Origin of the sequence: Methylibium sp. (genome assembly GCF_035762065.1) — a bacterium.
Lineage (GTDB): Bacteria > Pseudomonadota > Gammaproteobacteria > Burkholderiales > Burkholderiaceae_C > Methylibium.
In genome coordinates this window covers 1-97,396 of sequence record NZ_DASTPW010000045.1, presented here as the reverse complement: position 1 = coordinate 97,396, position 97,396 = coordinate 1, and the positions used below count along the sequence as shown (strand labels likewise).

Genomic DNA, 97,396 nt, shown 5'->3' with positions numbered 1-97,396 from the left:
CATTTACGGGCCTGCGGGGGCTTTGTCGTTCAAGCGGGATGGCCAACGCGTATTCACTCCAACAGGCCTTTCGCTCGTCGGAGTTTTGTTTTATGCGTTACTCGTACTCGCCTTGCTTTGGTGGGCATCGCTGCCCTAACCAGCCGCTGAAGCGGACGCCTTACGTCGCCGCTTACCTTTAACGTTAGACCGCCCGATGCGCCGTCGAGCACAATAGCAACCCATGCTCGCATTAAAGTCTGTGGAAGTACAAAACTTCCGGTCCATCGTGGGAATGCCCCTGCGAATGGAGTTTGGCAATCTGACCGCGATCGTCGGACCAAACAACTCCGGAAAATCGAACATCCTTCGAGCATTGAACTTATTTTTCACGGGCCAGGTTGAGGGCGCTCCCTACACGACAGACCTTGACTACCCAAAGGGTGGGAATCTGTCGAAAGGAGATCAGACGAAGATCACCGTGACGGTCTCCTATGAGCTAAAGAAGGAAGTCCTGATTGCCCGCGCCCTAGATGAACTTGAAGCTGAATCCACCCAAGGCCGTCTGGATGGCGAGCTCCTTTCGCTTCGGCTTTCTTATTCCAAGCACGGCGTCGAATCTTGGCAGTTCATCGGAAAGCTCGGCGTTAAGAACATCAACCGGACTCTGATCGAAAAAGTTCGCGATGCGGTCCGTCAATCCGTGGCGTTCAAGTACATCCCCGTCGGCCGCGATTCACTGGAAAGCATCAACCGGGAGATTGGGTCTGAGTTGATCCGCACCATCTTCAGTGGCTGGAGCGGAGCTACGAAGAGCAGACGAGAGATCAACGCCGCGATTGAAGTCCTTATGCAGAAGCTGCAGCCAGAGTTGGAGTCAACCTCCAACTCTGTAACGCATTCTGTACGTGAGGTGTTCAAGGAGATTCGTCATTTGAAGCTTCGGCTCCCATTCTCAAACTTGGAGGAGATGCTTCCGAGTTTGACTGCGGTGATAAGCGACACCGCCGAGACCGGCGTTCGGTCGAAGGGGGCGGGGATACAGACCAGCAGCTTGATCTTTCTCCTGAAGTTTCTTGCCGACAACCATCCCCAGCGACATAACGCGAGGGTGACATTTATATGGGCCATCGAGGAGCCTGAATCCTTCCTCCATCCCAGCAAGCAGCGCGAGATGGCAGGGGTCATGGCACGCTTCGCGCAAGAAGTTCAAACTGTTATCACAACTCACTGTCCGCACTTCGTTGTTCGTGACAAGGTCGCTTCCGCTACTTGGGTCGTAGACAAACACTCCGCCAGTCCTCACTCGACCTATGTGGTGGGCAAAGACTATGACCTGGCGCGACAGACCCTCGGTGTCACATTGCTGGACTCGATGGCTCTCTTTCCATTGAATGTCGTTGTAGAAGGTCCTAGCGACGAAATTCTCCTGGCAGGCGCGTTGAAGAAGTTGGCAAGTGAGTTTCCAGTCCCTTCATACGACGTGAAGTTCTTTCCAGCAGGCAACGCGACTTCAGCGACCTACCTCTTCGAATCGCTCCGCACCTACAGTGATGGTGCCACTACGATTCGTTTGATCATCGACGGGGACACGGCGGGCGCGAAGGCGCTGGCCGGGTTGCTCGGGCGAGCGAAGCGCGATGGAGCGACTTGGAAGGCAAATACCGACTACTTTCAGCTTCCAGTCGACACTGAGAATCTGTGCTCCGATCGAGTGAAGCGGGCCTTGGCCAAAGAGCGTCCTGCACAGGTCGAGCTTGTAGAAGACACGAACGACAACATCACCGCCTTTTCCTTTCGCGAAACCTTTAAGAAAGGATTGGCTGAACGTGCAGTAGAACTGTCGGGAGCGCCAGATCTTGCCGGCTTCAGAAAGGTTCTTGCCCGTGTTTTCGCCAGCATCTCGACGACAGAAGATTCAGCGGTCTAACAGGTCGTTCGACGCGGACGCCCGGCGGCGGTCCTTCGCTTCGCTCCGATCCTTTCCGCCGGTCGCCGGTCAACTCCGACGTTAGGTGCCACAAGTAAGGTTATGCCCATGGAACGGATGGCAATTTATGGATTTAGCTGTATCGGCATAAATGGAGTCTTTTTAATCCTTTTGGCAGAGCGTCTCGGGTGGCCGACATTCAAAGACTTTATGTTGCATACCGCCACTGCAGCATGGGTCCAAGCTGTCGGATCGATCGGCGCGATATTCGCTGCTGCCTGGGTGGTTTATCGGCAGCATTCACTCGCTGAGCAATCACGCCAAGTAGAACAAGTCTCGGTTAAGGTAGATTCGGTCAACGGAATGATGCTCGTGCTGATGCGTCAGTTGAATGCTCTGTTGGCATATCGCAAACAGATCCTCGAACCCGAACGGGCGAATACTGCGCGGCACTTCGCGTTGCCGCCAGTTCTTCCCTTAAAGCTTAGCAACTTGCAAGTTGACTGGGCGCAGTACGCATACTTCGCTCGAACGGCGGCGGCCGAAGCGCTCATGCAGCTTATCTTGGCCCACGACGCCTTCCACTCGGCTGTAGATGCAATCAACCAGCGAAATCAAGTGCACCGTGACGAGCTTCAGCCCAAGATTGAGGTCAGCGGTATAGATATGGAGCAGGGTGTGTCCGGAGATGTCCTTGCAAAGGCTGTTGGCTTGCGCCTTACACATACCATGAAAGCTGGAACAGATTCCATCTACGAGCTGGTAGACCTCGCGATTCAGCTCTTGCAGGTCGCCGGCAAGGAGGCACCAAAATCAATTCAGTCTGTGTATCCCGGCCGCCCGATAAACGGCTTTGGAATAATATAAGTCGGCTAATGCGTGGTCGCCGTTGCGCCTAACCCTTTACTCGAGCGGACGGTTTTCAGCAGGCTGCGCCTGCTTCCAACCGCCGCTCATGTTGAACGTTAGGCCGCGTGGACCACCATTCGTTGTACCTCGTTCCTTCTACCACCCTCCGACACATGAAGCGCACCTTGGTTTTGGCGATCCCTGCACTCTTCCTAGCGGCCTGCGCGAGCCCGCCTCCCGTTGTACGTCCCGAGCTCCAGTATGTCGAAGTCCCACCTCTCAATTCCGTAGCAACGGCCGAGATTGGCGAGACACTTGTTGCGAAAGGGAAGCTCTACGTTTTTGACGGCTTAGAGCTTCAAGAACGAATCACCGACAACGGATTCGCTAGGGAGTACTACATTGAACCCAGTGCCATGCGTCTGGAACGCATTGACGAGGCTGGTAATCAATATTTCCTTCCACCTATGGACTCGTACTTCGTGAACGATAAGACGTTCGGCCGCCGCGTGCGCCCGAGCAACGCCTATTTGGTTCGCAAGAAAGATGGCGCGCTTGAATTGATTGGCTACTACGACCTCACTAGCGCAGGCAAAATATCGCCCGCTCAACCGCGACACAAGGTGGGCAAGGTTATAGACCGCAAGCAACCGAACTTTCGCCAAGAGCTGCTCTACGGCGGCCGCGTGGGCAACCAGATCAAGCTCACGTACCGCGAGTTCTCCGACGACTTTGTGCGTCCCGGTTTTGCGCAAGAAGCTCAATATGATCTTGGCGCTGACCAAACCATTGGTTTCAAGGGCGCACGTATCCAGGTGCTTGAAGCGACCAATACCACGCTGAAGTACAAGGTTCTCAAGTCGTTCCCTGATGTGCCGTGAGCACGGCTACCGTCGTCAATCCACGCAAGACGCAGCCTAACCCGTCGTTGCACCCGACCTGCTACGGCTGGCTTCGCCAGCCTCCGCCCACGGGTGAACTCCAACGTTAGGCGGAACGGCTCCTATATGCGCTTTGCTGCCTTGACGTTGAAAACGCTGCCGGTTTTTCTTTCACCGCGGCGGTCGGTGCCGTCCTGATGGCTACCCCTTGAACACCTTCCTGAAAGCCGCCGCAGCCTTCAGCACAGTCAGCTCGCTGACGCTGTGGTTCCTGTACTTCACCCTGTACTGGTTTCGGCGCGAGAAATTCGCGGGAGCCGGCCGGTACTTCGACGAAGCGACGCTCGTGGTCCATCACGAGCAGACCGGCGTGCTGCTGCTGCCGGCGGTCGTGCTTTCGGTCATTGCTGTCGTGCTCGGGCGCGGGTTGTTGAAGACTCGCCCGGGGCGGATTGCCGGGTCGCGGCTCGAGGCAGATGCCGCTCAAGCGGCCGACGACTCGGCCCGCGGGTAAGCGCGAAACGCCTCAGGGATTTCGCCGCCCCGCGCCGGCCGTGACCCACGGCCCCGTCTGCCCGTTCACGCCGCACTGCCACAGGGCTTCGGCATCCGCCTCTTCGGCCACGCCTTCGGCATGCACCGTCGTGCCCAGGCCGTGAAGCATCCACACGAGCCCCCGCACGAATTCCGCGCGGCGCGGCTCGGCGGCGAGGCCGGTGACCAGCCGACGATCCAGCTTGACGTAATCGAGGTGGGCTTCGTACAGCCGGTCGATGCGCCCCAGCCGCTCGCCCGCGTGTTCGAGGCCGACGCGCACGCCGAGTGGATGGGCCAGCCGCGACAGCTCGCGCACCAGCGGCAGCCGGTCGACCGCGACGCGCTCGCCGACTTCGAGCGAGAGCGCCCTCGCCGCCTTCGGCTGGCCGCCCAGCAGCTCGTGCAGCGCGGCCATGAAGTCGCCGTCGGCGAGCGATTCGGGTGCGAGGTTGATCGCGCGCGGCTGGCCGTCCTGCCCGATCGCGCGCAGGCCGAGCCGCACGGCCGTCAGGTCAGCTTCGGCGACGAGGCCGGTGCGGATGGCCCAGGCGAGCCAGCGCGCGGCGGGCAGCTCTTCGCCTTGCAGGCGCAGCCGCAGCGGCGCTTCGAGGTGCAGCAGGCTGCCGTCGCGCGCGACGACCGGGAAGGTGCCGAGCCGCGCATCGCCTTGCGCCAGCGCGGTGGCGATGCGCTCGCGCCAGACGGATTCACCGGCCGCGGCTTCGTGCAGCGCGTCGCTGCGCGGCACGTCGACGAACAGCGCACGGTCGCCATCGGGCCGCACTTCGGCCTGGGCGAGCGCGGCGTCGGCTTCGCGCATCAGGTCGGCGGCCGTAGCGCCGGCCGACCAGGCGATGGCGCCGAGGGCCAGCGGGGCCGGCGGCAGATCGCCGACCGGCACGCTCATGGCCGCGTGCAGCTCGGCGGCCAGCGCGGCGAGCGGCTGCGTGGCCGAGGCGCCGGTCACCACCGCGAAATCCGAGCCGTTGAGGCGGCCGATGCGCACGCCCACCGGCATGCCGGGCCGGCCGCCGAGCTGCGCGCGCAGGCGCTCGGCCCAGGCGGCGAGCCAGCGATCGACGGCGTGATGGCCGTGGCGCCGGTTCATTGCGGCGAGCTCGGGCAGGCGCAGCAGCATCAGCGAGCCGCCGGCCGCCGGCGCGGGCGACGCGAGCAGCGCATCGAGCTCGGCGAAGAAGTGATCGCGTTGCGCGAGGCCGGTGATTGCATCGACCTGCGCCGCATGGCGCAGCGCGTCGAGCTGGCGGTCCTGCTCGCCGAAGATGCTTTGCAGGCGCCGCACCAGCGCGTTCATCGCGGCCGACAGGCGCTTGAGTTCGGGCACGGCAGGCTCGGGCATCGTGACGAAGCGGCGTTCGATCAGCGCTTCGGCCTGCGCCACCGTCGTCTGCAGCGGCTTGCGGATGCGCCCCAGCACCAGCGCGCCGGCCACGCCGAGCAGCACGCCGACGCCGGCCAGCCACAGCGCCGAGCGCAGGCTTCCCTGCCACAGGTCGGCATGCGCGAAGCGCGCGGTGCTGACCACTTCCAGCTGGCCGAGCGGCTGCCAGCCCTGCGACACCTGCGCGATGCCGGGCGGCGATTCGATGGGCGCGAGCCGCACGAACCAGCCCGGCGCCTCGCTGGGCACCTGCGCGGCGCGGCGCTCGACGAGCACCCTGCCCTCGGGCGCGACGAGCCGGATGCTTTCGTAGAAGCCGGTGTCGAACTGCGCGGCGATCAGCAGCTCGGCCGCGGTCGCGCTTTCGCTTGAATCGCCGCGTTGTTGCGAAAGCGCGAGCGCCAGGGCCTGCGCGTTGTCGCTGTTCTTCAGCGCCAGTGCCGTCTGCAGGTGATGGCGCGCGGCGCTCACGCTCACGGCCGTGCTGCCCACCGCGCCGAGCACGACGGTGGCCACGAGCAGCAGCCAGAGTTGGCGGATCAAAGACATGGTCGTTCAGTGTGTCGGCGGCGAACGCGGCGCGATCGTCAGAAGAGGCCTTCGGCGCGGGCCTTGGCGAGCAGATCGCGCCAGCGCGAGAGCCGGCTCACCGCGTCGCCGGCGGCCGGGCCGCTGGTGCCCTGCCACAGGCCTTCGGCATTGAAGCTGAAGACGGGGGTGAGGTCGGGCCGCTCGGTGGCGGGGCGGATCTCGCCGTCGAGGTTGTCGAGGATCAAGGGTTGCGCGCCCGGCTTCTCGGTGTAGGCCAGCACCATGTGCGCGCGCGCGCCGCCGCCCATCGCCGCGCGCACGTACACGAGCCGCAGCTTCGCCGGCGCGACGCCGGCGGCGATCGCGCCGAAGTACTTGGCGCTCGCGTAGTCCTCGCAGTCGCCGAGGCCGCGCGCGAGCGATTCGACCGGGCTCGCCCAGTGATCGACTTCGCCGCGGGCGTCGAGGTCTTCGGCATAGGCGATCTGGCTGTTGAAGAAGCGGTTGAGGCGGGCCAGCCGCTGCAGATCGTCCGCGCCCTGCACCGCCGCGAGCTCGCGCTGCAAGGCCCGCACGCTCTCGACCGCTCGCGGGCCGTGGCGCGCGGCAGCCGCGAGCATGCGGTCGCGGTCCCAGGCCCACAGCAGCAGCGCCGGCAGCAGCAGAAGCAGCAGCGCGATCACCGGGCCGAGCGGGCCGCGCCGTGGCCGCGTCGCGCGCGCGGAGACGGCGACGGGCACGGCGAGCGCGAAGCCGAACGACATCGCAGGGATGTCGGCCTCGAACCGCGCGGCTTGAGCGGCGAAGCGCGGTTGCGGGCCGTGTGCTGCGGCCGTGCAAACCGATCGCGTTGCTTCCTGTTGCAGATATCACTGAGAGGCCGGGCGTTGATGCGTGTGTCCCTTCATTGCACTGCGCAACTGCCGATGGCCGACAGGACGCCGTGACAATTCGCGCCGCCCGGCGCCATCGCGCGCATGAGAGGAAAAACAGTGACCTTGCCGCATCGAAGCCGCCCCTTGATTCCGACCACCTGCATCGCGCTGGCCGTTGCCGCCTGCACATCGCTTGCGCACGCACAACCGGCCTCGGCGCCGGCGACCGACGAGCTCCGCGCCGCGGCGCAGAGGGCGATCCAGACCAACCCGGAAGTCACGGCCCGCTACAACGCCTTTCGCGCGGCGACGAACGAGGTGGACGTTGCGCGCGGCGCCTACTACCCGAGGGTGGACGTGAACGCCGATGTCGGCAGCACCCGCGACCGGGTCGACAACCGGGTGCCGGAGGACCAGACGCTCTCGCGCCGCGGCGTCGGCCTGAGCGTGACGCAGCTGCTGTGGGACGGCCTCGCGACGCAGAACTCGGTGAGCCGCTTCGGACACGCGCGCGTCGGCCGCTACTTCGAGTTCCTCGACTCGACCGAGCAGACGGCGCTCGAAGCCGCCCGCGCGCACTACGACGTGCTGCGCTTCCGGCGCCTGGTGCAGTTTGCCGAGGACAGCTATGTGCAGCACAAGCTCACCTTCGATCAGATCCAGAGCCGCGTGCGCGCCGGCGTCGGCCGCGGCGTCGATCTCGAGCAGGGCACCGCGCGGCTCGCGCTCGCGCAGTCGAACCTGACCACCGAGATCGCGAACCTGCACGACGTGACCTCGCGTTACCAGCGCGTCGTTGGCGTGGCGCCGCCGGCGCAACTGGCGCTCGACGCGGGCCTGAGCCAGGGCCTGCCCGCGAGCGCGGCCGAGGTGCAGACACAGGCGATCACGCGCAACGCCGCGGTGAGTGCGGCGGTCGAGAACCTGCGCGCGCTGCGCGCGCAGTCGCGCGGCACGCGCAGCGCCTTCCAGCCGATCGTCGAGGCACGGGCGCGCGCCAACGAGGGGCGCAACCTCTTCGGCATTTCCGAGCAGCGGCGCGACGTGACGGGCGAGATCGTGCTGAGCTGGAACCTCTTCAACGGCGGCAGCGACCAGGCGCGCGTGCGCCAGTTCGCCGACCTCGTCACGCAAGCCACCGACTTGCGCGACCGCGCCTGCCGCGACGCGCGCCAGACCGCGTCGATCGCCTTCAACGACACGCAGAAGCTGGCCGATCAGATCAAGCTCCTGCAGATCAACGTCGCCTCGATCGAGAAGGCGCGCGACGCCTACCGACAGCAGTTCGACATCGGCCAGCGCAGCCTGCTCGACCTGCTGAACGCCGAGAACGAGGTCTACACCGCGCGGCGCGCGCTGGCGAACGCCGAGCACGACCTGCGCATCGCCTACGCGCGCACTTTCGCCGCGACCAACGGCCTTGCCGGCGCGCTGGGGCTGTCGAAGCTGGACACCGGCGCGGCGCTCGAATCCGACTGGGCCAGCGGCGAGGACGCGGCGATGCGCTGTCCGGTCGCGCCGGCGGACATCGTGCCGACGCGGCTCGATGAACTGGACGCGCGCGCGAAGGCACTTGCGGCCAGCCGGCCGACGCCCGCTGCGCCTGCGCCGGCGGCTTCCGCGCCGGCGGCTTCCGCGCCGGCTGCAACGCCACCGAAACGCTGAGCCGCCAGCCGGTCGCGCGAAAGGCCTCGGCTACACTGCGCGCCTTCGGGGCGTAGCGCAGCCTGGTAGCGCACTTGCATGGGGTGCAAGGGGTCGCGAGTTCGAATCCCGCCGTCCCGACCAGCGATGAAAAGGCCCGGTTGCTCGATGCAACCGGGCCTTTGTTTTCCGGTTCAGCGCGCGATCAAGGCACGAGCAGCTGGCGGATCGACATCAGCTCTTCGCGGATCGTGCGGTCACCGGCGGCGGGGCCGAGGTCGACGCGGTTCTTCGCGCTCGTACCGGCGACGACCGCGGCGGCCTGAAGCGCTTCGGCTTCGTCCTCTTCGACGCCATCGGGCAGCGACTCGGGTCCCGGCAGCTTCGACTCGGCGAGCCGGTTGCGCGCGCCGCTGATCGTGAAGCCTTCTTCATAGAGCAGCTCGCGGATGCGGCGCACGAGCAGCACTTCATGGTGCTGGTAGTAGCGGCGGTTGCCGCGGCGCTTCATCGGGCGCAGCTGGGTGAACTCCTGCTCCCAGTAGCGCAACACGTAGGGCTTCACGCCGCAGAGCTCGCTCACCTCGCCGATCGTGAAGTAGCGCTTGGCGGGGATCGGCGGAAGCGCCTTTTCCATTGCAAATCAACGGTGAGCAGCGAATGACTTGAGACTCTACTCGAAGTCGTCTCCGGCCGGTGTCTCGCCCTGGACGATGCTCTTGAGCTTGTGGCTGGCGTGAAAAGTGACCACGTTACGCGCCTTGATCGGGATGGCTTCACCGGTCCGCGGGTTGCGCCCGGGCCGCGGCGCCTTGCGGCGGATCTGGAAGTTGCCGAAGCCCGAAAGCTTCACGTCTGTGCCCTCGACCAGCCGGCCGTGGATCAGCTCGAAGAAGGCCTCGACCATGTCCTTCGACTCGCGCTTGTTGAGGCCCAGGCGCTCGAACAGCAGGTCGGCGAGCTCGGCCTTGGTGAGCGTCGGCGTCTCGATCGTCGGCAGCAGCGTCTTGTCCATCGGCTCCCTTTCTTGTTCTTCGGCGCCTCAGCCGCGCAGGCGCGCACCCACGCGCTCACCGAGCGACTGGACCACGGCCGCGACGGCCACGTCGATCCGCTCGTCGGTCAGTGTCTCGCTCTCGTCCTGCAGTTCGAGGCGCAAGGCTAGGCTGCGCTCGCCGTCGGCGAATTCGGCGTTCGCCTGCTTGGGGCGGTAGACGTCGAACAGCCGCGCACTGCGCACGAGGCCGCCGGTTGCGGCCGCCGCGACGGCCGCCGTCAAGGCCTCGTGGGTGACGGCAGGGCCGACCACCACCGCGATGTCACGCTCGACCGTCTGCTGCCGCGGCACACCGGCGAAGCTTGGCAAGGAGCCGGACTGCAGCGCGACGAGATCCAGCTCGAACAGCACCGGCGCCTGCGGCAGCTCGTAGGCCTGGCGCCAGCGTGGATGAAGCTCGCCGACCCAGCCGATCGCCGCACCGTCGAGCTCGACGCGCGCGCTGCGCCCCGGGTGCAGCGCCGGATGCTCGGCCGCGACGAAGCGCGCAGCGCGCGGCTCGAGCAGGCGTTCGACGTCGCCCTTCGCGTCGAAGAAGTCGACTGAACGCGCCGGCTCCGCCCACTGCAGCGGCGCCGCCTGGCCCCAGGCCAGCCCCGCCAGCCGCAGCGGCTGCGCGATGCCGGCGATCGAAACGTCGCCGGCCGGCGCCGCGCCGTCACGCAGGAACACGCGGCCGATCTCGAACAGCCGCACCCGCGACGCACGCCGCGCGAGGTTGAAACGCAGCCCCTCGACAAGGCTGCCGACGAGGCTCGTGCGCATCACCGCGAGCTGCGCGGCGATCGGGTTCAGCAGGCGGATCGGCTGCGCGCAGCCGTGCAGCTCGCGCTCCCAGCGTTCCTCGACGAAGCTGAAGTTGACCGTCTCCTGGTAGTCGAGCGCGGCCATCGCGTGGCGCAGCGTGTGCACGCCGCGTCGGGACTCGGAGCGCACCCGCGGCGTGATCGGCGCGAGCGGCGGCGTGTCGGGCAGCCTCGCGTAGCCGAGCACGCGGATCACCTCCTCGATCAGGTCTTCCTCGATCTGCAGATCGAAGCGCCAGCTCGGCGGCGTGACGGTCAGCGTGCCGGGCGCTTCGGTGAAGCCGAAGCCGAGCCGGCGGAACACGCTCGCGCACTGGGTCTGCGTGACCGGCATGCCGATGACGCGAGCCGCGCGGTCGACGCGCAGCGTGACCGGTTGGCGATCGGGCATGCGCGGGCGCTGGTCGTCCATCGGCCCCGCTTCGCCGCCGCAGATCTGCATGATCAGCGCGGTGATGTGCTCGATGTGATCGACGGTACCCGCCGGGTCGACGCCGCGCTCGAAGCGGTGCCCGGCGTCGGTGCTGAACCCGTAGCGGCGCGCGCGGCCCATCACCGATTCGGGCCACCAGAACGCGGCCTCGACGTAGACGTTCCGCGTGGTGTCGGAGACGGCGGTCGCCTCGCCGCCCATGATCCCGGCGAGCGACTCGACCTGGCGGGCGTCGGCGATGACCCCGACCTGTTCATCGACCGTGATCGTGCTGCCGTTGAGCAGCTCGAGGTGTTCGCCCGGGCGGCCCCAGCGCACGACGAGGCCACCCTCGATCTTGTCGAGATCGAAGATGTGCGACGGCCGGCCGAGTTCGAACATCACGTAGTTCGAGATGTCCACCAGCGCGCTGACCGGCCGCTGCCCGCAGCGCGCGAGGCGCTCGACCATCCAAGCCGGCGTCTGCGCCTGCGGGTTGACGTTGCGCACGACGCGCCCCGAGAAGCGGCCGCAGAGATCGGGTGCTTCGATGCTCACCGGCAGCTTCGTGTCGTGCGTCGGCGCCACCGCGTCGAAGCGCGGCGCAAGGAGGGGCGCGCCGGTCAGCGCGCTCAACTCGCGCGCGACGCCGTACACGCTGAGCGCGTGACCCAGGTTCGGCGTGAGCTTGAGCGTGAGGAGGTGGTCGTCAAGCTTCAGCCAGTCGCGCAGCGAGGCGCCGACCGGCGCGTCGTCGGCCAGTGCAAGCAGGCCACCGTGGTCGTCGGACAGCCGCAGCTCCTTGGCCGAGCAGAGCATCCCCTGGCTCTCGACGCCGCGCAGCTTGCCGAGCTTGATGCGAAACGGCTCGCCGCCCTCTTCCACCGGCGGCAATGCGGCACCCACCAGCGCGCACGGCACCTTCATGCCGGCGCGCACGTTCGGCGCGCCGCAGACGATCGAAAGCGGCTGAGCCGCGCCGACGTCGACCTCGCAGACCTGCAGCCGATCGGCCTGCGGATGCTTGGCGACCGCCCGCACGAGCGCGACGACGACCTTGTCGAACGGCGGCGCGAACGGGCGTCGCTCTTCGACCTCGAAGCCGCCCATCGTCAGGACCTCGGCCAGCTCGGCGCTGCCGATCGGCGGGTTGCAGAACTCGCGCAGCCAGGACTCGGGAAATTGCATGGTCGCGTCGGGTGCTCAGCGGAATTGGGAAAGGAAGCGCAAGTCGCCTTCGAAGAACAGGCGCAGGTCGCCGACGCCGTAGCGAAGCATCGCGAGCCGGTCGATGCCCGAGCCGAAGGCGAAGCCGATGTAGCGCTCGGCATCGAGACCCATGTTGCGGATCACCTGCGGATGCACCTGCCCCGAGCCGGACACCTCCAGCCAGCGGCCTTGCAGCGGGCCGCTGCCGAACATCATGTCGATCTCGGCGCTGGGTTCGGTGAACGGGAAGTAGCTGGGGCGAAACCGCAGCTTGAGATCGTCGGTCTCGAAGAAGGCCTGCACGAAGCGCAAGTAGACGGCCTTCAGGTCCTTGAAGCTGATGTTCTCGCCGACCCACAGGCCCTCGACCTGATGAAACATCGGCGAGTGCGTCGCGTCGCTGTCCACGCGGTAGGTGCGGCCCGGCGCGATCACGCGGATCTCCGGCATCGACGCCTGCCCGGCGTACTTGCGCGCATGCGCCTGCGCGTAGCGGATCTGCATCGGCGAGGTGTGCGGCCGCAGGTTCAGGGGCCGGCCTTCGGCGTCGTTCACGTCGACGTAGAAGGTGTCCTGCATCGAGCGCGCGGGATGGTTCTCGGGGTTGTTCAGCGCGGTGAAGCTGTACCAGTCGGTCTCGATCTCGGGGCCGTCGGCGACGTCGAAGCCCATCGAGCCGAAGATCGCCTCGATGCGCTCCATCGCACGGCCGATCGGATGCAGGCTGCCGTTGGCGGCAGGGCGACGGCCGGGCAGCGTGACGTCGAGCGCCTCGGCCTTCAGTTGCGCTTTCAGTTCGGCTTCGGCCAGCGCCGCGCGGCGCGCTTGAAGCTCGGCTTCGATCGCCTGCTTCAGCCGGTTGATCTCCGCGCCGCGCGTCTTCTTCTGCTCGACCGGCAGGCCGGCGAGCTCCTTCATCAGCTCGGTGACGGCACCGGCCTTGCCGAGAAAGCGCGCTTTGGCATTCTCCAGTTCGGCGGCGGTCGACGCGGCGGCAAAGGCTGCGCGTGCGGAAACGACGAGGTCCATGGACTGGTGCACGGGTCGGAGTAAAGAAAAAAAGGCCGCCCCCGAGGGTGACGGCCTTCGATCGCTGGATCGATGCAGCAGGCGCCGCGGCGCCTGCCCGACGGTCGATCAAGCCAGGCTGGCCTTCGCCTTCTCGACGATGCTGCCGAACGCGGCCGGATCGTTCACCGCCATGTCGGCGAGCATCTTGCGGTCGATAGCGATCGCCGCCTTCTTGACGCCCGCCATGAAGCGGCTGTACGTGACGCCGTGGCTGCGCGCCGCCGCGTTGATGCGGGCGATCCACAGGCGACGGAACACGCGCTTGCGGTTGCGGCGATCACGGTAGGCGTACTGGCCCGCCTTCATGACCGCTTGCTTGGCAATGCGGTAGACGTTCTTGCGACGGCCCCGATAACCCTTCGCGAGTTCAAGGACCTTCTTGTGACGAGCGCGGGCGGTAACGCCGCGTTTGACGCGTGGCATGGCTTATTCCTTCAACAAGATGAGTGGAGACGCGCGCGCCGGCTCACAGGCCCGCGAACGGCAGCATCTGGGCCATGTGGCCCATGTTGGTCTCGTGCACCGTCGCCGTGCCACGCAGGTGGCGCTTGTTCTTGGTGCTCTTCTTGGTAAGGATGTGGCGCTTGAACGCTTGGCCCCGCTTGACCGTGCCACCGGGGCGAACACGGAAGCGCTTCGCAGCGCTCTTCTTGGTCTTCATCTTGGGCATGACTGCTCCTTCTGCGTTGTTCCCGGAAGGCGTCGCGAACCGCTCGCGAGCTTGGGGCCTGACGGGGACTTGTTCGCCGTGCCGGCGACCCACCGGCACAACGTCGAACTCGAATCGTCTACTGCTCAGGCTTCACTGTTTCTTCCGCTTCGGCCCGAGCACCATGATCATCTGGCGCCCTTCGAGCTTCGGCATGTTCTCCACCACGGACACGTCGGCCAATTCGTCGCGGATGCGCTCCAGCAAGCGCATGCCGATGTCCTGGTGGGTGATCTCCCGGCCGCGGTAGCGCAAGGTGACCTTGCCCTTGTCGCCCTCCTCGAGGAAACGACGCAGGTTGCGCATCTTGATCGTGTAGTCGCCTTCGTCGGTGCCCGGGCGGAACTTGACTTCCTTGATGTCGATGACGTGCTGCTTGGCCTTCTGTTCGGCGGCCTTCTTCTGTTCGCCGTACTTGAACCTGCCGTAGTCCACGAGGCGGCACACCGGCGGATCCGCCGTGGCAGCGATCTCGACCAGATCGACGTCGTACTCACCGGCGAGGCGCAGTGCCTCTTGAATGCTGACCACTCCGAGGGGCTCGTTCTCGGGGCCGTTCAGGCGCACCTCCGGAGCCATGATTTCCCGGTTCAGCCGGTGCTTGCGTTCGTCGTTCCGAGTTCGACGGTCAAAGAAATTAGCGATGGTTTGCGTCCTTCCGGGCCTTGCGGCCTCGCTCGTTCAACACACGCGCGCCCTGGAGCCAGCACCCGCCGACGGCAAAAAACTCGCCAGCCTCGTCAGGCCTTGAGGCCGACGTCGCTGGCGAGCTGGCGGGAGAAGTCTTCGAGGGGCATCACACCGAGGTCACGATTCCCCCTGGCGCGCACCGCAACCGCGTTGGCTGCCTTTTCCTTGTCGCCCACGATCAGGATGTACGGCAGCTTCTGCACAGATTGCTCTCGGATTTTATAGGTGATCTTTTCGTTGCGTCCGTCGAGAGCGACCCTAACGCCTTGCTGGCGCAGCGTTTTCGCCACCTTCGCGGCGTATTCCGCCTGGGCGTCGGTGATGTTGAGCACCGCCACCTGCACCGGCGCCAGCCAGGCCGGCAAGGCGCCGGCGTGTTGCTCGATCAGGATGCCGATGAAGCGCTCGAAGCTGCCGACGATCGCCCGATGCAGCATCACCGGGGTCCTGCGCTCGCTCGTTTCGGCGACGTACTCGGCGCCCAGCCGCTCCGGCATAGAGAAATCGACCTGCATCGTGCCGCACTGCCATTCGCGGCCGATCGCGTCCTTCAGCGTGTATTCGATCTTCGGGCCGTAGAAGGCGCCGTCGCCGGGGGCGACAACGAACTCGCAGTCCGAGCGGCGCAGGCTTTCCATCAGGGCGTGTTCGGCCTTGTCCCAGCTCGCGTCGGAGCCGATGCGGGCCTCGGGTCTCGTTGCGACCTTGTAGACGATGTCCTTGAAGCCGAAGTCCGCGTAGACCTTCTGCAGCAGCGCCGTGTAGGCCACGCACTCGTCGAGGATCTGGTCTTCCGTGCAGAAGATGTGCCCGTCGTCCTGCGTGAAGGCGCGCACCCGCATGATGCCGTGCAGCCCGCCGGTCGGCTCGTTGCGGTGGCACTGGCCGAACTCGCCGTAGCGCAGCGGCAGGTCGCGATAACTCTTGATGCCCTGCTTGAAGATGAGGATGTGGCCGGGGCAGTTCATCGGCTTGAGCGCGTAGTCGCGCTTCTCCGATTCCGTCGTGAACATGTTCTCGCGGTACTTGTCCCAGTGGCCCGTCTTCTCCCAGAGGCTCTTGTCGAGGATCTGCGGCCCCTTCACTTCCAGGTAGCCGTTGTCGCGGTAGACCGCGCGCATGTACTGCTCGACCTGCTGCCACAGCGCCCAGCCGCGCGGATGCCAGAACACCGTGCCGGGCGAGTGCTCGTCGAGGTGGAACAGGTCCAGTTCGCGGCCGAGCTTGCGGTGGTCGCGCTTCTCGGCTTCCTCGAGGCGATGCAGGTAAGCCTGCAAATCCTCCTTCGTGCCCCAGGCCGTGCCGTAGATGCGCTGGAGCATCTCGTTGCGATGGTCGCCGCGCCAGTAGGCGCCGGCCACCTTCATCAGCTTGAAGTGCTTGAGCTTGCCGGTGCTCGGCACATGCGGGCCGCGGCAGAGGTCTTCGAAGCCGCCTTCGCGGTAGAGCGAGACGTCCTCGCCGGCCGGAATGCTCGCGATGATCTCGGCCTTGTACAGCTCGCCCTGCGCCTTGAAGTGCGCCACGGCCTCGTCGCGCGGCAGCACGCGGCGCTCGACTTTCTCGTCCTTCTTCGCGAGCTCCGTCATCCGCTGCTCGATCGCCGCGAGGTCCTCCGGCGTGAAAGGGCGCTTGTAGGAAAAGTCGTAGAAGAAGCCGTTCTCGATGGTCGGCCCGATCGTCACCTGAGCGTCGGGGAACAACTGCTTGACCGCATAGGCCAGCAGATGCGCGGTCGAGTGGCGGATGAGTTCGAGGCCGTCCGGGTCCTTCTCGGTGACGATCGAGAGCGGCACGTCCTGCTCGATGCGGTAGCTCGTGTCGACGAGCTTCGCCTCGCTGCCCACCCCGATGCGACCGCCGAGCGCGGCCTTCGCCAGGCCGCTGCCGATCGACGCGGCCACCTCGGCCACCGTCACGGGGCCGGGGTACTCGCGTTTGGAGCCGTCGGGAAGCTGGATCGAAATCATGGGCACCTCGAGAAAACAAAAAGCGCGGTGACGACCGCGCTTGAAGATGAGCAGAACGGGCTCAGGCCGCGGTCGAGCGATGCAGGTCGGCGATCGTCGTAGTTCGCGGTGTCATAACCCGTGCTGCCTTTCTGTCTTCTCGTGGATGGAAAAGAGGCCGCGATTCTAGGCGCGGCCCCGCTCCCGTCGCCGTCTCAGTGGAACTGCTCTTCCTCGGTGGAGCCGGTCAGGGCCTTGACGCTCGACGAGCCGCCCTGGATCACGGTGGTCACGTCGTCGAAATAGCCGGCGCCGACTTCCTGCTGGTGCGACACGAAGGTGTAGCCCTGCTCGCGTGCCTTGAACTCGGGCTCCTGGACCATGTTCACGTAGTGCTTCATGCCTTCGCCGCGCGCGTAGGCGTGGGCGAACTGGAAGGTATTGAACCAGTTGATGTGGATGCCCGCGAGCGTGATGAACTGGTACTTGTAGCCCAGCGCCGACAGCTCGTCCTGGAAGGACGCGATCTGCTTGTCGTCAAGGTTCTTCTTCCAGTTGAACGACGGCGAGCAGTTGTACGAGAGCAGCTTGCCCGGATGCTTGGCGCGCACCGCCTGCGCGAATTCGCGGGCGAAGCCGAGGTCGGGTGTGCCGGTTTCGCACCACACGAGATCGGCGTAGGCGGCGTAGGCGACGCCGCGGCTGATGGCCTGCTCGAGCCCGTTCTTCACGCGGTAGAAGCCCTCCTGCGTGCGCTCCCCGGTGAGGAACGGCTTGTCGTTCGCGTCGTGGTCGCTGGTCAGCAGGTTCGCGGCTTCAGCGTCGGTGCGCGCCAGCACGATGGTCGGCACGCCCATCACATCGGCCGCGAAGCGCGCGGCGATCAGCTTCTCGCAGGCCTCCTGCGTCGGCACCAGCACCTTGCCGCCCATGTGGCCGCACTTCTTGACGGCCGCGAGCTGGTCCTCGAAGTGCACGCCCGCGGCGCCCGCGGCGATCATGTTCTTCATCAGCTCGAAGGCGTTCAGCACGCCGCCGAAGCCGGCTTCGGCATCGGCCACGATTGGCAGGAAGTAGTCGATGAACTCCTTGTCGCCAGCCCCGACGCCGCGCGACCACTGGATTTCGTCGGCCCGCTTGAAGCTGTTGTTGATGCGGCGGACCATCGTCGGCACCGAGTCGTAGGCGTAGAGCGACTGGTCCGGGTACATCGTCTCGCTCGTGTTGCCGTCGGCCGCGACCTGCCAGCCCGAGAGGTACACCGCCTCGACGCCGGCCTTCGCCTGCTGCATCGCCTGGCCCGCGGTGATCGCACCGAAGGCGTTGACGTAGCCCTTCTTCGAGGCGCCATTGCACTGCGCCCACAGCTTCTCGGCGCCGCGCTTGGCGAGCGTGTGCTCGATCTGCACGCTGCCGCGCAGGCGCACCACGTCGGCGGCGCTGTAGCCGCGCTTCACGCCCTTCCAGCGCGGGTTCTCGGCCCAGTCCTTCTCGAGGGCGGCGATCTGCTGTTCACGGGTGGCTTGGCTCATGCGGGGCTCCGAAGTGATGAAGAGGACTGCGGCGCCGGAAGCGCCAAGACTTATGTCTTATAGAAGACTACAGGTTACCCCGCACGCTGACAAGGCTTCCGGCAGCCGATTGCCGCAAGTCGCCACGAATGTCGCGCGCCGGCAGCGTCATGCCGGCAATGCTTTCGCATCGCCGCAGCCCCGTTTCACGTCGTGAGGCGCGAACGGGCGCGCGGCCTTCGCCAGGTTGCCGGCCGATAGACCGCGACCAAGGCCGCCAGCGCAACCAGCGCGAGCACCCAGCGCAGATCCGCGCGCGCTTCGACGCGACGCGCCAATGCGGGATCCGAAAGCGCGTCGAGCAGCCGATCCGCATCGACGAGCCGGTGGTAGCCGAGCCCCGTCTCGCCGGCCAGCAGCTTCAGGTAGGGCTCGCGCAACGACGAGAGGTGCTCGCTGCCGGGCGTCGCGCCCAGCATCGGCGCTTCCTCGCCCGCGCCGTCGTCGACCATCTGCTCGCCCTTCACGCTGCCGCCGCGGCCGAGGCTGCGCGGATCGACCTGCAGCACCTCGTCGGCGCCCCACCAGCCGTAAGCACGGCCCTCCGGGTCGAGCTTCGGGATCCGCGCCGGCGTCATGCCGCCCACGCCGACGATCAGCCCCGGCACCGCGCGCGCCGCGCCGTCCTCGTCGGGCCGGAAGCGCGGGTTGACCGGCGGCGCCTCGTGCCCGTCGGTCACGAACACGAGCGCCGGCTTGTCGGGCAGCGCCCTCGCGGTCTTGAGCCCGCTGTACAGCCCCTTGGCGATTTCGCTGTTGCCGTTCCAGGCCATCTGCGTGTCGATGCGGCCGAGCATCGCGATCAGCTCGCGCTGGTTCTCGCACAGCTCCACCGGCCGCAGCAGCAGGAACGAGCGGTACTCGGTGAACAGGCCGAAGCCGATGCGGCTGCCGCACGGCAGCCGACGCAGCGCCGCAGCGATCGCCTCGTGCGCGGCGCGGCTGCGGGTGATCGGTGGCGCGTCGCCCTGGCGCACGTCGGCGACTTCCATGCTCTGCGTCACGTCGATCATGAACAGCAGGTCCTGCTCGGTGGCGGTGGCCGGCACGCTCGGCCGCAGGAAGCACAGCGCGATCGCCACCGCCGCCAGCAGCAGCCCGCCGCGCGGGCCGGCGAGGCCGGCGCGGCGCAGGCGATCGGTCAGCGCGTTCACCGGCAGGCCCCCGGCGCGGCGTGGCGCCGCTGCGCTTGCTTGCGGGCCGCGACGTTCATGGCAGCCCGCGCGAGACGCCGCGCATCGTCGTCGCGGCGCGCTCCGCCTGCTCGGGCGGGCCGGCCGGCGAGGGATCGGCGTCGTCCGGATCGGGCTGGAGCCGCTGCGCGCGCTCGAGGTTGTAGCGGGCGTCCCAGTGCGTCGGGTCGTGACGCAGCACCTCGCGGTAGCCGGCCTTCGCCAGTTCGAGCAGCGGCAGCGCCTGGCCAGGCAGCGGCGAATCGCGCAGCACCAGCGCCTGGCGCAGCAGCTGGTTCGCGGCGTTGTAGCGGGCCGCCTGGCCGAGCGGCGTGTCGTCCTGCAGCAGCCGCCAGGTGTCGACCGCGGCTTCGCGGTCGCCGCGGAAAGCCAGCCGGCTCGCATGCGCGAAGCGCAACTCGGCGCGGCTGCCCAGCGGCGGCCGCTCGTCGATGCCGGCGGCGATCCGCGCGTTGTCGCTGCGCTTGCCGTGCAGCCGCCAGCCGTCGAACGCCGCAGCCAGCACCAGCGCGACGAGCAACGCGGCCACCAGCCGCAGCCGCAATCTCGGGCGCAGCACCGTCATCGTGCCTCCCCCCGCCAGCGGCTTCCCAGCAACAGCAGCACCGCCGCGAGCGCAACGGCGTAGGCGCCGGCGGTCAGGTCGCGCCGCGGCACCCGCTCGGCGTACGCGATCGGCAGGTTCTCGAGCCGGCCGACGTCGTCGATGGCGCGCTTCAGTGCATCGGGGCTCTCCGCCTCGTAGACCCGGTAGGGCGCGCCGGTCGAACGGAAGAAGCGGTCGAGCGACACCTCGGGCACCGCGTCGGCCGCGCCGCCCGGCGAATCGGCGCCCTGCAGCCCCGGGCTGCGCGCCGAGCGGATGTAGATCCAGTAGAGCGCGACCCGCTGCTCGCGCAGCCGCTCGGCGATCTGCAGCTTCGCGGCCGGATCGATGTGATCGCCGCCGTCGGACACCAGCAGCACGATGCGCGAGCCGGTGTAGGGCCGCCGGTCGAAGTAGGCCATGCCGTGCAGCAGCGCGGCGGCGATGTCGGTCTCGTTGAGACCACGGCCGACCTCGCCGGCCGCGATCGCGGCCTGCACGATGTCGGGCTTCCGGGTGAAGTCGAACAGGCCGATCGGCAGCGTGCTGAACAGCGCCATCGCGAAGCGGTCGTCCTCGCGCTTGGCCGCGAACTCGGCGAGGATGCGCCGCGCCGCCTGGCCCTTGCTGACGCGCTCGGCGTCGTCGGCCTGGTTGTAGGCGTACCAGGCGGCGGTGCCCGGCGTCGGGCCACCGGCGACGCGGTAGACGAAGCGCTCGTCCATGCTGCGGCTGCGGTCGAGCAGCAACACGATCTCCGCGCCGCGGCCCACGCGCTCGATCTCGTACTCGGCGCGATACAGCCCGGCCAATGCACCGACCAGCGCAGCGATCGCCGCCGCGCCTAGCACGCGCAGCAACCAGCGCAGCAGCTCCGAGGCGCGGTCGCGCGGCAGCAGCGCGAGCCAGGCGTGGCGCCGCTGCGCGCGGCCGTCGCCGAGCAGCGGCAAGGCCGCCAACGGCAGCAGCGCAAGCCACAGCGGCTGCGCGAAGCCGAGGCCGAGCGCGCTGGCAAGCGAGTCGAGATTCATGCCAGGCCCCGCTCGATCGCACGGCCGTGGCGGCACAGCGCGAGCAGCCGCGCCGCGTCGTCGCTCCCGCCGGGACCACCGGCAAAGAAGACCTGCTGCGAACGGCCGAAGAACCAGCGCAGCTCGTCGGCCAACGGCGCGTGGCGCGGCGACATCGCGACGAACTGTTCGACCGCGCGCGCATCGAGCACGCGGCCGGCGGTCGCGTCGATCGCCGCGTGCAGCGTGCGCCAGGCCTCGCGCAGCGCCTCGTCGTCGGCGCCTTGCCGCTGCAGCCCCCGCAGCCGGCGCAGCGCCGCCGAGAACGGCCGGTGCCGCCGCTGCCACCAGGCCCAGCCCCAGATGGTGTAGCCGAGGTAGACCAGCAGCCCGGCCGCGACGAGCGCGTAGGCCGCCAGCCGCAGTTGTTCGCCGCCTGTTTCGATCGCCGGCGGCGGCACGTCGGGCCGCAGGCTGCCCAGGCCCTCGCGCAGCGCGGCCGGCGATGGCGCCAGCGGCGTCACCCCGACCGGCGCGTAGTCGATGCGCAGCTCCTCGGTGCGCGGCTCGCCGGGAAAGCGCAGCACGAAGGCCGGCAGGTCCAGCACCCGCGGCGACTCGACAGCGCGAAAGACCTGGTAGCGCAACAGCAGCACGTGGCGGACGCTGCGCAGCCCCGGCCGGCGGCTGTGCCCGACCTCGCGCAGCTCGAACGACTGCCCGACGCGCCCCGGCTGCGGCAGCGACCGCTCGTCGAGCTTCAGCCGGCGCGGCACGTCGAGTTCGATGCGCCGCGTCACCACGTCGCCCACCGTGTGGCCGAAGGCGCGCGGCTCGTCGATGCGCACGCCGATGGACTCCGGCTCGGCCGCAGGCGCCGGCGCAGCGGAGGCCGCCACGAGCGCCGCGACCGAGGCCGCCACCCGCACCAGCGTTGCGAGCCGTCGCACTGCTGCCGCCTCAGACGAAATGCGCGGTGACCGCATCGGCGCGGTAGCCGTCGAACAGCTCGAGCGGATCGAGCCGGTGGCGGTCGAACAGCGCATGCAGCGCCGCACGCCGCTCGACGCGCGCCGCGTGCCAGCGCTCGCGCAGCGCCGGTCGCATCCAGACCATGCGCCGTGCGCCGCTCTCCGCGTCGACGAGGTAGGCGATGCCGTCGGCCGGCGGCGCGAACTCCTCGGCGTCCCACAGCACGACCGGCACCAGCTCGTGCGCGGCCAACGCGCCGAGCGATGCATCGATCGAATCGAGCGGCGCATGGAAGTCCGACACCAGGAACACCAGGCTGCGCCGCACCGGCAACGACGCCGCGGCCTGCCGCAAGCCGCCCGCGCCGCCCGCGGGCTCCAAGGCGCGCAGCCGCGCGGCCAGGGCCTCGCCGGCGCCGCGCTGCCGCGTCGGGGGCAGCGTCCACGCGGCGCGCACTTCGTCGTCGCAACCGACGAAGCCGAAGGCGTCGCCGTGTCGCCACGCGGACCGCGCGGTGGCCGCGGTGAAGTCGGCCAGCACGTCGAGCCGCCGCCGGCGGCCCTCGAAGCCCATCGATGCCGACAGGTCGGCCACGACCACGACCGACACCGCCTTGCGCTCGCTGAAGACCTTGACCTGCCAGTTGCCCGAGTGAAGCCCCAGCGGATCGCGCACGCTCGCGTGCAGATCGATGCGTCGCAGATCGCCTGCATCGGCCAGCGCGACGTGGCCGCGAAATTCGAGCCCGCTGTCCCCTCGCCGACTCCGATGCGCACCCGGCACATGCCCCGCGGCGAGCTGGCGCACGCGGTAGTGAAACTCCGCCGCCTCGCTCGAGCCGGGACGCGCGGTACGGGGTGAGCCCGACGCAGCGAATTCGGTACCCCGAGGCTGAGCGGGGTCGGGCTTACCCCGTGACACGCCAGCCGAGCGCCTCCGACTTTCGCCACCGAACAAGCCTTCGAACATCAAGGCGCCGCCACCTTTCCGACGATCCCGCCCATCAGCTCGCCGACGATCTCCCCGCGTCGCAACTCGTACACCGGCTGCAGGCAGAGCCGGTGCGCGATCGTCTCGAAGAACACCGCGCGCAGGTCCTCGGGCGTCGCGTAGCTGCGGCCGTCGAGCCAGGCCGCCACGCGCGCCGCGCGCAGCATCAGGCTCATGCCGCGGGGGCTGGCGCCGGCCAGCATCACCGAGCGCACGTCGGCCGACTGCAGCACGACGCCGAAGTGGCCGGGCTCCGAGGTCGCGCGCCACAAGTGCAGCGCGTAGTCGCGCAGCGCGTCGGAAGACTGCACGCCGTGCTGGATCGCCGCGGCCACCGTCGCCAGCTCACGGTAGGGAAGCATCGCCGCGGGCAGGCTCGCAACCAGCGCGTCGGTGTCGTGGAAGCGGGTGTCGAACATCAGCGCGCGCCGGTCGTCGTCGCTCGCCGGCGCGTCGACGGTGATCTCCATCATGAAGCGGTCGCGCGCGGCCGACGAGATCTCGAAGGTCTCCTCCCGCTCGACGCGGTTGCGGTCGGCGAACACCTGCAGGTGCGGGAAGTGGTACTCCCGGTTGAAGGCGTGCAGGCTGCGCTCGGCCATCACCCGCAGCAGCAAGGCGTGCACCTGCGGGCGGGCGCGGTTGATCTCGTTGAAGAAGAAGATGGCGAGGTCGTCGCCGTGCTGCGTGAGCGGGCCGGGGTCGATCTGCGGGCGGCCCTCGGCGCTCAGGTGCGTGTGGTAGACGAGGTCGTTCGGCATCAGGTCGATCGTGCCTTCGACGCGCCCGAAGGCGCCGCCGATCAGGTGCGCCACGCTGCGCAGCAGCGTCGTCTTGCCGACGCCGACGTCGCCTTGCAGCAGCACGTGCCCGCGCGCGAAGGTCGCGATCGTGATGAGCCGCAGCGCCCTCGCCTGCCCGATCACCGCGCGGGCGGCCAGCGACTCCAGCTCCAGCGCGCGGCTGCGCCAGTCAGCCAGCAGGCCGTCGTTCGAATCCATGCGTCTCCGTCGTCGTGCGTACCCGCGCCGAGGATGGCCGGCGCTGCGCCCGAGCACAAGCCGAGGGCTTTCCCCGGCCCTGCTCCGTCGTGCAACGCATGCGTGCGGCATGGCCGCTGCGCCGACCCGCTTCGCCGCCCCTCGTTCTGCGATTTCGTTATCTCGCACGCTCCTGCGGCTTTGCTTCGTCGCCGGCGCGCTCGACGACATACGTTCTCGACTACGGCAGGCGTCCCCATGTCGAGGGCTTGCTCGGTGTCAATCGACGACCGACCTGCCACGTCCTTCTCAACCTCTACGGCACACCATGGACAGAATCAGGTCGCGACCCTCTTCTCCGCAACCGTCAACCAGTCGCGGCACCGGCGCGGCCGATGCGGGAGGGCCCGCTTCGCAGCAGCTGCCCGGTACGACGATGCCAGGCTCGCCGCGGTCGCCCCGCGCCATGGCGCAAGGTGCGCAGGCCGACATGCCCGTTCGCCCGCGACGCCAGCGCGGCCCGCAGCTGCCCGAAACACCGATGCAGCAACGGGAGATGCGGCAGACGATCCGGGAGAACTCGCCTTTCCTGCTGAACGACATCGACGGCCCGGCCGCGCCGTCGATACGCTCGTTGACGCCGACCGAGGCCGGGGCGGGAGCGACCGCGACGGTCGACCTGGGCGCGGTCCATCGCAACTACCTGAAGGGCAAGGCACACCTCGCGCCCGATGTCATCGCCGCAGCGGTCGTCAAGGCCGACGGCTACGGCCTCGGGGCCACCGAGATGGCCAAGACGCTGATGGCGGCCGGCTGCCGGGACTTCTTCGTCGCCCGCATCACCGAGGCCGTGGAACTGCGCAAGGCGCTCGACGCCGAGATGCCGAATTCGTCGGGTCAGGTCGCCATCATGGTGCTCGACGGCACGCTGCACGGCGCCGACCCGTTGCTTCTCGTCCAACACGGCATCACTCCGGTGCTCAACAGCGTCGAACAGGTCAAGACCTGGAATGACGCGGCACGCCAGGTCGGCCGGCCGCTGCCTGCCTTCCTGCAGTTCGACACCGGCATGCATCGTGCGGGCATGCATGAGAAGGACGCCGAAGCGGTGGCGAGTGCGAACGACGAAATGCTGCAAGGGCTGCTGAAGAAGCGCGACGAGCTGCTTTCGCATATCGACGTGCAGTGCGTCATGACGCACCTCGCCTGCGCAGACGACGCCGAGACCGTGCCGGGCGCCGCGCCCGACGCCCCGCGCCGTGCCGGCGAGGCGAGCCGCAAACAGCTCGAGCGGTTCAACGAGATCGCGAAGGAGTTCCCAGGCGCGGTGCGGTCGCCGGGGGCTTCGACGACCGTGCTGCTGGAGCCGGAGTTCCACGGCGGGATGGTCCGCATGGGTGGCACTTTCCACGGGCAGGCGCCGTTCGCGGACATGAATCCCTACGAGAACGTGCTGACCCTCACTTCGACCGTGGCACAGACCCGCGTCGTGCCACCCGGCGGCGGCGTCGGCTACGGCCACACCTTCGTCGCTGAGCAGTCGACCACGATCGCCACCCTCCCGGAGGGCTACGCCGACGGCCTGCCGCGGGTGCCGGCGGGCAATCCCGGCCCTGGGCCCGACACCCGGCCGCAGGTTCTCCTCGCCGGCCAGGCGGCGCCACTGGCCGGGAAGGTGTCGATGGACATGACGACCGTCGACGTCTCCCGTCTCGATCCGGCACTGCATGCGCCGGGAACGCCCGTCACCTTGATGGGCAAGGACATGACGCCCGACCAGTTCGGCGCGATGTACGGCACCAATCCGTCGGAGACGCTGACCAAGCTCACGTCCCGCGTGCCGCGCCAATACGTGCCGTCCAAGGAGCCGCCCGTCGAAGCCGGACCGTCCCGCTTCGCATGGGGCGGAGCCTTGCGTCCGGCCGCCACCGATGACGTTTCGCTGCGCCGTCAGGCGATCCTGCATGCGCGCGACACCCGCCTCACGAAGGAGGCATCGGGCGCGGTGGCGACGGTCGATCTCGGTGCCATGCGGCGCAACATCAACGTGGGCATCGAGCGCCTGAAGGCGACGGGAACGGAGCCGGGCGTCGTGCTCAAGGCCGACGGCTACGGCTTGGGCGCCGTGAAGCTCGCCAAGGTGCTCATCGAGGAAGGCGTCAAGGACCTGTTCGTCGCGCGGCTGTCGGAGGCGATCGACTTGCGTCAGGGGCTGCGCAAGGAGATCCCCGCCATGGCCGACAAGGTGGCCGTGCTCATCCTCGACGGCATCCTTCCCGGTGCGGACACCGACACGATGGTCAAGCTGCGCCTCACGCCGGTGCTGAACAGCCTGGACCAGGTGAAAGACTGGAACGCGGCGGGCCGGCGCCACGGCGTCGCGCTGCCCGCGTTCCTGCAGGTCGACAGCGGCATGAATCGCGCCGGCATGCATGCGGACGACGTGCAGGCCCTGGTGGCAAACCAGGCGGAGCACCTGAGCCACATCAAGCTGCAAACCGTGATGACCCATCTGGCGAAGGCGGACGACGCCGTCGACGAGCAGCGGCCCGACCGCTCGCGTGACGCCGGTGCGCTCAGCCGCCAGCAGCTCGCGGCCTTCGAGGCGATCTGCGCCAACTTCCCCGGCGTGAAGAAGTCGCCGGGAGCGTCCACCACGCTTTTCCTCGAGCCCGAGTTCAGGGGCGACATGGTGCGCATGGGCGCGACCTTCCACGGCCAAGCCCCTTTCGACGCCGACTCCAACCCGCTGGAGCCTACCGTCAAGCTGGAGACGAAGGTGGCGCAGGACCGCGTGGTCCCGCAAGGCGGCTCCATCGGCTACGGCCACACCTACACGGCTCCGGAAGACATGCCGGTCCTGACGATCCCCATCGGCTACGCGGACGGCATGCCGCGCATCCCTGCCGGCAACCGGCCAGGCGACGCGCCGACTGCCGCCAAGGTCATCATCGACGGCGTGGCCGCGCCGCTGGTGGGCAAGGTGTCGATGGACATGACGACGGTGGACGCGCGGAACGTCCCTGAAGCGTCGAGGCGTGCCGGGACGCCGGTCACGGTCATCGGCGAGGGCGTCACGCCGGATCACTTCGGTGCGATGTACGGGACCAATGCGTCGGAGGTGCAGACCAAGCTCACCCGTCGCGTGTTCCGTGACTATGTCGACACCGGGCCGACCAAGCCTGTGGACACGAAGCCGTCGTCGAACGCGTGGGGCTCGCTCGAAAAACGCCCGGCTTGATGCGGTCGGCGTTCTGTTAAGGGGGCGGCCGCAACGCCGAACAAGAAACCGCAGGGTTACGATTCAGGCACGGTCGTTGCTCGCAACTGCGGTGCGGCCGTGCAGACGCACCCCAACAGGCTGACGAGACGAGTCGTAAAGGATGAGCGAGGAATCGATGGCAGATGCCTTGGGACCGGCAACGGCATCAAGGCCGAGACGAGCTTATGAGGAGCAGATCGCCGATCCGCGAACGCTTGTCGACCGGCTCGACGCCGCCTCCTCGGATCGAGCAGCAACCCGGGCCGACCGCGTGTCGCCCGTGGAGTTGCGCGTGGGCATCGTGCTGTGGCCGGGTTTTCCTCTGCTGTCACTGGCGGGTCTATGCGACGGCCTGCGCCATGCCGCCGACGTGGGCGACCAAAGCCGGCAGATGCGCTGCACCTGGGACATCCTCGGCCACACGGGCGACTGGGTAAAGGCCAGCTGCGGCATCCGGGTGCCGGTCGACCGCTCGCTATCGCAGCCCGGTACTTACGATTACGTCGCGGTCATCGGCGGGCTGCTCTCGCAAATTCAGGAGGCGCCGACGCACTACTCTCGTTTTCTGTCAGACACGGCCCAAAACGGCGTACCGCTGATCGGCGTCTGCACCGGCAGTTTCGTCCTCGCGCGTTTGGGCTTGCTGAAGGGCCATGCGCCCTGCCTCCATCCCTTTCATGTCGCCGATTGGGAAGCGCTGTACCCCGACGTGCCATTCACGACCAACGCGCATTTCGAGGTCAGTCATGACCGCATCACATGCCCCGGCGGAATCTCGATCGTCGAGCTCGCCGCCGAGTTGGTACGTCGCCATTGCGGCGCCGACCGCGCGGCGAAGGTCGTGCACCAGATGACGGTAAACGTGCAGGGCACGCCCACTCACGTCGCGCGCCGCCATGCGCTTGGCTACCAATCGAACGACCACGAGAAGCTGCGTCGGGCGATGGTGTTGATGGAAAAGAACCTGGTGACGCCGCTCGAGATCGCGGTGATCGCGAAACTTGTGGACTCGAGCAGCCGGCAACTGGAAAGAGTGTTTCTGGCGGAACTCGGCACCACACCGTCGGAGTACTACCGCAGCACACGCCTCAAATACGCCCGTTGGCTTTTGATGACGACCGACCTGCCGATTGTCAAGATTGCAGACGAAGCCGGTTTTTCCGATGCTTCGCATTTCATCCGACACTTCCAACAGTTCTACGGCACGACTCCGGGCCGGCTTAGGAAGGGTTTGCAAATGCCGCCGGCTCCGAGTTAAGGCCATTATCCGGTAAAGTAGCCGCACACCGCCTGGTTACGCCATTGACTTATCTTCCGCTGCAATGTTTGCGCGCCAGCCCTTGGTGCCAGGGATTGCATTATGGAATGCCGTAGCGACTCGGGAAGCGGATATTTTCTTTCATGTAGACGCTCATCGGTATGCGAAGGCGGTCATTGTCGAACCACTTTTTATAAATCAGCGCAAGTTCACCCGACTGCATAAGCCCGACCAACGTCTTGTCGACGATCTCGCGGAACGGCAAGTCGTTCTTCGGCAGCATGAACGCGTAAGGCTCAACAGTCAAAAAATTTCCGGCAACGGCAAGTTCTTCCTTCTTCTTTGCAGCGGAAATCAGACCGTACAGCAGCACGTCGTCCTGAGCAAACGCGGCAACCTCACCAGATTCCACCTTCTGAACACCGTCGACATCGTTTGCCACTAGAATCGCTGTCGCGTTTTGTTCCTTGGCGATTCGCAACACAATGTCCTGCGCGGTCGTGCCCTTCGTGACTGCGATCTTCTTTTTCCAGAAGTTTGCAGTGCGATCCGCCGTCACTGGTTTGAGTACCAGATAACGAACGCCAGTGTTGAAGAACGTGTAGGAAAAGTCGACGTCTTGCTGGCGCGCTACCGTATTCGTATTCCCGCCGCACTCAATATCGATTTCACCGGATTTGAGCAGCGGAATTCGCTGCGCCGCCTCGAGGGGTCGAAACTCCGTTCGTAGGTCGGGTCGGCTGATCGAACGCTTGATGTTCTCGATGACGCGCAGGCAAAGATCAATAGAGTAACCGACGGTCTCGCCTTTCTCGTTCAGGAAGGCGAAGGTACCAGGCGTTGGTATATACCCCACTTTCACCTTGCCGGTCCGCGCGATCCGCGTCAACGTCTCGCCGAGTGGTTGCGATTGAATTTGCGCGCCGACGGCCTGAGCACTGAGAAATAGCCCCGCGATTGCGATAACTACTGGCAGCCTGATCTTTCGCAGCATGAGCCCGACCTCACTTTTTTGCGTTGTGGTCAGCGTTGACGACGCGCTGTGGCGGACGGTTCGCGCGTCTGCCAACACCGATCACACACTCCGGCCGGACGTACCGCGTCACTGCCGGATCAATAAAAATTTCCCTGAGCATTAAAGTCGTTATTTTCAATCACCAACCCAAGACGAAACGCTCAAACTTTAGAAGTTGTGACGAACACCCAACCCAACAGTCTGAAAGGTCTCGTTGATCAGGCCTGGCACATTGCCAGTGCCAGCATACACCAGATTATTATTATCACCAGAGAAGTAGAAGGCATAAACAGCTGTGCGCTTCGACAGCTTGTACTTATAACCCAGAGTATATTGAAGATACTTGGTATCGACTACGGCACCCTTCCATCTGTCGGCGTATCCCACAGAAAGATGGAACTCACTCGGGCCCACGTTGTATTGACCGGTGAATGTCACCGCGTCGCGCTTTCCAAGGGTGCCGGCGCCAAGTCCAAACGCGCTGTTCGGAATGTTCTTCGCGTTGTCATGCTCATATGCGATTCCCAGCGCAACCGGCCCGAACGAATAGGACGCGGCCGCCGACACCACACTGCCTAGCGTGACATCGGAGGTGTTCCTGTACTGCGCATAGCCCGCTGCGACGTGCAGAGGACCTTGGTCGTAATTGACAACGCCTTCATAGGTTTTATTGACCACACCTTCGCTAGCCGCAGCGGTCAACGCGAAAGTGACCGGTCCAAACGCCGGGCTGGTGTACTCGACGGCATTGCTAGCGATAACACTACCGTTGATCAAATAGCTGCCGTATAGATTGTCTTCCGACGTCGTCCCCGTGTCATGGTTGAAGTTGCCAATATAATCAAGCGTGCTGTTGTACAGCGCGCTGAACATCCTGCCGAGCTTTACTTGCCCCAATGACGCGCTCTTCAGGCCGACGTACGACTCGCGACTGAACCCGCCTGCTCCCGAGCCGTCGTCAGAACCGAATCCAGCTTCTAGCTGGAAAAAAGCGTTCAAACCACCGCCGAGATCCTCAGTGCCGCGCAAGCCCCAGCGCGATGAGTTGTTGCGCATCACGGTCTTGTCGATGACGCCGTTGTCCTGGAATTCGACCGACGTGTTGACGCGGCCGTAGAGCGTCACATTACTTTGGGCCATCACGCTACCGGAGAAACCGGCAGCCATCACAACCGCAATCGCCATTTTGTTCATCTGTATTCCCTGTCGAGTTGAGCCTGCCGTACTTGGTCGGCAAAACATTTGTTTGGCTGAAGCGGAGCCAGCGCTAGTAACACGCAAAGGTATTATTGGATCAACCTGAAGCAGCAACACCGAACCATAAAATCGGCTTCAATGCCGCTCAAGATCCTGATCGAGGCCGCATAGATGCTTGAGCGACACGTACTGCGCGCAGCTTGATCATGGATAATCGCTGCGTTTTGGTGACTTTACCGATGCAAAGCGGCCAAGGGGGCCGCTAGCCCCCTTGAAAAATTCACTTGCAGCTCGGAAGCTTCCAATCCGCCGGGCGATCAACGCCTGCGCGGGAGTTCTGACCGACCGGCACGTACCAGACGTCTTGAACCAGCCCGTAGGTCTTGCCGATCTTACGGAGTTCGCAAGACTGCCAGAGCTTGGCAATTTCGGCGTTGACCTGCTTAGCCAGTTCGGCGTTGTCCTTGTGAATGCCAAAGACGACTTGGCCGAGCCCCGTGAGCAACGGAAATTCAGGCGAGTTGTCGGTGAAGGCGTTGAACTTGATATTCCATTGCGGATTGCGCGAGATGGCGTACTGCATCACCGGAGGATCGCCGATGACGGCATCGATCCGCCCGGCCAGAAGGTCACGCACAGCTGCGTCGGAAGTGTCGTACAAGGACAACTGCAGACCGTTGATCTTCCGCAGCTCGGGAATGAAGGAAAAGCCGGTGATCGTGCCGACCTTCTTGCCTTCGAGATCCTTGAGCTTGCTCCAGTTGTTTTTGTCGGCCTGCGTAATGCCGTTCTTGAAGTAGTGGATGGGATCGCTCAGCGCCATGATCTTCGAGCGCTGTTCGGTCCAACCCATCGTGCCGGCCATGATGTCGACGCGCTTGGATTGCACGGAGGCGATCGTGCCCGACCACTCCATCAAGGCCGGCTTGACCTTCAGCTTCAGTGATTCGGCGATCTTCTGGAGAATTTCGCCGTCGTAGCCCACCATCTTGCTGTCCTGATAGCCGGTGCCGGGCATGTCACCTGAAAAAGCAATTGTGAAGTTCCCTTTGTCGACAGTCTCCAGCGATTGCGCGGAAGCGCCGCTGGACACCGCGCACAGGGCCGTGAGCATCGCAAACGAGGCGGCGACGCATGACTCTCTAATCGACATTCGTATCTCCTGATCGTGTTGGTTCCGGTCGGAACGGAAGCGAATGTAGGTATGCGGCGGGCCCGGAAATTGGAGGCGCTGCCACTGCGGTTGAACGTTTGCGACTACTGGGGAAAGCACTTGGTGCTTCGGATGGGCGGCAAGCGCCGCGCAGCAAGCCTCACGGACTCAAGCGACCGGTGCCGCCCGACCACCGAAGTCGTGGTGCGAAAAAGCGCAGTCGGGCGGTTTGAACTCGCAAGCTCAGCGAACCAAGAATGGTCTCGGAAGCGGCTCCGTCGCCAGCAGTCTGGGCGACTCGGTCAACAGCGCCGACCCGCCGACCAGTAGACGCTGTCCGCGGCGATCCAAGCTGCCCCACACCGGCATGGCGGCATCGCAACTCTGGCCGGCTCCCGCCGTCAGCGCATACGGTCTCGACCGCTCACACCTCGGACGAAATGTGTCCCGCCACCAGTTGTTCGACGAGCTTGGCACTGCCCGCGGCAAGCGTCAGCCCAAGCCCGCCGTGTCCGGCGTTGATGATCAGGTTCGTGCCGGGAACGGCCCGGATGATCGGTAGCGACGTCGGCGTCGCCGGCCGCAGGCCACTCCACGGGCTGTTCGGTTCGAGGTTGCACACGCCTGGATAAAGCTCCTCGAGGCTGCGTGCCAGCGTCGTGGCCCTCGCTTGCAGCACCGTGTTCTCGTAGCCGTCGATCTCGGCCATGCCCGCAACGCGCAGCATGCCGCCCACCGGCGCGTAGACCGTCTTCTGGCCCAGGTGAGTGACGCTGACCTTGGGGCGGCGCTCGCCACGGAAACCCAGGGTCAGGCTGTAGCCGCGGATGGGATAGATGGGCAGATGCAAGCCGAATGTCGAGGCCAGCCTTGCGGCTTGCGGGCCGGCGGCGAGCACGAAGGCATCGGCGGACACCTCAGACGCAGACGTCCGCACCGCAGCGATCGCGCTGCCTTTGCGCCGCAATGCTTCGACGCGCTCTCCGAACAGCGTCGTGCCGCCCAGGGAACGCAGACTTCTTACGAGCTCGCCGCAGAGGAGCCGCGGGTCGGCGACACATTCGCCGGGCGTCCAGACGCCACCGACGAAGGGCGCCGCGCTGCCGGACAGCGCGGGCTCGATGGCAAGGCATTCCGACCGGCCGACGACACTCTGCTCGGACCCGAAGGACGCCTGGAGGCGCACCTGGGCCTCCTGGCGCCGCAGCGTCGCCGTATCCGGGCAGAGCACCAGCTTGCCGTTGCGGGCGAACGAGAACTGCCATGCTTCGGTGCGCATCCAATCGTCGAGCGTTTCGCGGCTCGAGCGAGCGAGTTCCAGCAACTGCCGGGTAGCCCGCTGCACCTGCGTCTTGCGGCAAGCCATCAGGAAGCGGGCGCCCCAGGCCCATTGCCGCCAGTCGGCGCGCAACCGAAAACGCACCGGCGAGGCTCTGCTTAGGAGCAGCTTGGGCAGCGCGCGCAGCGTCGCCGGCGATGCGAACGGCTCGACGTAGGCGTAGCTGAGCTGGGCACCGTTCGCAGCGCTCGTCAGCATGCCGGGTGCGGAACGCTCGTCCACGAGGGTGACGCGATGGCCGGCTCGGGCCAGCTGGTAGGCGGTGGCGCAGCCGACGATGCCGGCGCCGATGACGCAGATGCGACTCATGCGGCGCCCGCGCCTCCCCGGCGCGCCCGATCGACCGCGAGCATCGCGGTCGCGACGTCGGCAAGGCCGACGCCAACGGACTTGAAGACGGTGATGTCGTCCGGCGATGCCGGAGCCCAGCCCTGCTCTTCACGGTAGAGCGCCGGCAGATCGACGAGCTTCGCAAGGTCACGCCCCTCGACCCAGAGCGCGACCTCGCCGGCTTCGGTGAGGCATTGCGGCTTCCACTCGACGACGATGCGTGCGGCCCGCGTCATCGTCGCGTCATCCAGTTCGCGGTTCTTGGGCGTGCTGGTCCCGATCGCGGAGACGAAGGCGCCCGGCGCCAGCCAGCGGCCGTCGAACACCGGGCTCGCCGAGCGCGTCGCCGTCACGACGATGTCGGCGTCGCGCACCGCCGACTCGGCCGACGCCATGCGAACGCGAGCCCCGCTGGCCGCCTGCAATTCCTCGCACCAGGACGCCGGCGCGGCCGGATCGACGACATGGATCTCCTCGAATCGAAAGCGCTCGACGAGGGCCATGGCCTGCGACCGACCTTGCAGACCGGCACCGAACAACGCCAGCTTGGCCGCCGCGGGCTTGGCCATCCGGCTCGCGGCCAGCGCCGTGATCGCAGCGGTTCGAAAGCGCGTCAGCTCGTTGCCGTCGAGCAGCGCGAGCGGTGTGTTGCTCGCGAGGTCGAACAGCAGCACGGAGAAGCTGAACTGCCCCGCGACGGTTGGATAGACCTTGACCCCGGCAACCTCGCGCGCCGCCCAGATCGCGCCCATCGTGCTCAGACGCAGGCTGGCGATGTCGGTGCGCTGGCGCGTATGGATCGCGGCACGATCCCGGGCGAGGTCGGCGAAAGCCTCGTCGAGCACCTTCACCACGGCGCTGAAATCGAGGATGGAGGCGATCTGGTGGTCAGTGAGGGTCAGCATGATCGAGAAGCGTGGAGTAGAGAGATGCGATGCCGGCGGCGCCGCTGCTGGCATGGCGGCGGCGCGGGAATCCGTGAGCCGGGTGCGTTTGCTTTCGAGCGGCCACGCACCGAACCGTCGTCAGGCGCTAGGCCAACCCCCGAGGCACCGCTTCGTGCCATGTCGTGGCCGCCTCGAACGCACGCGCGGCTCGCAAGACGAGCGGCTCGGCAAGCGGACGCCCGATGAACTGCACGGAAACCGGCAGTCCCTCCGGGGCGGAAAGCCCCGCAGGCACCGCCAGCGAGCACATGTCGAGCAGGTTGACGAAGCGTCCGAAGCGCGAAAGCGGCGTGGACAGTTCGTCGACCTCCGCCACCGGGATGGCGGTGATCGCGTTGGTCGGGAAACAGCAGACGTCGATGCCGTCCATCGCATCGAGCATGTCGCGGCCGGCCTTGTCGCGCAGCTTCTGCAGCTCGATGTATTGCGCGGCGCCGATGTCGCGACCCAACAGGATGCGGCGGCGCACGTGCGGGTCGAACTCGAGCTCTTTCTCGAACAGCTCGCCCAGGTTTGCGTAGCCCTCGGCGCTCATCAGGCTGCCGGCGATGCGCATGGATTCGGTGCAGCTTTGCGGCAACTCGCGCTCCACGAGCCGAGCGCCCATGGCGCGCAAGGTCTCCAGCGCCCCGTCGTACAAGCGCAGCACCTCCGGCTCGGCGAAGCTGCGCTCGCCCTGCGGAAGTACCCATACCCGCAGACCTTCAATACCCTGCTCGATGTGGTGCAGCACGCTACGCGTCGGCGCCTTCAGCGTGACGGGATCGTTCGCATCCGGACCAGCGATGACATCGAGCATCAAGCCTGCGTCGTGCACGGTGCGCGTCAGCACGCCGACGGTGTCGTGCGTGGGGCACAGCTCGAGCACGCCGTGGCGACTCACCAGGCCGCCGGTGGTTTTCAGACCGACGATGCCGCACAGGCCGGCCGGGATGCGGACCGAGCCGCCGGTGTCGGTACCCAGCGCCGCGGTGCAGAAGCCCGCGGCGACCGCGACGGCCGAGCCGCTGCTGGAGCCGCCCGGCACGCGGTGGGTCTCGAGGTCCCAAGGGTTCCAGGGCGTGCCCATGACCGCGTTGGTGCCCCAGCCGCCGAACGCGTACTCGACGGTCTGCGTCTTGCCGATGATCACCGCGCCGGCCGCGCGCAGCCGGGCCACGGCCGTGGCCGTGGTGGCCGAGATGCGCGGCGGTATCGCGAGCGAGCCCGCGCCGAGCTTGCGACCTTCGATTTCGAACAGGTCCTTCACGGCCACGGTCACGCCATGCAGCGGCCCAAGGCGCACGCCGGATGCCGTCATCTGGTCGAGCGCACGTGCGGCGCCGAGCGCCTCGTCGGCATAGACCTCGACGAAGGCGCGCAGCTGGCGATCGAAGCGCGCAATGCGCTCGAGCTGGTGTTCGACCAGCGCCAGGCTGGTGAACTCGCCTTCGCGGATGGCCGCGGCGATGTCGGCGATCGAGGAGTAGGTATGGATTTCGTCGACCTTCATGGTCAGCTCACCCCCACGGCCTGACGGCCGCGCGCGAGGCGCCTGGAAAGAGCGCGCGAAAGCATCGACAACGGGAACGCTGCCGCGAAATAGAACAGGCCCACCAGCAGAAAGATGTGCAGCGGCAAGAAGTACTCGCTGGCCATCGCGCGCGCCGTCAGCATCAGCTCGTCGGTGGCGATCAGCGCGCAAAGCGAGCTGTCCTTGAGCAGCGCGACGTAGCAATTCAGCAGCGGCGGCAGCATCACGCGCATCGCCTGCGGCAGGACGATCCACCCGAACACCTGCAACGGGTGCATGCCGGTCGCCAGCCCCGCCTCGCGCTGCCCCTTGTGCACGGCCGTCAGGCCACCGCTCAGGACTTCGGCGACGTAGGCCGCGCCCTGCAGGCCGAGCCCGAGGATGCCGGCCCAGTAGCCCGACAAGGTCAGGCCGAACGAAGGCAGCCCGAAGTAGAGGGCCAGAAGCAGCGCCAACAACGGCACGGCGCGGAGGAATTCGGAGAACCCGTTCGCCACGGCCCAGACGAGCCGGTTCTTCGAGCGCAGCATCAGCCCGAGCAGACAACCAAGCACCAGCGCGAGCCCGAACCCGAGAAGCGACAGCTCGATCGTCACGCCGACGGCGCCGACCAGGCGCGGCCACCACTCGTGGAGGTAGCTGCCATAGACCTCGAAGAAGTCGCTCATCGGCCGACCTCCAGCCGGCGGCTCATCATCGCGAACATCCAGCTCACCGGGAACACGATGCAGGCGTACAGCAGGATGGCGGCGCCGTAGATCAGTGGCGTCTGGAACGTGGAGGTGACGAGGTTGCGTGCGTAGAACATGATTTCCGGGGCCGCGATCGCCGAGGCGATCGACGTGTCCTTGATCAACTGGCTCGTGTAGTTGCCGATCGACGGCAGCGTCAGTCGCAGCATCTGCGGCAGCAACACGTAGCGCAGCGTCTGCATCGGCGTCAGGCCAGCGGCAAGGGCCGCTTCGCGCTGCCCGGCGTGCACCGCGCGCAGGCCACCGGCGAACACGTCCGACAGGACCGCGGCGCCCACCAGGCCGAGGCCGAGGATCGCGGCCGCGAGCGGCGAGAACCGGATGCCGACCGCCGCGAGGCCGAAATAGAGCAGGAACAGGTGTGCCAGCGCGGGCACGTTGCGCATCCACTCGACGTAGGCACCGATGGCGACACGCAGCACGCGCGAGCGGATGAAGACGATCATGAGCGCTAGCAGGAGACCACCGACGAGCGCGATCGCGGCCGCACCGCCGGCCACCTGCGCAGCCGTGACCGCGCCTGCGAGCAGCGTGCGCAGGATCGAGACGAAATCGAGCGTCATGGCGCCGACTCCGCAGCGCCCTCGCCGATCTGCCCGAGGAAGGCCCGCGTGCGCTCGTGCTGCGGCCTGCAGATGACGTCGCGGGCCCGGCCCTGCTCCACCACGTATCCGCCGTCCATGAAGATCACGCGGTCGGCCACGTCGCGTGCGAACCGGACCTCGTGGGTGACGAGGATCATCGAGCGCCCCTCGTCGGCAAGCTCGCGGATGACGCCCAGCACCTCGCCGACAAGTTCCGGGTCGAGCGCCGAGGTCGGCTCGTCGAACAGGATGAGCTTGGGCTTTTGCGCGAGGGCGCGGGCGATCGCCACGCGCTGCTGCTGACCGCCGGAAAGTCGCTCGGGATACTCCTTCGCCTTGTGCGCGAGATGCACCTTCTCGAGCATCTGGCCGGCCAGCTCGTAGGCCTCGGCGCGGCTCATGCCGGCCGCCTTCATGGGCGCGAGTGCCACGTTGTCGAGCACCGTGAGATGCGGCCACAGGTAAAACAGCTGGAAGACCATCGCGATCTCGCGCCGCTGCGGGGCGAGTTCGCGGTCATTCATGAAGCGGTCTCCGATGCGGCCGATGCGCTTGCCCTCGACCACGATGTCGCCGGCGTCGGGGCGTTCGAGGAAGTTCAGACAGCGCAAACAGGTCGATTTGCCCGAGCCGCTCGGGCCGATCAGCGAGAGCGTCTCGCCGCGCTTCAGATCGAAAGAGATGCCTTTGAGTACCTCGGCGGCACCGTAGCTCTTCTTGAGCCCATCGACGGTCAACAGCGCCTCTTGCATGACGACTCCATCAGGGTTGGATGCGAAAGGCATCCCATGACCCTGATGCTAGGTAGGTCGTCTTTCGGGTCATGGCAGAACGGCCCCGACGGATTGAACGGCAGCGACAGCTAGGGAAACCCCTGGGCACCCTCGCGCGATCGACGTTTCGGCGTCTTCGCAGGCCCTGACCCCTTTCTCTACCTAGACTGCGTTGTCAGCCGCCTTCTTGCAGGAGCGCTTCCATGAACGAGATCGACCTCGACGCCTACTGGATGCCATTTACCGCGAACCGGCAGTTCAAGAAGTCGCCGCGCCTGCTGGCGCGCGCCGAGGGCATGCACTTCTGGACGCCCGAGGGCCGCGAGGTGCTCGACGGCATCGCCGGCCTGTGGTGCGTGAACGCCGGCCATGGCCGGCCGAAGATCGTCGAGGCGATCCGCCGGCAGGCGGGCGAACTCGACTTCGCGCCGCCCTTCAACATGGGCCATCCGAAGCAGTTCGAGCTCGCCGAGCGGCTGGTGCAGATCGCGCCGGCCGGCATGAGCAAGGTGTTCTTCACCAACTCGGGCTCGGAGTCGGTCGACACCGCGCTGAAGATGGCGCTGGCCTACCACCGCGCGCGCGGCGAGGGCCAGCGCACCCGGCTGATCGGCCGCGAGCGCGGCTACCACGGCGTCAACTTCGGCGGCATCTCGGTCGGCGGCATGGTCGCCAACCGCAAGATGTTCGGCGCGATGCTGGCGGGCGTCGATCACATCCGCCACACGCACGACGCGCGCAACGCCTTCAGCCTCGGCCAGCCCGCGCACGGCGCGGAGATCGCCGACGACCTGGAGCGCCTCGTCGCGCTGCACGACGCGAGCACCATCGCCGCGGTGATCGTCGAGCCGGTCGCCGGCTCGACCGGCGTGCTGGTGCCGCCGCAGGGCTACCTCGAACGCCTGCGCGCGATCTGCGACAGGCACGGCATCCTGCTGATCTTCGACGAGGTCATCACCGGCTTCGGCCGCACCGGCGCGCCGTTCGCGGCGCAGCGCTTCGGCGTCACGCCCGACCTGATGACGCTCGCCAAGGGCCTGACGAACGGCTGCGTGCCGATGGGCGCGGTGTTCGCGAAGCAGTCGGTCCACGACGCCTTCATGAGCGGCCCGGAGCACCTGATCGAGTTCTTCCACGGCTACACATACTCGGGCCACCCGCTGGCCTGCGCCGCGGCGCTCGGCACGCTGGACACCTACGCCGAAGAGGGATTGCTGACGCGCGCCGCCGAACTGGAGCCCTACTTCGCCGAAGCCGTTCACGGCTTCAAGGGCAGGCCGCACGTGATCGACGTGCGCAACATCGGCCTGATGGCCGGCATCGAGCTGCAGCCGCGCGAGGGCGAGCCGGGCAAGCGCGCCTTCGAGGTTTTCCTCGACTGCTGGGATCAAGGCGTGCTCGTGCGCACCACCGGCGACACGATCGCGCTGACGCCGCCGCTCATCGCCGGCCGGCAGCACGTCGACCGGATCGTCGCGACGCTGCACGAGGCGATAGGGCGGGTCGCTTGAGTCGAGCCGCGATGCCGCAACGGCCGGTGGTGCTGGTGCCTGCGTGCAACCGCAGGCTCGGGCAGCACGCCTTCCACGTCGCCGGGCAGAAGTACGTCGATGCGGTGCGGCTCGCGGGCGCGCTGCCGCTGGTCGTGCCCTCGGCCGACGCGGCCGAGCTCGACGCGCTGATCGGGCTGGCCGACGGCGTGCTGCTGACCGGCTCGCCCAGCAACGTCCACCCCAGTCATTTCGGCGAAGCGGTGCTCGACGCCAGCCTGCCGCTCGACGCGGTGCGCGATGCCTGGACGCTGCCGCTGGTGCGCGCGGCGATCGAGCGTGGCCTGCCGCTGTTCGCGATCTGCCGCGGCTTCCAGGAGATGAACGTCGCGCTCGGCGGCAGCCTTCACCAGGCGGTCCAGGAGCAGCCGGGGCTGATGGACCACCGCGACCGCGACGACGATCCGGTCGAACGGCAGTACGGCCCGGCGCATGCGGTCGAGGTGCTGCCGGGCGGCATGCTCGAGCCGCTGTTCGGCGCCACGAGCTTCGAGGTCAACAGCCTGCATGGCCAGGGGGTGAAGCGCCTGGCCGAAGGCCTGCGCGTCGAGGCGCGCGCGCCGGACGGCGTGGTCGAGGCCTTCAGCCTGCCGGGCGCGCCGGGTTTCGTGCTCGGCGTGCAGTGGCATCCCGAATGGCGCGCGGCCGAGAACCCGGTGTCGATGAAGCTGCTCGGCGCCTTCGGCGACGCCTGCCGCCGCTACCGCGCGACCAGGACAACAACAGTGAGGTGATCCCATGGTGGCCCGCGACAGCTACACCTTCAGCGAGCTCGAACGCTGGCTCGACCAGCGCCGCGTCACCGAGATCGAATGCCTGGTGCCCGACCTCACCGGCGTCGCTCGCGGCAAGATCCTGCCGCGCGAGAAGTTCACCGAGGACCGCGGCATGCGCCTGCCCGAGGCGGTGGTCGCGATGGGCGTGACCGGCGAGTTCCCCGAGGAAGGGCCGTACTACGACGTCATCAGCCCGACCGACCAGGACATGCACCTGCTGCCCGACCCGAGCACGGTACGCATCGTCCCCTGGGCCAGCGACCCGACCGCCCAGGTCATCCACGACTGCTACGACCGCGACGGCAAGCTCGTGCCCTTCGCGCCGCGCTCGGTGCTGCGGCGCGTGTGCGAACTGTTCGAAGCCGAGGGCTGGAACCCGGTCGTCGCGCCCGAGCTGGAGTTCTACCTGGTCGCGCGCAACACCGACCCCGACGTGCCGCTGAAGCCGCCGATCGGCCGCAGCGGGCGCAGCGAGACCTCGCGCCAGGCCTATTCGATCGACGCGGTCAACGAGTTCGATCCGCTGTTCGAGGACGTCTACGCCTATTGCCAGCAGATGGAGCTGGGCGTGGACACGCTGATCCACGAGATCGGCGCCGGCCAGATGGAGATCAACTTCTTCCACGACCGGCCGCTGCAACTCGCCGACGAGGTGTTCTTCTTCAAGCGCACCGTGCGCGAGGCCGCGCTGCGCCACAACATGTTCGCCACCTTCATGGCCAAGCCGATCGCGGGCGAGCCGGGCAGCGCGATGCACATCCACCAGAGCGTCGTGAAGAAGAGCGATGGCCTGAACCTGTTCAGCAATGCCGACGGCACGCCGAGCCGGGAGTTCTACTGGTACATCGGCGGGCTTCAGAAGTACATCCCGGCGGCGATGGCGCTGTTCGCCCCCTACGTCAACAGCTACCGGCGGCTCGCGCGCTTCACCTCGGCGCCGATCAACATCCAATGGGGCGTCGACAACCGCACGGTGGGCATCCGCAGCCCGGTCGCGACGCCGGCGTCGCGCCGCATCGAAAACCGCGTGATCGGCGCCGACGCCAACCCCTACGCAGCGCTCGCCGCGACGCTCGCCTGCGGCTGGCTCGGCCTCAAGCACCGCATCGAGCCCAGCGCCGAGTGCAAGGGCGACGCCTACCTCGGCGACTACGCGCTGCCGCGCAGCCTAGGCGAGGCGCTCGCGCTGCTGCGCCAGGAAAAGGACCTGGCCGAGGTGCTGGGCGAAGGCTTCATCACCGTCTACACCGAGGTGAAGGAGATCGAATACGCCGAATTCATGAAGGTGATCTCGCCGTGGGAGCGCGAGCACCTGCTGCTCCACGTCTGATGGCCGCGCGCAGCACCCGGGAGTGGCAGGCCGCCGACGCGCGGCACTTCCTCCATCCCTTCACCGACTTCCAGGCGCTCGCCGCGAAGGGCGCGCGGATCATCGAGCGGGCCGACAACATCTGGCTGTGGGACAGCGAGGGCCGCAAGATCCTCGACGCGATGAGCGGCCTGTGGTGCGTGAACGTCGGCTACGGCCAGCGCGAGCTGATCGACGCGGCCACCGCGCAGCTCGAGCGCCTGCCCTTCTACAACGCCTTCTTCCAGACCGCGACGCCGCCGGCGATCGAACTCGCCGAACTGCTGGCGGAGCTGACGCCGCCGTCGTTCCGGCACGTGTTCTTCGGCGGCTCCGGCTCCGAAGGCAACGACACCGTCGTGCGCATGGTCCGCCGCTACTGGGATCTGCAGGGCCAGCCGCGACGCAAGCTGATCATCGGCCGCTGGAACGGCTACCACGGCTCGACGATGGCCGGCGCCTCGCTGGGCGGCATGGCCGGCATGCATGCGCAAGGCGGCTTGCCGATCCCGGACATCGCGCACATCGAGCAGCCGCACTGGTTCGCGCACGGCCGGCCCGCGGGGCTGAGCCGCGAAGCCTTCGGCATCGAAGCGGCCGGCTGGCTCCAACGGAAGATCCTCGAAGCCGGCCCCGACCGCGTGGCCGCCTTCATCGGCGAGCCGGTGCAAGGCGCGGGCGGCGTGATCGTGCCGCCCGCGAGCTACTGGCCCGAGGTGCAGCGCATCTGCGACCGGCACGGCGTGCTGCTGGTCAGCGACGAGGTGATCTGCGGCTTCGGGCGCACCGGCGCGTGGTGGGGCAGCGAAACGATGGGCTTCCGGCCCGACCTGATGACGTTCGCGAAAGGCGTCACCTCGGGCTACGTCCCGCTGGGCGGCGTGATGGTCGGCGAGCGCGTCGCGAAGGCGCTGATCGAGCAAGGCGGGGAGTTCGAGCACGGCTACACCTACAGCGGCCATCCGGTCGCCTGCGCGGTGGCGCTGGCCAACATCCGGCTGATCCGGCGCGAGGGCCTGGTCGAGCGCGTGGCGGAAGACGTCGGGCCCTACCTGGCCGAGCGCTTCGCCGAGCTGGCCGCGCACCCGATGGTCGGCGAGGTGCAGACCTGCGGCTTGATGGGCGCGATCCAGCTCGTCAAGGACAAGGCCTCGGGCGCTGCCTTCGCGCCGGAGCTCGGCGTCGGCATGGTCTGCCGCGGCCACTGCTTCGAGCAGGGCTTGATCATGCGGGCGGTCGGCGACCGGATGATCGTCGCGCCGCCGCTGGTGATCACCCGTGCGCAGATCGACGAGATGGTCGGGCTGATCCGCCGGTGCATCGAGCTGACGCTGGCCGATGCCCGCGCGCGCGGCTGGGTCTGAGGCCGCCGCCCACACTGGCTCCCTCTTCCTGCCTCACGCGGCGCCCACCGGGCGCCTTCCTCGCCATGGCCACCTCCTCCACCAGCATCGACTGGCGCGCCCGCGCCGCCTCGGCCCGCTTCGACGGCCGCGCCTTCATCGGCGGTGAACGCCGCGCCGCGCGCGACGGCCAGACCTTCGACAAGCGCTCGCCGATCGACGGCCGCGCGCTCGGCCCCGTCGCGCGCGGCCAGGCCGCCGACATCGACGCCGCGGTCGCCGCCGCGCGCGCTGCGTTCGACGACGGCCGCTGGGCGAAGCGCGCGCCCGCGCAGCGCAAGCGCACGCTGCTCGCCTTCGCCGACCGGATCCTCGCGGCCAAGGACGAGCTCGCGCTGCTCGAGACGCTCGACATGGGCAAGCCGATCCAGCACGCCCTCGCGGTGGACGGGCCCTCCGCCGCGCGCTGCATCGCCTGGTACGCCGAAGCCGTCGACAAGATCTACGACGAGATCGCGCCGACGGCGCCGAGCGCGCTCGCCCTGATCCAGCGCGAGCCGATGGGCGTGATCGGCGCGATCGTCCCCTGGAACTACCCGATGATCATGGCCGCGTGGAAGCTCGGGCCCGCGCTCGCGGCCGGTAACTCGGTGGTGCTCAAGCCCAGCGAGAAAAGCCCGTACACGGCCTTGCGGCTCGCCGAGCTCGCGCTCGAAGCCGGCCTGCCGCCCGGCGTGTTCAACGTGGTGCCCGGCTATGGGCACGAGGCCGGCGAGGCGCTCGCGCTGCACAGCGATGTCGATGCGATCGGCTTCACCGGCTCGACGCGCGTGGGCCGCAAGATGCTCGAGTACGCGAGCCGCAGCAACCTCAAGCGCGTCTACAACGAGCTCGGCGGCAAGAGCGCCTTCGTCGTCTTCCCCGACTTCAAGGACCTCGAGCGCTGCGCCAAGACGCTCGCCGGCAGCATGTTCTTCAACCAGGGCGAGAGCTGCAACGCGCCTTCGCGGCTGCTGGTGCACGCGAGCATCGCCGACGACTTCGCCCGGCGCGTCGCGGCGGAGGCGTCGAAGTACCGGCCGGCCGATCCGCTCGATGCGAAGACGACGATGGGCGCGCTCGTCGACGAAGGCCAGTTGGGCACGGTACTGGGCTACATCGACGCGGGCCGCGAAGAAGGCGCGACGGTGCTCGCCGGCGGCACGCAGGCGCGTGCCGACAGCGGCGGCTACTACGTCGAGCCGACCGTCTTCGACGGCGTGCGCAACGACATGAAGATCGCCCGCGAAGAGATCTTCGGCCCGGTCGTCTCGGTGATCCGCTTCGACAACGAAGCCGAGGCGATCCGCCTGGCGAACGACTCCACCTACGGCCTGCAGGCCAGCGTGTGGTCGAGCCAGATCGACCGCGCGCACCGCGTCGCGCGCGCGCTGCGCGCCGGCACCGTGCACGTCAACCAGTACGACGAGGACGACCTCACCGTGCCCTTCGGCGGCTACAAGCAAAGCGGCAACGGCCGCGACAAGAGCCTGCACGCCTTCGACAAGTACACCGAGCTGAAGACGACCTGGCTGCGCGTCGACGCGCAGTGAGGCCGATCACGGACCGATGCGCCGCGCAAGCGATCGGTCGGTGCCCGCGTTCGACGGGCGGCGCGGCCCCTACACTCGCCGCTCGCTCCGGGGTGCCACGCGCTGAGACGGCCTGACCAGGCCGAACCCGAGAACTTGATCCGGTTCGTACCGGCGAAAGAAGAGCCTCGCTACGCAGTGCTGCGGCCTCATGGGCCGCAGGCATCCCGGCGCAGCGGTCCTCCGGAGCTTTTGGTCCAGCCTCCAGGAGCGCACCGCGATGAACGCACCCGACACCTTCGAGCCGCTGCTCGCCTTGACGCGCGAGCCCTTCCCCGCATCGAGCAAGGTCCACGTGGCCGGCGCGCAGGCCGGCGTCGCGGTGCCGATGCGTGAGATCGCGTTGACGAACGGTGAGCGCATCACCGTCTACGACACCTCCGGCCCCTATACCGATCCGCGCATCGCGATCGACGTGCGCTCGGGCCTGCCTGCACTGCGCGCCGCGTGGATCGAAGCCCGCGGCGACACCGAGGCCTACGCCGGCCGCGAACGCCAGGCGATCGACGACGGTCAGCGCCGCATCGACGGCGGCGACCGCATCGACGCGCTGCGCTCCGAAGCCGGTGGGCTGCAGCGCACGCCGCGCCGCGCCACGGCCGGCGGCAACCGCAGTGGCAACGTCACGCAGATGCACTACGCCCGCCGCGGCATCGTCACGCCCGAGATGGAGTTCGTCGCGATCCGCGAAAACGGCCGGCGCGAATGGATGCGCGAGTACCTCGGCGACGCCGAACGCGAAGCCCGCCTGCGCGGCGACCCGCGCGGCGCGCGCATCCCTGAGACGATCACGCCCGAGTTCGTGCGCGACGAGATCGCACGCGGCCGCGCGATCCTGCCCGCGAACATCAACCATCCCGAGGTCGAGCCGATGGCGATCGGCCGCAACTTTCGCGTGAAGATCAACGCGAACATCGGCAACTCGGCGCTCACGTCGAGCATCGAGGAAGAGGTCGAGAAGCTCGTCTGGGCTATCCGCTGGGGCGCGGACACGGTGATGGACTTGTCCACCGGCAGGAACATCCACACCACGCGCGACTGGATCGTGCGCAACTCGCCGGTGCCCATCGGCACGGTGCCGATCTACCAGGCGCTGGAGAAGGTGGGCGGCGTCGCCGAAGACCTGACGTGGGCGATCTTTCGCGACACGCTCGTCGAGCAGGCCGAGCAAGGCGTCGACTACTTCACCATCCACGCGGGCCTGCGCCTGGCGTTCATCCACCTCACGACGAAGCGGCGCACCGGCATCGTTTCGCGCGGGGGCTCGATCCTCGCGAAGTGGTGCATCACGCATCACAAGGAAAACTTCCTCTACACGCACTTCGAGGAGATCTGCGAAATCATGCGGGCCTACGACGTGAGCTTCTCACTCGGCGACGGCCTGCGCCCCGGCAGCGGCGCCGACGCGAACGACGAGGCCCAGTTCGCCGAGCTGCGCACGCTCGGCGAACTCACGCAGGTGGCGTGGAAGCACGACGTGCAGACCATGATCGAAGGCCCGGGCCACGTGCCCATGCACCTGATCCAGGCCAACATGGATGAGCAGTTGAAGCACTGCCACGAAGCGCCGTTCTACACGCTGGGGCCGCTGACGATCGACATCGCCCCGGGCTACGACCACATCGCCAGCGCGATCGGCGCCGCGATGATCGGCTGGATGGGCACCGCGATGCTCTGCTACGTGACGCCGAAGGAGCACCTCGGCCTGCCCGATCGCGACGACGTGAAGCAAGGCATCGTCGCCTACAAGATCGCCGCGCACGCGGCCGACGTGGCCAAGGGCCACCCCGGCGCCCGCGCGCACGACGACGCGATGAGCCGCGCGCGCTTCGAATTCCGCTGGCGCGACCAGTTCGCGCTCGCGCTCGACCCCGACACCGCACGCGACTTCCACGACGAGACGCTGCCCAAGGACGCGTCGAAGGAAGCGCACTTCTGCAGCATGTGCGGCCCGAAGTTCTGCTCGATGAAGATCACGCAGGACGTGCGCGCCGCCATCCCGATCGCCGAAGACCGGGCTCCGCGGTGAGGGTCGGCATCGCCGGCGCCGGCCTGCTGGGCCGGCTTCTCGCGTGGCGGCTCGCGAACGCGGGGCATGCGGTGCAGGCCTTCGATCCGGCCGCGGATGCGCGGGCGCCGGCAGTCGGCCGCATCGGGCCAGGCGCGCCGCCGCATGCCGCCGCTTTCACCGCGGCCGGCATGCTGAGCCCGCTGGGCGAGCTGGAGCACGCGGCGCCCGGGATCGCCGGACTCGGCTGGCGCTCGCTCGCACGCTGGCGCGAGATCGCTTCGGCCCTGCAGGCGCCCGCGCTGCTGCGCATGAACGGCAGCCTCTTCGTCGCGCACCCCGGCGATGCGGGCACCGAGCAGCGCGTGCTCGGGCGCGTGCAGGCGGGCGCGGCTGCGCTGGCACCGGCGCTTCGGCCGCAGCGCCTTTCGGCCGACGAACTCGCCGCCCTCGAACCCGCGCTCTCGCCGCGCCTGCACGCATGGCACCTCCCGGGCGAGGGGCAGCTGCTGCCGCGCGAGCTGCTCGAAGCGCTGTGCGCCGCGGCCCCTTCCGTGCGCTGGCACTGGAACCGGCGGGCCGAGGCGGTCGAGCCCGGCGCGCTGATCGTGAACGGCGAACGGCTGCGCTTCGATCTCGCGATCGACACGCGCGGCCTCGGCGCGCGCGACGCGCTGCCCTTGCGCGCGGTGCGCGGCGAACTGCTCTGGCTGCACGCCCCTGGCGTGCCGCTGGGCCGGCCGCTGCGGCTCGTGCATCCGCGCCTGCGCGTCTACCTCGTGCCGCGGCCGGGCGACATCGTCGTCGTCGGCGCGAGCGAGATCGAAAGCGAGGACCGCTCGCCGGTGAGCCTGCGCACCGCGCTGGAGCTGATGGCGGCGGCGCACAGCGTGCTGCCCGAGCTGGCCGAGGCGCGCGTCGTCCACATGGAAACCAACCTGCGCCCCGCCCTGCCCGACAACGCACCGCGCGTGCATGCCGAGTGCGGCCTGCTGCGCATCAACGGCCTGTTCCGCCACGGCTGGCTGGTCGCGCCGGCACTGGTGGACGACGCGCTGGAGGCGATCGGCGATGGATGAGGTGCGCATCAACGACCGCGCCGTGCCCTGGCGCGAAGGCCTGGACCTCGCGCAGGCGCTCGATGCGCTCGGCATCGAGGCGGGCCGCGTCGCGACGGCCCTCAACGGCGACTTCGTCGCGCGCGAGCGCCGCGCCGCGACGCTGCTCGCGCCGGGCGACGCGGTCGCCGTCTTCGCCACCATCGTCGGAGGTTGACCCGCATGCGCGACGCATGGACCGTCTACGACACGCCGCTCGCCAGCCGCTTCCTGCTCGGCAGCGCCGGCTACCCGTCGCCGCAGGTGCTGCGCGATGCGATCGCCGCTTCCGGCGCGCAGGTCGTCACGCTGGGCCTCAGGCGCCTGCACCTCGGCCACGGCGGCGACGCCGACGCGTTCGTGCGCATCGTGCAGGCCAGCGGCGCGCGGCTGCTGCCCAACACCGCCGGCTGCCGCACCGCGCGCGAGGCGATCGCGCTCGCGCACATGGCGCGCGAGCTGCACGGCACGCGCTGGATCAAGCTCGAGGTCGTCGGCGACGAGCACACGCTGCAGCCCGACCCCTGGGAGCTGCTCGCCGCCGCGACGAAGCTCGCCCACGACGGCTTCGACGTCTTTCCCTACTGCACCGACGATCTGGTCAGCTGCCAGCGCCTGATCGACGTCGGCTGCCGCGTGCTGATGCCCTGGGGCGCACCCATCGGCTCCGGCCAGGGCCTGCTGAACCCCTGGGCGCTGCGCACGCTGCGTGCGCGCCTGCCCGGCGTGCCACTGATCGTCGATGCCGGACTCGGCGCGCCTTCGCATGCGGCCCAGGCGCTGGAGCTGGGATGCGACGGCGTGCTCGTCAATTCCGCGGTCGCACAGGCGGGCGATCCGGTGCGCATGGCGGCTGCGTTCGCGCGCGCGGTCGAAGGCGGCCGCGCGGGCTACGAGGCCGGGTTGATCGCGCCGCAGGCTTTCGCGGTGGCGAGCACGCCGGTCGGCGGGCGCCCGTTCGTCGTCGGATGAAGCCGCCGATCGTCTGGAGCGTCGCCGGCCTCGACAGCGGCGGGGGCGCCGGCCTCGGCGCCGACCAGCGCATGGCCGAGGCCTGCGGCGTGCACCTGTGCCCGGTGGCCGCGGCGCTGACGGCGCAGAACAGCGTCGCGGTCGAGCGCGTGCAGGCGGTCGAGCCGGCGATGCTCGAAGCGCAGCTCACCGCGCTCGCAAGCGATCTGCCGCCGGCCGCCGTCAAGACCGGCCTGCTCGGCAGCGTGGAGAACGTGGCCGTGCTCGCGCGCTGCATCGACCGACTGCGCGAGCGCGACCCGGCCTTGCCCGTGATCGTCGACCCGGTGCTGCGCGCATCCACCGGCGCGGCCTTCGCCGACGAAGCGCTGATCGCCGCCTACCGCGCGCACCTGGTGCCGCGCGCCAGCGCGATCACGCCGAATCGCGCCGAAGCGACCCGGCTCGCCGGCCCGGTCGCGGGCCCCGCGGACCTGCCCGCGCTTGCGCGTGCGCTGCAAGCGATGGGGGCTGCAAGCGTGTGCATCACCGGCGGCGACATCGAGGAGCCCGAAGCGGCCGAAGCCCTCGACTGGCTTGTGACGGCGCAGGCCCGCGGCTGGCTCGCCGCCGAGCGCGTCGCCACGGCGCACACCCACGGCAGCGGTTGCAGCTTCGCCAGCGCATGGGCTGCCGCCGCGGCACGCGGCTTCGTCGATGCCGATGCCGCCGTGATCGCGAAGATGGCCGCGCAGCATGCCGTGCGGCGCGGCGAACCGTTGGGCGCGGGCGCCGGCGCAGTGCGCGCGGAGGCCGGCTTCATCTTGGGCCGCCTGCCGCGGCTGTCGCTTGATGCGGCGCCGATCGAAGCGACCGTCGAGGCAGGGGCAAGGCTTGCAAGCCGCTTCGAGCCGGGCCTGTACGCGATCGTCGACAGCGCCGAAGCAGCCGAACGCGTCGTGCGGGCGGGCGTGCGCACGGTTCAGTTGCGGATCAAGGCACCGAACGACGCGCAGGCCTTGCGCACGGCGATCGTCCGCGCGCGCGTCGCGACCCGCGCCGCGGGCGCACGGCTCGTCGTCAACGATCACTGGGCGCTGGCCATCGAGCTCGGCGCCGACGCGGTGCATCTGGGCCAGGAAGACCTGCTGGCGCTCGACGCTGCACAGCGCCGCGCGCTCGCTGCTGCGCGGCATGCGGGACTGCGGCTGGGCATCAGCTCGCACAGCCTGTGGGAGCTGTGCCGCGCCCTCGCCTTGCAGCCTGATTACGTCGCCTGCGGCCCGGTGTGGCCGACGACGACGAAGGCCATGCCCTGGCACAGGCAAGGCCTGGGCAACCTGGGCTGGTGGGTGCGTGCGGCCGGGGTGCCGGTGGTCGCCATCGGCGGCGTGCTGGCGCCGGCTCAAGCGGCACTGGCGGCGCGCTGCGGCGCGGCAGGCGTGTGCCTGGTGCGCGCGATCAACGTGGATCCGTCGAGCAGCGTGCCTTGCTTCGCCGCGGCATGGCACGAGGGCCGCGCGGCCGAGCCGATCCCTGCTCCGTCGTGGCCGGTGCCCAGCCTTCCGCGTGCTCAGGCCAGCAGCTGAGAGGCCGGCCTGGGGCTCTTCAATGGCAAGCCGCCGAAAGGCGTGTGCACCGGATGCAGTCCGGCCGCGACGTCGCCGGCCCACAGTTCGTCGAGGCGGCGAAACCGCCAGGTGGCGTTCGATTCCGCGCTCACGATCGCCTCGGCGGACGCGCCCGGGCGGATCTCGACGATCTCGGGAGGCATGGGTTGCCCCGTACGCAGGCAGTAGAACGCCGTGACCGACAGGGGCGATGGCTGGCCGCGCCGGCTTGCGCCGCCCGCCGACGCATTCACGACGCCCAGTCGCTCGGAACGCAGGCGCACGAGCGAGCCGATGGGGTGGTCGCCCATCAGGCGCTTGAACGCCTGCATCACGCACGCGTCGAACTGGCCGTCTTGCGTCCACGTCGCCATGGCCCGCATCGCGGCCACCGGATCCCAGCCGTCCTTGTAGGGGCGGTTCGAAGTGACGGCGTCGTAGACGTCGCAGACGGCGCCCATCCTCGCCAGCAAGGAGATCCGAGGGCCGTCGAGGCGATCCGGATAGCCGCGGCCGTCGGGTCGCTCGTGGTGGTGGCGCGCGACGCTCCTGACGCCCGTGCTCAGGCCGGCGGTGGCCTCGAGCGCGTCGAAGCCCAGCTCGGGATGGCGGCGGACGACGGCGAATTCATCTTCCGTCAGCCGGCCCGGCTTGGCGAAGACGTGTGCCGGCAAGAAGGCCTTGCCGATGTCGTGAAGCAACCCCGCGAGCGCGGCTTCGCGTCGCTGTTTTTCGTCGAGCCGCATCTCGCGAGCGAGGCAGGCCATCAGCACACAGACGGCCACCGAGTGCATGCACGCGTAGTCGCGGTGCGCTTTCAGCCTGACGATGCTCGGCAGACAGGCCTCGTCGCCCTCTAGCGACGCGAGCAAGCCGCTCACGGTTGCCTCGGCCAGCGCCAGCGGGAGAGGCTCGCCGTGCGCCGCCTTTTCGAACAAGACCTCCACCTGCGTCAGTGCGGTCCGCGCCTCGGCATGGGCGCGGGCAAGCGACCCGGCCATCGGCACTTCCGCCGAAGGCAGCAGGATCTCGCGGCTGGGCGAGGCGCGCGGGCCCGCGGGGCCCGAAGCCATCGCGGTGCGCTGCGGCAGCGGCCCCTCGGCGCGCGTGGCGGGCCGCGCTTGGTCGCCGGGCGCTGCCCGGCGCAGCGGGTCGACCCGCTGCGCCGCGCCACCACTGCCAAGAGGAATGAGGTTCATGAGAAGTCGAGGCGGCACTGCAGGTGCGCCTCGACAGCGTGCACCAAGGTAGCGCGCGGCGCTCCCTGCGCGGCGAAGCACAGCGCGGCCGATCGAAGTCGGCACGCTCCGAACAGGCAACGCGGGCCGGCCGCAGGTCGGTCGGACGGGCGCGCACCGCAATCCGGACGCGCGGCCGCCCGCTCTGCGGTGCATGCCCGTGGCGATCCCCGAAAGCGCCGCGGCAGCCTTGGCCGAGTGGCCGCTGCCGCGTCATCGCCTCGGCGCGCAGCCTGCGACGGGGCAGTGCGACGTCAGGCTCGCTCTCGAAGCTCCGGCCGACCCCGGCCTGCTCCGGACGGCGCATGCCCGGCGCGGCATTCGCCACCGCGGGGCTTCGCCGCATCGCCGGCCGTCGCGACACCTTCCGTGCTCGAAACCTCGGCCCCCGGCGGGCCGGCCATGCGTCAAAGCTCGGTATGGCGCGTCGGCGCGTCGCGATCCGACTTCATTGCTGCGATCACCTCGTCGAGTTCGACCGCAATGCCTTTTTGGAGGTAATCCGCAGGGGCGTCGGGGTCGAGGAGGGCGTGCGGATTGAGCATGAAGGTCAACATCTTGTCGTCACCATGCTTTTCGAGATGCTTCGCGAAGATGCGTCCGTACTCGTCATAGTCATCGGTGTACACCGCCTTCGTCTTGGCGATGCGATCACCCATCACGACGGTGAAGCCCTCGCTGAAAAGTGTCGGCACATCGAAATCGCGCAGATGCGGCAAATGCCGCGCGGCTTCCGAAAGTTCGTCGTGAATCAACATCATCGAGGTTCTCGATTCATACGAATGGAGAAGTTCGTGCAGAAGCGATTCATCGGCTCTAGGTTGCTCGGTGTTCACCCAGAGCTGCCGGCGCAGCAGGTCATACTTGCCGTCCACGTCATGTCCCGTTGGTTTGAATTCCGCTCGTGACGAATAGACGAATTCTTTGATGCTCTTGAAGCCGGCGGGCCCGTCGGGCAGGTATTTGCCCAGGGTCTTCTCGATCTTTTCGGCGTATTTCACCGCGGAGAATGCCAGCGCAGTCTTGCGGATGCTCTTGTCGGAGCCGGCAAGGAAGGCGTGCGCAATGACGTCGGCACCGACCTGCCGGATCATCTCGCTGGATGTCTTGCTGAGCTTCGCAGCTTCAGGATCGAGCAGATGACGCACCACGCCGGCCGCAGCGTTCTGAAACTCACGGGCGATTTGCGGCGGGTGCTTGCCTTCGACGCGAAGCAAGGTGTTGGTCGCTTCAGCGATGCTGGTCAACCGGGGCTGCGCCAGAAGGCTGGTCAGGCCACGCCAGCCCTTTTCGCTGATCCGCTCGCCGCTGGGATCGAAGAAACGGCTGGCGTCGATCACCACCCGATGGTTCGAGCGGTCGAAAAAAATCGCCGACTTGCCAGGATCGCCTTCGACCTGCTTGGCCTGCCGGGCCAGGCTTGCATAGCTCGTCGAGTCCGCATAAATCGTCGACGCGTCGCCACGGGTCAATGCGGCGACCATTGGTTGACGCTTTCGCGGGGGCAAATGGGTCATCAACCGGTCCAGCTTGGATCGGACCGCTCCGAAGACGATGTGGCTCGCTTCCAGTTGCCGCTCGTCGAGGGTCGATGAGGCCTCGACAGCGACCAGCACCTTCGGGCTTCCGACCTTGCCCGATGCCCAGGACGGGGTTGCGAGCAAGGAATCCGAGGGCCCTCCTTGCACCGATCCGCTCGCGCCGTGGTCCGGCACGAAGGCGCCGTTGAGGTCCGGCAAAGCCGCGGCGTCGGCGCCGAAGGGAACCGCCGAACTGCCCATCGCGCGGCTGGCGGAAAGCGAAGCCGTGACGAGGCCGGCCGCGATCGTCAGGCCCTTGAGAGCACGCGGCAATGCGAGACGTCGAGCGTCGCCGTCCGGCGCTTCGTCATGACCGGCCGGCTTCGGCAGGCGGCGCTTCAACGCGGGATGCTCCGACCGTTGGGACCGGGCCGATGGCTTGGGCGCCGGCGGCGGCGAATCGGCCGAGGCGTCCGAAGAGGCCGCCAGACGAGATTGGGAAAGGGGCGAGATCGAACTGGGCATGGCCGAGCCACCGAGAAACGAGCATTGATGGTGACCCGGGGCTCGCTCTTGCCAGCGCCTTGGTGCGAACCCAAGGCCGGCCGGGCGAAGACGGTCGGCGGCTCGCGGACCGTCGAATGCCATGGCCGGGCGGTTGGCACAATTTGCCGGCCATGCGCGCGCCTTGGGCGTCCTGCGCCGCCCTTCTTCACCTCTTCGCTTCAGAGCAAAGCAACCACCTCATGATCCTCATCACCGGCGGCACCGGCTTCATCGGCTCGCACACTGCGGCGGCGCTCGCGGCGGCGGGCCGCGATTTCCTGATCGTCGACAACCTCGGCAACAGCCAGCGCTCGGTGCTCGACCGGCTGGCGCGGATCGTCGGCAAGCCGCCCGCGTTTGTCGAAGGCGACATCCGCGACGCGGCGCTGATGGACCGCGTGTTCGCCGCGCACCGCATCGAGGCCGCCGTCCACTTCGCGGCGCTGAAGGCCGTCGGCGAAAGTGTCGCGAAGCCGCTCGCCTACTACGAGAACAACGTCGCCGGCACGGTCAAGCTGATCGAGGCGATGGAGCGCGCCGGCGTGCGCAAGCTGGTGTTCTCGTCGTCGGCCACCGTCTACGGCGACCCGGAAACCTCGCCGATCCCCGAAGACGCGCCCTGGCATCCCGAGAGCCCCTACGGCTGGAGCAAGGCGATGGTCGAGCAGATGCTGGCCGACCTCTGCACCGCCGACCCCCGCTGGCGCTGCGCGCGGCTGCGCTACTTCAACCCGGTCGGCGCGCACGAGAGCGGCCTGATCGGCGAGGACCCTTCGGGCATCCCGAACAACCTGATGCCCTACGTCGCGCAGGTCGCCGTCGGCATCCGGCCCGAGCTGCAGGTCTTCGGAGGCGACTACCCGACGGTCGACGGCACCGGCATGCGCGACTACATCCACGTGATGGACCTCGCCGAAGGCCACGTCGCCGCGCTCGCGTACCTCGACCGGCTCGAAGACGGCGCGCCCGGCCTGCTGACGGTGAACCTCGGCAGCGGGCGGCCGGTGTCGGTGCTCCAGCTGGTCAAGGCCTTCTCGGACGCGAGCGGCAAGCCGGTGCCCCACCGCATCGTCGGCCGGCGCGCCGGCGACGTGGCGGCCTACTGGGCCGACCCTTCGCTGGCGAGGCAGCTGCTCGGCTGGCAGACGAAGCGCAGCGTCGAGCAGATGTGCGCCGACGCCTGGCGCTGGCAGTCCTACCGCGCGACGCTCGCCGATTGATGGAGCAGCGCGCGCCGTGGTGGGCCTATGCCTGCCTCGCGGCGAGCATGGCGCTGGTCGGCAGCTATGTCGGGCTGTCGAAGCTGCTGGTCGCGGTGCTGCCGGTCTTCCTGCTCGCGTGGCTGCGCTTCGGCATCGCCGCGGTGGCGATGGCGCACTGGCTGAAGCAGGGCGCGCACGAGGCGCCGCTCACGCCGCGCGACCGGCGGCTGCTGTTCCTCGAGTCCTTCTTCGGCAACTTCCTGTTCTCGATCTGCATGCTGTACGGCGTGCGTCACAGCTCGGCGCTGGCGGCCGGCGTGGTGCTCGCGGCGCTGCCGGCGGTGGTGGCGCTGCTGTCGTGGTGGCTGCTGCGCGAGCGGCCCGCACCGCGGGTGCTGGCCGGCGTGGCGTGCGCGGTCGGCGGCATCGCGCTCGCGTCGGCCTCGGTGGCGCGCGAGGCGCAGGGGGCGTCGAGCTCCTGGCTCGGACCGGTGCTGCTGCTCGGTGCGCTGGTGTGCGAGGCGGTCTACGTCGTCATCGGCAAGAAGCTGACCGCGAGCGTGAGCCCGAAGCGCATCAGCGCGATCGTCAACCTCTGGGGCCTCGCGCTGGTGACGCCGCTCGGCGCATGGCAGGCCGCGAGCTTCGAGTTCCAGACGGTCGCGCCTTCGATGTGGCTGCTGCTCGTGTTCTATGCGCTCGCCGCGAGCATCTGGACGGTGTGGCTGTGGATGACGGGGCTGCGGCAGGTGCCGGCCTCGTCGGCCGGCGTCTACACCGTGTGGCTGCCGATCAGCGCGGCGGCGGTCGGCGTCGGCCTGCTCGGCGAGCGGCTCGGCGCGGTGCAGGCGGCCGCCTTCGCTCTGGCGCTGCTGGGCGTGGTGCTCGCGACCGGCGTGCGGCGCCGCTAGCCGCGGGCCGCGCCGGCGCAGTCAGGGCCGCGGACGCCGCAGCACCCAGGCCACGACCAGCGGCACCACCACCGCTGCCGCGACGAAAGCCGCCGGCAACACCGGCAGCATCCGCCCCGCGATCGGCAGCTCGCGCGCGAGCAGCAGGCGCGGGCCCCAGACGATCAACGGCGACGACAGCGCCAGGCAGGCCAGCACCGTCAGCGGATAGCTGAACAGCGCCGCACCCCAACGCCCGCGCAGCCGCCGCCAGCCGAGCGCGAAGCACAGCGTCTGCACCGCCAGCGCGATCGCCAGCGGCGGCACGAACAGCAGCAGCAGCACCGGCACGAGCGCCGCGAAAGGCAAGGCCGGCACGAAGGGCGACGGGATCAGCGAGCCCATCGCGCAGCGCCTTCAGGCTTCGACGCAGGCGCCGAGCCGCGCCTCGGTCGCGAGCTGCGCGACGCGCGCCGGCCGCTCGCCCTTCAGGCGATGGTCCGACCACAGCTGCCGCCAGCGCCGCGCGCCCGGCGTGCCGTTCCACAGCCCCAGCATGTGGCGCGCGATGTGCGACCACGGCACGCCGCGCACGCCCTCGCGTTCCATGTAGCGAAGCATCGCGGCCTCGACGGCCTCGCGCTCCACGGCACCGGCCGCGTCGCCGAAGAAGCGCGCGTCCCAGCCCGCCATCGACCACGGCGCGTGGTAGGCCTCGCGGCCGACCATCACGCCGTCGACCTGCGCGAGCTGAAGCGCGATCTCGGCCTCCGCGCGCAAGCCGCCGTTGACGACGATGGTCAGCGCCGGGAAGTCGGCCTTCAACCGGTGCGCGTGGCCGTAGCGCAGCGGCGGGATCTCGCGGTTCTCCTTCGGGCTCAGGCCCTGCAGCCAGGCGCTGCGCGCATGCACGACGAACACCTCGCAGCCCGCCTCGGCCACGGTGCCGACGAAGTCGCGCACGAAGCCGTAGTCGTCGTTCGTGTCGATGCCGATGCGGTGCTTCACCGTCACCGGGATGCCGACCGCGTCGCGCATCGCCTTCACGCCGCGGGCCACCAGCTGCGGCTCGGCCATCAGGCAGGCACCGAAGGCGCCGCGTTGCACCCGCTCGCTCGGGCAGCCGCAGTTCAGGTTGACCTCGTCGTAGCCCCAGTCCGCGGCCAGCTTCGCGCACGCGGCCAGGTCCTCCGGCTCGCTGCCGCCGAGCTGCAGCGCGAGCGGGTGCTCGGCGGCGTCGAAGTCGAGATGGCGCGATCGATCGCCGTGGATCAACGCGCCGGTCGTGACCATCTCGGTGTAGAGCCGCGTGCGGCGCGTGATGAGGCGGTGGAAGAACCGACAGTGCCGGTCAGTCCAATCCATCATCGGGGCGACGCTCAGGCGCCAGGGGGTTCGGTGGGGATCGGCTTGCACGGGGTGTCCTGCTGGTGCAGCGCACCGGATGGCTCGGCTCGATAAGGCCGTGGCGATGGTAAACACGCGCTCTTTTTCCGGCGTCTCTTCCCCGCGCCCTGCCCTCCCCCGCGCCCTGCCCTCGACGATGAACACGACCGACGCCCGGACAGCTGGCGTTCCGCCGCGCGCTGCCGGCTACCCCTCGCTGGGCACCGCCGGCGTCGTGATCGGCGTGCTGTTCGCCGTCACGCTGATGGCGCAGCTCGACCGGCAACTGCCCGCCTTGCTCGTGCGGCCGCTGCGCGCCGAGTTCGGGCTGTCCGACACGGCCTTCAGCCTGCTGCAGGGCTACGCCTTCGCGTTGTCGTTCACCCTTGCAGGCCTGCCGCTCGGCCGCTGGGTGGATCGCAGCAGCCGCAAGCTGCTGATCCTCGCCGGCCTGCTGTTCTGGAGCGCCGCGACCGCGCTGTTCGCCTTCGGCCGCAGCTACGAGGAGCTGCTGCTCGCGCGCGTGGGAGTGGGCATCGGCGAGGCGGTGCTGGCGCCGGCCGCCTATTCGCTGATCGCCGACCTCGTGCCTTCGTACCAGCGCGGCCGGGCGCTGGCGATCTACGGCGTGTCGCTGGCGATCGGCTCCGGGGCCTCGCTGCTGCTGGGTGGCTGGCTGCTCGCGGCGATTCCGGCCGAGGGCCTGCACGTCGCCGGCTTCGGCGACCTCGCCGCGTGGCGCGTCGCCTTCCTCGCCGCCGCGGCGCCGGGGTTGCCGCTGGCCCTGCTGCTGATGCTGGCGGTGCGCGAACCCGCGCGGCAGCACGACACCGCGGTGGTCGCGCCGGCCGACGCCTCGTCGCTCGCGGACTTCTTCGCGCACCTGCGCCGGCACCCCGGCTGCTTCGCAAGGCTGCTCGCGTTTCCCTCGGTGCTGTCCTACCTCGGCTATGCGGCGCTCGGCTGGGCGCCGGCGCTGTTCGAGCGCAGCCACGGCATCGCGCCGTCGCGCTCGGGCGTCGTGCTGGGCGTGCTGGTCGCGTTGGCCGGCGCGGCCGGCATGCTGTGCGGCGGCGCGTGGAGCGACCGCTGGCTGGCCGGCGCGCGGCCGGCCGCGCGGCTGCGCGTCGCGCTGCTGGGCATGGCCGTCGCGTCGGCGCCTGCGCTGCTGTGGCCGGTGTTGCCGTCGGCGGCGCTCGGCTTCGGCTTGATCGCGGTGATGGTGTTCGGCATCTCGCTGGCGCAGTCCGCGGTGCCGACGTCGATCCAGGCCGTGTTCCCGAACCGTCTGCGCGGCCAGGCTTTCGCCTGCTACCTGCTGATGTCGGGGCTGCTCGGCATCGGGCTCGGGCCGACGGCCGTCGCGCTGCTGGCCGACCGCGTCCTGCCGCGCGAAGCCGGGCTCGGCATGGCGATTGCAATGGCCGCGGCCCCGGCCGTGCTGCTGGGCCTGTGGATGCTCGCCAGCGGCCTGCGGCCCTACGCGCGCTGCGATGCCGAGCTGAATCCGACGGCTCCCGCTCGCCCCGGCAGCGCGGGCTGAAGCCGCACCGAACGCGCCTTCACCAACCGCCGGTTGTAGTCCCCGAGCGCCCGACATGCCGCTGCCGCCACCCGCCAAGCCCGCGATCCCCTGGCTGCCGCTGCTGGCCGCGGCCACGGCCGTGCTGGCTTTGCAATGGCTGCTGTTGCGCAACGCCGCGGTGCCGGCCGCGGTGCTGGCGATCGTCGCCGGCGACCTCGCCATCGGCGCGCTGCTGGTGGTGCTGGCGCGGCGGCTGTCCTCGCGCCAGGGCCGCGCCGAGCGAGCCGAGCAGAGGCTCAAACTCGCGCAGGACGAAACCGGCGTCGGCCTCTTCGAGCTGAACTACCAGGCCGAGACCGCGTATGCGTCGCCGGCGCTGTGCCAGATCCTCGGCCAGCCGCCCATGGACGACGGCTCGATGCCGCTGGCGGATTGGCTGGCCCTGCTGGACGCCGGCCACGTCGAAGACAGCCGGCGCACCCTGGAGCAGAAGGTCGCCGCCGGCGAGCTGCGCTACGAGCGCGAGCTGCGCGTCGAGCTGCCCGACGGCTCGCTGCGCTGGCTGCTGTCGCGCATCAGGCTCGACCTGGACGAGCACGGCCGGCTCGAAGCCGCGCGCGGCGCGACGCTCGACATCACCGCGCGCAAGCAACTCGTCACCGAGCTGCAGGCGGCGCAGGCGCAGCTGCGGCAGCAGCTCGACGACCTCAACCGCCTGCACTCGCTGAGCAGCCGCGTGCTCGCGATGCCCGAGCTCGACGGCGCGCTGGCGGTCATCGTCGATGCGGCCTGCTCGTTCCACGGCGCGAGCCGCGGCGCGCTGTGGCTGGACGAGGCCGACGGCCGCTCGCGCATCGCCGCGCACCGCGGGCTCGACGCGCAGGAGCTGCAGCGACTGCGCGCGCTCGGCGACGCCGGCGAGGCCGCGCTGGAGCCGCTGGCGCGCTCGCTCGGCTGGCCGGCGCCGCAGCCGGTGCCGCTCGTCGCGCGCGAACGCACGCAGCGGCTCGGCGTGCTGGTGGTGCTCGACGCGCCGGCCGGGCCCGACGAGCGCGCGCGCCGCCTCGCCGACCTGTGCGCGGTGCAGGCCGCCGCGCTGATCGAGCGCGACCGCGCGCTCTCGCTCGCGCGCGACACCCAGCGGCGCTTCGAGGTCGCGCTGCAATCGTCGGCGGTGGCCTTCACCATCCTCGCGCCGGTGCGCGACGCCGACGGCCGCTTGATCGACTTCGCCTGGACCTACGCCAATCCGCAGGCGGCTGCGTTGATCGCGCGGCCGGTCGAAGAGCTGGTCGGCCGGCGCGTGCGCGAGGTGCTGCCGCATGCCTGGGACGAACCCGGCTTCTTCGAGCGCTACGTGCGGGTGAGCGAGCAAGGCGTGCCCACCGAGTTCGAGACGCGCTCGAGCAAGCCGGGCTCGCCGCGCTGGCTGCATGTGATCGTCTCGCCGCTCGGTGATTCGCTGGTCGTCTGGTTCGCCGACGTCACCCAGCGCCGCCAGGAGCGCGAGGCGCTGCAGGACGCCGACCGCCGCAAGGACCACTTCCTCGCGACGCTCGCGCACGAGCTGCGCAACCCGCTCGCGCCGATCCGCCATGCGGTCGCCCTGCTGCGCCATCCGGCCGCGAGCGAGGCGCAGCGCGACAGCTCGCTCGCGGTGATCGAACGGCAGCAGCGGCACATGGCACTGCTGCTCGACGACCTGCTCGACGTGTCGCGCGTGAGCCGCGGCACGCTGCCGCTGCGGCGCGTGCGCACCGGCTTGCAGGGCATCGTCGACACCGCGGTCGAGACCGCGCGCCCGCTCTTGGATGCGCGCGGGCATGCGCTGGCGCTGGAGCTGCCAGGCGCGCCGGTGCTGATCGATGCCGACCCGCTGCGGCTTGCGCAGGTGCTGGGCAACCTGCTCGTCAACGCGGCCAAGTACACCCCGCCGGGCGGGCATGTGAAGCTGGCCGCGCGCGTGGAAGCCGGCGAGCTGCGGATCGACGTGAGCGACGACGGCCAGGGCCTGAGCCCCGACGACTGCGAGCGCGTCTTCGGCATGTTCACGCAGCTGCCGGCGAACGAAGGCGGCCCGCAGGGCGGGCTCGGCATCGGCCTCGCGCTGGCGCGCAACCTGATGCAGCTGCACGGCGGCCGGCTCGAAGCGCACAGCGAAGGGCTCGGGCGCGGCAGCACCTTCACCGCCTGTCTGCCGCTGCCGGCGCGGCAGGCCGCCACCGTCGCCGAGGCGCCGCCCGTACTGGCGGCCATCCCCGCGGCCTGCTCGGCGTGCCGCGTGCTCGTCGCCGACGACAACCGCGACGCCGCCGACAGCCTGGCGCTGCTGCTGAGCATTGACGGCCACGAGGTGCAGGTCGCCTACGAAGGCCAGGAGGCGCTGCGCCGCTATGCGGACTTCCGGCCTCAGATCGCGCTGCTCGACCTCGACATGCCGGGCCGCAGCGGCGCCGAAGTCGCCCGCGAGATCCGCCGGCAGCAGGCTGCCGAGCCGGTGATGCTGGTGGCGATCACGGGGTACGGACAGGCGGGCGATCGCAGCTCGGCGATCGATGCGGGCTTCGACCACCACCTGACGAAGCCGGTGGAGCTGGCGCGGTTGCAGGCCTTGATGCGGCAGGCCGCGCCGGTGACCGCAAAGACGGACGCCGCCAAGCTTTCTTGATGGGGCGCCGCGCGGCGAAGCGCAACCCGTCGCCTGGAATGCACGCTGAAGGGGCCGCCGGTCAGCGTTGCCTTCATCAGCCCGCTTCAGACCCCGTGAGCGGCGACCTCGGACGTTCGCCCCAAGCACCTCCAGCCGGACCCCGGGACCGTAGGTCACTTCATGCTCTACGCAGGGAGATTTAAAGATGATTCGTTGAAGAACAGGCGGACAATGCAAGCGCGGACGGGCACCTTGGAGGTGCCGTCTGTGGACCGCCGCAGGATTGCGAGTTACGCGACGCGGCGACAGACCTGAGACGAGCCTGGGCAACCTTCGGGAGAAGGGCGCCCCATGGTTCACCGATGAATGGTGCAGGTACTGGCTTCGATGGACGATGAACGCACACAGCGGCTCGCCGCCGCGCTGCTCCGCGACAGCTCCGCAGGCGTCGATGTAGTGGCCGATGCCGTCGTGCAGACCTGGACTCGAATCGACCATGCGCTTGCGCCGATCATCGGCGCGGCAGGCGTGGCCGCGATGTACCGCCGCAGCCTTCACGTGTGTGCGCTCAGCCATCCCGCGCTGCGCCACGCTCTCGGCCCGGTGCAGCGCCGTCTCGAGATCGAGCCGCTGCGCGCGGTGCTGCAGGCCGAAGACGCCACCACGGCCGCCGCGCAGCTCGGCGCCGAGCTTTTGCTGACCTTCGACGAGCTCCTGTCCCGCATGGTGGGGCCCTCGCTGACCGAACGCCTGTTGCGCCAGGCCTGGAACGATCTTTTGGACGATGCGCCCGACGAGGACCCCATTCCATGACGAACCTGACCATCAACCGCCTGCGCACCGGCGTGAAGGGCCTCGACGAAGTTCTCGGCGGCGGACTGCCGGAGATGTCGTTCAACCTCATCGCAGGCGAGCCGGGCTGCGGGAAGACGACGCTCGCGCATCAGATGATGTTCGCGATGGTCGGCCCCGGGCGCTCGGCGATCTACTTCACCGTGCTCGGCGAGCCGCCGCTGAAGATGCTGCGCTACCAGCAGCAGTTCAGCTTCTTCGACGAGGAGGCGGTGAACCGGTCGGTCCGCTTCGTCAGTCTTGCAAGAGAGGCGCTGGCCGGCGATCTGCAGAAGGTACTGGCGCGCATCGTTGAAGAGGTGACGACGCATTCGCCGGCGTTCGTGTTCGTTGACTCCTTCCGCTCGGTGATCCTCTCGAGTGACCGCGCGGGCGACGCGACTGGCAACCATCTGCAGCAGTTCGTCCAGGAACTGGGCGTGCAGATGGCGAGCTGGCAAGCCACCACCTTTCTGATCGGCGAGTACCACCTCGATGACGAGGCCAACCCGGTGTCTACCGTGGCCGACGGCATCGTCTGGCTGCGTCAGAGCGTCAAGCGCAACTCGATGGTGCGCAAGATCGAGGTGATGAAGATGCGAGGGCAGCACACGCTCCCGGGGCTGCACACCTTCCGCATGAGCGGCGACGGCGTGGAGGTCTTCCCGCCGGCCCGTCCGCCAATGGCGGCTGCTGCCGGGTTCGCAGCGCCAGCCGAGTTGCACCGCCTATCGGTCGGCGTGCCGGTCCTCGACGAGATGCTCGGTGGCGGCCTTCCGGACGGCTATTCGCTGCTCGTGGCCGGGCCGTCGGGGTCGGGCAAAAGCATCCTCGCCGCAGCCTTTCTTGCTGAAGGCGCCCGTCACGGCGAAACCGGCGTGCTCGCAAGCTTCGAGCGCGGCCCCGCGCGGCCACGCGTGCCGGTGCTGGCCGAGCTCATCCGCAAGGGCTCGGTCGGCGTGGTGCAGCACCAGGCGCTCGACCTTTCGATCGACGAGGTGCTGCTGCTGCTGTTGCGCGAGTCGCGCCGCATCGGCGCGAAGCGGGTGGTGATCGACTCGCTGTCAGGCTTCGAGCTGTCGGTCGCACCGACGTTCAGGGAGGACTTTCGCGAGTCCCTGTCGCGCATGGTGGCCGCACTCACCACCGAGGGCCTGACCGTGCTGATGACCTCGGAGCTGGAGGACCGCTACAACGACCTGCGCTTCAGCCCCTACGGCACCGCGTTTCTGACGGACGCCATCATCGTTCAGCGCTACATCGAGATCGCCGGCCGGTTGCGGCGCCTGCTCGCGGTGGTGAAGGTGCGTGGCAGCGCGCATTCCGACCAGTTGCGGCTGTACGCCATCGACGCGGCGGGACTGCACGTCGGCGACCCTCTCGACGATTTTGTCGGCCTGCTCGGCGGGCGACCGAGTCCGGCGGCGCTACGGCAGCTGCCTCTTGCGCAGTCGTCGCCCTGATCGGCGTCAGCAGTTCTGGGAACCGGCGATGAACGAGTCCCCTGACGCCGACGACGCGCACAACCGGGCGCTACAGCGCGAGATCGCCGAAGCGCGGTCCACCCTCAAGGCGCTGAACGCCGACATCGTCGACGCCGAGGTGCGGCTTCACGGCGCTCAGTCCGACCCACTGTTGCAGGCGAATGAGCAGCTCGTGCTGGCGATGCTGAAAGCGCAGGGCGAGGCGGACACGGTCGCGGTCGCTTTCGAGGCGGCCAGCCACAGCGCCTGCCACGATGCGCTCACCGGTCTGCCCAACCGCTCGCTGTTCGACGACCGCTTCGCCCAGGCGACGGCCCACGCACGGCGTCACCAGCTGCGCATGGCGCTGCTGTTCATCGATCTGAACGACTTCAAGTCGATCAACGACCGGCTCGGTCACTCGGCGGGCGACGCGCTGCTGGTCGAGATCGCCGCCCGGCTGCTGCAGTGCGTGCGGGGTGCGGACACCGTCTGTCGCTTCGGCGGCGACGAGTTCGTCGTGCTCGTGCCCGAGGTTTCCAGCGTCGTCGACGCCGGTTTCATCTCCGAGAAGCTGCTCGCGGCTGTGGCCCAGCCGCTGGCCATGCGCGGCGAGGCGCTGGCCGTCACCGCGAGTGTCGGGATCGCGCTCTACCCGGAAGACGCCCGGGATGAAGAAGCCCTTCTGGACTGCGCCGACGCGGCGATGTACGGCGCCAAGGCGCGGGGCGGCGGCTACTGTTTCTACGCTGCGTCCAAGGCAGAAGCAGCGATGGCGCCCCAACGCCGGCGCAGCACGGCGGAACACGCGCTCGATGAACAGCGTCGGATGAACGAGCTGCTGCGCGGGGCCAACGAGCAGCTGGTGATGGCCGCGCTCGGTGCTGCAGAGTTGCAGGAGACCGCCGAACGCGCCTTGGCCCGCCACCAGACCTATCTGGCGCTGCTGGGGCACGAGATCCGCAACCCGCTGTCGCCGCTGCGCTACGTTGCTGCCCTGCTCGAGGGTGGTCCGCATCCGCAGACGCTGCTGATGCGCCTGAGGCAGACCATCGAGCGGCAAGTCCACCAGATCGCGCGCCTGGTTGACGACATGCTCGCGCTGTCATCCACGCAGCGGGCGCAGCTCGACGTCGCCCGTCACCCGGCCGACTTCGTCGACCTCTTGCAGCAGGCCATTGACACCTGCCGGGCTGCGACCGAAGCGCGCAGGCAAACCCTCGAGTTCAGCACCGATGCCCCGTCGCAACTCGCCCGGGTCGATCCGCTGCGCATGGTGCAGGTGATCACCAACCTGATCGACAACGCCTCGAAGTACACGCCGCCAGAGGGACGGATCACAGTCACCTTGACCGGCAGCGAGGCGGAGGTATGCATTCGGGTTGCGGACAACGGCATCGGCATCTCCTTCTCCGACACGCAAACCTTGTTCGAACCTTTCCTGCGAGCGCCGGAGGCTCTGGCGAGCGGCTCGGCCGGGCTGGGCATCGGGCTGACGGTTGTGCGCGAGCTGGTCGTCGCCCATCAAGGCTCGATCGAGGTCCGCAGTGCGGGGATCGGCCAGGGGTCCGAGTTCATCGTGCGACTGCCGCGCTGACGCTCGCGTGCGGGTCGACCGAGTCGCTTTTCCTGCTTGGCTTAAGCCCCCTCCATCCTCTCCACCCCCCTCCTCATCACCCCCCTCAACCAAACCAACCCCGGATCCTGCGTCCTGTACTTGTGCCACTGCACCGCCTGCTCCATCGCGGGCACCTGCATCGGCGTGGGGATCAGCTTGATCGGCAGCGAGGCCTGCGCCACCTGCGCGAGCCGCTTGTGCATCGTCGCGATGCGGTCGGTGCCGACGACGAGCGCGGGCACCGAGCTGAAGGTGTGGGTCGCGACTTCGATGCGGCGCGCGACGCCGAAGCGCTGCAGGAACCAGGTCTCGAAGCTGAGCTGCGACATGTTTCCCGGCTGCATCACCACGTGGCCGGCTTCGCAGTAGCGCTCGAAGCTCAGCGTGCGCTGCGCGTGCGTGCTGCCGTTCCACACCACGCAGACGAAATCCTCGCGCCAGAGTGATTCGGTCGGGTGGTCGGGCGAGCAGTAGGCCTGCGGGATCACCAGGAGATCCGCCTCGCCGCGCTCGAGCACGCGCTGCGGGTTCTCCACCTGCGGCGAAAGCCGCAGCCGCACGCCCTTGGCTTCGGCGGCCGCCAGCGCGACGAGGTGCGGGCACAGCATCGTCAGCGTGTAGTCGGAGACGAGGATGCGGAACTCGCGGTCGGCCTCGGCGGGCACGAACTCGGGCTGCGCGGCGATGGTGGTGTCCACGCGCACGAGCACGTCGCGCACCGCCTCGCGCAGCACTTCGGCGCGGGGCGTGAGCTCCATGCGCCGGCCCACCTGCACGAGCAGCTCGTCGCCGAAGTAGTCGCGCAGGCGCGCCAGCGCATTGCTGGTGGCCGACTGGCTGATGTGCAGCCGCTCGGCGGCGCGGCTGATGCTGGCCTCGTTGAGCATCGCGTCGAGCGCGACGAGCAGGTTGAGATCGAGCTTGTTGAAACGCATCGGCGGGGGCCCTGGCGCGGGTTAACCCGCGATGTATTTCGGCGGTCCATACATCGCATGGAGCGAAACCATTTTCCTTGGGGGTGTCGCGTTCCTAACCTCTTGCAAACCCGAGCAAGAGCAAGAACGAGGAGACAAGCGATGCAGAACAAGCCCAGCCGGCCGCGCCGGCACCCGTCCCTTTGCCGCGGCGCGCTGGCGACCGCGGCGATGGCCGTGGTGGCCTGCCCGGCGCAGGCCTTCGAGATCGACACCGGCGTGGAAGACCTGCGCCTGCGGCTCGACAACACAGTGCGCTACACCGCCGCCGCGCGGGTGAAGTCGCGCTCGGCGGCGCTGGCGAGCACGGTGCCGGGCGCGGCGCCGGGCAGCTTCGTCGGCACCAACAACATCAACCAGGACGACGGCGACAACAACTTCGACCGCGGCATCGTCTCCAACCGCTTCGACCTGCTGAGCGAGCTCGACGTCTCCTGGCGCGGCTTCGGCGCGCGCCTGAGCGGCGCGGCCTGGTACGACACCGTCTACAACCGGCGCAACGACAACACCACCGCGACCGTCAACCACTTCCCGGCCGGCGAATTTCCCGCCGAGACCGAAGAGGTGATGGGCCGCAAGGCCGAGCTGCTCGACGCCTTCGTGTTCGGCAAGGTCGACGTCGGCGTGCCCGTCACGCTGCGCCTGGGCAAGCACACGCTGCTGTGGGGCGAAAGCCTGTTCTTCGGCGCCAACGGCATCGCCGGCGGCATGGCGCCGATCGACATCGTTAAGGCCACCTCGGTGCCGAACTCGCAGTTCAAGGAGATCGGCCGCCCGACCGGCAAGCTGTCGGGCCAGGTGCAGATCACGCCCGACATCGCCGTCGGCGCCTACGTCGGCTACGAATGGGAGAAGAGCCGCCTGCCGCCCAGCGGCGCCTACCTGAACGCCATCGACCCGGGCGGCCCGGGCGGCGAGACGCTGCGCGCCGGGCCGAACACGGTCAACCGCGTCGGCGACCTCGACGCGCGCGACAGCGGCCAGCGCGGCGTGCAGCTGCGCCTTCGCTCCGAAGCGATCGACACCGACTTCGGCCTGTACGCGATCAACTTCCACGCCTTCACGCCGAGCAACCTCAACTTCAGCGGCCCGCCGCCGGTGGCCGGCAGCACCTACCGCTTCCTCTACGGCGAGGACATCCACGCCTACGGCGTGAGCGCCGCGAAGACGGTGGGCGAATGGAGCCTCGCGGCCGAGGCCTCGGTGCGGCAGAACATGCCGCTCGCCAGCTCGTCGCAGGTGACGCCGGGCTTCGCGCTCGACAACCGCGACAACCCCGGCTACGCCGTCGGCGAGACCGCGCACTACCAGTTCTCCTGGCTCGCGAGCCTGGGGCCGAGCTTCATCGCGAAGGAGGCCAGCTTCGTCGGCGAAGTGGCGGGCAACCGCCGCATCAAGTTCACGAAGAACCAGCGCATGGCGAACCCGAACGCCTCGCGCTCGGCGACCTCGGCGCGCATGGTCTACACGCCGACCTACCGGCAGGTGCTCGACGGGCTCGATCTCTCGCCGAGCGTCGGCGGCGGCTTCACCTGGGGCAAGTCCTCGGCGCTCGGCAGCGGCTTCGGGGTCGACCAGGGCGGCGACGTGAGCATCGGCCTCGGCGCCGTCTACCTCGGCAGCTGGTTCGCCAACCTCAACTACGTGCACTACATCGGCCCCGAGGGCGGCACCAACGACAACGCCGGCAACGCTCAATACAAGCAGGCGCTGAAGGACCGCAACTTCATCTCGCTGTCGCTGCGCACCACGTTCTGAAGCACAAGGAGACCGACATGAACCCGATCCGCATGCGCCTGATCGCGCTCGCCTGCGCCGCGGCGCTCGGTGCTGCCGCCCAAGCGGCAGTGACGCCCGAAGAGGCCGCGAAGCTGAAGACCGAACTCACGCCCTTCGGCGCCGAGCGTGCCGGCAACAAGGACGGCAGCATCCCCGCGTGGACCGGCGGCTACACCACCCCGATCCCGGGCTTCGTCAACGGCGGCCGGCGCGGCGACCCGTTCGCGGCCGAGAAGCCGATCCTGAAGATCGACGCGAGCAACCTCGCGCAGCACGCCGACAAGCTCTCCGACGGCACGCAGGCGCTCATCAAGAAGTACCCGCAGAGCTTCCGCGTCGATGTCTACAAGACGCACCGCACCGCGGCCGCGCCGCAATGGGTCTACGACAACATCGCGAAGAACGCGACGAGCGCAAGGCTCGAGAACGACATCGTCAAGGGCGCGCACGGCGGCATCCCCTTCCCGATCACCACGTCGGCCAAGGAGATGATGAGCAACCACCTGCTGCGCTGGCGCGGCGAGGCCTGGCAGTCGCAGTTCCGCGGCTACATCGGCACGGCCAACGGCCAGCGGGTGCTCTCGGTGCAGGCCAACGGCGAGTTCCAGATGCCGTTCTACGCGAAGGGCGAGCCCGAGAAGTCCACCGGCGACTTCTGGGCCCTGCGCATGACGACGCAGGGCCCGCCCGTGCGCGCCGGCGAAATGATCACCGGCCGCGAGAACCTCGACCACGACAAGACCGGCGCCTGGGTCTATCTGACCGGCCAGCGCCGCGTGCGCAAGCTGCCCAACGCCTGCTGCGACACGCCGTCGCCGGCGACCAGCGGCCTCGCGAGCTTCGACGAGACCGACGTCTTCACCGGCCGCCTCGACCGCTTCGACTGGAAGGTCGTCGGCAGGAAGGAGATGTTCATCCCCTACAACGCCAACCGCCTGCACACGCCCGCGAAGGACAGCGACGTGCTGCTGGCCAACCACCTCAACCCCGACCACGTGCGCTGGGAGCTGCACCGGGTCTGGGTGATCGAGGCGACGCTCAAGCAGGGCCAGCGGCACCAGGCGTCGAAGAGCCGCTACTACCTCGACGAGGACACCTGGATCGCGGTGCTGGGCGACCGCTGGGACGGCAACGGCCAGCTGTGGAAGACGCAGTGGGCGCACCCGGTGGTCATGCCCGACCTGCCCGCCACCACGCCGCAGCAGCAGTGGGGCTTCAACGACCTGCTGTCCGGCGGCTGGTACGCGAGCGGCGTCGTCAACGAGCAGCCGATGCAATACAAGATCGTGCCGCGGCGGCCCGACTCGTTCTTCACGCCCGAGGCGATGGCGGGCGAAGGCGTCCGGTGATGGCAGTCCGCCTCCTCGCGGCGGCCCTGGCGCTCGCCGCGGCGCCGCTGATCGCCGCGCCGGTGACCGACGCGCTCCAGCGCCCGGCGCTGCAGCTGCGCCAGCCCGAGCGCGCGGTGCTGCTCGCGGCGGCACGGGCCGGCGAGCGGCTGGTGGCCGTGGGCGAGCGTGGCGTGGTGCTGCTATCCGACGACCAGGGCAAGGCCTGGCGCCAGGCGCCCTGCCCCGTCAGCGTGACGCTGACGGCGCTGCGCTTCGCCGACGCACGGCGCGGCGTCGCGGTCGGCCACGGCGGCACGGTGCTCACCACCGAGGACGCCGGCGAGACCTGGACGCGCCGGCTCGACGGGCGGCGCCTCGCGCAGATGGCGCTCGATGCGGCGCGCGCCGGCGGCGACGCGGCGCGCATCAAGGAGGCCGAGCTGCTGCTGCAGGACGGCCCGGACAAGCCGCTGCTCGACGTGCTGCTGCTCGACGCGAAGCGCATCGTCGTCGTCGGCGCCTACGGCATCGCGGCGGCCAGCGACGACGGCGGCGAACGCTGGACGCCCTGGATGGCGCGGCTCGACAACCCGCGCGGCCTGCATCTTTACGCGCTGCGCCGCCACGGCGAGACGCTGCTCGTCGCCGGCGAGCAAGGCCTGCTGCTGCATTCGGCCGACGGCGGCGCGAGCTTCAAGCGCATCGCGCTTCCGTACAAGGGCAGCTTCTTCACCGCCGAGCTGCTGTCGGCCGCCGACTGGCTGGTTGCCGGCCTGCGCGGCAACGCCTGGCGCTCGACCGATGCCGGCGCGAGCTGGCAACAGCTCGCGGTGCCGATGCCGGCGTCGATCACCGCCTCGATGCTCGACCGCGACGCCGGCCTGTGGCTCGGCAACCAGGCCGGCTTCGTGATGCGGCTGGGCGCCGCCGGCTTCGCGCCGGTCAACCCCACGCCGCTGGCGCCGATCGCCGGGCTCGCCGCCGGCGCGCAGGGACTGCTCGCGCTGGGGCTCGCCGGCGTGCAGCCGGTGCCGGTGGCGCAGGCGAAGGACGCACCGAGATGACGCCGAGCGGCCGGAACCCGATCGACGCGGGCGCGCCCTTCGACGCGCGCTCGGGCTCGCTCGTCGAGCGCGCGCTGTTCAACCACCGCGGGTGGGTCGTGCTGCTGTGCACGCTCGTCACGCTGCTGCTCGGCTGGCAGGCGACGCGGCTGCAGCTCAACGCGAGCTTCGAGAAGACGATCCCGTCGAGCCACCCGTGGATCGCGAACTACCTGAAGTACCAGCAGGAGCTGAGCGGCCTGGGCAACGCGGTGCGGGTCGCAGTGGCGGTCGATCCGTCGAAGGCCGACGCGACGATCTACGACGCCGGCTACCTCGACGCGCTGCGCCGCCTGAGCGACGAGATCTTCCTCGCGCCCGGCGTGGACCGCGTGCGGATGAAGTCGCTGTGGACGCCGACGACGCGCTGGGTCGGCGTGACCGAGGAAGGCCTCGAAGGCGGCCCGGTGATCCCCGACGGCTACGACGGCTCGCCCGAGAGCCTGCAGAAGCTGCGCGCCAACATCGCGCGCTCCGGCGAGATCGGCCAGCTCGTCGCGCGCGACGCGAAGTCCACCGTCATCGTCGTGCCGCTGCTCGCGAAGGACGCCGAGGGCCGGCCGCTCGACTACGCGGCCTTCGCCGGGCGGCTGGAGGCGCTGCGCGCGAAGTACGAGAACCCGGCGGCCGCGACACCGGGCGGCGCGCGCGTGCAGATGCACATCACCGGCTTCGCGAAGATCGTCGGCGAGCTCATCGACGGCGTGCGCGCGGTGCTGAGCTTCTTCGCGCTGGCGGTGGCGATCGCGACCGCGACGCTGTACTGGTTCACCCGTTGCGTGCGCTCGACCGCGCTGGTGGTGGCCGCCTCGCTGGTCGCGGTGGTGTGGCAGCTCGGGCTGCTGCCGCTGCTGGGCTACGCGCTCGATCCGTACTCGATCCTCGTGCCCTTCCTCGTGTTCGCGATCGGCATGAGCCACGGCGCGCAGAAGATGAACGGGATCATGCAGGACATCGGCCGCGGGGTGAACAAGCTCGTCGCCGCGCGCCTGACCTTCCGGCGCCTGTTCCTCGCGGGGCTCACCGCGCTGCTCGCCGACGCGGTGGGCTTCGCGGTGCTGCTGGTGATCGACATCCAGGTGATCCGCGAGCTGGCGATCGCCGCCTCCATCGGCGTCGCCTCGCTGGTCTTCACCAACCTGATCCTGCTGCCGGTGCTGCTGAGCTACGTCGGCGTGAGCCCGCGCGCGGCCGAGCGCAGCCTGCGCTCGGAGGCCACCGCCGCGGCACCGCAGGCCGGCCGCGTCTGGACGCAGCTCGTGCGCTTCACGCAGCGCAAGCCCGCCGCCTGGGTGGTGACCGCGGCGGTGCTTATGGGCGTGGGCGGCTTCGCCGCGAGCACGCGGCTGGCGATCGGCGACCTCGACCCCGGCGCGCCCGAGCTGCGCGCCGACAGCCGCTACAACCGCGACGTGGCCTTCATGAGCCGCGCCTACGGCGCCTCGAGCGACGTGCTCGCGGTGATGGTCAAGACGCCCGACGGCCAGTGCTCGCGCTACGACGCGCTGAACAAGATCGACGCGCTCGAATGGCAGCTGCGCCAGATCGACGGCGTCGAGACGACCAACACGCTCGCGCTGCTGACGCGCCGCGTGACCGCGGGCCTGAACGAAGGCATGCCCAAGTGGTACGACTTCCTGCCCAACCAGGACATGCTCAACACCGTGACGGCCGGCGCGCCGCGCGGCCTGTACAACGACAGCTGCAACCTGCTGACCGTCTACGCCTACCTGCGCGACCACAAGGCGCAGACGCTGACGCGCGTGGTCGATCACGTCGAGGCCTTCGCGAAGGCCAACGACACCGACGAGGTGAAGTTCCTGCTGGCCGCCGGCAGCGCCGGCATCGAGGCCGCGACCAACATCGTCGTCAAGCAGGCGTGGTGGCAGATGCTGGCGCTGGTCTACGGCGCGGTGGTGCTGCTGTGCTTCGTCACCTTCCGCTCCTGGCGCGCGGTGCTGGTCGCGGTGCTGCCCTTGATGCTGACCTCGGTGCTGGCCGAGGCGCTGATGGTCGCGCTCGGCATGGGCGTGAAGGTCGCGACGCTGCCGGTGATCGCCCTCGGCGTGGGCATCGGCGTGGACTACGCGCTGTACATCCTCTCGGTGACGCTCGCGCGCATGCGTGAAGGCCGCACGCTTGCCGAGGCCTACCGGAGCGCGCTGCTGTTCACCGGCAAGGTGGTGCTGCTGACGGGCCTGACGCTGGCGGTCGGCGTCGTCACCTGGGTCGCGAGCCCCATCAAGTTCCAGGCCGACATGGGGCTGCTGCTCGCCTTCATGTTCCTGTGGAACATGCTCGGCGCGCTGGTGCTGCTGCCCGCGCTCGCCCACTTCCTGCTGAAGCCGGCGGCCGCGTCGCCGGCCATCGCGGCCGCGACGCCCTCGCCGCCCGCGCCGCTCGCGGCGAACACCGACCCCTCGATCGCGCGGCGCATCGCTGCCTGAAAGCACCATGTTCAAGTACTTCCCCACCAACTACGTCTGGAACCTCTCGGTCGACCTCGCCATCGAGATGGGCGCGCGCATCGGCGAGATCGAGGCGATGTGCGCGCCGCTGCAGGAGGCCGCGAAGCAGCCCGATGCCGCCGGCACCCGCGCCTTCCGCGAGACCTGGGCCGCGATGGCCGACAAGCTCTGCGGCCTGGCCGAGGAGGACGAATCGCGCGGCCGGCTCCTTTCCGCCGGCGAGAAATACAAGCGCGCCGCGATCTACCTCTCCACCTGCGAGCGGCTGCAGGCGCACGGCGCGCCGGGGCGCATGGCGCTCTACGAACGGTTCCAGGCGGTCTTCGCCAAGGGCATCGCGCTGGCCGGCGACGCCTGCGAGCCGGTGCGCATCCCCTACGAGGACAGCTTCCTTTCGGGCCTGTTCGTGCCGGCGAAGGGCGTGCGGCCGGGCGAGCGCATGCCAGTCCTCCTGCAGGTCAACGGGCTCGATTCGACGAAGGAGATGAAGTGGTTCGTCGGCCTGCCCAAGTGGCTGGCCGAGCGCGGCGTCGCGTCGCTCGTCGTCGACCAGCCCGGCACCGGCGACGCGCTGCGCCTGCGCGGCCTGACCGCGCGCTTCGACAGCGAGCACTGGGCCAGCCGCATCGTCGACTGGCTCGAGCGGCGCGAGGACATCGACGCCCGGCGCATCGGCATGGAAGGCGTCTCGCTCGGCGGCTACTACTGCCCGCGCGCGGTGGCCTTCGAGCCGCGCTTCGCGGCGGGCGTCGTCTGGGGCGCCAACCACGACTGGCGCGACGTGCAGAAGAAGCGCCTCGACAAGGAAGGCGACTTCCCGGTGCCGCACTACTGGGCCCACGTGCAGTGGGTCTGGGGCGCGAAGGACCAGGCGGACTTCATGCGCATCGCCGAGAACGTGCACCTCGACGGCGTGCTCGATCGCATCCGCGTGCCCTTCCTCGTGACGCACGGCGAGCGCGATTCGCAGATCCCGCTGAAGTGGGCCGAGCGCACCTACGAGCAGCTGGTGAACAGCCCGAAGCGCGAGCTGAAGGTCTTCACCGAGCGCGAAGGCGGCGTGCAGCACTCGAGCTTCGACAACAGCATCAACGCGGGCCAGTACATCGCCGACTGGGTCGCCGAGACCCTGGGCGGCCGCACGCGATAAGGCCGCCGATGCACGCACCCGTCAACCATCAACGTCGCCGGCTCGCGCTGGCCTTGCTCGCCATGCCTGCCTTGCCGCTCGAGAACGCTCATGCCGCCACCCCCGGCGATCCGCTCGCGTTGAAGCTGCTGATCGTCGGCCGCCGCAAGCCCGGCACCACGCTGGCCGAACACCGCCATCACATCCGCCGCGTGCACGGCGAGCTGGTGCTTGGCTACATCGCCGCCGACGCCGCCCACGCGCCGCGCCGCTACGTGCAGAACACCGTGTTCGACGGCCAGTTCCGCGCGACCGCGCCAGGCAGCGACCCGCTCGCGCTGAACCGAGATTTCGTCACCCAGGTCTGGTTCCCCGACTTCGCCGCGCTCGCCCGCTCGCGCGAGACCCGCTACTACCTGGACAAGCTCAAGGGCGACGAGGACAACTTCGTCGATCAGGCGAGCGTCGTCTTTCTGCCGTCGCGCGAGCGCGTGCTGCATGCGCGCGCCGGCGGCGCGCCGGCGGGCACGGTCAAGCTGATGGGCTTCCTGCAGCGCGCGGGCGGCGTGGCCGAGGCCGCGTTCGAGCGCGGCTGGGCCGAGGCGGTGGCGAAGCTGCCGCGCGCCGCGGTGCAGCGCCATGTGCAGAACCGGGTGGCGAGCCCGCCGGCCGCCGCCGGCAAGCCGCCCGCGGTGGACGGCATCGACGAGCTCTGGCTCGAGGACGAGGCCGCCGCCCGCGCGCTGCTCGGCGCCTGGCAGGCGGCGGTACGCGAGTCGCTCGTGCGCCCCGGGCTCGTCGCCGAAGGCAGCCCCTTCGCGCTGCTGATGCACGAAGACGTGATCCACGCCGGCGCGCGCACCTGAGCGCGCCGCTTCCCTTCGAACCCTCACTTCCGAACGAGGCCCCATCGTGAACATCCTCGGACCCGACGCGCTCGTCTTCGGCGTGGACGACCTCGCCGCCTGCTCGCAGTACCTGCGCGACTACGGCCTCACGGCCACCGGCGACGGCCGCTTCGAAGCGCTCGACGGCACCGCCATCGTCCTCAAGGCGAAGGACGACCCGGCGCTGCCCGCGCCGCTGCCCACCGCGACGATGCTGCGCAAGACGATCTACGGCGTCGCCGACGACGCGACGCTGGACGCCATCGCCGACGAACTCGGTCGCGACCGGCCGGTGCGGCGCCTGGCCGACGGCTCGCTCGAGGCGACCGACGACGCCGGCTTCGTGCTCGGCTTCCAGCGCAGCGTGCGCCGCCCGATCCGCCTGGCCGCCGAAACGGTCAACGCGCCCGGGGCACCGGCGCAGCGGCCGGCCAACGTGCTCGCGCTCGACCCCGAAGCGCCGACGCCCGTGCCGCGCACGCTGTCGCACGTCGTCTACTTCGTGCCCGACGAGGCGAAGGCCGCGGCCTTCTACGAGCGCCTCGGCTTCGTCTGCACCGACCGCTTCACCGGCGTCGGCCCGTTCATGCGGCCGGCCGCGTGCGAAGACCATCACACGCTGTTCCTGATCCAGACGCCACCCTTCATGACCGGCTGCGAGCACTTCACCTTCCACATGGGCGGGCCCACCGAGGTGATGCTGGCCGGCACGCGCTTCGTCGAGAAGGGCTACCAGTCGTTCTGGGGGCCGGGCCGGCACATCTTCGGCTCGAACTGGTTCTGGTACTTCAACAGCCCGCTGGGCTGCCACGTGGAATACGACGCCGACATGGACCTGCACGACGCGAGCTGGGTCGCGCGCGAGGCGCCGATGGGCGCGGACAGCTCGCAGCTGTTCCTGTTCCAGCAGCGCGACAAGTGGGCGCCGGGCGGCGGGCCGCCGGGCGGCGCGGTGCCCGGCGAAGCCGAGGGCGCGACCTCCGGCGCGCCGGGCGGCCTGCTCGCGCCGCGGCCGCGCGCGGCGGGCGCCTCGGTCGTCGCGGAAGGCTGATCGGCCGATGGATGCCGGGCAGCGCTTGTCCGCCTCGCGCCTCGGTCCCGCGGCCGAGGTGCCCGAGGGCGGCGCGCGCGGCTATGCCGAAGCCGGCGTCTTCGTCGTGCGCCATCGCGGCCGGCTGCACGCCTACCTCGACGCCTGCCCGCACTACGGCGACACGCCGCTGGCCTGGCGCCGCGACGCCTATCTTGATGCCGCGGGCCGGCGCATCGTCTGCGCCGCGCACGGCGCGCAGTTCGAGATCGCGAGCGGCCGATGCATCCTCGGGCCCTGCCTCGGCCAGTCGCTCACCGCGGTGCCGATCCGCGTCAACGCCGCCGGCGACATCGAACACATGACGGAGAAGGAGACCCCAGCATGAGCATTCCGCTGCGCAAGGCCGCCGTGATCGGCGGCGGCTTCTCAGGCATGTCGGCGGCGATCGAACTCGCGCGCCGCGACGTGCAGGTCGATCTGATCGAAAGCGATGCCGGCTGGCGCTCCTACGGCGCCGGCATCAGCCTCGGCGGCGCGACGCTGCGTGCGCTGCGCACGCTGGGCATCCTCGACGACTTCCTGCGCGAAGGCGCGGCCAGCGACGGCGTCGACCTGCGCGCACCGCACGGCGCGCCGATCGGCGAGCTCCCGACGCCGCGCGTCGCCGGCCCCGACGTGCCCGGCGGCGGCGCAATCCTGCGGCCGACGCTCGCGAAGATCATGTCGCAGGCCACGCGCCGCGCCGGCGTCGAGGTGCGGCTGGGCTGCAGCTTCGCGACGCTGGCGCAGGACGCCGAAGGCTGCGAGGTTGTCTGCGCCGACGGGCAGCGCGAGCGCTACGACCTCGTCGTCGGCGCCGACGGTCTGCATTCCGCGGTGCGCGCCCAGCTGTTTCCCGAAGCGCCGCAGCCCGCCTACGCCGGCCAGGGCGTGTGGCGCGCGGTGCTGCCGCGGCCGGCGGAGATCACCCGCTGCCGCATGTGGATGGGTGGCGCGACCAAGCCGGGCGTGAACCCGGTGTCGGCGACGCAGATGTACCTGTTCGTCACCGAGCATCGGCCACGCAACGAGCGCATCCCGCCCGAGCAGCAGCCGGCCATGCTGCGCGAGCTGCTCGCGCCCTTCCCCGACCCGCTGCTGCAGGCGCTGCGCGCACAGATCGACGAGCACGCGCAGGTCATCTACCGCCCGCTGGAGAGCCTGCTCCTGCCGCGGCCCTGGCATCGCGGCCGCGCCGTGCTGATCGGCGACGCGGTGCATGCGACGACGCCGCACCTCGCCTCGGGCGCCTGCATCGGCATCGAGGACGGCATCGTGCTGGCCGAGGAGCTGGGCCGCGCGGAAAGCGTCGAGGCGGGGCTCGCGGCCTTCCAGGCGCGGCGCTGGGAACGCTGCCGGATGGTGGTCGAGAACTCGGGCCGGCTCGGCGCCATCGAGATCGCGCACGGCGACAAGGCCGAGCACGCGCAGCTGATGCGCGAGTCGCTGGTGGCGCTGGCCGAACCCATCTGATGACGACCACCCCGTTGCGGCTTCGCCGCTCCCCTCGAGGGGCGCCGCTGGCGGACCGGCGAAGCCGGATCCGCGGCGGCCGCTCGCTCGAGGTCGTGCCATCGCCAGCGCATGACTCGGCTGGCCAAGAGAGGATGTTTTCATGAGCAAGACCGAACGCTGGCCCGGCCGCATCGCGCTGATGGTGGCGCACTGCGCAGGCATGGTCGACCTGGTGGCCCTGCCGGTGTGGGTCGGCACGCTCATCTCGCGGTACCGGCTCGATCCGCAGCAGGCGGGGCTGCTGGCGACGCTGTTCCTCGTCGGCGCGGTGGCGGCCAGCGTGGCGCTGGCGCCGTTGTTCAACCGGCTGAACGGCCGTGCCGTCGCGACGCTGGGCTTCGGCATCGCCGCGGCGCTGTTCGCGGCGGTGGCGCAGACGCAGGACTTCGCGACGATGGCCGCGCTGCACGCGCTGGCCGGCCTGGCGACCGGCGCGGCGCTGAGCGTGACGCACGGCCGCATCGCGCGCAGCGGCAACCCGCACCGGCTGTTCGCGATCGTCGGCATCGCGCTCGGGGTGTTCGCGATCGTCTTCCTCGGCGCGACGCCGCAGCTCGTGGCCGCCGCGGGCGGGCCGGCGCTGTTCCTCGTGTTCGGCGGCGTGATGGCGGTGGCGGCGGTGGTTTCGTTGCTGGCCTTCCCGGCGGCCGACGCCGTGGCGGCGCCCGCGGACGCCGCACGCACGCCGGCCGGCCGCATGCCGGCGGTGGTCTGGTACGGCATCGTCGGCATCGCCTGCATGGGCCTCGTGCAGGCCATGACCTTCAGCTTCCTCGAGCGCGTCGGCAGCGATCGCGGCTTCGGCCTGCAGGCGGTGACGGGCGTGCTGATCGCGCTCGGCGTCGTCAACCTCTTTCCGGCCGTGCTGGCCGCGCTGCTGGAGCGCCGCTGGGCCGCACGCAGCGTGATGCTGGCCGGGCCGGTGGTGCAGGCGCTGCTGGTGGCGGTGATCATGAACTCGCCGGCCTTCGCGCCGTATGCCGCGGCGGCTTCGGTGTTCGCGGCGGTGATGATCTTCACCCACACCTTCGCCTTCGGCCTGCTCGCCGGCATGGACCGCAGCGGCCGCGCGATGGCGGCGACCCCGGCGATGCTGATGATCGGCGCGGCGATCGGGCCCATCCTCGGCGGCACGCTGGTCAAGGCCTTCGGCTACGGCAGCCTCGGCGCAGCCGCGGCGGTGATCGCGGTGGTCGCGGTGGCCTGCTTCGCGAAGCTGCCGCGCCCGGGCGCCGCAGCGGCGCCGCAGGAGGCGCTGGCATGACGCTCGAACGCCCCGTGCCCACCCCACCGGCCGGCCGCAGCGGTGCCGCGCGGCCCCGGCGCCGCTTCGTCGATCTCTCGATCTACCTCGAGAACGACGTGCTCTCCGACCCGCCGCCGCTCGCACCGAAGATCACCTACCAGAAGCACGCGGACACGCTGCCCGAGTTCCTCGCGATGCTGCCGGGCACCAAGCCCGAGGACTACCCCGACGGCGAAGCCGCCGCGGCCGAGTGGGTCACGCTCACCACCCACAACGGCACGCACCTCGACGCGCCCTGGCACTTCCATTCGACGATGGACGCGAAGCTCGGCGGCGCGCGGCCGTCGATCACCATCGACGAGGTGCCGCTCGAATGGTGCTTCCAGCCGGGCGTGAAGCTCGACTTCCGGCATCTGCCGGACGGCCACGTCGTCACCGCCGCCGAAGTCGAGGCCGAGCTCGCGCGCATCGGCTGCGAGCTGCAGCCGCTCGACATCGTCGTCGTCAACACCCGCGCCGGTTCGCGCTACGGCCAGCGCGACTACCTCGGCGCCGGCTGCGGCATGGGCTACGAGGCGACGATGCACCTGCTCGAGCGCGGCGTGCGCCTCACCGGCACCGACGCCTGGAGCTGGGACGCGCCGTTCGCGCACACCGCGAAGAAGATCGCCGAGACCGGCGACACGAGCCTGATCTGGGAAGGCCACAAGGCCGGCCGCGACATCGGCTACTGCCACCTGGAGAAGCTGCACAACCTCGAAGCCCTCCCGCCGCACGGCTTCACGATCAGCTGCTTCCCCCACAAGATCCGCGGCGCCTCGGCCGGCTGGACGCGGGCGGTCGCGATCTTCGACGACGAGGGCGCCGCGCGATGAGCCTGCCCGCGATCCACCGCGTCGTCACCGGCCACGACGCGCAAGGCAAGGCGATCGTCGCGAGCGACGGGCCGCTTCCCACCGTCGTCGAGCTCGCCGCGATCCCCGGCACGGTGTTCCACGAGGTCTGGTCCACGGGCGCGACGCCCGCGCCGGTGGACAACGGCCCCGACCCGAGCGCCGGCCCGCTGAGCCTGCCGCCGCCCAGGCACGGCACGCGCATCCGGTTCGTCGACATCCCGCCCGACACCGCCGACTTCCTCGCGCACGGTGCCGAGCGGATGGACGCGGCCTTCGCGCAGATCGGCGACGCGGCCGCCTCGACCGTGAAGGCCGATTCGCCGCACCCGCTGATGCACCGCACCGAGTCGGTGGACTACGGCGTCGTGATCGAGGGCGAGCTGACGCTGGTGCTCGACGACAGCGAGGTCGCGCTGCGGCCCGGCAGCGTGGTCGTCCAGCGCGGCACGAACCACGCCTGGGCGAACCGCTCGGGCCGGCCGTGCCGGATGCTGTTCGTGCTGGTCGACGGCGCCTACGAGCCGGCGATCGCCCGCGCGCTGGCCGCCCGATGAGCGGGCTGTTCGATTTGCGGGGCCAGGTCGCGCTGGTCACCGGCGCGACCGGCGGGCTGGGCCGCGCGATCGCGCTGGCCTTCTGCGAGCACGGTGCGGCGGTCGTCGCGAGCGACCGCGACGGCGCCGCTTGCGAGGACTTCGCCGCGACGCTGCGCGGCGCCGGCCATCGCGCTGCGGCCATCGGCTGCGACCTCGCCGACACGGGCGAGGCCGCCGCGCTGGCGGCCCGCGCGCTCGCCGCGTTCGGCCGCATCGACACGCTCGTGTGCAATGCCGGCATCCAGGGCCCGGCCGGCGCGCTGCTCGACGCGGGCGACGCCGACTGGGAGCAAGTCTTCGCGGTCAACCTGCGCAGCGCCGCGCGACTGGCCGCCGGGCTGCTGCCCGCGATGGCGGCGCAGGGAAGCGGCAGCGTCGTGCTGATGTCGAGCATCGCCGGCCTGCGCGGCAACGGCGCGATCGGCCTCTACGGCCTGACGAAGGCCGCGCTCGCGCAGCTGGCGCGCAACCTCGCGGTCGAGTGGGGCCCACGCGGCGTGCGGGTCAACGCGATCGCGCCCGGGCTGATCCGCACGCCGCTGGCCGAGCGGCTGCTGGCAGACGAAACCTTCATGCGGCGCCGGCTCGCGATGACGCCGCTGCGTCGCGCCGGCGAGCCGCGCGAAGTGGCCGGCGTCGCCGTGCTGCTCGCAAGCCAGGCCGGCGGCTTCATCACCGGCCAGACGCTGGTCGTCGACGGCGGCACGCTGGTCTCCGACGGCTCCTGACCCACGCAAGAACCCACCATGCGCTTCGCCACCTTCGACGACGGCACGCTCGACGGCCGCCTGCATCTCGTCTCCCGCGACCACCGCCATGCGCTCGACGCGAGCGCGATCGCGCCCAGCCTGCTGGCGGCCCTGCAGGCCTGGGAGGCCGCCGAGCCCGCGCTGCGCGAGCTCGCCGCGGCGCTGGACGCCGGCCGCGCCGCCGGCGCGCAGGCCTTCGATCCCGCGCGCTGCCTCGCGCCGCTGCCGCGCGCGCCCCAGTGGCTCGACGCCTCGGCCTTCCTCAACCACGGCCGGCTGATGGAGCGCGCGTTCAACACGCCGCCGATCCCCGACTTCGACACGATCCCGGTCATGTACCAGGGCGCGAGCGACGACCTGCTCGCCGCGCACGCCGACGTGCCGCTGCCCAGCGAGGCCGACGGCATCGACTTCGAAGGCGAGTTCGGCGTGGTCGTCGGCCCGGTGCCGATGGCCGCGACGCCCGCCGAGGCGCTGGCCGCGGTGCGGCTGGTCGTGCAGATCAACGACTGGTCGCTGCGCGCGCTCGGCCCCCGCGAGATGAAGACCGGCTTCGGCTTCCTGCAGGCCAAGCCCTCGACCGCCTTCGCGCCGCTCGCGGTGACGCCCGACGAACTCGGCGACGCCTGGAGCGACGGCCGCGTGCGGCTGAACCTGCACGTCGCGCTGAACGGCGAACGCTTCGGCGAGCCGAACGGCCGCGAGATGAACTTCGGCTTCGGCGAACTGGTCGCGCACGCGGCGCGCACGCGCCGGCTCGCGGCCGGCACGATCGTCGGCTCGGGCACCGTCTCGAACGAGCACCGCGCGGCCGGCTCGGCCTGCCTGGCCGAGCGGCGGGTGATCGAGATGCTCGACCTCGGCGCCGCGCGCACGCCGTTCATGAAGTTCGGCGACCGGGTGCGGATGCAGGCGCGCCACCCCGACGGCCGCGACGGGCCGTTCGGCGCGATCGACCAGCGCGTCGTGCGCTTCGAGCGCCACGCGCAAGGCGCGCGCTGATGCGCGTGCTGGTCACCGGCGCAGCCGGCTTCGTCGGGCGCGCGCTCGTCGAGCGTCTGCGCGGCGAGGCCGAGCCGTCCAGCCGGCTGGTCGCGCTCGACCGCAGCTTCGCGCAGGCGCCGGCCGCGTGGCGCGACGATGCGCGGCTCGAACTCGTCGAAGGCGACTTCGGCGACGCCGCGGTGCTCGACCATGCGCTCGCCGAGCCGCCCGCGCGCGTGTTCCACCTCGCCAGCATTCCCGGCAGCCTCGCCGAGCGCGAGCCGGCGCTGGGCCTGCGGGTCAACCTGCTCGCGTCGATCGAGCTGCTGACGCGGCTCGCCGCCCTGCCCCGCGCGCCGCGGCTGGTGTTCGCGAGTTCGGTCGCCGTCTACGGCGCGCTGCCGGCCGACGGCGCGATCGACGAGGACCAGCCGCTCGCGCCGCTGCTGAGCTACGGCGCGCACAAGCAGATGCTCGAGGTGCTGATCGCCGACGCAAGCCGCCGCGGCGAGATCGACGGCATCTCGCTGCGCCTGCCGGGCATCGTCGCGCGGCCTGCGCAGCCGAGCGGCCACGGCTCGGCCTTCATGAGCGAGCTGATCCGGCGCACCGCCGCCGGCGAGCGCTACGACTGCCCGGTGTCGGCCGAGGCGCGCTGCTGGTGGATGTCGCTGCCCTGCTGCATCGACAACCTGCTGCATGCCGCCACGCTCGCGCCGCAGCGGCTCGCGGCTTCGCGCGCGGTGCAGCTGCCGGTGCTCAGCGCCACCACCGGCGAGGTGGCGGCCGCCGCCGCGCACGGCCGCGGGGTGCTGCCGCAGTGGCGCAGCGAGCCGGCGATCGAGGCGCTGTTCGGCCGCATGCCGCCGCTGCACACGCCGCGCGCCCGCGCACTCGGCTTCGCCTGCGACGGCGACCTCGCGCGCCTGGTGCGGCGCGCGCTGTAGCGGCCCGCTTCAGCGGCCTTCGTTGCCGGCCAGCATGCCGCGCAGCACCTCGGCGGAGTCCTCCAGTTCGCCGGCGCGGCGCAGGTAGTCGTCCTTGACGCCGGGCAGCGTGTCGGGCCAGCGCTCGGCCAGGCGGCGCAGTGCCATCGATTTCTCCTCGAGCGCGCGCAGCGCCGCGTACAGGCTGCCCTCGACCGCCTCTTTCTGGTCGTTCACCAACGTGGGCAGCGTGTAGGCGTGGCCGGTGTGGCAGCGGTAGCGCAGATGGCCCCCTTCCTGGAGTTCCCAGAGCGCGCCCCGGCAACTCGGGCAGGTGAAGGGCGACAAGGCCCCGAGGCGCGCGACGGTGCGTACGTCGCTGTTGAACTTGACCGCCTCGACCTCGTCCTTGACGCTCGACGGCGGCGGTGGGGGCGCCGCCCCGGGCGACTCGTCGATCAGCCGCAGCATCAGCGCGGCGATGCCGTCCAGCGGCAGCCGGTGATCGACGCGGTTGTGGGTCAATGCGTTCGAGGGCATCTCGGGGTACTCGGCTTCCGCCGGCTCCTGCACCACGGTCACTCCGCCGCAACTCCGGATCGCCCACAGGCCGGCGGTGCCGTCGTCGAGATTGCCGGTCAGCACCACGCCGATCACCCGCGGCCCATAGGCCCAGGCTGCCGAGCGGAACAGCGGATCGATCGCCGGGCGGTGGCGGTTCTCGCGCGGGCCGCGCAGCACGGTGAGCTGGTCGCGCTCGACCAGCAGGTGGCAATCGGGCGGTGCGACGTAGACGCAACCGGGCTCGATCCGCATCCGGTCCTCCGCCTTCACCGTGCGCAGCGGGCCGGCACGGCCCAGGATGCCCGGCAGCATCGACTGCGAATGCGGCGCGATGTGCATCACGATGAAGACGCTGCCGCGGTAAACGGTTCGTCCACCTGCGCCGCAGGCAAGCAGCGGACCGTGGCTCAGCGCTCGTTACGCGCGAGCAATTCGCCCAGCGAAGCCGGCTCGATCGGCTTGACCAGGTGCACGTCGAAGCCCGCCTCCTGCGCGCGTGCGCGGTCGGCTTCCTGGCCCCAGCCCGTGCAGGCGATGAGCAGCGCGTCGCGGCCCCAGGGCTCCGCGCGGATGCGGCGGCAGAGCTCGTAGCCGTTCAGGTCGGCCATGCCGATGTCCAGCAGCAAGGCCTGCGGCTGCCATTCCTGCGCGACGCGTAAGCCTTCCCGCCCGCTGAACGCGGTGCGCACCTCGTGACCTTGCAGCGCGAGCAGTTCGCCGAGGCTGGTCGCGGCATCGAAGTTGTCATCGACCACCAGCAGCCGCTTGGGCGCCGCCGTGGTCGCCGAAGCGGCTGCGCGCGCCGCGCCGTCCGGCCCGTCGGACAAAGCGGGCCTGGGCAGGCGCACGACGAACTCGCTGCCCTTGCCCGGACCCTCGCTGCGCGCCTCGATCGTGCCGTGGTGCAACTCGACCAGCCCGCGCGTGAGCGCCAGGCCGATGCCCAGGCCGCCGGCCGAGCGCTCGAGCGCCGGGGTCAGCTGCGCGAACATCTGGAACACGCGCGAAAGCTGCCCGGGCTCGATGCCAATGCCGTTGTCGCGCACCGCGACCACGATCTCCGCGGGCTCGACGCGCAGGCTCAGCGCGATCTCGCCGCGCGGGTCGGTGTACTTGCCCGCGTTGGTCAGCATGTTGGTGAAGATCTGCGTGAGCCGGGTCAGGTCGCCGTGGAAGGGCACCGGCTCCTCGGGCAGCTCGAGCGCCAGCCGGTGGCGGCGCACCTCGAACAGCGGCCGGGCCGTCTCGACCGCCTGCATCACCGCGCGCTTCAGGTCGATGTCGGCGCAGCGCAGCTGGATCTGGTTGCGGGTGACGCGGCTCACGTCGAGCAGATCCTCGAGCAGGTGCGTCATGTGCACCACCTGGCGGTCGATGATCTCGCGGCACCACTCCGTGCGGCGCGGGTCGGCATCGCCGTCGTCGCGCCTGAGGATCGCCAGCGCGTTGCGGATCGGCGCGAGCGGGTTGCGCAGTTCGTGCGCGAGGATCGCGATGAACTCGTCCTTCGCGCGGTCCGCGGCCTTCAGCGCGCTCTCGTTGGCATGCAGCTCCTGGAGCAGCTCGCTGCGTTCGAGCATCGCGCTGGCCTGGCGGCACACGGTCTCGATCACCTGCAGATCGTTGCCGTCGAAGCGGTCGTGCGTCGTCGAGGCGAAGGCCGCGACGCCGTAGAGCCGCTCGTTGGCCATCAGCGGAAAGCCGGCATAGGCGAGTGCGCCGGCGGCCTTCAGCACCCGTGCCTGCGGCAGCGCGGCGGACTGCAGCGACTCGATCACCAGCGGCGCGCGCCGCTCGACGACCATGCCGCACAGCGAATCGTCCACCGACACCACGGCCATCTCCGCGCGGGTCGCGGCCGGCAGGCCGGTCGAGTCGCGCAGCTCCAGCGTCGCCGGCTTCTCACCGATCGCGTAGCTCAGGTGGATGTCGCCGCCGACGGCGCGGCCGACGCTTTCGAACAGCCGCCGCGGCAGCGGCTCCTTCACGGAGTCGCCCAGGATCAGCTCCTGCCCCGCCTGCGCCAGCAGGTCGAGCTGGCGCACCCGCTCGTCGAGCGCGCGCTCGACGCTGCGCAGCTCGCTCACGTCGCGCGCGATCAGCGCCGAGCCGGCGACTTCACCGCCGGGCGTGCGGATCGGCGACAGGCTCACCGACAACGGCCGCACGTGGCCACGCGCGTCGAGCCGCTCGGTCTGCACCAGCGTGCTCGAGCGGCCCTTCAAGGCCCGCTGCAGCATCTCGGCCTCGCGCTCGCGCTGCGCGGCGGGCACCAGTTCGTCCATCGTGCGGCCGACCATCTGCGCAGCGGTGCGGCCGAACAAGCGCTCGGCACCTTCGTTCCAGGTGGTGACGCGGCCGGCCGCATCTCGGCTGACGATCGCGTCCTCCGACGAGGCGACGACGGCCGCGAGCCCGGCCACCTCTTCCTGCGCAGCGACGCGCTCGGTGATGTCGATGAGCGCGGCGCGGATCCGCGGGTGCTGGGCATTGCTGTCGACCACGCTCATGCGCACCGCGACCCAGCATGGCGCTCGATGCGGCAAGGCGAGCGCGGTCTCGAAGGCCTGTTCGCCGCCGTCGGCAAGCATCACCATCACATGGCGCTGGAACTGCGGGCGTTGCTCGATGGCGATCGACTCGACGACCCGCCGGTGCTCGAACTCACCGCGCGCCAGGCCGAACAGGCGCCGCGCCGCCCGGTTGCTTTCGACGATGCAGCCGGCGAGGTCGAAGCTCAGGTAGGCGACCGGCGCGTTCTCGTAAAGGTCGAAGTAGCGGTCGCGCGAGGCTTCGAGCGCCTGCTGCGCGAGCTGCAGCTCCTCGTTCTGCAGCTCCAGTTCGATCTGGTGGACGCCGAGCTCGTGGAGCAGCCGTTGCGTGCTGTCGGCGTCGCCATGCCCGTCGCCGTCGGCCGGCGACGCTGGCAAGCCCGATGCGCCGGCGGCGATGAGGGATTCGGCCCGCCGTCGTGCCTCGGCGTGGGCCTCGCCTTCGCGGTCGGGCGGCATCAGTCCCTCGGCGTCGGATCGGGTGTTCTTGGCCATCGGCGCTCGGATGAAGCAGCGATTCAACGATCGGACGTCGCGATCCGCGGCGCCACGGGGCAAACGCGCAGACGTTCGCACGCTGCCCAGTGGTCATGAATTGGCAATCGCGGTGCCTGAACCGACGCGCAGCCGGCCTCAATCCTCGGTGTCGTCGAGCAGGAGCACGAGCAACGAACGCGGCTTGCCGGTCGCGTCGCGCAACGCGCTGACGCGCTCGAGCAGCTGGAGGCGCTGCCCGTCCTTGCGCACGTAGCGCTTGGTGATCTGCGTGTCGGGGCCGCCGCGCGCGAAGGCTTCGAGCATCGTGCGCAGCAGCGGTAGATCGTCGCCGTCGGTCAGGTCGGCGACGCGCCTTCTGAGCAGTTCCTCGCGGCTGTAGCCGAGCATCTCGCAGAGGCGATCGTTGGCGAACAGGAAGTGGCCCGTCAGATCGATCTCGGCGACGCCCGCATAGGCTTGGTGGATGAAGATGGCAAGGCGCTCCTCGCTGTGGCGCATCGATTTCTCGGCCTTCTTGCGCTCGCTGATGTCCACGAGCGTCACGACGACGCCCTCGATCAGGTTCTCGGTGGTGCGGTAGGGCCGGATGCGCATCAGGTACCAGGCGCCGCTCTTGACCTGGACCTCGGCCTCCTTCGGCGTCAGCGTGTCGAGCACCGCCGTGATGTCCTCGACCATGCGGTCGTAGCCGACGAAGTTGAGCGAGACGTGGGCGAGCGGCCGACCCACGTCGCCCGGGATGAGGTTCATCACCTGCGTGGCCGCCGGCGTGAAGCGCGCGATGCGCAGGTGGTGATCGACGAACACCGTGCCGACGCCGGTGCCGGCGAGCAGGTTGTTCATGTCGTTGTTCGCGCGCGAGAGGTCGGCGACGCGGTCCTGCAGCTCGGCATTGACGGTGGACAGCTCCTCGTTGACCGACTGCAGCTCCTCCTTCGAGGTCTCCAGCTCTTCGTTGGTGGACTGCAGCTCCTCGTTGATCGACTGCATCTCCTCGTTGGTGGACTTCAGTTCCTCGTTGGTGGTCTCCATCTCCTCCAGCGTGGTCTGGAGGTATTCGTCCTTCGAGCGCAGCTCGCGCTCCAGCTCGGCGATGCGGCTGCCGGCCTCCTCATCGGTGGGCATGCGGCCGCCGAGGTACGCACGATCGGGCGGCTGCTCCAGCACGACGAGGTAGACCACCGAGCCGCTGCTCACGTCGACCGGGCGCACCGCGAGATCGACGCGCGAGTAGTCGCCGTTGGTCTTGACGTTCAGTCCCTGGTACCGCACAAGCTCCTTGCGCGCGACCGCCTTGTGCAAGGCGATCGTCAGCTCGCGCTTCAGGCCTTCGCGCGCCATCGTCAGCACGTTCATCGCCGGGTCGCCGTCGGCCGGCTCGAAGAACTGGCCGGTGCGCCCGACGATGTGCAGCATCTGCCCGCGCGCGTTGACCAGTACAGCCGCCTGCGCGTAGTGCGCGAGCAACGCCTTCTCCGTCACCTGACGCAGGTTCGTCGCGTCCTGGCTGCCCTCCATCGAAGGTTGCGGCGAGCGAGACACGCTCTCGAACAGCGGCGGCACGAAGTCCGGCAGCGCGGGGCGCGCGTCGTGGTGGCCGCCCGGCAAGCGGAAGTACAGCTTCCACTTGCGATCGACCGGGCTGAACAGGCGCGCGCTTTCGCCGAGCGTTTCCGAAGTGCCGAGGAACAGCGCGCCGCTCGGCGCGAGCGCGTAGTGGAACAGCGGGATCAGCTTGCGCTGGAGGTCGGGGTTCAGGTAGATCAGCAGGTTGCGGCAGCTGACGAGGTCGAGCCTCGAGAACGGCGGGTCCTTGATCACGTCCTGCTCGCTGAACACGAGCAGGTCGCGGATGTGCTTCTGGATGCGGTAGGTGCCGCGCTGCGCATCGTGAACGAAGAAGCGTGCGAGCCGCTCTTCGCTCACGTGCGCCGAGATGCTTGCCGGATAGACGCCGCCGCGAGCCTGGTCGACCGCCTGGCGGTCGATGTCGGTCGCGAAGATCTGCAGCTTCAGCGGGCGCTCCAGCCGCGCCATGTGCTCGTACAGCAGGATCGCAATCGAATAGGCCTCCTCGCCGGTCGAGCAGGCGCAGACCCACACGCGCACCGCCTCGTGCGCGACCTTGCCTTCGACCAGGCGCGGGACGACCTTGTCTTCCAGCACCTTGAAGGCTTCCGGGTCGCGGAAGAAGTTCGTGACGCCGATCAGCAGGTCTCGGAACAGCCCCTCGAGCTCGGGCGGATGCTCGCGGGCGTAGCGCAGGTAGTCCTCGGGCTTGTCGAGCTGCTGCAGCGCCATACGCCGGCCCATGCGGCGCACCAGCGTGGTCTCCTTGTATTGCGAGAAGTCGTGGCCGGTCTGGCCGCGCAGCAGCAGGCACAGCTTCTTGAGCACGCCGTTGCGCAAGCCGCTGGTGCTCCGGATGCGCGTCGGATCGAAGGCGTGGCGCGCGTACGCGATCAGCTGCGCCGGCATCTCGGCCGGCGCGAGCACGTAGTCGGCCATGCCGGTGGCGATGGCGCTGCGCGGCATGCCGTCGTATTCGCTGCTGCCGGGGGACTGCACGATCGCCATGCCGCCGACGCCCTTGATCTCGCGCAGCCCCAGCGTGCCGTCGGTGCCGGTGCCCGACATGACGATGCAGATCGCGAACTCGCCCTGCGACTGCGCGAGCGACTGGAAGAAGTGGTCGATCGTGAGCCGCGGCTTGCGATCGTCGGCGTGCTCGCTGAGCCAGAGCTTGCCGGCTTCGAGCCGCAGCTGGCGGTTCGGCGGAATGATGTAGACGCAGCCGCGCCGCACCGCGAGGCCGTCCTTGGCCTCCTCGACCGGCATGCGCGCGTAGCGACCGACGATGTCGACCAGCACGCTCTTGTGGTCGGGCGACAGGTGTTGCACGAGCACGAAGGCCATGCCGGTGTCGTGGTCCGGCGGCATCGCGGCGAAGAAGGACTCGAAGGCGGCGAGCCCGCCCGCCGAGGCGCCGATGCCGACGATCGGGAAGCTCGACTCCGGCGCATCGGGCAGTTCCGTCGGCTCCGCGGGCCGCGGCGATGAGCCGGTCGAGCTGAGTGCCGGTACGGAGGCCGCGGTGGGCTGGGGCGGATCCGCCGGAGGGTTGTTCTTCACGCAGGCCTCGAGGTCGAAAAGCAACTGGCGATCATAGGAGTCGGCCCTCGCGGCTTGCCGCGCGCAGGCCGTCCCCGCATACTCGCGGCCCGCTGTAACACGATGTTGCGAACCGGTGTCCGACCCGGCGCGCGCCGGAACCGTGATGAAGCTGAGCGAACTGCTGAAGGACATGCTGCATGCGCGGGACCCGGCACACGCGGCGCTCGACATCGACATCGACCGCCTCGTCAGCGAAGCCCGCCCCGCGGCGCCGCCGCGCGACGGCATCTGGCGCGAATCGTCCTACGAGCTGCAGCGCGGGCTCGAGGTCTCCGAAGAGCCGCTCGACAGCCTGCCGGCCGAACTGATCGACGCCTTCCGCGAAGGCTGAGCCGCCAGCACGCGAGCCGGTGGCTTCGAGCTTGGGGGCGGGCGAACCCGGGTCGCCGGAAGGGAACGGCCGGCACTAGAGTCGGCCAAGTGCTTGTGGAGTCGACCGTGGCCACCTTGCTGTTCAAGTACCGAGCGCCCCCGGCCCGCGAGCCGGCAACGGACCCCGCGACCGCGCGCCCCGCGCCCGAGCCGATCGACCCGGACGACGGCGACGGCAAGCGCGACCGCTGGTGGTACGAGTCGTCCTACGACCTGCGCTCGGGCCTGGAAGTCGACGACGACATCGGCCGCACGATCCCGGGCGAGATCCTCGACCGGCTGTTCACCGGCAGGCGCTGAAGCCGCGTTCGTTCAGGCGGGCCGCGCCGGCCCGTGCTTCATCAGCCAGCGCAGGGCCGCCGGCCGGTCGAAACGCCGCCAGTGCGCCGGGTCCTGAGCCAGCCGGTCGGCCAGCGCCAGCAGCGCGAGCGGGTTGACGCCCAGGCCGACGTGGCTCGCGACGACCTCGATGTTCTCGGTGTGCGGCGCCGCCTCGTTGAGGCTGCAGCGCCAGGCGACGATGCCGTCGCTGCGCGAATAGATCGAGGTGGTCGGCACCGGCGGCGCCACTTCGAGCTGCGCGCGCGGCACCTGGGTGGCGTCGATCTTCTGGCCGCTCAGCAGCTCGTAGATGCGCCAGGCGTTGTTGGCCTTCGGCGGCCCGGCGAACGGCGTGCCGAGCGTCACCACGCAGCGCGCCGCATCGCCGCAAAGCTTGGCGACCTCGCGGGCGTAAAGGCCGCCCAGGCTCCAGCCGACCAGGCTGACCTTGCGCCCCGAGTCCGCGTGCAGCTTGCGCGCGAGATCGGCGCAGGCCTCGACGACGCCGGCCCGCGGCCCGCGGTTGAAGCCGTTCGCCCAGGGGTGGGCGCTGTAGCCGAGCGTGGTGAGGATCTGCCGCAGCGGGATCGTCGAGGCGTCGTTCGCGGCGAGGCCGGGGAAGACCAGCACCGGATGGCCGTCGCCGCGCGGCAGCTTGCGCAGCCAGGGGCTCGCGAACCACAGCGCCGCCAGCTCCCACGGCGCGCGCGCCTCGAGCAGCAGCAGCAAGGCCGACGGCGGCTTGATCTCCTGGGGCGCGGCGGCAGCGGCGAAGGGCATGGGCGAGGCGTGTGGTGGACGGCGCGGCAATGCTATCGGCCGGTGCTAGAGCCGGCAGCCGAAAGGCCGGCAACGCAGGCCGTCGGCGCGTTCACGCGGCCCCGGCGCGATCGACGCGGGATCGACGTGCATCGGCATCTGCGCGGCCTCGAGGTCGAGGAAGGCCGCGTCGAGACCGCTGAGCTGCTGGGCCACGGGTGCTTCCGGGGGCTCTGCCGGGCCATGCTGGTGGCGGCCCCTGCACGCCCGGCAGCGGGTTTGCGCTAGCGAAGTCCGGGCTGGGGCGCGCGCGCCGGGACCGGCGCGCGCGAGCGCAGCGCGAGCAGCTCGTTCGCGCACAGCGCGCCGAGCACCAGCGCGCCGCCGGCGAGCGTGTTCGACGACGGTGCCTCGTTCGCGCCGAGCCAGGCCCAGGCGACGCCGAAGATCACTTCGAGCAGGCCGAGCAGCGCGATCTCGGGTGCGGGCAGTTCGCGGGTGAGCCGCACGACCAGCAGGCAGGGGATCGCGAGCTGCACCACGCCAAGCATGGACAGCAGGCCCACGTCGCGCATCGAAGCGGTCAGCGGCCAGGCGAGCGGCAGCGTCACCGCCGCCGAGATCAGCGCGCCGATCAGCACGGCGGGGAGCATGTCCTGCCCGGCGCTCGCTTCTTCGGCCTCGGCGGTGCCGTGGCCGATGTGCTGCAGCAAGGTCCAGTTGGTCGCCGCGGCGAGCGGCACCGCCAGCGCGACCAGCGTGCCGGTGAGCGACAGCCCCGCGCCCGCGTCGCGCCCGAACATCCAGGCGATGCCGAGCCCGGCGACCGCGACCGCGAGCCAGGTCCGCGCCGGCAGCCGGTGCCGCAGGAAGGCGCGCGAGAACAGCGCGGTGACCAGCGGGCCGATCGCCATCGTGACCAGCACGTTGGCCACCGTCGTCAGCGTGATGGCGACCATGAAGGCGGTGAACATCACCGACCAGCACAGGCCCGAGACCCACACCGCGCGCGGCGCGCGCAGCAGGCCGAGCCACAGCGCCCGGCCGCGCATCGCGGTCAGCGCGACGGCGAGCGCGATCGCGTTGAACAGGCTGCGCCAGAACGTGACCTCGAAGCTGCGCGCCGCATCGAGGTGCCGCGTGACGACACCGGCGATGCTCCACAGGAGCGTCACCAGCACCATCAGCGCCACCGCGCGGCGATGCGTCATGCGGCTTCTTCGCCCGCGGTCGTCAGGCCGCTTCCCGGCTGGCCCGCTTGCGGTCGTGTTCCTTCAGATGCCGCTTGCGCAGCCGGATCGACTTCGGCGTGATCTCGACGAGTTCGTCGTCCTCGATGAACTCGACCGCGTACTCCAGCGAAAGGACGATCGGCGGCGTGATCTTGATCGCGTCTTCCTTGCCGCTGACGCGGAAGTTGGTGAGCTGCTTGGCGCGCACCGCGTTGACCACGAGGTCGTTGTCGCGCGAATGGATGCCCACGAGCATGCCTTCGTAGACCGGGTCGCCGGCCTTGACGAACATGCGCCCGCGGTCGTCGAGCTTGCCCAGCGCGTAGGTGACGATCTCCCCGTCGTCCTGGCTGATCAGCACGCCGTTCTTGCGGCCTTCGAGTTCGCCCTTGTAGGCCTCGTAGCCGTCGAAGATGTTGCTGATCAGGCCGGTGCCGCGCGTGAGGTTCATGAACTCGTTGGAGAAGCCGATCAGCCCGCGCGCCGGGATGCGGTACTCGAGCCGCACGCGGCCCATGCCGTCGGGCTCCATGTTCACGAGCTCGGCCTTGCGCAGTCCCAAGGCCTGCATCACGCCGCCCTGGTGCTGTTCTTCGACGTCGGCGGTCACCAGCTCCATCGGCTCGTGCTTCTCGCCGTTCACTTCATGGAACACGACGCGCGGCTTGCTCACCGCGAGTTCGTAGCCCTCGCGGCGCATGTTCTCCAGCAGGATCGTCAAGTGCAGTTCGCCGCGGCCGGAGACCTCGAAGATGCCGTCCTCGTCGGTCTCCCTCACGCGCAGCGCGACGTTGCTCTGCAGCTCCTTCTGCAGCCGGTCCCAGATCTGACGGCTGGTGACGAACTTGCCTTCGCGGCCCGCGAGCGGCGAGGTGTTGACGCAAAAGTTCATCGTCAGCGTCGGCTCGTCCACTTCCAGCATCGGCAGCGGCGCCGGGTCGTCGAGGTCGGTCAGCGTCACCCCGATGCCGATGTCCTCGATGCCGTTGATCAGCACGATGTCGCCCGGCCCCGCCTCGGTGGCCTGCACGCGCTCCAGGCCGTTGAACTTCAACACCTGGTTGACGCGCGCTTTGAACGGGATGCTGTCCTCGCCGGCGAAGACCGAGACGTCCTGCATCGGCTTGAGCCGGCCCTGGTTGACGCGGCCGATCCCGATGCGCCCGACGAAGGTCGAGTAGTCGAGCGAGCAGATCTGCAGCTGCAGCGGGCCGTCGGGGTCGCCCTCGTGCGGCGGCACGTGCTTCAGGATCGCGTCGAACAGCGGCGCCATGTCGCTGCCGACCTCGCCCTGCTTCGTGGCGGCCCAGCCGTTCAGGCCCGAGGCGTAGATCACCGGGAAGTCGAGCTGCTCTTCGGTCGCGTGCAGCTTGTCGAACAGCTCGAAGGTCGCGTTGATGACGTAGTCGGGCCGCGCGCCGGGGCGATCGACCTTGTTGACGACCACGATCGGCTTCAGCCCGAGCGCGAGCGCCTTCTTCGTGACGAAGCGCGTCTGCGGCATGGGCCCTTCGACCGCATCGACCAGCAGCAGCACCGAATCGACCATCGACAGCACGCGCTCGACCTCGCCGCCGAAATCGGCGTGGCCGGGCGTGTCGACGATGTTGATGTGCATACCCCGCCACTCGACCGCGCAGTTCTTCGCGAGGATCGTGATGCCCCGCTCCTTCTCGAGATCGTTGCTGTCCATCACGCGCTCGGCGATTTTCTCGTTCGCGCGGAAGGTGCCGCTCTGGCGCAGGAGCTGGTCGACCAGCGTGGTCTTGCCGTGGTCGACGTGGGCAATGATCGCCACGTTGCGGATCTGGCGGGCGGTGTCGGCGGTGGTCATGGGAGGCTCGCTTGAAGCGTTCTTGAAGACGGAATCGTGGCCAGGGCCTGGGCTTCGACCGGGCTCAGGAGCCGCGTCGGGATCAGCTCGCCGGCCTTGACGTGGGCGCTGCCGAGGAAAACCGGCTGCCCCGTGACCGCCGGGCCGTAGACGCGCAGGCAGGCGGCGTCCTCGGCGTCGATGCGGCGGCGCACGCCGGCGAGGAAACGGCCGGCATCGTCGGCACTCAGGTGTACCGCCGGCACGTCGCCGAGCAGCGCATCGGGCGGCAGGAGCCGGGCCTCGCGCTCGTCGGGATCGAGGGCCTGCAGCGCTTCGAGATCGACCGCGCCGTCGAGACTCAGCGCGCCGCTCGCGAGGCGGCGCAGCGCGACGAGATGCGCGCCGCAGCCGAGCGCCTCGCCGAGGTCTTCGGCCAGCGTGCGCACATAGGTGCCTTTGCTGACGCGCAGTTCGACCTCCATCGCATCGACAGCGTGCCGGGCAACGATGTCGAAGCGATGAACCGTCACGCGGCGCGGCGCGCGCTCGACTTCGATGCCGGCGCGCGCGTAGTCGTAGAGCGCGCGGCCTTCGTGCTTGAGCGCCGACTGCATCGGCGCGCGTTGCTCGATCGGGCCGGTGAGCGAAGCCACCGCGGCCGCGAGTCGCGCGTCGTCGAAGGCGACCGGCCGGGTCGCGACGACCTCGCCTTCGAGATCGCCGCCGACGCGGGTGACGCCGAGCGCGATCGTCGCGCGGTAGGTCTTGTCGGCATCGAGGCTTGCCTGCGAGAACTTGGTCGCCGCGCCGAAGCACAGCGGCAGCAGGCCGGTGGCGAGCGGATCGAGCGTGCCGGTGTGGCCGGCCTTCTGCGCGCGCAGCATGCCCTTGACCTTCTGCAGCGCGTCGTTGCTCGACCAGCCGTAGGGCTTGTCGATCAGCAGGACACCGTGCAGTGCCTTGCGCGGGCTGCGCGTGCGGGTCAGCACCTCAGTCCTCCTTCGCCCGCGTCGCGTTCGCGCGATGGATCAGCGCGTTCAGGTCGGCCGCCTTCTCGGTCGTGCGGTCGAAGCTGAAGTGCAGCGTCGGCACCGTGTGGATCTGCAGCCGCTTGAAGAGGCTGTTGCGGATGAAGCCGGCTGCCTCGTTGAGCGCGGTCTCGCATTCGGCGGGGTCACCCATCAATACCGAGAAGAAGACCTTTGCATGCGCGTAGTCGGCCGAGACCTCGACGGCCTGGATCGTCACCATGCCGATGCGTGGGTCCTTCAGCTCGCGCACGAGCTCGGCAACGTCGCGCTGGATCTGGTCGGCGACGCGGAAGCTCCGGTTGGGAATGGCGCGCTTGTGTTTGGTCATGGTGGCCTCCTTCGCGGATCACCCAAAGACAAGCCCCGCCGCAAAGGCGGGGCTCGCGTCCATCAAGCACGAACCCCGCCAGAGGCGGGGCTCGTCAAGGGTGAGCGAACCGCCGTCAGAGCGTTCGAGCGACTTCCTTGATCTCGAAGATTTCCAGCACGTCGCCTTCCTTGATGTCGTTGTAGTTTTTCAGCTTGATGCCGCACTCGAAGCCTGACGCGACCTCGCGCACGTCGTCCTTCAGGCGCCGCACCGACTCGACTTCGCCGCTGTAGACCACGACGTTCTCGCGCAGCAGGCGGAAGCGTGCACCGCGGCGCACCAGACCCGAGGTGACCATCGAGCCAGCCACCGTGCCGATCTTCGAGGCGACGAACACTTGGCGGATCTCGGCGGTGCCGAGCAGTTCTTCGCGCTGCTCGGGCGCGAGCATGCCGCCCATCGCCGACTTGATCTCGTCGACCGCGTCGTAAATGATGTTGTAGTAGCGCAGATCGACGCTGTTGCCTTCGGCCAGCTTGCGCGCGCCGGCGTCGGCGCGCACGTTGAAGCCGATGATCACCGCCTTCGACGCGATCGCGAGGTTCACGTCGCTCTCGCTGATGCCGCCGACCGCGGCGTGCACGATCTGCACCTTGACCTCGGCGGTGCTGAGCTTCAGCAGCGACGAAGCCAGCGCCTCCTGCGAGCCTTGCACGTCGGCCTTGATGATCAGCGGCAGCATCTGCACCGCGCCCTGGCCCATGTTCTCGAACATGTTCTCGAGCTTCGCGGCCTGCTGCTTCGACAGCTTCACGTCGCGGTACTTGCCCGACCGGAAGGTGGCGATCTCGCGGGCGCGACGCTCGTCGGCCAGCACCATGAACTCGTCGCCCGCCTGCGGCACCTCGGTCAGCCCCTGGATCTCGACCGGGATCGACGGGCCCGCCGACTCGGTCGGCTTGCCGTCCTCGTCGAGCATCGCGCGCACGCGGCCGTAGGTGGAGCCGGCGAGCACCACGTCGCCCTTCTTCAGCGTGCCGCTTTGCACCAGCACGGTGGCGACCGGGCCGCGGCCCTTGTCGAGCTGCGCTTCGATCACCAGGCCCTTCGCGGGTGCGGCGACCTGGGCCTTCAGCTCCAGCACCTCGGCTTGCAGCAGCACTTGCTCGAGCAGGTCGTCGATGCCCTGTCCCGTCTTGGCCGAGACCTGCACGAACGGCGAGTCGCCGCCGAAGTCCTCGGGCACGACCTGCTCGGCGATCAGCTCGCTGCGCACGCGCTCCACGTTGTGGCCCGGCTTGTCGATCTTGTTGATCGCGACGATCAAGGGCACCTCGGCGGCCTTCGCGTGGGCGATGGCCTCCTTCGTCTGCGGCATCACGCCGTCGTCGGCGGCCACGACAAGGATCACCAGGTCGGTCGCCTTCGCGCCGCGCGCACGCATCTGGGTGAACGCTTCGTGGCCCGGGGTGTCGAGGAAGGTGATCATCCCGCGCGGCGTCTCGACGTGGTAGGCGCCGATGTGCTGCGTGATGCCACCGCTCTCGCCGGACGCCACCTTCGTCTCGCGGATCGCGTCGAGGAGGCTCGTCTTGCCGTGGTCGACGTGGCCCATGACGGTGACGACCGGGGCGCGGGTGACGACGTCCTCCGGGCTGACGTCCTCGGCCTCGACCTGCAGCATTTCCTCTTCGAACGTCTGCATCTTCACGTCCGCCCCGAACTCGCGCGCGATCATGCTCGCGGTTTCGGTGTCGAGCGTCGTGTTGATGGTCATCATCATGCGGCGGTCGAGCAGCTTCTTGAGCACGTCCTTGACGCGCACTTCGAGCTTGTCCGACAGGTCTTTCACCGTCATGCCCTCGGCGAGCGTGACCGTGCGGGTGACCGGCGGCGGACCGGCAGGCTGCTGCGGCGCCATCGACGGACGATGATCGCCACGCCCGCCTCCGGGACCGCGGCGCTGCATGCCG

At 69.4% G+C, this 97,396-nt stretch carries 82 protein-coding genes, 1 tRNA gene and 1 riboswitch; of the genes, 42 read left to right on the top strand and 41 right to left on the bottom strand.

Annotated features, from left to right (window positions below; all coding sequences use genetic code 11):
- Positions 1-223: 223 nt before the first annotated feature.
- The 4 genes from VFR90_RS13385 to VFR90_RS13370 all read left to right on the top strand — a co-directional run bounded on the left by VFR90_RS13385 (position 224) and on the right by VFR90_RS13370 (position 4,153).
- Positions 224-1,909 carry an ATP-dependent nuclease gene (locus tag VFR90_RS13385; protein WP_326406639.1) on the top strand — a complete coding sequence of 562 codons (1,686 nt, stop codon included), beginning with the start codon at positions 224-226 and terminating at the stop codon, positions 1,907-1,909.
- Between the two features lie 108 nt (positions 1,910-2,017).
- A complete protein-coding gene (locus VFR90_RS13380) occupies positions 2,018-2,776 on the top strand; it encodes a hypothetical protein (protein ID WP_326406638.1) in 759 nt (252 codons plus the stop codon).
- Positions 2,777-2,931: 155 nt separating this feature from the next.
- Positions 2,932-3,639, top strand: coding sequence for a hypothetical protein (locus VFR90_RS13375; RefSeq protein ID WP_326406637.1), 708 nt, complete (start codon positions 2,932-2,934; stop codon positions 3,637-3,639).
- A gap of 208 nt (positions 3,640-3,847) precedes the next feature.
- Positions 3,848-4,153, top strand: a complete 306-nt coding sequence (locus VFR90_RS13370) for a hypothetical protein (protein WP_326406636.1) — start codon at positions 3,848-3,850, stop codon at positions 4,151-4,153.
- A gap of 12 nt (positions 4,154-4,165) precedes the next feature.
- Here VFR90_RS13370 and VFR90_RS13365 read toward each other — a convergent pair whose 3' ends face one another.
- Both VFR90_RS13365 and VFR90_RS13360 read right to left on the bottom strand, forming a co-directional pair.
- Positions 4,166-6,127, bottom strand: coding sequence for a bifunctional diguanylate cyclase/phosphodiesterase (locus VFR90_RS13365; protein WP_326406635.1), 1,962 nt, complete (start codon positions 6,125-6,127; stop codon positions 4,166-4,168).
- Between the two features lie 38 nt (positions 6,128-6,165).
- Positions 6,166-6,873, bottom strand: coding sequence for a transglutaminase-like cysteine peptidase (locus VFR90_RS13360; protein ID WP_326406634.1), 708 nt, complete (start codon positions 6,871-6,873; stop codon positions 6,166-6,168).
- A 255-nt stretch (positions 6,874-7,128) separates the two neighbouring features.
- Here VFR90_RS13360 and VFR90_RS13355 point away from each other — a divergent pair, with 255 nt between their 5' ends.
- Positions 7,129-8,649, top strand: a complete 1,521-nt coding sequence (locus VFR90_RS13355) for a TolC family outer membrane protein (protein ID WP_326406633.1) — start codon at positions 7,129-7,131, stop codon at positions 8,647-8,649.
- Between the two features lie 46 nt (positions 8,650-8,695).
- Positions 8,696-8,772 (top strand) — tRNA-Pro (locus tag VFR90_RS13350).
- A 61-nt stretch (positions 8,773-8,833) separates the two neighbouring features.
- On the opposite strand, the gene VFR90_RS13345 is transcribed toward VFR90_RS13350, so the two are convergent.
- The 15 genes from VFR90_RS13345 to VFR90_RS13275 all read right to left on the bottom strand — a co-directional run bounded on the left by VFR90_RS13345 (position 8,834) and on the right by VFR90_RS13275 (position 23,854).
- Positions 8,834-9,265, bottom strand: coding sequence for a MerR family transcriptional regulator (locus tag VFR90_RS13345; protein WP_326406632.1), 432 nt, complete (start codon positions 9,263-9,265; stop codon positions 8,834-8,836).
- A gap of 36 nt (positions 9,266-9,301) precedes the next feature.
- Positions 9,302-9,643 (bottom strand): integration host factor subunit alpha, encoded by a 342-nt coding sequence (locus VFR90_RS13340; RefSeq protein ID WP_326406631.1) that lies wholly within the window; start codon positions 9,641-9,643, stop codon positions 9,302-9,304.
- 27 nt (positions 9,644-9,670) lie between these two features.
- On the bottom strand, positions 9,671-12,091 hold the full coding sequence (gene pheT, locus VFR90_RS13335) for a phenylalanine--tRNA ligase subunit beta (RefSeq protein WP_326406630.1): 2,421 nt from the start codon (positions 12,089-12,091) through the stop codon (positions 9,671-9,673).
- 15 nt (positions 12,092-12,106) lie between these two features.
- Positions 12,107-13,153, bottom strand: coding sequence for a phenylalanine--tRNA ligase subunit alpha (pheS, locus tag VFR90_RS13330; RefSeq protein ID WP_326406629.1), 1,047 nt, complete (start codon positions 13,151-13,153; stop codon positions 12,107-12,109).
- Positions 13,154-13,249: 96 nt separating this feature from the next.
- Entirely contained in the window at positions 13,250-13,606 is a 357-nt protein-coding gene (gene rplT, locus VFR90_RS13325) for a 50S ribosomal protein L20 (RefSeq protein ID WP_326406628.1), read from the bottom strand.
- A 43-nt stretch (positions 13,607-13,649) separates the two neighbouring features.
- Positions 13,650-13,853, bottom strand: a complete 204-nt coding sequence (gene rpmI, locus VFR90_RS13320) for a 50S ribosomal protein L35 (protein WP_011829481.1) — start codon at positions 13,851-13,853, stop codon at positions 13,650-13,652.
- Positions 13,854-13,985: 132 nt separating this feature from the next.
- Complete coding sequence (infC, locus tag VFR90_RS13315) at positions 13,986-14,537, bottom strand: translation initiation factor IF-3 (protein ID WP_326406643.1); 552 nt, start codon at positions 14,535-14,537, stop codon at positions 13,986-13,988.
- A gap of 95 nt (positions 14,538-14,632) precedes the next feature.
- Positions 14,633-16,552, bottom strand: coding sequence for a threonine--tRNA ligase (thrS, locus tag VFR90_RS13310; protein ID WP_326406627.1), 1,920 nt, complete (start codon positions 16,550-16,552; stop codon positions 14,633-14,635).
- Positions 16,553-16,746: 194 nt separating this feature from the next.
- Positions 16,747-18,063, bottom strand: coding sequence for an isocitrate lyase (aceA, locus tag VFR90_RS13305; protein WP_326406626.1), 1,317 nt, complete (start codon positions 18,061-18,063; stop codon positions 16,747-16,749).
- Positions 18,064-18,248: 185 nt separating this feature from the next.
- The gene (locus VFR90_RS13300; protein ID WP_326406625.1) at positions 18,249-19,256 is read right to left on the bottom strand and encodes a vWA domain-containing protein; all 1,008 of its coding nucleotides are present in this window, start codon (positions 19,254-19,256) and stop codon (positions 18,249-18,251) included.
- 55 nt (positions 19,257-19,311) lie between these two features.
- Entirely contained in the window at positions 19,312-19,860 is a 549-nt protein-coding gene (locus tag VFR90_RS13295; protein ID WP_326406624.1) for a hypothetical protein, read from the bottom strand.
- Positions 19,857-20,912, bottom strand: a complete 1,056-nt coding sequence (locus VFR90_RS13290) for a vWA domain-containing protein (protein WP_326406623.1) — start codon at positions 20,910-20,912, stop codon at positions 19,857-19,859. The genes VFR90_RS13295 and VFR90_RS13290 overlap by 4 nt, the downstream gene beginning before the upstream one ends.
- Positions 20,909-21,841, bottom strand: coding sequence for a hypothetical protein (locus tag VFR90_RS13285; protein ID WP_326406622.1), 933 nt, complete (start codon positions 21,839-21,841; stop codon positions 20,909-20,911). The genes VFR90_RS13290 and VFR90_RS13285 overlap by 4 nt, the downstream gene beginning before the upstream one ends.
- 10 nt (positions 21,842-21,851) lie before the next feature.
- Entirely contained in the window at positions 21,852-22,670 is an 819-nt protein-coding gene (locus VFR90_RS13280; protein WP_326406621.1) for a DUF58 domain-containing protein, read from the bottom strand.
- 161 nt (positions 22,671-22,831) lie between these two features.
- Entirely contained in the window at positions 22,832-23,854 is a 1,023-nt protein-coding gene (locus tag VFR90_RS13275; protein ID WP_326406620.1) for an AAA family ATPase, read from the bottom strand.
- 445 nt (positions 23,855-24,299) lie between these two features.
- Between VFR90_RS13275 and alr the strand changes: the two genes are divergently transcribed.
- Together alr and VFR90_RS13265 are read left to right on the top strand one after the other, a co-directional pair.
- Positions 24,300-27,074, top strand: a complete 2,775-nt coding sequence (gene alr / locus VFR90_RS13270; RefSeq protein ID WP_326406619.1) for an alanine racemase — start codon at positions 24,300-24,302, stop codon at positions 27,072-27,074.
- Positions 27,075-27,216: 142 nt separating this feature from the next.
- Positions 27,217-28,353 (top strand): GlxA family transcriptional regulator, encoded by a 1,137-nt coding sequence (locus tag VFR90_RS13265; RefSeq protein WP_326406618.1) that lies wholly within the window; start codon positions 27,217-27,219, stop codon positions 28,351-28,353.
- 100 nt (positions 28,354-28,453) lie between these two features.
- Here VFR90_RS13265 and VFR90_RS13260 read toward each other — a convergent pair whose 3' ends face one another.
- The 9 genes from VFR90_RS13260 to VFR90_RS13220 form a co-directional block, all read right to left on the bottom strand.
- Positions 28,454-29,347, bottom strand: a complete 894-nt coding sequence (locus VFR90_RS13260) for an amino acid ABC transporter substrate-binding protein (protein ID WP_326406617.1) — start codon at positions 29,345-29,347, stop codon at positions 28,454-28,456.
- Between the two features lie 189 nt (positions 29,348-29,536).
- The gene (locus VFR90_RS13255; RefSeq protein ID WP_326406616.1) at positions 29,537-30,562 is read right to left on the bottom strand and encodes a porin; all 1,026 of its coding nucleotides are present in this window, start codon (positions 30,560-30,562) and stop codon (positions 29,537-29,539) included.
- 283 nt (positions 30,563-30,845) lie between these two features.
- Complete coding sequence (locus VFR90_RS13250) at positions 30,846-31,679, bottom strand: substrate-binding periplasmic protein (RefSeq protein WP_326406615.1); 834 nt, start codon at positions 31,677-31,679, stop codon at positions 30,846-30,848.
- Positions 31,680-32,142: 463 nt separating this feature from the next.
- Positions 32,143-33,366: an FAD-dependent oxidoreductase gene (locus tag VFR90_RS13245; RefSeq protein WP_326406614.1), complete on the bottom strand. Its 1,224-nt coding sequence runs from the start codon at positions 33,364-33,366 to the stop codon at positions 32,143-32,145.
- Positions 33,363-34,292, bottom strand: coding sequence for an ornithine cyclodeaminase family protein (locus VFR90_RS13240; protein WP_326406613.1), 930 nt, complete (start codon positions 34,290-34,292; stop codon positions 33,363-33,365). The genes VFR90_RS13245 and VFR90_RS13240 overlap by 4 nt, the downstream gene beginning before the upstream one ends.
- A gap of 127 nt (positions 34,293-34,419) precedes the next feature.
- Positions 34,420-35,826, bottom strand: coding sequence for an amidase (locus VFR90_RS13235; protein WP_326406642.1), 1,407 nt, complete (start codon positions 35,824-35,826; stop codon positions 34,420-34,422).
- A 2-nt stretch (positions 35,827-35,828) separates the two neighbouring features.
- Complete coding sequence (locus tag VFR90_RS13230) at positions 35,829-36,515, bottom strand: amino acid ABC transporter permease (protein ID WP_326406612.1); 687 nt, start codon at positions 36,513-36,515, stop codon at positions 35,829-35,831.
- Positions 36,512-37,162, bottom strand: a complete 651-nt coding sequence (locus VFR90_RS13225; RefSeq protein WP_326406611.1) for an amino acid ABC transporter permease — start codon at positions 37,160-37,162, stop codon at positions 36,512-36,514. The genes VFR90_RS13230 and VFR90_RS13225 overlap by 4 nt, the downstream gene beginning before the upstream one ends.
- Positions 37,159-37,935, bottom strand: coding sequence for an amino acid ABC transporter ATP-binding protein (locus VFR90_RS13220; protein ID WP_326406610.1), 777 nt, complete (start codon positions 37,933-37,935; stop codon positions 37,159-37,161). The genes VFR90_RS13225 and VFR90_RS13220 overlap by 4 nt, the downstream gene beginning before the upstream one ends.
- Positions 37,936-38,159: 224 nt before the next feature.
- Here VFR90_RS13220 and aptA point away from each other — a divergent pair, with 224 nt between their 5' ends.
- The 10 genes from aptA (at position 38,160) to VFR90_RS13170 (ending at position 50,249) form a co-directional block, all read left to right on the top strand.
- Entirely contained in the window at positions 38,160-39,467 is a 1,308-nt protein-coding gene (gene aptA, locus VFR90_RS13215; RefSeq protein ID WP_326406609.1) for an omega-aminotransferase AptA, read from the top strand.
- Positions 39,468-39,478: 11 nt separating this feature from the next.
- On the top strand, positions 39,479-40,240 hold the full coding sequence (locus VFR90_RS13210) for a gamma-glutamyl-gamma-aminobutyrate hydrolase family protein (RefSeq protein WP_326406608.1): 762 nt from the start codon (positions 39,479-39,481) through the stop codon (positions 40,238-40,240).
- Between the two features lie 4 nt (positions 40,241-40,244).
- Positions 40,245-41,612: a glutamine synthetase family protein gene (locus VFR90_RS13205; protein WP_326406607.1), complete on the top strand. Its 1,368-nt coding sequence runs from the start codon at positions 40,245-40,247 to the stop codon at positions 41,610-41,612.
- Positions 41,612-42,994 (top strand): aspartate aminotransferase family protein, encoded by a 1,383-nt coding sequence (locus tag VFR90_RS13200; RefSeq protein ID WP_326406606.1) that lies wholly within the window; start codon positions 41,612-41,614, stop codon positions 42,992-42,994. Before VFR90_RS13205 ends, VFR90_RS13200 begins: the two co-directional genes overlap by 1 nt.
- Before the next feature lie 65 nt (positions 42,995-43,059).
- Positions 43,060-44,565 carry an aldehyde dehydrogenase gene (locus VFR90_RS13195; RefSeq protein ID WP_326406605.1) on the top strand — a complete coding sequence of 502 codons (1,506 nt, stop codon included), beginning with the start codon at positions 43,060-43,062 and terminating at the stop codon, positions 44,563-44,565.
- 78 nt (positions 44,566-44,643) lie between these two features.
- Positions 44,644-44,744: riboswitch (TPP riboswitch) on the top strand.
- An 80-nt stretch (positions 44,745-44,824) separates the two neighbouring features.
- Complete coding sequence (gene thiC, locus VFR90_RS13190) at positions 44,825-46,633, top strand: phosphomethylpyrimidine synthase ThiC (protein WP_326406604.1); 1,809 nt, start codon at positions 44,825-44,827, stop codon at positions 46,631-46,633.
- Positions 46,630-47,691, top strand: a complete 1,062-nt coding sequence (locus VFR90_RS13185) for an FAD-dependent oxidoreductase (RefSeq protein WP_326406603.1) — start codon at positions 46,630-46,632, stop codon at positions 47,689-47,691. Before thiC ends, VFR90_RS13185 begins: the two co-directional genes overlap by 4 nt.
- A complete protein-coding gene (gene thiS / locus VFR90_RS13180; RefSeq protein ID WP_326406602.1) occupies positions 47,684-47,887 on the top strand; it encodes a sulfur carrier protein ThiS in 204 nt (67 codons plus the stop codon). The genes VFR90_RS13185 and thiS overlap by 8 nt, the downstream gene beginning before the upstream one ends.
- 5 nt (positions 47,888-47,892) lie before the next feature.
- Positions 47,893-48,681 (top strand): thiazole synthase, encoded by a 789-nt coding sequence (locus tag VFR90_RS13175; protein ID WP_326406601.1) that lies wholly within the window; start codon positions 47,893-47,895, stop codon positions 48,679-48,681.
- Positions 48,678-50,249 (top strand): bifunctional hydroxymethylpyrimidine kinase/phosphomethylpyrimidine kinase, encoded by a 1,572-nt coding sequence (locus VFR90_RS13170; RefSeq protein WP_326406600.1) that lies wholly within the window; start codon positions 48,678-48,680, stop codon positions 50,247-50,249. The genes VFR90_RS13175 and VFR90_RS13170 overlap by 4 nt, the downstream gene beginning before the upstream one ends.
- Here the strand turns inward: VFR90_RS13170 and VFR90_RS13165 are convergent.
- Both VFR90_RS13165 and VFR90_RS13160 read right to left on the bottom strand, forming a co-directional pair.
- Positions 50,234-51,469, bottom strand: coding sequence for an HD-GYP domain-containing protein (locus tag VFR90_RS13165; protein WP_326406599.1), 1,236 nt, complete (start codon positions 51,467-51,469; stop codon positions 50,234-50,236). The genes VFR90_RS13170 and VFR90_RS13165 overlap by 16 nt on opposite strands.
- Positions 51,470-51,915: 446 nt before the next feature.
- Positions 51,916-53,430: a hypothetical protein gene (locus tag VFR90_RS13160; RefSeq protein ID WP_326406598.1), complete on the bottom strand. Its 1,515-nt coding sequence runs from the start codon at positions 53,428-53,430 to the stop codon at positions 51,916-51,918.
- A 344-nt stretch (positions 53,431-53,774) separates the two neighbouring features.
- Here VFR90_RS13160 and galE point away from each other — a divergent pair, with 344 nt between their 5' ends.
- Together galE and VFR90_RS13150 are read left to right on the top strand one after the other, a co-directional pair.
- Entirely contained in the window at positions 53,775-54,794 is a 1,020-nt protein-coding gene (galE, locus tag VFR90_RS13155; protein WP_326406597.1) for a UDP-glucose 4-epimerase GalE, read from the top strand.
- A complete protein-coding gene (locus tag VFR90_RS13150; RefSeq protein ID WP_326406596.1) occupies positions 54,794-55,687 on the top strand; it encodes a DMT family transporter in 894 nt (297 codons plus the stop codon). Before galE ends, VFR90_RS13150 begins: the two co-directional genes overlap by 1 nt.
- 21 nt (positions 55,688-55,708) lie before the next feature.
- Here the strand turns inward: VFR90_RS13150 and VFR90_RS13145 are convergent, their stop codons facing one another.
- Positions 55,709-56,071, bottom strand: a complete 363-nt coding sequence (locus VFR90_RS13145; RefSeq protein WP_326406595.1) for a hypothetical protein — start codon at positions 56,069-56,071, stop codon at positions 55,709-55,711.
- 12 nt (positions 56,072-56,083) lie between these two features.
- Positions 56,084-57,034 carry a tRNA dihydrouridine(20/20a) synthase DusA gene (gene dusA, locus VFR90_RS13140; protein ID WP_326406594.1) on the bottom strand — a complete coding sequence of 317 codons (951 nt, stop codon included), beginning with the start codon at positions 57,032-57,034 and terminating at the stop codon, positions 56,084-56,086.
- Positions 57,035-57,209: 175 nt separating this feature from the next.
- Here dusA and VFR90_RS13135 point away from each other — a divergent pair, with 175 nt between their 5' ends.
- From VFR90_RS13135 to VFR90_RS13115, 5 genes are all read left to right on the top strand, one after another.
- Positions 57,210-58,595 carry an MFS transporter gene (locus VFR90_RS13135; protein ID WP_326406593.1) on the top strand — a complete coding sequence of 462 codons (1,386 nt, stop codon included), beginning with the start codon at positions 57,210-57,212 and terminating at the stop codon, positions 58,593-58,595.
- 55 nt (positions 58,596-58,650) lie between these two features.
- Positions 58,651-61,245 carry a hybrid sensor histidine kinase/response regulator gene (locus VFR90_RS13130; protein WP_326406592.1) on the top strand — a complete coding sequence of 865 codons (2,595 nt, stop codon included), beginning with the start codon at positions 58,651-58,653 and terminating at the stop codon, positions 61,243-61,245.
- Between the two features lie 369 nt (positions 61,246-61,614).
- Positions 61,615-62,040: a hypothetical protein gene (locus VFR90_RS13125; protein WP_326406591.1), complete on the top strand. Its 426-nt coding sequence runs from the start codon at positions 61,615-61,617 to the stop codon at positions 62,038-62,040.
- A complete protein-coding gene (locus VFR90_RS13120) occupies positions 62,037-63,521 on the top strand; it encodes an ATPase domain-containing protein (RefSeq protein ID WP_326406590.1) in 1,485 nt (494 codons plus the stop codon). The genes VFR90_RS13125 and VFR90_RS13120 overlap by 4 nt, the downstream gene beginning before the upstream one ends.
- 28 nt (positions 63,522-63,549) lie before the next feature.
- Positions 63,550-65,118, top strand: coding sequence for a diguanylate cyclase domain-containing protein (locus tag VFR90_RS13115; protein ID WP_326406589.1), 1,569 nt, complete (start codon positions 63,550-63,552; stop codon positions 65,116-65,118).
- Positions 65,119-65,159: 41 nt separating this feature from the next.
- On the opposite strand, the gene VFR90_RS13110 is transcribed toward VFR90_RS13115, so the two are convergent.
- Positions 65,160-66,074: a LysR family transcriptional regulator gene (locus VFR90_RS13110; protein WP_326406588.1), complete on the bottom strand. Its 915-nt coding sequence runs from the start codon at positions 66,072-66,074 to the stop codon at positions 65,160-65,162.
- 141 nt (positions 66,075-66,215) lie between these two features.
- Here VFR90_RS13110 and VFR90_RS13105 point away from each other — a divergent pair, with 141 nt between their 5' ends.
- The 15 genes from VFR90_RS13105 to VFR90_RS13035 all read left to right on the top strand — a co-directional run bounded on the left by VFR90_RS13105 (position 66,216) and on the right by VFR90_RS13035 (position 82,815).
- A complete protein-coding gene (locus tag VFR90_RS13105) occupies positions 66,216-67,871 on the top strand; it encodes a DUF1302 domain-containing protein (protein WP_326406587.1) in 1,656 nt (551 codons plus the stop codon).
- Positions 67,872-67,888: 17 nt separating this feature from the next.
- Positions 67,889-69,241 (top strand): DUF1329 domain-containing protein, encoded by a 1,353-nt coding sequence (locus VFR90_RS13100; RefSeq protein ID WP_326406586.1) that lies wholly within the window; start codon positions 67,889-67,891, stop codon positions 69,239-69,241.
- Positions 69,241-70,287, top strand: coding sequence for a WD40/YVTN/BNR-like repeat-containing protein (locus tag VFR90_RS13095; protein WP_326406585.1), 1,047 nt, complete (start codon positions 69,241-69,243; stop codon positions 70,285-70,287). Before VFR90_RS13100 ends, VFR90_RS13095 begins: the two co-directional genes overlap by 1 nt.
- Complete coding sequence (locus VFR90_RS13090) at positions 70,284-72,773, top strand: efflux RND transporter permease subunit (protein WP_326406584.1); 2,490 nt, start codon at positions 70,284-70,286, stop codon at positions 72,771-72,773. Before VFR90_RS13095 ends, VFR90_RS13090 begins: the two co-directional genes overlap by 4 nt.
- A 7-nt stretch (positions 72,774-72,780) precedes the next feature.
- Positions 72,781-73,944 carry an alpha/beta hydrolase family protein gene (locus VFR90_RS13085; RefSeq protein WP_326406583.1) on the top strand — a complete coding sequence of 388 codons (1,164 nt, stop codon included), beginning with the start codon at positions 72,781-72,783 and terminating at the stop codon, positions 73,942-73,944.
- Positions 73,945-73,952: 8 nt separating this feature from the next.
- The gene (locus VFR90_RS13080; RefSeq protein ID WP_326406582.1) at positions 73,953-74,789 is read left to right on the top strand and encodes an EthD domain-containing protein; all 837 of its coding nucleotides are present in this window, start codon (positions 73,953-73,955) and stop codon (positions 74,787-74,789) included.
- Positions 74,790-74,835: 46 nt separating this feature from the next.
- On the top strand, positions 74,836-75,861 hold the full coding sequence (locus tag VFR90_RS13075; protein WP_326406581.1) for a VOC family protein: 1,026 nt from the start codon (positions 74,836-74,838) through the stop codon (positions 75,859-75,861).
- A gap of 7 nt (positions 75,862-75,868) precedes the next feature.
- On the top strand, positions 75,869-76,228 hold the full coding sequence (locus VFR90_RS13070) for a Rieske (2Fe-2S) protein (RefSeq protein WP_326406580.1): 360 nt from the start codon (positions 75,869-75,871) through the stop codon (positions 76,226-76,228).
- Positions 76,225-77,355, top strand: a complete 1,131-nt coding sequence (locus tag VFR90_RS13065; protein ID WP_326406579.1) for an FAD-dependent oxidoreductase — start codon at positions 76,225-76,227, stop codon at positions 77,353-77,355. Before VFR90_RS13070 ends, VFR90_RS13065 begins: the two co-directional genes overlap by 4 nt.
- 142 nt (positions 77,356-77,497) lie before the next feature.
- The gene (locus VFR90_RS13060) at positions 77,498-78,661 is read left to right on the top strand and encodes an MFS transporter (protein ID WP_326406578.1); all 1,164 of its coding nucleotides are present in this window, start codon (positions 77,498-77,500) and stop codon (positions 78,659-78,661) included.
- Positions 78,658-79,518 (top strand): cyclase family protein, encoded by an 861-nt coding sequence (locus tag VFR90_RS13055; RefSeq protein ID WP_326406577.1) that lies wholly within the window; start codon positions 78,658-78,660, stop codon positions 79,516-79,518. Before VFR90_RS13060 ends, VFR90_RS13055 begins: the two co-directional genes overlap by 4 nt.
- On the top strand, positions 79,515-80,093 hold the full coding sequence (locus tag VFR90_RS13050; protein ID WP_326406576.1) for a cupin domain-containing protein: 579 nt from the start codon (positions 79,515-79,517) through the stop codon (positions 80,091-80,093). The genes VFR90_RS13055 and VFR90_RS13050 overlap by 4 nt, the downstream gene beginning before the upstream one ends.
- Positions 80,090-80,863, top strand: coding sequence for an SDR family NAD(P)-dependent oxidoreductase (locus VFR90_RS13045; protein WP_326406575.1), 774 nt, complete (start codon positions 80,090-80,092; stop codon positions 80,861-80,863). The genes VFR90_RS13050 and VFR90_RS13045 overlap by 4 nt, the downstream gene beginning before the upstream one ends.
- A gap of 18 nt (positions 80,864-80,881) precedes the next feature.
- Positions 80,882-81,886: a fumarylacetoacetate hydrolase family protein gene (locus VFR90_RS13040; protein ID WP_326406574.1), complete on the top strand. Its 1,005-nt coding sequence runs from the start codon at positions 80,882-80,884 to the stop codon at positions 81,884-81,886.
- A complete protein-coding gene (locus tag VFR90_RS13035) occupies positions 81,886-82,815 on the top strand; it encodes an NAD-dependent epimerase/dehydratase family protein (RefSeq protein ID WP_326406573.1) in 930 nt (309 codons plus the stop codon). Before VFR90_RS13040 ends, VFR90_RS13035 begins: the two co-directional genes overlap by 1 nt.
- A 9-nt stretch (positions 82,816-82,824) precedes the next feature.
- Here the strand turns inward: VFR90_RS13035 and VFR90_RS13030 are convergent, their stop codons facing one another.
- From VFR90_RS13030 to VFR90_RS13020, 3 genes are all read right to left on the bottom strand, one after another.
- Positions 82,825-83,703 carry a chemotaxis protein CheB gene (locus tag VFR90_RS13030; RefSeq protein ID WP_326406641.1) on the bottom strand — a complete coding sequence of 293 codons (879 nt, stop codon included), beginning with the start codon at positions 83,701-83,703 and terminating at the stop codon, positions 82,825-82,827.
- Positions 83,704-83,765: 62 nt separating this feature from the next.
- On the bottom strand, positions 83,766-86,405 hold the full coding sequence (locus VFR90_RS13025; RefSeq protein ID WP_326406572.1) for a hybrid sensor histidine kinase/response regulator: 2,640 nt from the start codon (positions 86,403-86,405) through the stop codon (positions 83,766-83,768).
- Between the two features lie 138 nt (positions 86,406-86,543).
- Positions 86,544-89,564 (bottom strand): chemotaxis protein CheB, encoded by a 3,021-nt coding sequence (locus VFR90_RS13020; protein ID WP_326406571.1) that lies wholly within the window; start codon positions 89,562-89,564, stop codon positions 86,544-86,546.
- 121 nt (positions 89,565-89,685) lie between these two features.
- On the opposite strand from VFR90_RS13020, the gene VFR90_RS13015 reads away from it, so the two are divergent.
- Positions 89,686-89,913: a hypothetical protein gene (locus tag VFR90_RS13015; protein WP_326406570.1), complete on the top strand. Its 228-nt coding sequence runs from the start codon at positions 89,686-89,688 to the stop codon at positions 89,911-89,913.
- Positions 89,914-90,020: 107 nt separating this feature from the next.
- Entirely contained in the window at positions 90,021-90,254 is a 234-nt protein-coding gene (locus VFR90_RS13010) for a hypothetical protein (protein ID WP_326406569.1), read from the top strand.
- A gap of 12 nt (positions 90,255-90,266) precedes the next feature.
- Here VFR90_RS13010 and VFR90_RS13005 read toward each other — a convergent pair whose 3' ends face one another.
- The 7 genes from VFR90_RS13005 to infB all read right to left on the bottom strand — a co-directional run.
- Complete coding sequence (locus VFR90_RS13005; protein WP_326406568.1) at positions 90,267-91,055, bottom strand: esterase/lipase family protein; 789 nt, start codon at positions 91,053-91,055, stop codon at positions 90,267-90,269.
- A gap of 45 nt (positions 91,056-91,100) precedes the next feature.
- Positions 91,101-91,250 (bottom strand): hypothetical protein, encoded by a 150-nt coding sequence (locus VFR90_RS13000; RefSeq protein WP_326406567.1) that lies wholly within the window; start codon positions 91,248-91,250, stop codon positions 91,101-91,103.
- A gap of 68 nt (positions 91,251-91,318) precedes the next feature.
- Entirely contained in the window at positions 91,319-92,245 is a 927-nt protein-coding gene (locus VFR90_RS12995) for a DMT family transporter (RefSeq protein WP_326406566.1), read from the bottom strand.
- A gap of 22 nt (positions 92,246-92,267) precedes the next feature.
- On the bottom strand, positions 92,268-94,100 hold the full coding sequence (typA, locus tag VFR90_RS12990; RefSeq protein WP_326406565.1) for a translational GTPase TypA: 1,833 nt from the start codon (positions 94,098-94,100) through the stop codon (positions 92,268-92,270).
- On the bottom strand, positions 94,097-95,068 hold the full coding sequence (gene truB / locus VFR90_RS12985; RefSeq protein ID WP_326406640.1) for a tRNA pseudouridine(55) synthase TruB: 972 nt from the start codon (positions 95,066-95,068) through the stop codon (positions 94,097-94,099). Before truB ends, typA begins: the two co-directional genes overlap by 4 nt.
- 4 nt (positions 95,069-95,072) lie before the next feature.
- Positions 95,073-95,441, bottom strand: a complete 369-nt coding sequence (gene rbfA, locus VFR90_RS12980) for a 30S ribosome-binding factor RbfA (RefSeq protein WP_326406564.1) — start codon at positions 95,439-95,441, stop codon at positions 95,073-95,075.
- Between the two features lie 115 nt (positions 95,442-95,556).
- The coding region (gene infB, locus VFR90_RS12975) for a translation initiation factor IF-2 (protein ID WP_326406563.1) at positions 95,557-97,396 on the bottom strand (1,840 nt) is incomplete at its 5' end.

What these genes read in the sequence shown, in the direction of transcription:
- VFR90_RS13060 (WP_326406578.1), top strand. Translation starts at nt 77,498, where the DNA reads ATGAGCAAGACCGAACGCTGGCCCGGCCGCATCGCGCTGATGGTGGCG.
- VFR90_RS13120 (WP_326406590.1), top strand. Translation starts at nt 62,037, where the DNA reads ATGACGAACCTGACCATCAACCGCCTGCGCACCGGCGTGAAGGGCCTC.
- VFR90_RS13365 (WP_326406635.1), bottom strand. Translation starts at nt 6,127, where the DNA reads ATGTCTTTGATCCGCCAACTCTGGCTGCTGCTCGTGGCCACCGTCGTG.
- VFR90_RS13135 (WP_326406593.1), top strand. Translation starts at nt 57,210, where the DNA reads ATGAACACGACCGACGCCCGGACAGCTGGCGTTCCGCCGCGCGCTGCC.
- VFR90_RS13385 (WP_326406639.1), top strand. Translation starts at nt 224, where the DNA reads ATGCTCGCATTAAAGTCTGTGGAAGTACAAAACTTCCGGTCCATCGTG.
- VFR90_RS13045 (WP_326406575.1), top strand. Translation starts at nt 80,090, where the DNA reads ATGAGCGGGCTGTTCGATTTGCGGGGCCAGGTCGCGCTGGTCACCGGC.
- VFR90_RS13345 (WP_326406632.1), bottom strand. Translation starts at nt 9,265, where the DNA reads ATGGAAAAGGCGCTTCCGCCGATCCCCGCCAAGCGCTACTTCACGATC.
- VFR90_RS13230 (WP_326406612.1), bottom strand. Translation starts at nt 36,515, where the DNA reads ATGAGCGACTTCTTCGAGGTCTATGGCAGCTACCTCCACGAGTGGTGG.
- VFR90_RS13255 (WP_326406616.1), bottom strand. Translation starts at nt 30,562, where the DNA reads ATGAACAAAATGGCGATTGCGGTTGTGATGGCTGCCGGTTTCTCCGGT.
- thrS (WP_326406627.1), bottom strand. Translation starts at nt 16,552, where the DNA reads ATGATTTCGATCCAGCTTCCCGACGGCTCCAAACGCGAGTACCCCGGC.
- VFR90_RS13265 (WP_326406618.1), top strand. Translation starts at nt 27,217, where the DNA reads ATGAGCGAGGAATCGATGGCAGATGCCTTGGGACCGGCAACGGCATCA.
- VFR90_RS12995 (WP_326406566.1), bottom strand. Translation starts at nt 92,245, where the DNA reads ATGACGCATCGCCGCGCGGTGGCGCTGATGGTGCTGGTGACGCTCCTG.
- VFR90_RS13175 (WP_326406601.1), top strand. Translation starts at nt 47,893, where the DNA reads ATGCGCGACGCATGGACCGTCTACGACACGCCGCTCGCCAGCCGCTTC.
- VFR90_RS13240 (WP_326406613.1), bottom strand. Translation starts at nt 34,292, where the DNA reads ATGCTGACCCTCACTGACCACCAGATCGCCTCCATCCTCGATTTCAGC.
- VFR90_RS13035 (WP_326406573.1), top strand. Translation starts at nt 81,886, where the DNA reads ATGCGCGTGCTGGTCACCGGCGCAGCCGGCTTCGTCGGGCGCGCGCTC.
- VFR90_RS13250 (WP_326406615.1), bottom strand. Translation starts at nt 31,679, where the DNA reads ATGCTCACGGCCCTGTGCGCGGTGTCCAGCGGCGCTTCCGCGCAATCG.
- VFR90_RS13090 (WP_326406584.1), top strand. Translation starts at nt 70,284, where the DNA reads ATGACGCCGAGCGGCCGGAACCCGATCGACGCGGGCGCGCCCTTCGAC.
- aceA (WP_326406626.1), bottom strand. Translation starts at nt 18,063, where the DNA reads ATGAGCCAAGCCACCCGTGAACAGCAGATCGCCGCCCTCGAGAAGGAC.
- VFR90_RS13195 (WP_326406605.1), top strand. Translation starts at nt 43,060, where the DNA reads ATGGCCACCTCCTCCACCAGCATCGACTGGCGCGCCCGCGCCGCCTCG.
- VFR90_RS13340 (WP_326406631.1), bottom strand. Translation starts at nt 9,643, where the DNA reads ATGGACAAGACGCTGCTGCCGACGATCGAGACGCCGACGCTCACCAAG.
- VFR90_RS13130 (WP_326406592.1), top strand. Translation starts at nt 58,651, where the DNA reads ATGCCGCTGCCGCCACCCGCCAAGCCCGCGATCCCCTGGCTGCCGCTG.
- VFR90_RS13145 (WP_326406595.1), bottom strand. Translation starts at nt 56,071, where the DNA reads ATGGGCTCGCTGATCCCGTCGCCCTTCGTGCCGGCCTTGCCTTTCGCG.
- thiC (WP_326406604.1), top strand. Translation starts at nt 44,825, where the DNA reads ATGAACGCACCCGACACCTTCGAGCCGCTGCTCGCCTTGACGCGCGAG.
- rplT (WP_326406628.1), bottom strand. Translation starts at nt 13,606, where the DNA reads ATGCCACGCGTCAAACGCGGCGTTACCGCCCGCGCTCGTCACAAGAAG.
- VFR90_RS13115 (WP_326406589.1), top strand. Translation starts at nt 63,550, where the DNA reads ATGAACGAGTCCCCTGACGCCGACGACGCGCACAACCGGGCGCTACAG.
- VFR90_RS13295 (WP_326406624.1), bottom strand. Translation starts at nt 19,860, where the DNA reads ATGACGGTGCTGCGCCCGAGATTGCGGCTGCGGCTGGTGGCCGCGTTG.
- VFR90_RS13360 (WP_326406634.1), bottom strand. Translation starts at nt 6,873, where the DNA reads ATGTCGTTCGGCTTCGCGCTCGCCGTGCCCGTCGCCGTCTCCGCGCGC.
- VFR90_RS13015 (WP_326406570.1), top strand. Translation starts at nt 89,686, where the DNA reads ATGAAGCTGAGCGAACTGCTGAAGGACATGCTGCATGCGCGGGACCCG.
- VFR90_RS13165 (WP_326406599.1), bottom strand. Translation starts at nt 51,469, where the DNA reads ATGAACCTCATTCCTCTTGGCAGTGGTGGCGCGGCGCAGCGGGTCGAC.
- VFR90_RS13275 (WP_326406620.1), bottom strand. Translation starts at nt 23,854, where the DNA reads ATGGATTCGAACGACGGCCTGCTGGCTGACTGGCGCAGCCGCGCGCTG.
- VFR90_RS13220 (WP_326406610.1), bottom strand. Translation starts at nt 37,935, where the DNA reads ATGCAAGAGGCGCTGTTGACCGTCGATGGGCTCAAGAAGAGCTACGGT.
- pheT (WP_326406630.1), bottom strand. Translation starts at nt 12,091, where the DNA reads ATGCAATTTCCCGAGTCCTGGCTGCGCGAGTTCTGCAACCCGCCGATC.
- aptA (WP_326406609.1), top strand. Translation starts at nt 38,160, where the DNA reads ATGAACGAGATCGACCTCGACGCCTACTGGATGCCATTTACCGCGAAC.
- VFR90_RS13225 (WP_326406611.1), bottom strand. Translation starts at nt 37,162, where the DNA reads ATGACGCTCGATTTCGTCTCGATCCTGCGCACGCTGCTCGCAGGCGCG.
- VFR90_RS13260 (WP_326406617.1), bottom strand. Translation starts at nt 29,347, where the DNA reads ATGCTGCGAAAGATCAGGCTGCCAGTAGTTATCGCAATCGCGGGGCTA.
- VFR90_RS13080 (WP_326406582.1), top strand. Translation starts at nt 73,953, where the DNA reads ATGCACGCACCCGTCAACCATCAACGTCGCCGGCTCGCGCTGGCCTTG.
- VFR90_RS13375 (WP_326406637.1), top strand. Translation starts at nt 2,932, where the DNA reads ATGAAGCGCACCTTGGTTTTGGCGATCCCTGCACTCTTCCTAGCGGCC.
- VFR90_RS13210 (WP_326406608.1), top strand. Translation starts at nt 39,479, where the DNA reads ATGCCGCAACGGCCGGTGGTGCTGGTGCCTGCGTGCAACCGCAGGCTC.
- VFR90_RS13105 (WP_326406587.1), top strand. Translation starts at nt 66,216, where the DNA reads ATGCAGAACAAGCCCAGCCGGCCGCGCCGGCACCCGTCCCTTTGCCGC.
- VFR90_RS13070 (WP_326406580.1), top strand. Translation starts at nt 75,869, where the DNA reads ATGGATGCCGGGCAGCGCTTGTCCGCCTCGCGCCTCGGTCCCGCGGCC.
- VFR90_RS13110 (WP_326406588.1), bottom strand. Translation starts at nt 66,074, where the DNA reads ATGCGTTTCAACAAGCTCGATCTCAACCTGCTCGTCGCGCTCGACGCG.
- rbfA (WP_326406564.1), bottom strand. Translation starts at nt 95,441, where the DNA reads ATGACCAAACACAAGCGCGCCATTCCCAACCGGAGCTTCCGCGTCGCC.
- VFR90_RS13205 (WP_326406607.1), top strand. Translation starts at nt 40,245, where the DNA reads ATGGTGGCCCGCGACAGCTACACCTTCAGCGAGCTCGAACGCTGGCTC.
- VFR90_RS13065 (WP_326406579.1), top strand. Translation starts at nt 76,225, where the DNA reads ATGAGCATTCCGCTGCGCAAGGCCGCCGTGATCGGCGGCGGCTTCTCA.
- galE (WP_326406597.1), top strand. Translation starts at nt 53,775, where the DNA reads ATGATCCTCATCACCGGCGGCACCGGCTTCATCGGCTCGCACACTGCG.
- VFR90_RS13125 (WP_326406591.1), top strand. Translation starts at nt 61,615, where the DNA reads ATGGACGATGAACGCACACAGCGGCTCGCCGCCGCGCTGCTCCGCGAC.
- VFR90_RS13200 (WP_326406606.1), top strand. Translation starts at nt 41,612, where the DNA reads ATGGCCGCGCGCAGCACCCGGGAGTGGCAGGCCGCCGACGCGCGGCAC.
- VFR90_RS13005 (WP_326406568.1), bottom strand. Translation starts at nt 91,055, where the DNA reads ATGCCCTTCGCCGCTGCCGCCGCGCCCCAGGAGATCAAGCCGCCGTCG.
- thiS (WP_326406602.1), top strand. Translation starts at nt 47,684, where the DNA reads ATGGATGAGGTGCGCATCAACGACCGCGCCGTGCCCTGGCGCGAAGGC.
- VFR90_RS13235 (WP_326406642.1), bottom strand. Translation starts at nt 35,826, where the DNA reads ATGAAGGTCGACGAAATCCATACCTACTCCTCGATCGCCGACATCGCC.
- VFR90_RS13380 (WP_326406638.1), top strand. Translation starts at nt 2,018, where the DNA reads ATGGAACGGATGGCAATTTATGGATTTAGCTGTATCGGCATAAATGGA.
- rpmI (WP_011829481.1), bottom strand. Translation starts at nt 13,853, where the DNA reads ATGCCCAAGATGAAGACCAAGAAGAGCGCTGCGAAGCGCTTCCGTGTT.
- dusA (WP_326406594.1), bottom strand. Translation starts at nt 57,034, where the DNA reads ATGATGGATTGGACTGACCGGCACTGTCGGTTCTTCCACCGCCTCATC.
- VFR90_RS13055 (WP_326406577.1), top strand. Translation starts at nt 78,658, where the DNA reads ATGACGCTCGAACGCCCCGTGCCCACCCCACCGGCCGGCCGCAGCGGT.
- VFR90_RS13085 (WP_326406583.1), top strand. Translation starts at nt 72,781, where the DNA reads ATGTTCAAGTACTTCCCCACCAACTACGTCTGGAACCTCTCGGTCGAC.
- VFR90_RS13025 (WP_326406572.1), bottom strand. Translation starts at nt 86,405, where the DNA reads ATGGCCAAGAACACCCGATCCGACGCCGAGGGACTGATGCCGCCCGAC.
- alr (WP_326406619.1), top strand. Translation starts at nt 24,300, where the DNA reads ATGGCGCAAGGTGCGCAGGCCGACATGCCCGTTCGCCCGCGACGCCAG.
- VFR90_RS13100 (WP_326406586.1), top strand. Translation starts at nt 67,889, where the DNA reads ATGAACCCGATCCGCATGCGCCTGATCGCGCTCGCCTGCGCCGCGGCG.
- VFR90_RS13290 (WP_326406623.1), bottom strand. Translation starts at nt 20,912, where the DNA reads ATGAATCTCGACTCGCTTGCCAGCGCGCTCGGCCTCGGCTTCGCGCAG.
- VFR90_RS13150 (WP_326406596.1), top strand. Translation starts at nt 54,794, where the DNA reads ATGGAGCAGCGCGCGCCGTGGTGGGCCTATGCCTGCCTCGCGGCGAGC.
- VFR90_RS13095 (WP_326406585.1), top strand. Translation starts at nt 69,241, where the DNA reads ATGGCAGTCCGCCTCCTCGCGGCGGCCCTGGCGCTCGCCGCGGCGCCG.
- VFR90_RS13050 (WP_326406576.1), top strand. Translation starts at nt 79,515, where the DNA reads ATGAGCCTGCCCGCGATCCACCGCGTCGTCACCGGCCACGACGCGCAA.
- typA (WP_326406565.1), bottom strand. Translation starts at nt 94,100, where the DNA reads ATGACCACCGCCGACACCGCCCGCCAGATCCGCAACGTGGCGATCATT.
- VFR90_RS13170 (WP_326406600.1), top strand. Translation starts at nt 48,678, where the DNA reads ATGAAGCCGCCGATCGTCTGGAGCGTCGCCGGCCTCGACAGCGGCGGG.
- VFR90_RS13040 (WP_326406574.1), top strand. Translation starts at nt 80,882, where the DNA reads ATGCGCTTCGCCACCTTCGACGACGGCACGCTCGACGGCCGCCTGCAT.
- VFR90_RS13245 (WP_326406614.1), bottom strand. Translation starts at nt 33,366, where the DNA reads ATGAGTCGCATCTGCGTCATCGGCGCCGGCATCGTCGGCTGCGCCACC.